This is a genomic window from Novosphingobium sp., assembly GCF_030696665.1.
Taxonomy (GTDB): domain Bacteria; phylum Pseudomonadota; class Alphaproteobacteria; order Sphingomonadales; family Sphingomonadaceae; genus Novosphingobium.
In genome coordinates this window covers 1-113,448 of record NZ_JAUYRV010000010.1, presented here as the reverse complement: position 1 = coordinate 113,448, position 113,448 = coordinate 1, and the positions used below count along the sequence as shown (strand labels likewise).

Here is a 113,448-nt window from a genome sequence, read left to right as displayed (position 1 = left end):
TTGCGCGCCGGCGGCCGCGAACGAAGCCAGCTTGTCCGGGCTGCGGCTCAGCAGGATCAGGTCGCTGGCAGGCACACCTTGCGCGAGCAGGTGATGAACGACACCCTGACCGAACGGACCGGATGCACCGGTGATGGCATAACGGGTCACCGTGCGCCCTCCGCTGGATCGGAAGCAGGCACACGCAGGGCATAGCCCTTGACCGGGTGCGTGAAGTGCCACGGCGCAAACTGGCGGCCCAGTCCCGGATCGTCGGGCAGGCTCGGCTGATCGGGCGGGAACGCTTCGCTTGGCGGCGCGGAATGGAACCAGATCTTTTCACGCGGGAGCAGGGTATAAAACGTCATAGCAACGCCTAGCCCCTTGATCTTCCACACGCCGTCTTCGCGGACATATTCGTTTTCGTAGATGGCTTCGGCCAGCAGGAAGAACTCGGTCGTGGGCGGCGAATTGCCCTGCACTTGCGCGCGTGCCCGCGATCGCGCGGTCATTGCGCCCGGTTCGACCGTGATCAGCGGCTGCATCTGGACGTGATTGATCACCTCGTCGCGCAGCAGGCCCCAGCGGCCATCGCCCAGCACGTCCAGCAGGAACGAATGGATGCGGGCCTTGCCGAAATAACGCCCGCGCTGGCCGATTTCCATCCACGGCTCATCATCGCAAAACAGATCGACCATTTCGTCGAACATGCGATTGTCCATGAAATAGCCATAGGCATACTGCAGCCGCTCGATCGCCTCGCGGTCTTCCTGATGGGCGACGGCAGCACTAAGCTCGGCGATGCGGTCATCCTGCGCGGCAAGGCGGCGTTCAAGCGCGTCGATGCGGTCGGTCATCGTGATGCCTCCTGCGCGGTCATCAACGGACTGTAGGCCATGCGTCCACCCAGCGGCAGTGCAGCAGGCACCGGATCGCCTTGTTCGTGCAACCGCTGCGCATATTCGTCGATCACGCTGCCGGCGTCGGTAACGCCGATGACGGTGCCTGCTTCATCAAGGTGGATCATCGCGCCATAGAGGATGAACAGAATCTCGGTCCAATCAGCGGCATCGTCGGCGATCTTCAGCGTGTGGACCGTGCCCGGCGGTTCGAACAGATAGGACCCGGCGACATTATCCGGGCTGTCCGGGTATTCGAGGTACGTCCACTTGCCGCTGAAGGTATAGGCATGGACTTCGCCGGTGTGCTTGTGCGGCACGATCTGCAGGCCCGGACGGAACCGCATGCGCACAGCATAGCGCCCGCCTTCGATATCGGACATCAGCAGCTTCAGTTCGATGGCCGGATTGCCGGACCAGTTCTGCGCCCAAGGCAGACCGATGCTGTCGCTATGGAAGGATTCACCGCCGGTGCTGGTCATATCAGATCTATCCTCGTCCTATCGGTCCGGACAGCATCCCTGACGTGGGTGCCATCTTCGTCATCCCGACAGTTGGAAGATAGGACAGCAACGCCCATCCGAAGAATGTGGAAACGACCGATCAGGTGAAAGGATTTAACCTTTCACTTTTGCGGAGCATAGTGGCCTTGGCCACGGCTTTTTCCCCGCTAGCGATATAGATAAATCTATATATATCATTGGGTTACGCCAACGACGAATCCCCCAGATACTCCGCCAGCTGTCAATCTGCCTTAATCACCCTGCGGCTGCACCATGCGGTACGGCCGATGACGGCGATTGACAGGACCCGGCCGGGATTTGACAAGATGCGACAATTCCAAAACAAAATGGCTGGAGAGCATGGCTGACATTCTACTACCGCCAGGTACGTCCCCGGCTGATTTCAGAAGCTTCCTGAAGTCGTGCGAAGCCGCCGTGGGGGCTGAATGGGTCAAATCCTCGCCTCAGGATGTGCTCCCCTATGGCCACGTGGCGATGCCGTTCGACGACGATGATCACATGCCGTCTGCCGCAATTTGCCCGTCATCGATCGAGGAAGTGAAGGCGGTTGTGGCCATCGCCAACCGCTTGCGCGTGCCGCTGTGGCCAACCTCTACCGGGCGCAACATCGGCTACGGATCATCGTCCGTGGCCGATCGCGGAACCGTTGTCCTCGACCTGCGGCGGATGAACCGGATCACCGATTTCGACCCGGAGCTTGGCACCGTAGTGGTGGAGCCGGGCGTGACCTACCACCAGTTGCAGGAGTTCATTAAAACCACCGGGTACGATTTTTGGCTCGATTTTCCAGGGCCCGGACCGATCGTTTCGCCCATCGGCAATACGCTCGAACGTGGACACGGGGTGACCCCCTATGGCGATCACTTCGCCCATAGCTGCGGTTTCGAGGTACTCTTGTCGGACGGAACCCTGTTTCGCACCGGGCTTGGCGGTGTGGCCGACACCACCAGTTGGCAGGCGTTTCGCTATGGCTATGGGCCGACCCTGGACGGCATTTTCACCCAGTCCAACTTTGGCATCGTGACCAAGATGGGCCTGTGGCTGATGCCTGCCCCTGCGGCACACAAAACGGTGATCGCGCACTGGCCCGATCCCTCGGACATCGTCCGGCTGACCGATACGGTGCGCGGATTGCGGCTCGACGGCACGATCCAGACCGAAGGCGTGCTTGGCAATGCCGGCATCTTTCTGGCCGCGACCCGGCGCAAGGCAGAGGTCTATGATGGGCCGGGCGCGATCCCGCAGGAAATGGCCGTCGCGGAATTGAAGAAGATGGGCCTTGGCGCTTGGAACTATGTGTTCACGCTTTATGGCCGGCCAGACCGGGTCGAGGCCGATTGGCAGGAGGCCAGGGCGCGGCTCGAAGCGGCGGGGGCAACGCTGATCCCCGATGCTAAGGACGAGCAGCAAATCAACGAATTGACGCTGAAATCCTTTGCCCTGTTCAACTGGATCGGTGGCGGCGGACTGACCTGGTGCGCACCTGTTTCGCCGATGCGAGGGACTGACATGCAACGTCAGCTGGAACTGGCACGGTCCATCACCGACCGCCACGGCGTGGATTTCATGGTGGGCACCGCCTTTGGCGAACGAGCGGCACTCAATGTCATGCCGCTGACCTATGATCGGGCGGACAAGGCGCAGATGGCGCGCGTCAGGGCGTGCTATACCGAAATGGTGGATGCGATGGCCGGGGCGGGCTTTGGCATGTACCGCACGTCGGTCGGCTTCATGGATCAGGTGGCGAGCCTGCATGGCCAAGCCAATCTCGATATCAATCGCCGGATCAAGCGGGCGCTGGACCCGAGCGGAATCATCGCCCCCGGCAAATCGGGTATCCGGGTATGAAAACGTCGTCGCTGGTCGCGGCTGTGGCCTTGGTCGTAACGCCGGTTTTGGCCTTGCCGGTATTTGCCCAGAAGCCGCCACTCAAGGCATCGGCGCACAAACCGGACGCCATCTGGCGCGCAACATGCGGCTATTGTCACGGCAGCGTGCCCGGTGCGCCGGAATTGCGGGGGATCGGCCTGTCCGAAGAAGCCGTGGTGACCGTCGCACGGCAAGGCGCGCCAGGTATGCCGGTTTTCCACGCGAGCGAGATCAGCGATGCAGACTTGCGTGTACTGGCGCGATGGATCGCCAAGCAGCCCACGCCCGTGAAGGCCGCGCCATGATCCACCGGCGCGAATTCCTGCGCGCGGGCGCGGCAGCCACCGCCGCAGCATCCTTGCCCCGTGCCGCGCTGGCACGGCCAATGCCAGCGACCTTCGACATTGTTGAAGTGGACATGGTCCGCGGTGCCCCGGGTCTCCCGGCAAAGCTGCGGATCGAAACCGGCGCGTTCCTGACCCCCTTGGATGCCCGGCGCCCGGGCGGTGCCCGACTGACCGCGCTGCTTTCTCCGGCTAATGCCGTACTGCTTGCGGAATATGTGCGTTTCGAGCCTGGAGTCAGGCTTGACGATCAACCCTTCCCGGCGTCCGACCTGCCACCGCACCTGAGTATTCGGCCCGATGCGCGGCTGCTGACGGTACAATGGACAGTCTGACCCGAACACCCACTGCCATTGCGCCAAGTGGTGGTTGGGTTTAGGCTTCGTGAGCGATCTGCCCGCATGTGAAGCGGACCGGCGCCTGAGGGGACGATCCGGGTGCAGTGCCACATAACCTTGCGCCAGCTCGAAATACTTCTGCTCGTCATCGAACACAGCAGCTTCCGCAAGGCTGCTGCCGCACTGGGCCTTTCGCCAGTCGCGGTGGGCGAACATATACGTGCTCTGGAAGATCGCCTGCGCGTATCTCTGTTCCACCGTCGCCGTGGCGGGTCGCCTCTGCTTACGCCTGCCGGTGAACTGGCAGCAGAACGCGCGCGAGCCGTAATCGCCGCCGTCAATCACCTCGAGGCCGACCTGCTACCGCTTTCGACAAAGTCCCACTGGCGCATTGGCCTTGCACCCTATGTCAGTCGCAACCTGCTGGGCCGTGTCGCCGAATTGCGCAAACGCTATTCCGATCGCACCATCACGACGGATATATGTGACAGGGAATCCGGCGCGATCACTGCAATGGTCGCAAGCGGTGAGTTCGACATCGCCATCACCATTACCGATAGTGCCGATGTGGAGAGCCATGAAGGTGTGGTGCGCAAGGACATCATCATCGACGAACCTCTGGCAGTGTTCGTATCGCAATCGCACCCGCTGGCCGGCAGGCGCGGCGTTACGGCCGCCGACCTTGCCCATTTTTCGAATGCGACGCTGACCATCGCTCATCCGTTGCGTCATGTGACGGATGCATCGCTGAAGGCCTGCGAGCTAGGCGACGTACGCCATGCCGTCGAAACCGATGATTACAGCGAGATTCTGGCGTCAGTCAGCCGTTCCCACAGCTTTGCGTGCATGTTCGCTGAAAGCGGACGCGCCGATACGATCGCCCACCGACTGATCATGCTCGATCTGGCATTTGCCCTCCCGGCTCCGCAAGTTGTAATGTTGATCAACGAAACCTCGGTCTTCGACCGACAACTGCGGCTTGCAGCAGAATATCTGGCCAATCACTATCGGTCGGAGGCCGGAACACAACGACGGTCAAAAAGCCTGGCCGCCCGCGACGGCCTCCCACGCCGACCGGAATCCGGAGCATCGCTCTTTGCCGGGCGATCGGAGCAGGCGCCGCCGCCCGCTTCCGGAGGCCTGTGTTGAGATTTCAGCGCAGACAGGCCAAGCCGTCCAAAATCAACAGGCTTGAACTGGCACCAAGTTGCGCCCGGACTGCGGCTTCGTGCGCGTCAATCACGGTAAGGGCCTTGCTCAGGACCACTCCTCCGGCAGCAGTAAGGTAAATACCCCGACGGCGTTTGTCGTCCACGGCAAATACCGGTTCGAGCCAGCGCAGGGCGATCAGGCGCTTGGCACACTGGCTTAACGTTGCTGGAGTGATGCCAAGCGAGGCAGCCAGTTCCGCTTGCGTTGCGCCGGGATGGCTATCGACCAGCCAAAGCACAATCGCCTCACGCGGGGTAAGCCGGTGTGCGGCAAGCTGCTTTTGCAATCGCGCTGTCAAGGTTGCACCGGCAATGCCCAGCTGCAGCACCAGGTGATTTTTCAATCCGGCCGGTCGTACGCTCGTCCATTCGTCTATCGACGCCATATCGAGTGCATTTCGAGAAAAGTCGGGCGGGAGCGCATTGGCGCCCCCGCCCTTCACATCAGAACTTCTTCTTGACCGAGACCGCCCACTCACGCGGCCTTCCAGGCAGACCTGAAATAACGCCGGCTCCTGCACCGGACAGGTCGAACTTGGATAGGAAGTAGTATTCGTTGAACAGGTTGGTGACTTCGAGCGAGATGTCGATGTCCCTGTCGGCATTGCGCCAGGTCAAGCGCGCATTGGTGAGCGTATAGGCCTCGGCAGTCGAGAACAGCGCCGATGGCGAACCTGCCGCTGGTATCGTTGCCGTTCCGGCGATCGCTCCCTGGCGCGACACGTCGATGCGCGGCGTGAGTGAACCTGCAGAGCCGAGTTGCGCCTCATACTGCGCACCGATGCTCCACTGCGATTTCGATACACCACGCGGCGGCGCGACAAGCTGGCTGACGAGCGCCGGATCGGACGAACAGCCCGTGGTTGCGCCTGCCGGGTTCACGACTGCCGGTACGACGCACTTCCACTTCCAGTCCAGGAACGAGGCCGATGCATCGATCTGCAACCCTTCGACAGGACGGATGGCGAGTTCGAACTCGATGCCCTTGACGTCGGCATCGCCAGCATTCTGCGGCACAGCGCAGGGGCCGGGACCACCAAACTGCGGGCAGGAGAGCAAGGTCAGCTGCGCATCCTTGAACTTGTTGAAGTAAGCCGAAACGTTGAAGCGGACCTTGCGATCGAGGAGATCGGTCTTGAGGCCAAGTTCAAACGCGGTAAGCTTTTCCGGGCCGAACGGCACTGCCTGAGCGGCGTTGAAGGGGCGCGGCGCGATGCCGCCACCCTTGAAGCCGGTCGATACCGTGCCATAGGCCAGAATTTGCGGCGAGAAGCGGTAGTCGACGCTGGCGCGATAATCGAACCTGTTGCCCGAATAGCTGCCCGTGCGACCAGACAAGGCCGTTCCGTTAGGACCGGAATAACCGATACCATTGGCCGCCCCGACCGGATCGAGGAACCCGTTGATCGTCTTGCCATCCAGATTGAAGCGGAAGAACGTATAATCCTTGGATTCATGCGTATAGCGACCGCCCAGCGTGAGCGTGAGCGCCTCGGTCGGGTGAATGATCGCGGTTGCGAACGCAGCCTTTGACTTCGAGCGGACCGGGTCGTTGCCGATAAACTGCAGCGGGAACAGCGGCAGCGGGCCGGTCGGCAAGGCGATCGCGACATAGCGAATGTCCTGCAACGTATAATACGTCGTCTTTTCATCCGAGATGTAGCCACCCAATGTCAGGTCTGCGATCGTGCCGATCTTGGCATTGAGGCGCAGTTCCTGGCTGGCGAACCAGCTGTCGAGTTCACTGATTCCGAAACCGACGTTGGCAGGCGACAGATCGGTATCCGAACTGAAGCTCGTGTCGAATTCACGATAGGCGGTGATCGACTGGACTTGCAGATCGTCGTTCAGCTTGAAGTCGGCGTTAAGAGCAAAGCCCCAGCCTTTGTATTCCGTCCGGCCGTCGCTGCTGACTGCCGGCAGGGGCAGGCCCTGCAGCGGCGGAATGGCACCGGCAACGAACGTCCCGGCCGTCGAACCGGTCGTGGCATAGTTGCAGAAGTTGCCGCAGATGAAGCGTGAGTCGTACGGCACCCCGTTGCTGGTCTGCACGTTGGGATTGCTGTTATCACCATACAGCAGCACTTCGGCCGAATTGTTGCGGCTATCGCGGTTATAGTCACCGCTGACCATGATATCGACCGCATCGGACGGATTGTAGCGCAAGAGGCCGCGCAACGCCTTGTAGCCGACATCGCCCTGCTTGCTGACGACGCAATTGGTTCCGCCGGCACGCGTCGGGACGCCGCTGGTCGGGTTGGCGCAACCGTAATCGATGTTCTTTACGTAGCCTTCCTGGTCGGCGAATGTGCCGGACAAGCGACCGAACAGACCCTCGGCGAGCTTGAAATCCGCGCTTGCACGCAGGTTAATGCGGTTGCGGCTGCCGTATGTCGCCGAGACATAGCCGCCGCCTTCACCGGTGGGACGACGCGAGATGAACCTGATCGCTCCGCCTTCGGAATTGCGGCCGGTCAGCGTACCCTGCGGCCCGCGCAACACTTCGATGCGCTCGACGTCAAGCAGGTCGAAGTTCGCACCGGTCAGGCGCGGATAATAGACGTCATCGATATAAAGGCCGACGCCCGGCTCGAGCGCGGGGTTGAAATCGATCTGCCCCATGCCGCGGATCGTCGCCGAGATCGATGGACCAAAAGCAGCGGTCGTCGGACGCAGCACAACGCTCGGTGCCTGGTTGGCAACTTCGGTCAGGCTCGACTGGCTGCGCGCTTCAAGCATCTCGGCATCGACTGCGGTAATCGCGATCGGTGTGTCCTGGAGCTTTTGCTCGCGAAACTGCGCCGTAACCACGATTTCGGCTACGCCCTGTGTATCTTCTGCAGACATTTGCTGCGCAGCATCTTGCGCAAACGCCGATGTCGAGAGCGCAACGATTGAAAGACCCGCGCTCAAAGCGGCACGCGTGAGATTCCTCGACCTGTAGCTTGGCATATCCACATCCCTCCCTGTTTTACCGAGCATTTTTTCGGCGCCACGCACCGGCATGCTCTGGTTATGATGTATAACATACGACCCAGGTCATTTCCAACCTAAATACGCACAGATTTACGCGGAAAAGGTAACAATTGTGAGAAAATGACCCGCAGCATTTCTGAATGTGACCGGCTGGCAGCAGCCTTCAGGAAATTGGCAAACTGGTAGTGTCCTTGATTGCTTCGAGTACGAAACTGGATCGCATATCCTGCACCCCCGGAAGGCGCAGCAATACGTTCTGGGCGAGCGCAGAATAAGCCGTCATGTCCTGCGCCACCACGGTCAACAGGAAATCGAACTGTCCCGCTGTAAGATAGCATCCGATGATCGACGGTTCGCGCCGCACCGCATCCTTGAACAGATCGACAATCGACGCTTCGTTGATCTGGGGGACCTTGACCTCGACAAAAGCCATGATGCCAAGACCCAGTTTCTCGCGATCCAGGATTGCTGCATATCGGGCAATGACGCCACTGTCCTCCAGTTGCTTGAGGCGACGCAAGCACGGACTGGGCGACATGCCGATCTGCTCGGCAAGGGCCACATTCGGCATTCGACCGTCGGCCTGAAGGATGCTGAGGATTTTCTTGTCTGAATTCGAAAAGGTCATGAAGTCGCAATCCTTCACTACAGGCAGTCACGTGATGACGACTTATACGATATATTCGACCGAAACGGCAGGAAATCGTTGGCGTAAGCGGGTGATCTGGTGCGAACGATAATAGGGAAGTGTGGGCGGCGCGCATGATCGTAGAGGCAGGGATCTGACGATGGTGGACACCGGGACCATCGATTTGTGCCGTGGCAGGCAAGACGCGATTGCCGAAGCATCATTTCAGCGCGATCCGGCTGATCTGGACGCGATGTGACCTTATTCGACGATTTTGGCGTCATATAAGGTCAGAAATGCCCATGAATTCCTGATAAATCAAGCATCGACTGGTTCTGGAGTTCTGCATGCTTCGACGGCTTTTGCCCGATCCGTTTATCGTTGCGCTCGTCGCCGCCGTCATCTTGGCAACGGTACTGCCGGCGACCGGCCTTGCCGCGCAAGGGGTGGCCGCGCTTTCGATCGCAATGGTCGTGATGCTCTTCTTTTTCGTCGGAGCAAAATTGTCGCGTGCCTCGATCGCCGAGGGCATCGCGCACTGGCGCCTGCATCTGGTGATCCTGGCGAGCACGTTCGTGCTGTTCCCGCTGCTTGCGCTGGCATTGTCAAAGGCACTGGCAGGCGCGTTCTCACCAGCTTTGTGGACCGGTATTTTCTTCCTCGCTGCACTTCCATCGACCGTGCAGTCGTCGATCGCGCTGACCTCGATCGCGCGTGGCAACGTGGCGGCTGCGGTTGCTGCAGCATCGGTATCGCAGCTTCTGGGCATTTTCCTTGCGCCGGCGATCTTCAGCTTGCTGGCGGGCGTTAACGGCGGGCAGGTATCCCCATCCGCAGTGGGCAAGATCGCGCTTGAAATCTTCGTTCCGTTCATCGCCGGACATCTTGCGCGTCCGTGGATTGCGGACTGGGTGGCGCGCCACAAGGCACTCATCGCGCTGACCGATCGCGGCACGATCCTGGTCGCAGTCTACGCCGCGTTTTCGGCGGCCGTGCTGGAAGGCATCTGGCACCGACTGCCACTGGGCGACCTGCTCAAGCTGGGCGCGCTTTGTGCCGTTATCCTGACCGTAGCCTTGTCGTTTACCTATGGTCTGGCCCGGGCGCTTGGATTCAACCGCGAGGACCGCATTGCCATTGTGTTTTGCGGTACCAAGAAGTCGCTGGTGCAAGGCGTGCCGATGGCGCGGGTACTGTTCAGCGGACCCGACCTCGGCCTGATACTTCTGCCGATCATGATCTTTCACCAGATGCAGTTGATGGTGTGTTCCGCCATCGCCCGCCGCTTTGCCGCAGGAGTATCCCCGGATGCATGAAGAAAAACCGCTTCCGCAGGCGGGCCGTGAACGGATGATCCTGAACGCGCCGGTGGGCCGGATCGGGCTTGGCGAAAGCGATCCCGAGCCGGAAATGCTGCGGCGCCTGAACCCCAAGACGGTGTTCATGATGGGCGACAACCCGGCACTTCCCCGAATGCCGGACAAGCCGCGCCTGCTCGATTTCTTCCGCTTTCGCTTTAACGACATCACGATCCGGCACTTGCTGACCAGCGCGGAACGCGCACTGGCGGCCGGCATGGACGAAAAGATCGTGTTGGCGGTCCTGCTCCACGATATGTCCAATGGCTGCCTGATCCGATCGGATCACGGCTATTGGGGTGCACAGATGATTGCCCCTTATGTCGACGAGGAAGTCGCATTTGCGGTAAAATACCACCAATGCCTGCGCTATTTCGCGGATGCAGAGGCAGATTATGCCTATCCTGCAAGCTATGACAGCTTCTTCGGACCCGATTACCAGCCGCCCGAATATATTCGTCGGGACGCGCAATTTGCCCGCAATCACCGCTGGTACATGTCAGCGCGTCTGGTCACCAAGTACGACATCTATTTCTTCGACGATCTGCCGCCGGTCGATCCGGAAATCTTCACAGACATCATCGGACGGAATTTCCGCGAGCCGGACGAGGGACTGGGGTTCGACGGATCGCCGGTCGCGCACATGTGGCGGACCATGATCTGGCCCAACAATTTCCTGTAATGGCTAAGCGGTCCGGATATTCGACAGACCCCGCGCCACTGCATTGAGCGCAGAATCGAACGCCAGTTCGGGATCTGCGCTGCCGACCATGATCGTGTCGAGCCGACGGTTGCCCTCGAACAACGACCAGCCCAGCGTAAAGGAATTGATCGTCGATTGGGCCAGGCGGGCCTCGGCCGCCGTCATGCCGCCTGCCACCAGATGCGCGTCGATCAGTTCGGCCAGTTCGTTTGCCATTGCCTCGGTCGGCGCGACATAGGCGATCAGACGTGCAGAATCGCGCCTTTGCAGGTGGCTTCGGCGCAACGCCCTGCCAAGATCAACCAGCCATTCGCGGCCCTGCAGGGTGAAGTCGACCTCGGCCAGAACTTCGCGCAGCAAGGCTTCCGCCATGAGGCCATAGAGCTCCGCGCGGTTTTTCACGTACCAGTAGAGCGCTGGAGTCTGCACGCCGAACACATCGGCAATCTTGCGCAGGCTCAGGGTTTCGAAGCCCTCCGCCTGAAGGATGGCAAGGCCTGCCTCGCGAATGGCGGCAGTATCGAGGGTCGGCTTTTTCTCCATCGGCGCCCTATCCACCGGCTCGCGATCTAACGCAATGTCGTTCACTACAAGGCCGCGCGCCCAAGGATCATGTCCGAAACCTTGTCGCCCACTGCCATGATCGCTGCATGGGGATTGCCCGAAATCTGTGTCGGGAAGATCGAAGCATCGACCACGCGCAGATTTGCAATGCCGCGCACCTTGCATTCGCCATCGACGACAGCCGCGGCATCGATGCCCATCTTGCACGAGCCCATCGGGTGAGACGTGGTTCCAGCGACTGATTTCAGATAAGTCTCCAGCGCCGCATCGTCGGCCGGGGCAGTGGCGGGACGCGTGATTTCCCCCGCTACATCGGCAAAGGCGGGCTGCTTGATCATGCCGGTGAGCAGGCGGTAATAGGCCTTCATCCGCGCCATGTCGTTCGGGGCGGTGAGCAAGTTGTAGCAGATGCGCGGCGGCGCGGCGGGATCGGCCGACGCCAGCGTGACGCTGCCACGGCTTTCCGGGTGCGCCAGCCCGAAACTCATCATCAGCTTGTGCGGACCGGGTTTGGTGATGCCGGGATACCAGACTTTCGAAAGCATGGTTGCAGCCGCGAGATTCAAGCGCAGGTCCGGCGACCGATCCGTAGTGTTGGTCCTGACCGAACCCATAGCCACAATCGGTGGCCCTGCAGCAATACCGCCCAACCCCAGTGCCCATTGCACTAGCGAAAGTCCGAACCGATCGGCGCGAAGATTGCGGACAAAGCTGAGCGGCTGTTTCACGGTGAATTCAAAACTACCGCCGGGTTGATCGTTGAGATTACGGCCGACGCTAGCCAGGTCCAGCACCGGTTCGATGCCGATTGCGCGCAGCTCGTCTGCCGGACCGATCCCCGAAAGCAGCAGGATCTGGGGTGATGCGATCGCGCCTGCCGCAAGGATAACCTCGCGCCCGGCGTGAACCCGCTTGCGCTGGCCGTTGCGGAGATATTCCACGCCCGTAGCGCGGCCGTTTTCGACGATGATCCGTTGGACCTGCGCGCTGGTTTCAATCGTCAGGGTCGGCCGGCTGGAAATGGGCCGCAGGAAAGCATCGGCGGCGCTCACCCGGCGGCCGCGACGATCCACGTTCAGGTCCGACAGGCCAACGCCTTCGCCATCATTCGCAAGAAAGTCTTCGGTAACCGGCCAGCCCATCTGCCGGGCGGTTTCCAGAAAGACCGGGGTGAAGGGGCTGCGGCTGGCGACCGGGGAGACGGCTACTTCGCCACTGCCGCCATGGACGGCATCGACGCCGCGCCAATGGTTTTCGATCTTCTTGAAATAGGGCAGCAAGGCAGCGTAGTCCCAGCCTTCAAGGCCAAGGTCGCGCCATTGATCGTAATCGTGCGGGCTACCGCGATTGTAGATCGTGCCGTTGATCGCAGAGCTGCCACCCAGCCCCTTGCCGCGCGGGACGGGGATCTTGCGTCCGTCCAGACCGGGCTCGGGTTCGCTCCACAAGCCCCAACTGGTCTTCGGGTTGAACCACAATTTCGTTGCAGCCAGCGGCATCCGGTACAAAATGCTGCGGGTCGTCCCGCCCGCTTCCAGAAGCAGGACCTTGCCGCCGCCTGCCCCGCTCAACCGGTTGGCAAGGACGCAGCCTGCCGACCCTGCGCCGATTACGATGTAGTCTGGGTTCACAGGACAATCCTTGCGCGATCATCAGGCAAAATGGCGGTCCACTTCGGTCCATTCGGCGGTTTTCAGGTACTGGCCGATGACCCTGGGATCGAAATCGGCAGGCGCTGCGCCATTATCGTGGCGAATGGCGTCCAGCCCCTGTTGCATGGCTATGACGACGCGCCACAGGATTGCGGCGGGGTAGATGGCAACCTCGATCCCGATCTGCGCAAGCTCGTCCAGCGATGGCGCAAACCACGGCGTGCCGGACACGACGACCGCCATGATGGGAACGCGCACCGCATCGCGCAGGCGCTTGAAGGCGTCGGCATTGGCGAGACCGGGGACGATGACCGCATCTACGCCGATGTCTTGATAGGACACCGCCCGCGCAATCGCCTCGTCCAGATCGACCGCATAAGCCGCATCGCTGCGCCCGACGATCAGGAAATCGTCGCTGCTGCGTGCTGCGAGTGCGGCCCTCAATTTACCCTGAATCTCTTCCCGGGTCGAAACGGCGGGCGGGCGGTCCAGCCGGGGCGGCAGCACGAGATCTTCAAAGGCAATCGCTGCAACGCCAAGCTTTTCAAAGCTGCGCACCGTGCGCGTGACCGCCTTGGCATCGCCGAAGCCGTTTTCGCCATCGACCATGACCGGCAATTGCGAGCCTTCCATGATGCGACCCACCGCATCGCGATATTCACCAAAGCTTTGCAGGCCCGCATCCGGCAACGCCAGCTGGACCGCCGCCAAGGCGGAGCCGCCCACGCCATATGCGGAGAACCCTGCAGCCTCGATCATGCGCGCGCTCAGCGCGTCGTGCGCGCCGGGCAGCACCAGCGGACGCCCGGTGTTGGCCAAGGTCTTCAGGTCGAGTGCGGGACGCAAACCTGCGCGCTTTGGCTCAGCAATCGTCATAGCTACGGCCTTTGCAGAACTCGAAAACTTCGCGCAGCGTGTAGGGGTCTTTGCCCGTGATGAACTTGACGTGGTGCGACAGAATGGCGTGAAAACCCATGCTCCACGCGATGTCGGCGGTCACCATTTCATCGCTGGCCCACAGATGGGTATCTGGGTGCGCGTCCATGCTTTCGGAATAGGTGCGGGGCACCCCCATCGCATCGAACTGCGCATACCGCTCTTCCGTCGTCACCGGCACATATTCGATCGGCACATTATAGATTTCGGCTGTCAGCGCCGCGATGTCGCGAAAGCCGAACAGTTCGGTTCCGCTGATCTCATACGTCGCGCCGTTGTGCAGGTCCGGGTGCATCAGGCACGTGGCGGCGCACAAGGCGATGTCGCGCTTGGAAACAGGCGCCATCAGACCTTCCCCCGCCGCCTGAATCCATTTGCCGGTCCGCAGCGCTGGCTGCGAGGCAATCGTAGGGAAAACCTCGGCATATGTGGCGTTGCGCAGGACGGTGTAGCCCAACCCTGAATCGCGCAAGTCCCCTTCGGTGACGATATGATCGGTCGCCGACAGCGTGGGATTGCGCGGATGGATGCCCGCAACCGAGGTGTAGACGATATGCTTGATGCCGGCCCTTTTGGCGGCATTGATCGCATTGCGATGTTCAGGCACCCGCTTTGTCACCGCCAACCCGCTGATCAGCATCAACGTGTCGGACCCGGCATAAGCCGCTTCCAGTGCCGCCGGATCGTTGTAATCGCCAGCGTGGACAGCAACGCCGAGTTGCGCCCTGTCGGCCAGTTTTTCAGGCGTCCGGGTGACCAATGCCAGATTGGCAGGCGCGATCTGGTCGAGCAGGATGGCGGTAATCCGTCGCCCCAAATCGCCCGAGGCACCGCTGATGACGATGTTATGCATGTGTCGTTGTCCTCATTGAACCACCACGCCGCCATCCACGCTGAGCAAGGCGCCAACCATGTAGCTGGCCGCGTCAGAGCAGAGGAACAGTGCGGTTTGCGCAACCTCTTGTGGCGAAGCGATGCGGCCGATGGGCGCTTGCGCGTTCATCGCCTCACGCGCGCCGGGCTGGGCCAACGCGCCTGCCAGCATCGGCGTATCGACAAATCCCGGGCAGATCGCATTCACCCGGATGCCGTGCCCGATCAGATCGAGCGCCGCCGCCTTGGTCAGCCCGGCAACACCGTGCTTGCTGGCGACATAGGCAGCCATCCCCGGCGCGGCGATCAGCGCGGCGATGGAAGCGGTGTTGACGATGGCGGTACCGCCAGAAGCCTTGAGCGCGGGCACTTGCGCCTTCATCGCGTAGAATACGCCGCTTAAGTTCGTGGCGAGCAAGGTGTCCCAGTTCTCGACCGAGAAATCCTCAAACGCCCCGCCGATGGCCGATGGCATTCCGGCGTTGTTGAACGCGATATGCACCGCGCCATATGTCGCCAGCGCGTGATCGACCATCGCCTGACACGATGCCGGGTCGGACACATCTACAAACACCGCGCTGGCGATGCCGCCGCTTTCCGAAATGGCCTTTGCGCCCTGTTCGGCCAAGGCAATATTGCGGTCAGCCAGCACGACTTGCGCGCCTTCTGCTGCAAAGGCTTGCGCAGCAGCAAGGCCGATGCCGCCCGCCGCGCCCGTTACCAGCACCACTTTGCCGGCAAAACGAGCCATCAGGCGACGACTTCCAGCCATTCGACGGTGGGCGGTCCCGAAAGGCACGCGCTCATCGCGGGCATCATTTCCAACACATAATCATAGGTCTGATGTGCAAGCTGGGTTTCCCAGCTTTCGAACAGTTGCATCGACACATAGCGCGTGTCGCAATCGCGATCGCGGGTCAGATTATACAGCGAATAGCTGGGATCGCGTTCGCGGATATTGTGGACGTGCTGCGTCGTCGCAGCCTCGAAGTCCGCTTGTTTGCCCGGTGTGATATCAAAGTGAATCAGCATAGCTTTCATGATCAATACCCCACGGTAAAGCGTTCGCGGTGATGCGCAGGTGTCACAACCTCGTCGATGAGCACCATTGAATAGTCTTCGAGCGAGATGCGGCTGGTGCCGTCGGCGGCAAACAGCATGTCGTTGGCGCTCGTGCGGAAAACGCCAGTGCGCTCGCCGGGGCGGAGCCATGCTGACGGGGCCAGAAACACCCAGTCGAGATCGGTCACATCCTTGAGCATGTAATAGAGCGCGCGCGTCCCCAAAATCGAATTGCGGTAGGGGTCGAACTCTTTGTCCCAATGCGAGGAATCAATATATTCCTTGCCCTCGGGCGTCATCAAACTGGCTGCCCCGCCAACGCAGACAAGGCGCGGTACGCCCGCCGCACGGGTGGCGGCAATGATCGCCTCATGACCCGCGACGCTTTGGTCATAGACTTCATCCGGGCTGGAAGTGCGGCCGGGGTGGAAGGCATGAATGACCGTATCATGGCCGCGCAACGCTTCGGTCAGCGCAGGAACGTCAAACACGTCGCCAGCCGTGGTGGTCAGATGGTCATGCGCTGCCAGCGCAGCCGGATTGCGCACGACCGCCGTGATATCAAGTTCGGGCCGAGACAGGGCTTCAGTCAGAATGTGGCCGCCGACAAAGCCGGTGGCACCAAGAAGAGCTACTTTTCGTTGCATGATGCGTCCTTGGGTTTTGAGGTTGATAGTTGCGGCGTAGAGCGCGCTGAAAGATTCACGCCGAACATATCGCCCCCGCGCGGCGTAACTTTGATCGACAGTTGCGCCTCACGGCCCAACTGGCGCAGCATCAGCGCCATATCCCAGCGCACGAGTGCGACTGCTCCGCTAACCGCCACACTTTCGCGCAGGCCGTTTTGCCATTGCCGGACTAGGTCACCCAGCAGGATGCCGCCATCTGGCGAAGACTTCGCGAGCCGGGCGTCGAGCAAGGCTAGAGGCGCGGCGAAGGACTTTGCCTGCGCCATCGCCGTCACCCCGCTCCCGGCGGCCAGTGCCGTCGCCGAGGTGGCTGCCATGACAAACGATCGGCGTGTCAGCGCGGCCTTCATGGCACTTTCCCCTTGGCCAGATAGGCGGCGATCCGGTCAAGCTGAACGTCGCTTACCTCGCCCCGATTGATGCGCGGCATATTGCCGATGCCCTGCCGAGCCGCGAGTTTGACATAGTCCGTCGTCAAGTCGTCGCGCTGTTCCAGACGCGCAATGGCCGGGTCCATGCGCCGCGCCAGCAAGACCGTGCCCATCCCCATCTGGCGGTGGCACATGCCGCATTTTTCGACGAACAGCGCCTCATCGGGCGAATGCGACGAACGGTCCTGCATCACGCCGCGAAACGGATTGACCACTTGCGCGCCATTGTCCTTAGCAGGCGGCGGCTGCGCACCAACGGCTGCAGCGCAAAGAGCAAGCCCGGCGATGATCAAGCTGGCCCGCTTCATGGCCGCTTCCCCTTGGGCCAGATACCGCTTTTGCCCGGCGCGATAATGCCGTTGGGATCGAGCGCGTCCTTCACCCGCGTATTCAACCGGCGCAGCGCATGGTCGTTGAAGTCATAGCAATCGGCAACAAGGTCCATGTAGTCGATATGCGTGCGATATTCGCCGTAGCGATGCGCGCTGGCATCGGCGACCAGTGCGCGGAACATGCTATCCACCCGGCCCATCATCGCGGGATCATCCTTGTTGTAGAGGATCTGGTTGACGTTCGTCAGGCTGCGTTCGCCCATCGCGAAGCTGGCGTGATAATCCATGCCGTATTGCTGATAGAGCGCATAAGTGCGCTTGAACTGGTCCATTGCCAGATCGCCGCTCGGCGGCAGGACCGGCGAATAGCCGACATGGCCGCCGCGCCCGCCGTGCCAGTTGGCATTGGCCAGCGGAAAGCTGACCGGAACGCCCGTGACCGGAGACCCCTCGGGCGGATCGCCGCGCTTCCACAACGCAGGCTTTTTCGACTGGATCGGCTTCTTGTCGAACGCCCGGTCGAGCACCCGCATCGACGCCTCGACCACATCGAGATGGCCGTAGAACCGCACCTGAACGCTCCACCAGCCGATCTTGAACCGATCCCGGATGGCAGCCACGACCTTGTCGTCCAGCGGGCCGTCGTCTTTGGTCCACTGTTCGCGCGTGGTCATCACCGCCGCCGATCGCAGCCAGTTGCCGATGCTCGGCGATTGCTGGATCAGCCCATCGCGGCGCAGCGGCATCAGCGTGTCGATCGCCCAGCCGAGATCTTCGGGCTTGTCGAATTCATAGTCATAGCCCGCCACCGCCTCCGGCTCGGGCATCAACCACAGACCAAGTTTGGTCACGATGCCGAGGTTGGATTGGCAAAACATCGTGTCCCAACCGGGACCAAAGCCGTTGCGATAGAGCGTCCAGTTGGGCGAGCCGTCCATTGCGCCCATCCCCGTGCGCACCAGATCACCATCGGGCAGCACCACTTCAAGCCCGCAGATGCGCGAGGCGTGATCGCCGTAGGACGTATAACCCACGCCACGGTCGAGCGCGTTGCCGGCAACCGAGCCCCAGCTATTGCCCGGCACCGAAAGCCACAACGGAATGCCCTTGGACTGCAAATGGTCATAAAGGTCGAAAAACCCGACGCCCGGCTCGACCAGCACGGTTCCGGTTGCGGCATCGACCTCGATCTTTTTCATGCGCGACAAATCGAGCACCACCGCGCCGCGCGTGACCGGCGCAGATCCGCCATAGCCGAAGTTTTTGCCCCGACTGATCGGCCACAGCGGCACGCGGTACTGGTTGGCAATCCGCACGATTTCACGCACTTCTTCGGCACTGGCCGGGGCAAGGGCGCCAGCAGGTTCGTGCTTGGATTCGTCGGCCGCGAAATGGTCGGCATAGGCATTGCGATCTTCTTCGGTGATCATCACCTGATCTTTGCCGATGGCTGCGGCAAATGCGCGCCATGCTGCGGGGTTGATCGAGTTCATGCCAATGCCTCCCTCTGGCGCGTTCGCACCACCGACAGCGCAACCGGCAACATCAGCATGATCATGGCCGCGCAGACATAATAGGGCGCGTCGGCATTCTGGCCGAACGTCCATCCAAAAAAGGGCGGCGCAACAATGCGGGCAAGCGCGTTGGACGCCATCAATAGCCCCATGACGCTGCCCTGCCGTTCGGGCGGTGTGCCGCGCGAAACGAGTGCCCCCGCATTGGGAAACGCAAGGCTATGCCCCATCATCAACAGCGACATCAGCACAACAGACGCGGCTGGCAGCTTGATGATCGGCTGCAACAAAATGGCGATGATCAGCACGGTCAGGCCACCAACGATGATCCACGCTTCGCCGAAGCGTTTGACCAGCGGACCGATCAGAAACGCCTGCACGAACAGGCCCGCCGCGCCCACCGCGATGAACGTCAGCCCCACCTCATGCGCGCTCCACGCAAAATTGCGCTCGGTCCACAGGCCGAAGATCGCCTCCATCGAGGAGAAGGCAGCGATGCCGAAAAAGGCGATCAGGAACAGCCGCAGCAAAAGCGAATGGCTGCCGACAAAGATCCACGCCTCACGATAGCGCGGCGCAGGTCGCGCCTGCCCGTCCGTGGGCCGTGTTTCGGGCAAAGCGAGCAGAGCCCATGCGGAAGCACCTGCGGCCAGCAAGGCTGCAGCATAAATCGGCGGGTGGAACCCGGCCGCGCCCAATTCCGGCACCGCCAGCAACCCGCCAATCGCCGGACCTGTGGCAAACCCCAGGTTAAATGCTGCGCCGAAATAGCCCATGCTGCGCGCCCGCTCCTGCGGCGGCGTGATGTCGGCGATCACCCCCTGTACCACGCCGAGCGTGCCGCTGAAAAAGCCGCTGACGATGCGGATGGCGATGGCGACGCCAAGGCTCGGTGCATAGGCAAACGCCACATAGGTCAGCGCGGCGGCGGCGGTGGTAATGATCAACACCGGCTTGCGCCCGATGCGGTCCGACTGGCGCCCCCAGAAGATCTCGCCGAACACGTTGCCCAGCGAATAGGCCGCAAACAGGCACGCCACCCCGAACGAGGATGCTCCGAACAGCGACCCATAAAACGGCAGCAGCGGCAGGATCAGGCTGAAACCGGCGATGTTGAGAAACACCAGTACCAGCAGCAGTGGCATCGGTCCCTTCATGCGCCGAACCTCGGCTCGGGCAAGCCGGTCACACCAAGTCCATCGATGACGAACATCGCACCGTCCTGCGGATCAGCCTCTCGCCCCAGGAATGCTGGGCTGAGCGTGGGCACGAATAACCGGTCAAGTGCCGGGCCGCCGAACATCACGCTACCGGGCAGATTTTGCGGAAACTCGATTATGCGTTCTACGCTGCCATCGGGGCGGAACCGGACGATCTTGCCGCCTTCGCAGATCGCGCTCCAGATATGGCCTTCGGTATCGACCGTGGCGCCATCGGGAATGCCGCCGAGATCCTCGGTACTGGCAAAAGCGCGGCGATGGGCGACTGTCCCCGTGTCGATATCGTAGTCATAGGCAAAGATCGTCTTGCGGATGGAATCGGCGTGGTAGAACGTCGCGTCGTCGGGCGACCAGCAAGGGCCGTTTGCCAGGAAGATGTCGTCGTCGATCACGCGCAATTCGCGGGCTCCGGGGTCGAGCGCGAACAGCTTGCCGCGCGCTTCCTTCATCCCGCGATCGCTTGAACCGACGATAAAGCGGCCACGGCGATCGACTTTGCCATCGGCCAGTTGGACCTCATCGCTTAGATGCGGGCTGGTCGCCAGCAAGGTGCAATCACCGCTGTCAAAGTCCAGCGTGTAAACCCCGTCACCCAGCGCCACGATCGCTCCGCCGCCTGCGCGCAAGGCCATCGATCCGACAATGTCGGGCAAGGCCCAGTGCCGCGTTTCATGCGCCTCCGGGTCATGGCGAAACACTTGCCGCCCCAGAATGTCGATCCAGTACAGCGCCTGTTCGACCACATCCCAGACAGGTCCTTCGCCGATGATTGCCATTGGCACATCAAGCCGGGTGATCATTTTCCCGATCCTCTCCAAGTGGGCTTTCAGCCTCTATTTAATACCCTTAAATGATGCGCCGCGAATCGCCACCGTGTCAAGCCGAGCTGGAGACTTTTCGATTTTGAGCAAAGCTGGGTCACAAATACTCACCATAGCCCCATCATGGGGACTTCTGTGACTGTGCTCCCTGTATTGCCGTCCTAAAAAAGCAGAAAATGACACTTGAACAACGATAACATGATGTTGGAGAAGGAGGGACTTGTCCCGATGAATTTGACCGTAAGGGGCAACAGCCCAACGCTCACCCGAATTACAACAGCGTCGCGCGGCGATGCGGTTCCGCGCCTGTCTCCCAGTAATGCGGCACCTAACGCACATTTCCTGACCGTCGAAAGGAATCCCGCCCAATGAAGCTGCGCCGCACCACCATATTCATCCCCGGCAGCATGGACGAGGCAGCGCAGCGCGAACTCATCCAGACCTGCGGTGCAGATCTCATCTGCCTTGATGTCGAAGATACGGTTGCAGCCCCGCGCAAGGCCGAAGCGCGCGACCGCATTGTGCGGTTGCTGCATGAGGATATCTGGGGCAGGTCGGCGCGCGCGGTGCGGATCAACGCAGTCTCGTCAGCTTATGCCGCCGATGACCTGGCGGTGATCGTCGGGCAGGCGGGCGGGCGGGTCGATACGCTGTTCCTGTCCAAACCGGACAAGGTCGAGGAAATCCGCTGGATCGACGGGCGGATCGAAGCCTTGCGCGCGGAGACAGGCTTTGCGAACGCCATCGGTTATGTCGTCGGGATCGAATCCGCTTATGCCCTGACCAATATCGACATGCTGGCCTTGTGCTCGCCCAATGTCGAGGCGCTGGGCTTTGCCATCGGCGACCTTTCGGGTTCGCTGGGGATGCACATCTCCGCCTATTTGATGGACCGCTCGCTTTATCCGGGCGACATGTACCATTTCCACCGTGCGCGGATCATCCTGGCGGCGCGCACTTATGGCCTGTGGGCGCTGGATGCGCCGTGGCCGCTGATCAACGACCACGCAACGCTGGCCGAAGATGCCCGCTGGGGCGCTATGATGGGGTTTGATGGGAAGCTGGTGCTGGCTGCCGAACAAGTGCGGATCGTCCATCAGGCCTATCGCCCCACCGAACCGGAACTGGCCCGGGCACGTGCCATGATGGCCCGTATGGCAGAGCTGACCGCCGCGAACGAGGGCGCTGGCATGTCCGATGGCGAGTTCCTCGACCCGGTGGTGATCGCCCCTGCACTCGCCACCATCGCCCGCGCCGAGGCACCTTTATGAGTCCGCGCCAGGTCTTGCTTTTATGTGCCTTTGGAGCCTTTCTCGACGGCTATGACATTCAGGCGCTCGGGCTGGCGATCCCCGGTCTGGCGCAGCATATGGCCGTTCAACCCACGGAGTTTGCCCCCGCGCTGTCCGGCTCATTGGCGGGCATGGCGGCAGGTGCATTGCTGCTTGCCCCGTATGCCGATCGCTTTGGGCGGCGAAACATGATGGTGCTCGCGCTGCTGCTGATCGGGCTGACTACAATGGGCGCGATCATCGCCGCCACGCCGGGGCAACTGGCGCTGTGGCGAACGGCGACCGGATTGGGCATGGGCGCGCTCTTGCCGCTCGCAGTGACAATGTCTGCTGAAGCAGCGCCTGCTGCGAGGCGGGTATTCATCGTCACGCTGATTGCCTCCTGCTCCGGTCTCGGATCGTTTGCGGCAGGCCTTCTGGCCCCGGTGCTGGACAAGCAGTGGGGATGGCAGGGAATCTTAGCGGTTGGCGCGGCCATGCCACTGTCGGCTGCCCTGGCGTTTGGCGCCATGCGCGATGCGGTCCCTGCCTCACAAAGCGAACGGTCGGCGATCAGGCCAACCAGTTTGCCCGCTGCGGTGGCGGGGTTGTTTTCTGCCCCTTACCGTTGGCGCACGATCCTGCTGTGGAGCATATTCTTCATCAGCCTGTTCGCCACCTATTCGCTGATAAGCTGGTTGCCGACTTTGCTGACCACCGCCGGGTGGGCGCGGCCCGATGCCATGCGCGCGACGGGTTTTCTGGCGCTGGGCAGTATCGCAGGCGGGCTGTTGCTGGCTCGTGCGGCTGACAAGGGCCATGCAGTGCCTGCACTTGCCGGTGCCTACGTGCTGGCGGCCACGGCCTTTGCCTGCATAGCCACGGCCCCATCCTCCAAAGCAGCGTGGATCGCGCTGATCGTCGCCGTAGGAGCGGGGTCCATCGGTTCGCAACTTGCGCTCGGGTCGTTGGCCTCGACCTTCTACCCCGCCACCATCCGCGCCACCGGCGTGGGCTGGTCGAGCGGCATCGGCCGGTTCGGGTCGATCTTCGGGCCGCTCGCGCTGGCAGGCCTGATGTCTTTGCATATCCCGCCAGCCCATATCATCGGCTTTCTGGCCGTGCCGATGGCAATCTGTGCGCTGCTGGTGTGCTTGCTCAAACGGGCGCTTGTCCATGAAGCTGCGTAATGCATTCATCATCGCCGCGCTGGCACTGACCGGCGCTTCTGCTCCTGACGAGCACTGGACCAGCTATGGCCGCGACGCGAGCGAACAGCGGTTCAGTCCGCTGGATCAGATCAACGTGGACACCGTCGCGCAGCTCGGATTGGCATGGCGTTTCGACATGCGCGACGGTCGCGGGGTGGAAGCAACCCCGCTGGAAGTTGACGGCGTGCTCTATGTCACGTCGGCATGGAGCGTGGTCTATGCACTCGATGCGACCAATGGCAAACCTCTGTGGGAGTTTGATCCCGCCGTTGATCGCGCGGTAGGAGCAAGGGCGTGCTGCGATGCGGTCAATCGCGGGCTGGCCTACCGCGATGGCAGGATTTTCGTGGCGGCACTGGACGGCAGGCTGATCGCCGTCGATGCTAAAACCGGCACACAAATATGGGCGACGCAAACGCTCGACGGCGGGAATTGGCCCTATGTCATCACCGGCGCTCCGCGCGTGGCGGGCAAGCTCGTGCTGATCGGCAACAGCGGGGCAGACCTTGGCGCGCGAGGCTATGTCACCGCCTATGATACGGACACGGGCAAGCTCGCATGGCGGTTTTTCACCGTACCGGGCAATCCCGCCAATGGCCCCGACCACGCCGCGTCCGATCTTATCATGGCGAAAGTGGCCGAGACATGGGCCGGTGAATGGTGGAAACAGGGCGGCGGGGGCACGGTCTGGGATTCGATCACTTATGATGCGGCGCTTGGCCAAGTGTACATCGGCGTCGGCAACGGATCACCGTGGAACCGGCAAGTGCGGTCGGCGGACAAGGGCGACAACTGGTTCCTCGCCTCGATTGTCGCACTGGATGCCCGCACAGGCGAATATCGTTGGCACTATCAGGCAACCCCCGGCGATACATGGGACGCCACGGCTACGCAGTCGATCATCCTTGCCGATGCGACGGTTGCCGGAAAGCCGCGCAAGGTGCTGATGCAGGCACCCAAGAACGGGTTTTTCTATGTGATCGACCGGCGCACGGGCAAGCTGCTGTCGGCCGGCAATATCGTGCCCATGGCCAGAACCGCCGATACGCCGAAGGGCGCGCCGATCAGCTGGGCTTACGGCATCGACATCAAGACCGGCAGGCCGCTGGAAAACCCCGAGGCGCGCTATCCCGGCAACACCCGCGTGATGGTGCACCCCACCGGCATGGGCGCGCACAGTTGGCAGCCGATGGCGTATAGCCCGAAGACCAATTTCGCCTTCATTCCCGCCCAGGATTACGCCGCCACCTTTCAAGCCGATCCGCAGTATCAGCCCATCCCCAACGCACGCGCCAGCGGGTTGATGCCGGGCGGCGGCATTCCGCAAGACAATGCCTTGCGCTCCGCCATTGCCAAAAGCGTACATGCCAAGCTGATCGCCTGGGATGTCGCCGCGCAAAAAGCGGCGTGGACGCTGGACTATGCCTTTGCCGGCAATGGCGGCGTTCTGGCCACAAACGGCAATCTGGTGTTTCAATCGGGCGCAGACGGCATTTTTCGCGCGATAAATGCGGTGACCGGCAAGTTGATGTGGACCTTCGATGCACAGGCAACCGCCATGGGCGGGCCGATTACCTATCGCATTGGCGGCACCCAATATATCGCGATTGCCATCGGCAACGGCGGCGCACACTGGCTGGCAGGCGGCTTGAGTTCGCCCCAGCGCAAGGCCTTGCCGACCGGCCGCGTGCTGGTGTTCAAACTGGGCGGGAGCTTGGTCTATGATCGCACAGACACCGCGCCCGACCCGGTCAATCCGCCCGAGCCGGTAACCAGCGACAAGGCGGTGCTGGGTCGTGGTGCCGAGAAATATGGCGTCTTCTGCGCTGCGTGCCACGGATTTGGTGGGATCAGCGGTCAGGTACTGCCCGACCTGCGCCGGTCGCCGGTCGCCGGTGACGCATGACGCTGCGGCGTTTCGCATGGTCGTGAAAGACGGGGCATTGCTGGCCAATGGCATGCCCCAATTCGGCGCGGAACTGCCCGACGATGATGTCGAGGCCATCCGCGCCTTCGTGGCCGATGAGGCCCGCTTCATCGCCGCCACGAAATGAGGCTCTGGCAAACGGGGTGCGGCAGGTCTGCTCAAGCCGCTGCCAGACGCTCCACCAACCGGTTGAAAATCGTCACGCCCTTGTCGTGCACGGTGGGCATGATCCTTGGGTCAGGCGTCGCATCGATTATTCTTTGCTGGCCCTCGATCATCGCCTTGTCTTCGGCAAAGGCCATCGCCGCAACTTCCATCAGTGCGTCGCGCATGGCTTCGTCGCCGTGGTTGCGGTGGGGTCCCCACGAAAAGAAATAGCGGGCGGTGCCATCGCCGGTAGGCGTGACGGCCTGACTGGTAAATGTCGTGCCGCCTTCGACCAGGGCAAAATCGGGAGGCCCGAAATTGCTCGCCTGCGCGGTGCCGACAGGAAAGTTGCCGCCGGTCATCAGCAGCACACCGGGGATCAGAAAGTCGTAGGTAGACCACACATCGGCCGGCCCGCTGCCACCACGCTGCGGCAGTCCCGGCGCATCGGTAACCCAGCGTTCGACGCGGATGCCGCGCTCCAGCGGCGTGATCTTGGGCAGGCTGTCGGCAAACACGCCGGTAGCCTGGAAACTGGCCGCGTGGACATACGTCAGGTGGCTGAAATCGAGCAGATTGTCGTTGATCAGCCGCGCCTCGGCCGCATAGTCGAGGAAGCCGCGCCCGAGGATGTAGTCCGGATCGTCAAAGCCCACAGCGGGCGGGATCAGCGCCGGATCGGCGAGAGCCGGGTCGCCCATCCACACCCATGCCCAGCTGTGGCGGTCGACCACCGGATAGGACCGGATACGGGCACCATCGGGGATCTTGTCCTGCCCGGGGATTTCAATGCACAGGCCCTCGGCATCATAGAGCAGGCCGTGATACATGCAGCGCAACGAGGCACCCTCGCAGCGCCCCGACGAGAGCGGCGCGAGGCGGTGCAGACAGCGATCCTCATGGGCGCGCAACACGCCATCTGCCCACCACAGCACAACCGGTTCGCCAAGGATGGAGATGGCGCTGGGTGCATCGCGCGGCAGATCGGGCGTCCAGCCGGCAACATACCAGGCATCGCGAACATACGTCATGGTACTCTCCCCTTATCTCATTGAACAGTGTTCAATGAACAACGTTCACTTGTCAAGCGTCGCCGCGCTGCCCACAGTGCCGGGATGAAGCTCGATGCCCCGCAAATCACTCAAGCTGCCCTCGAATTGTTGCAAGCCGATGGCCTTGACGGGCTGTCGATGCGGACATTGGCCGCCAAACTCGGGGTCAGGGCCTCGGCGCTGTACTGGCATGTCGCCGACAAGGATCGGCTCTATGCATTGATGGCTGCGCAGTTTTACGCCTCTGCCTATACGTGTGCAAACGAGGCGGGATCAGCGCGCGCATGGCTCGAAGCATTGGGCCGCCAATTTCGCGCCGTCCTGCTCGATTATCGCGATTCGGCCCGCCTTTGCGCGATCGCCCCGCCCGACGAGCCGCGCTCGCAAGAGATCACGGGCAGGATTACCGCACGGCTCGTTGCGCTGGGCATGGCCGAATCCGAAGCGCTGGGCGCCATCGCCTCGGTCCTCGCGCTGACCTTGGGCTGGGTTGTGTATGAACAATCGCGCAGCATGCACGAACATCTTGCCGGCATGATGGATCTTGACGCCACGTTTTCCGACGGGCTTGTTGCGCTGCTCGACGGTTTGACGTCGCTCCGTTGACGGCATTGATCGCGCGTCAAAACCGATCAGCGTACCCGGCACAGTGCGTTCGATATGGCCATACCCGCGCATGCCGTCGCTCCGCCTGAGCAGAATGGCCTGTTCGATGTAGCGGCGGTTTGCCTCGGCGTCGATTTGCCGGACACCCATATAGCTGTCCCACGGTGCGGTGTACCGAAAATACATCGTCTCGGGAGAGTCGCACACCGTGCCGTCGAACGAGCCGCCAGCATAGGCAATCCTGAAATCGAAAGGATCGTGGATGTGGGTTATCGCGTCCTCCTGGGGAAGGCGCCGACACTCATATCTGGGCGGCATCAGCCCACTCGCCTTCGAAGCCAAGGTGGCCTATTGACATGGGTGACCGGCGCAAAACCGTTACAAATCCAGTCTGGTGCGCCAGCATCGTCCGCGCTGATCGTCGCTTGGTCGGATCACCGAGGTATCGGTGATAGACCTGAGAGAGCGGCATCCCAGTCGTCATCGCAGGCGCTCTTTCAGATCGTGGCTTGATCGTCTCAGTTACAGTTTGAGGCACGGTGGCAGGGGGGAGCAATCGACCCTCGACAGCCAAACCGATCTCAAGACGCTTTGCCTCGACCATCGCATCAATATCAGCAGCGACCTTGCGGCTCATCCTGATCGCTATGGACAGGCTGTGTGTCATCAATGATCGCTTCACATGAGTGCAGCCAACGCCAGCCCTCAAATCAGCAGGAACTCTCACCCGAAACTGATAAACCGACCCTCTCAAAGACAGTCCGCGTGTGGACCGTTTGTGACCCAACCGTGTGACCCACTGTTGAGGACGATTTCCTGAACGATTTGAAAGCGTTGATATGGAATTGGGCGCGCCATTGTGACCCACTTCCGTGACCCAAACGCGTGCCTCGTCCCTTTCAGGGGCATTTTTCTGAGGTGTTTCAGTGATTTGTGAGGAGGTGGAGCGGGTAGCGGGAATCGAACCCGCCTAGCTAGCTTGGAAGGCTAGTGCATTACCACTATGCTATACCCGCCCGGGCAGCGCGGCTCTGTGCAGAGCCGAGTGGTGGGGCGCGCTTGCCACGGCAGGGGCGGTTTCGTCAACCTTGCATTGGCGTGGAGTGGCCGGGGACTTGACGTGGCAAATATAAGATATATCTTAGAGCTTACATGAAAGCTGTGAAAGATCCCCCGATGTCCGCAAGCCAAGCAATTGTCCCAACCGCCAGCGCCAGCCGCTATCTCCAGCAGCTATGCAAGCATTGGGGCCACAAGTTTGAGGTCTCCTTCGATCCGCAGCAGGGACGTGTTGTCCTCCCGCTTGGGCCGGTGGAGATGAAGGCAAGCGACACCGCGTTGGAAGTGACCTGCCGGATCGAGGGCGACGGCGACCTTGATCGCATGCAGCAGGTTGTTGCCGATCACCTCAATCGCTTCGCTCACCGCGAAGGCGAGCTGGTGTTCGATTGGCAGCCTGCCGCCTGACGCTGCACTCCGTCCCATTCACCGCGTCTATGGCAAGCAATCAAAACCATTGCTTTGCGGCAATTTGGACGAGGGGCTAGTTCATCCTCCCAACAAACCGGGAGAATGGCATGCGTCTGGCAACCTTGAACGATGGCACGCGCGATGGGCGTCTGGTGCTGGTATCTCCCGATGGCACGCGTTGCGCCCCGGCACCGGCGGCCACGCTTCAGCAGGCGATGGAAGATTGGGGCACTTTTGCAGCATCTTCTGCGGCAATTGAAGACTACCCAGAAACGCTCGACCCCGGGCAGGTGCTGGCTCCGCTGCCGCGTGCGTGGCAGTGGCTTGATGGGTCGGCGTTTCCGAGCCACGGCGACCTGATGGACGCAGTGTTGGGCATCACCAAGCCCAAGACCGATCTGCCGCTGATGTATCAGGGCATGTCTGACACATTCCTTGCGCCGCTGGCCGATGCGCGCTTCCCTTCGGAAGACCTTGGCATCGATTTTGAAGGTGAGTTCGGCGTGATCGTCGATGCCGTACCGATGGGCACCAGTGCCGCCGATGCACTGGCCCACATCAGGCTGGTGGTGCAGATCAACGATTGGTCGCTGCGCACGCTGGCCGGGCCGGAAATGAAGACCGGCTTCGGCTGGGTAGGGGCCAAGCCTGCCTGCGGCATGGCACCCTTTGCCGTGACGCCTGATGAACTGGGCGATGCCTGGGTGGATGGCCGCGTTGGTCTTGATCTGCTGGTGGACTGGAACGGTGAGCGTTTCGGTGCGGCCAATGGTGCAGCGATGGGCTTCGGTTTCCATGAACTGGTTGCCCATGCGGCCCGCACGCGGGATCTGGTGGCGGGTACCGTGATCGGATCGGGCACGGTATCCAACGCCAATTTCCGCGAGATCGGCTCCTCGTGCATCGCGGAGCGGCGCGGGATCGAAGTGCTCGATATGGGCGAGCCGAAAACGGCGTTCATGGCGTTCGGCGATTCGGTGCGGATGGAAGCTGTCGATTCCGGTGGCCGCGCGCCCTTTGGCGTACTGCACCAAAAGGTGGTTCGCGCCTGATCCGACGCCACTTGCCCTTCCTCCGATAATTGTTATAGCGCATAGCGAAAATCGGAGGATGCCGCATGTCTGAAGCAGGTAAGTCCAATCCCACTTTGGCTCACGCCGCGCTTGATCGTTTCCTGCGCCCGAAGTCGGTTGCCGTTGTCGGTGCGTCCGACAAGCCCGGCGCGCTGGGGGCAACGATCCTCACCAACCTTGATCGCAATGGCTATGCCGGTGCGGTCTATCCGGTGAATCCGAAGCGCGAAGAGATCATGGGCAAGCGCTGCTACAACTCGGTCGATGCGCTGCCCGAGGGTGTGGACGTGGCCGTGCTGGCCATCCCGCGCGTGGGCGTGCTGGATGCGGTGAAGGGTCTGGCGGCGCGCAAATGCGGCGGCGTGGTGATCTTCTCGGCGGGCTTTGCCGAAGGCGGCGAGGAAGGCCTTGCCGAACAGCGCGAGATTGCCCGGATCGCGCATGATGCGGGCATGGTGGTCGAAGGGCCGAACTGCCTCGGCCTCGTCAACTATGTTGACCGCATTCCGCTGACGTTTGTTGAAACCACTGCCGTGCCGCCCGGCGGAAAGCGCGCCATTGGCATCGTTTCGCAATCGGGTGCGATGGCAGCGGTGCTGGGCACCATGCTGCTCGCGCGTGATGCAGGCGTGTCCTACTCGGTCTCCACCGGCAACGAAGCGGCGAGCGGCGTCGAAGACTATGTCGATTGGCTGGTCGATCAGGACGATACCCATGTCATCGCGATGATCGTCGAACAGTTCCGCAAGCCGCAGGCGTTTCTTGCCGCTGCCCGGCGGGCGAAGGCGGCAGGCAAGCCGGTGGTGTTGCTCCACCCCGGCAAATCAAGCGCAGCGCGTGAATCCGCAGCTACCCACACCGGCGCAATGGCAGGCGATTACAAGCTGATGCGCGCAATGGTTGCGCGCGCGGGGGTGATTTTTGCCGAGACGCTGGAAGAGCTGGGCGACATTGCCGAGATCGCTGTGCGCTGCGCGGCGCTGCCTTCGGGCAGCACGGCGGTGCTGGGCGAATCAGGGGCGTTCAAGGCGCTGACGCTGGATCTGGCTGAAGAACTCGATCTGCCGCTGGCCGATCTGCACGACGAGGATTCGCCGCTGTTGCGCGCTGCGTTGCCAGCGTTCGTACCGGTGTCCAATCCGCTCGACATTACCGCACAGGGCCTGTCCGAACCGGCGATCTACACGCGCTGCATCGAGGCGCTGCTTGCGGATGATCGCGTTGGCACCGTTCTGGCCGGGATCATTCAGGCCGAGCCGATCACGTGCGCGATCAAGTTTCCGGCGGTGCTTGCCGCTGTCGAGGGCAAGACCCTGAACAAGCCGGTGATCTTTGCCGGGCTGGACGAAGGCGCTGACGTTCCGGCAGAGCGTATCGCCGCGCTGCGCGCTGCGGGCCTGCCGTGGTTCCCGACCACGGAACGCGCACTGCGGGCGATCACGCGGCTGACGCATTGGTCGGCGCTGGATCTGTCGGTCACTGATCTTCCAGCGACTCCGCTGGCCGGGCTGGACGTGGTTTCGGGCGTGATCCCGGAATACAAGTCCAAGGACTTGCTCGGCCCGATCGGCATTTCGTTCCCCAAGGGTGGATTTGCCGCCAGCGCCGATGCGGCTGTCGCTGCGGCTGATGCCGTGGGCTATCCGGTGGCGATGAAGGCGCAGGCGGCTGCGCTGGGCCACAAGAGCGATGCAGGCGGGGTGATCCTGAACCTTGCCGATGGCGCTGCCGTGCGCGAGGCGTGGGAGCGCATCCACACCAATGTCGCCGCCTATTCGTCGGCCATCAAACTCGACGGCGTGCTGATCGAGGCGATGGGCAAGCGCGGCATGGAAATGATCGTCGGCGCCAAGAACGATCCCGAATGGGGTCCGGTGGTGCTGGCGGGTTTCGGCGGCGTGACCGCAGAAATCCTGCAAGACGTGCGGTTGCTGACGGCTGACCTCACGCAGGATGCTGTCGAGGCCGAACTGATGAAGCTCAAGAGCGCCGCGCTGCTGAGCGGCTATCGCGGCTCGCCCGCACTGGACGTGCCCGCGCTGGCCGCGCTGATCGTAAAGGTCGGGCAGGTGTTGCGGGCGGAACCGTCCATCCGTGAAATCGACCTCAACCCGGTGATCCTGCACCCACTGGGTGAAGGTGTGGTCGCGCTTGATGCACTGATGCTGGTGGATTGAATTTCGCAACCATTGAAGATGAGAGGGCGGCCCGATGGGCCGCCCTTTTGCGTTTCAATGCCCCGGAAAGTCCATAAGCGCGTCCACGGTTAGCCCTGCATCGCGCAATCGGGCTGCTCCGTGAAGGTCAGGCAGGTCGATCACGAAGAGGGCGTGCGTCACGGCGGCTCCCGCTGAGCGCAGAAGTTCTGCTGCGGCAAGGGCGGTGCCGCCGGTGGCGATGAGGTCGTCGACGATGACAACGCGCTGGCCTTCGACGATGGCGGTGGGATCAATCTCCAGCCGGTCGCGCCCGTATTCCAGCGCGTAGTCCACGCCTATGGTGGGCACGGGCAGCTTGCCCGGCTTGCGCACGGGGATGAACCCAAGGCCCATGCGTGCCGCCACGGCAGCACCGAAGATGAAGCCGCGCGCTTCCATGCCTGCGATGGCTTCTGCGCCCGCTGCTTCCGCCATTTGCGCCAGATGATCGATACAGGCGGAAAAGCCTGCGCCGTGTGAAATCAGCGTGGTGATGTCGCGGAACAGGATGCCCGGGGCAGGAAAATCCGGCACAGTGCGCACGAGGTGCTTGAGTTCGTCGGGTGTCATTCCAGGCTTTCTAGCGGGGTATGACGCCGGTGTCTCGGCGTTGCATCTTTCGATAGTATGACTGAAATGCCGGGCAAAGAAAAAGGCCACCGTTTCCGGTGACCTTTGTTCTTGTTGCCAGTGGCAGAACGATCAGTGCTTATCAGCCCAGACGTTCTTCTTGGCAAGATAGGCAAGGACCGTTGCGGCCAGCAGGAAGCCGAGCACGGCCCAGCCGGTCTGCTTGCGCTTGTCGGCCTTGGGTTCTGCCGTCCACATCAGGAACGCCGAAACGTCCTGCGACATCTGGTCAACAGTTGCCTTGGTGCCGTCCGAGTAGGCGACCTGATCGTCGCTGGCGATCGGGGCCGGCATGGCAAGGTTCAGGTTGGCGAAGTACGGGTTGTAGTACAGGCCATCCGGGGTCTTGGAGTCCGGGAACTTCTTGAGAAGTTCAGCGGGCTGTTCCTGATAACCGGTCAGCAGCGAATACACATAGGCACCACCGTTGTGACGCGCCTTGGCGATCAGCGAGAGATCGGGCGGCACGCCTTGCCCTGCATAATAGACGGTCGGGATGTAGTCAGAGGCGATGTTGTCACGCTCGGCACGTTCGCCGCTCTTCGGGTCGAAGGTCGGCTGCTTGGTGCCCCACTGCTTGGCAATCGCCTTCACTTCGCCTTCCGAATAGCCGAGATCGGCCAGATCGCGGAATGCGACGTGCTTGAGCGAGTGACAGGTTGCGCAGACTTCCTTGTAGACCTGGAAGCCGCGCTGCAGCTGCTGCTTGTCGTACTTGCCGAAGACGCCATCGCTGGCGAACTTCACGTCCTTGGGGTGGAGATGGAACTCGTGCTCTGCCGTGGGGGCAGCGGGTTCCGTGATCGCGGAGTAGGCGCCGTTACCGAACGACCAGAGCAGCGCGACCGCGAAGAACAGGCCTACCAGGGGGCCAAAAAGACGGACCATGGGGTTCTCTTTCTCTTACGCTTCGTGGCTGTCAGGCAGCGGTAGGGTTGGCGTTGAGCACAGCGCTCTCATCCTTGCCCAGCACGGCTTCGGTGATCGAGAACGGAAGCGGTTCCGGCTTTTCGATCGAGGAGACGAGTGGGAGAATGATGAGGAAGTGCGCGAAGTAGTAAAGCGATGCCAGCTGGCTGAGCATCACGAAGGGTTCTTCAGCCGGAGCGCCGCCGCAGTAGAACAGGATCGCCATGGTCGGGATGAGACCGAACCAGAAGAACTTGCGGAACAGCGGACGGTAGTGGCCCGAGCGCACTGGCGAGGTATCCAGCCAGGGCAGGAAGAACCACACCAGGATCGAGCCGAACATGGCGAGCACGCCCATCAGCTTGGCCGGGATGAAGAAGAAGTCATACGTGAAGGCGCGCAGGATCGCGTAGAATGGCCAGAAGTACCATTCAGGCACGATGTGTGCGGGCGTCGAAAGCGGGTTTGCCGGGATGTAGTTGTCCGGGTGGCCCAGCGCGTTCGGTGCAAAGAACAGGATCGCGCAGTAGATCAGCAGGAACACGCCCAGTCCGAAGCCGTCCTTCGCCGTGTAGTACGGGTGGAACGGAACGGTGTCGCTTTCAGCCTTCACTTCAACGCCGGTCGGGTTGGACGAGCCGGGGATGTGCAGCGCCCAGATGTGCAGGATGATGACACCTGCAATCACGAACGGCAGCAGGAAGTGGAGCGAGAAGAAGCGGTTCAGCGCGGCGTTATCAGGCGCAAAGCCACCCAGCAGCCAGATCTGAAGCGGTTCGCCGACGACCGGGATCGCGCCAAACAGGCCGGTGATGACCTTGGCACCCCAGAACGACATCTGGCCCCAAGGTAGCACGTAGCCCATGAACGCCGTTGCCATCATCAGCAGGAAGATGACCACGCCGAGCAGCCAGATCATCTCGCGCGGGGCCTTGTACGATGAGTAGAAGAAGCCACGGAAGATGTGCAGATAAACGACGACGAAGAACGCCGAGGCACCGTTGGCGTGCGCATAACGCATCATCCAGCCCCAGTTGACGTCGCGCATGATATGCTCGGTCGAATCGAAGGCCACCAGCGCGTTTGGCGCATAGTGCATGGCCAGGATGACGCCGGTGATGATCTGAAGCATCAGGCAGAAACCGGCAAGCACGCCGAAGTTCCACATGTAGTTCAGGTTGCGCGGCACCGGATAACCGGCACCGACGGCGTTGTAGACGAAACGCGGCAGCGGCAGCTTTTCGTCAAGCCACTGTGTCAGGCCGATGGCCGGCTTGTATTCTTTTGCCCAGGGAAAGCTCATGTTTCCTGTCCTCAACCGATCTTCACGACAGCGTCGGAGATGAATGAATACTCGGGCACCTCAAGATTCTTGGGTGCCGGACCCTTGCGGATGCGCGCTGCGGTATCATAGTGCGAACCGTGGCACGGGCAGAAATAGCCGCCAAATTCACCCTTCACTTCGCCTTCGCCCGCGCCCAGCGGCACGCAGCCGAGGTGGGTGCAGACGCCCATCGTGATGAGCCAGTTGGTCTTGCCTTCCTTGGTCCGCTCTTCCAGCGTCTGCGGATCGCGCAGCGAGGAGGCGTCAACCTTGTCGGCCGAGGCGATCTCTGCCGGGGTCAGATTGCGGATGAAGACCGGCTGCTTGCGGAAGATCGCCTTGATCGCTTGTCCCGGCGTGATCGCCGAAATGTCGATCTCGGTCGAGCTTTGCGCCAGCACGTCTGCCGATGGTGCCATCTGACTCACCAGCGGGAACAGCACGGCTGCGCCGCCCACCCCCGCAAAACTCACCGCCGCGATATTGATGAAATCGCGCCGGCGCACGCCTTCTCCGGCTTCTGCCGAAGTGTCGATGCTCGCCTGTTCAGCCATTGAATTTCCCTGCCTGCTGCCGCCGTGCGCGCGAATCGCACACGGTCCAACTTGCCCTTACGGAACGGTTCGGGACGACCGCACCGGTGCATCCTTAACCGCACGGGAGCCGGACACGCGCAAAAACGCCATACCAGCCCCCACTTGGCGGGCCTGATAGACGCAAAGCCACGCCTTTGCCAACAGGCATTTTGGTATGGGGAATCACCCTTGTTTCCGGCGGATTTCGCAACGGCAAACCGCCATTGCGCGCTCAGTCCGTGCGTTCGAACCCCGCGCCGTCCGGCCAATCGGGCGCGGTGATTCCCATAACCTTGAACAGTGCGCCCATCTGGCCCTCGCCGGTCAGGCGGTCTCGTGCTGTGCGCACCGCTTCCGCATGCAGAGGCGCTGCGGCAGCCAAGGCATCTGCGCGGGCATCAATGCCGAGCGAGCGCAGCCAGTGGCCCTGCTCCTCGGTCCCCAGCCAGCGCACACCGCGCGACAGCGCAATGGGAGCAAGCGCTGAAAAATCGACATGGGCTGTAAGATCAGCCTCGCCGGGCGCGGAGAACACGTCGACCTTGCGATGCGCCCGAACGGCCTGCAACGAAGAGCCGAAACGCGGCTCGGCATGGCCATAGTCGATGAACAGGGCGGCCCCGCCCTGCGTGGCGAGCCTTCCGGCAACTTCATAGACAACCGCCGCCGATGCAGGCGATATTTCGAGAATCGTGCCTTCGGGCGCATCGCGACGACTTGTGGGGACCGCTACCTCCATCGGCGCCGTTCCGGCCACAGGCACAAGCCGCCCTTCGTCCAGCCCGACCATGCGTTCGCGCCATCCGGCCGCAGTGCGCACCAGTTGGCGCACCGGCAGTGCATCGAGAAATTCGTTGGCGACGATCAGGAGCGGGCCGTCGCTTGGCAGCGTTGAAAGATCGGCGTGCCAGAACGCCTGCGGGTGCATTTCCAGCTGCAGCGCTTTCAGCGACGTGCTGGTCTCCACAAAGTGTACGCGCGGATCAAGGCCGTAACGCCGGGCCGCGCCCAGCGCGTCACGCGCCAATGTCCCGCGGCCGGGGCCGAGTTCCACATAGTGCACCGGCTCGGTCCGTCCGGCGCGAATCCAGATGTCGGCCAGCCACAGGCCTATCAATTCGCCAAACATCTGGCTGATTTCCGGCGCGGTGATGAAATCACCGGCCGCGCCGAATGGATCGCGCCCACCGTAATAGTGCGCGTTGGATTCGGCCATGTAGTGCGAAACGCTGATCGGGCCGGTGTTGGTGATCAAACGCGTGAAGGTTTCCAGCAGCGGTGCTTTCACGCCGGGGCGGCTCCGCCCACTTCCAGCGGCTTGCGGATCAGCGCGCGCAAGAAGAAGAACAGGCCCACCGCCATCATCGGGATTGTCAGCCATTGGCCCATCGAAAACCCGGTGCGCATCGCAAAGTCCATCAACTGGGCATCAGGCTCACGATAGAATTCGACAGTGAAGCGGGCAAGGGCATAGCCGAACGTGAACAGCCCGACGAGCAGCCCGGTGCGCCACCGCGCCTTGGTCTTCCAGAACAGGAAGAGCAGCAGAATTGCCAGCACCAGCCCTTCGAGCGCCGCTTCGTAAAGCTGGCTGGGATGGCGCGCGATCGGTCCGCCGCCGGGAAAGATCATGGCCCAGGGCACGTTCGGGCCTGCTTCGCGGCCCCAAAGCTCGCCATTCATGAAGTTGGCAAGGCGGCCAAACAGCAGGCCGAACGGCACGCAGACGGAGATATAATCACACACCCGCACGAAGTTCAGACCGGCGCGCCAAGAAACCCACGCAATCGCAATCACCACGCCGATCAACCCGCCGTGGAAGCTCATCCCGCCTTCCCACAGCTTGATCAGGTTCTGCGGCGCGCTCAGCAATTCGGGCGCATAGAAAATCGCATAGCCCAGCCGTCCGCCAAGGATGATGCCAAGCGTGGCATAGAAAAACAGGTCATCGGCGTGGCGCTGCGCCATCGGCGATCCGGGCTGGCGGATCATCTTTGACAGCAGCCAGTAGCCCAGCACGATCCCGCCGAGATACGCCAGCGAATACCACTTGAGCGCGAAGAAGCCGAGGTCGAGCGCAATCGGCGAGACGCCCAGATCCTCCCAGCGAATCGGTGCAGAAACGCCTGCCGAGGCGGCGGACGTTACGGCAAGCGCGGTTACCGTTGACACTAGTGACAGCAAGCTGTGAACTCCCTACAAACTTTGGATCGGACCCGTTTCCATGCTGCCGGATGCGCCCTTTGGGCTAGCGTATTGGCACAGGGGAAAGGCCGCACGCAAACCCGAAAAGGCCCCCATCAAGATGGGCCTGCGGGTGAGGAGCAATGAAAGGGTATCATGAAGACCGAACTGGATCTTGCTATGGACCGCGCTTTTGGCGCGATGACTGCAGAAGGCGGCATGTTCCATACGGTTCCCATACGGCGGTTCGATCAGGACTTGCCGATGATTGCTGCCGCACCGCCGCACCTGCCTGCCTACTTCGCCTATTTCTGCGCCACGCAGGGCGAAAAGACGTTCATCGTCGATGGCGATGTCCGGCTGAGCTTCGCCGACGTCTACAAGGCGGCGCGCCATGTTGCTGGCGGTCTGGTCGAAGGCTTGGGCCTGCAGAAGGGGGAGCGGGTCGGGGTTGCCGCGCGCAATTCCGCGAACTGGGTGATCGCCTATATGGCGGTGCTGATGGCTGGCGGCTGCGCCACCTTGCTCAATGGGTGGTGGCAGGGTGAGGAGTTGGCGCAGGGCATCGACCTTGTCGATTGCCGCTTCCTGATCGCCGATGCTTCACGCGCGGCGCGCCTTGCAGGCCATCCACACGGCGCAACCGTGCTGCCGATGGCGCACGATTGTCATTACACCCAAGGGCTGTCTGCGCTGCTGGCCAATGGCGGCGGCATGGAAACAACGCTGCCGACGTTGACCGGTGATGATCTGGCCACCGTACTGTTCACCTCTGGCTCTACCGGCGTGGCCAAGGGGGCCTATTCCGATCATCGCGGGGTAGTGCAGGGCACGATGAACTACGTCGCGCAGACCGCCGCGATGCTTGCAATCCTGACTGCCCGGGGCGAAGCGCCCGCACCCGATTCCCAACCGACCACGCTGGTCAACGTGCCGCTGTTCCATGTGACGGGCGAAGTGCCGGTGTTCCTTCAGTCTTTCGCCATAGGGCGCAAGCTGGTGCTTATGCCCAAATGGGACGCGGTCGAAGCCATGCGTCTGATCGAACGCGAAAAGGTGTCCTATTTCGTCGGCGTGCCGTTGATGAGCTTCGAAATCGCCACGCACCCTGATCGCGACAAGTATGACCTGTCCACTTGCGTTTCCTTTGCCGCAGGCGGCGCGCCGCGTCCGGTTGAGCATGTTGACCGCATCCGCAAGGCACTGCCCCATGCTTTCCCGCTGCTGGGATATGGCCTGACGGAAACCAACGGGGTGGGCTGCGGCAATCTCAACGAGAATTACCTTGCCAAGCCCGGCAGCACCGGCACCGCCTCGCGCCCGCTGGTGGATCTTGCGATCCTCGATGATGCCGGGAATGCACTGTCACAGGGCGAAGTGGGTGAAGTCTCGATCCGTTCCATCGCCAACTTCCTTGGCTACTGGAACAACGAGAAGGCCACGCGCGAGGCGATCACATCTGACGGTTACTTCCGCACTGGTGATCTTGGCTACCTCGACCCTGAGGGTTACCTGTTCATCGTCGACCGCAAGAAGGACATCATCATTCGTGGCGGCGAGAATATCAGTTGCATCGAGGTGGAGAGCGCGATCTATGCTCATCCCTGCATCGCAGAGGCGAGCGTCTTTGGCCTGCCGGACGAGAAGCTGGGTGAGGTTCCCGCCGCCGTCTACCTCGCCAAAGAGGATTGTTCGGCCACCGACGAGGAACTGCGCGAATTTCTGAAGGCGCATATCGCCCCGTTCAAGATTCCGGTGCGTTTCTGGGAAGTTCACGAGGCGCTCCCCCGGCTCGGCACCGAAAAGGTGGACAAACGGTCCTTGCGCGAAAGCTATACCAAGGAATGGCTCGCACCCTAGTTTACTGCCCCATAGCCATTGTTATTGGACGGTAACGCCTCAAGCGATAAAGGGGAGGCATGATGCTTCCCCGGATCGCCAATCAGCGCGCTATCATTGATCGTCGCGCGCTTGCCGACGCGGTCGCCGATGCCTTTGCCGAACAGGGCGAAAAGGCACGGCCGGCCGTCGTCGAACTGCTGCGCAATGCGCTGGAATCCGGGCGTGCCGAGATTGCGCGACGGCTTGAGGCGAAGCCCTCGGCCGGCACCGAATGCGCGCAGGCGCAGGCGTTCCTTGTCGATCAGCTGGTGCGGATCATCTACGATCACGTTGTCGCCCGCGTCTATCGCGCCAGCAACCGCTCTATGGGTGAACGCATCGCCGTCGTCGCAGTCGGCGGCTATGGGCGCGGCGAGATGGCGCCGCATTCAGACGTCGACATCGCCTTCATCACCCCGATCAAGCCCACCTCGTGGTGCGAGCAGGTGATCGAGGCGATGCTCTATTTCCTCTGGGATCTTGGCCTCAAGGTCGGGCAGTCCAGCCGCTCGCTTGATGAAGTGGTGCGCATGGCCAAGAGCGACCTGACCATCCGCACGGCGATGCTCGAAGGCCGCTATGTCTGGGGCGACCGCGAACTTTACGATTCAGCCTCGGCGCGGTTCTGGGCCGAAGTGGTCAACGGGTCGGAAAAGCAGTTCGTCACCGAAAAGCTGGAGGAGCGCAACCAGCGTCACAAACGTCTGGGTGATAGCCGCTATGTCGTTGAACCCAATGTGAAAGAGGGCAAGGGTGGCTTACGCGATCTGCACACGCTCTACTGGATCGGCAAGTACATCCACAAAGTCCGCGATGCCTCGGAACTGGTCGATGTCGGCCTGCTGACTGCTGAGGAATACCGGGCCTTCCGCCGCGCCGAGAACTTTTTCTGGGCAGTGCGCTGCCACCTCCACACCCTCACCAACCGCGCCGAAGACCGGCTGACCTTCGATATGCAGCGCGAAGTTGCCATGCGCATGAACTTTGCCGACCGCCCCGGCAAAAGTGCGGTCGAACGGTTCATGCAGTACTTCTTCCTGCAGGCAAAGCAGGTCGGCTCGCTCACGGGCGTGTTCCTTGCCCAGCTTGATGGCCAGTTCGCCAAGGAAAAACGCGGTTTCTTTGCCTCTTTGCGCGGACGGCGGCGCAAGAAGGTTGGCCCGTTCGTCATTGAGGCGGGCAAGCTGTCGGTGCTTTCGGACGATACCTTCCGCGAAGATCCCGCGCGGCTGATCGAACTGTTCGTCTGTGCAGCGGCAGAGCAGGTGGAAATCCACCCCGAAGCCATGCGCATCGCGCGCCGCGACGCGGGGCTGATCGACGCAGCGCTGCGCAAGGATCCGCGCGCCAACGCCATGTTCATGGAGGTTCTTACCAGCCGCAACGATCCCGAAACGGTCCTGCGCTGGATGAACGAGGCAGGCGTATTCGGCCGCTTCATCCCCGATTTCGGTCGCGTTATCGCGCAGATGCAGTTCGACATGTACCACCACTACACGGTGGACGAACACACCATCCGCGCCATCGGCCTTCTCGCCAAGATCGAAAAGGGCGAGGCCAAAGCGGATCATCCGCTGGCCAGCGAAGTGGTCAGCAAAGTCGCCTCGCGCCGGGTGCTCTATCTTGCCACGTTGCTCCACGACATCGCCAAGGGCCGCCAAGGCGACCATTCGGTGCTTGGCGCCGAAGTGGCGATGAAGCTGTGCCCGCGCCTTGGCCTTTCGGCGGCGGAGACCGAACTCGTCGCCTGGCTGGTGCGCTGGCACCTGCTGATGAGCGCTACGGCGTTCAAACGCGATCTGGCTGACTACAAGACCATCGCTGATTTCGTGCAGACGGTGCAGAGTCAGGAACGTTTGCGCCTGCTGCTGATCCTTACCGTGGTCGATATCCGCGCGGTCGGCCCCGGCGTGTGGAATTCATGGAAGCGCCAGTTGCTGGGTGACCTGTTCGTCTCGGCTGAGGAAATGCTCCGTCTGGGCCACAAGCAGCACGGCCGCGCCGAACGCATTGCCGCCAAGAAGAAGGCCGTCGGCGCGATCCTCAAGGAGCGCGACGCCCTCATCGGCACCGTGGGCAAACAGCTTGGCGATGCGTACTGGATCGCTGAGCCGGAAGACATCATCGCGCTCAATCTCCAGCAGATGGACACCGCGCTGGGAGAGCCACTCTCGGTCGAAACGCACTGGTATCCGGCGCGCGGGGCCACGCTGGTCACCGTGCTGGCAGCCGATCACCCCGGCCTGTTCTATCGCATCGCAGGCGGCATCCACCTTGCAGGCGGCAACATCATCGATGCGCGCATCCACACCGCGCGCAACGGCACTGCGGTCGACAATTTCCTTGTTCAAGACCCGCTGGGCCGTCCGCTCAATGAGGCGACGCAGATCGCGAGGCTGAAGAATGCCATTGCCGATGCGTTGGCCAATCGGGTCAAGCTGTTGCCGCAACTGGCGGCTCGCCCGCTGGCTCGCCCGCGCGCCGATGCATTTGACGTGCGTCCGATCGTGATATTCGACAACAAGGCCTCGAACCGCTTCACCGTGATCGAGATTGGCGCACGTGATCGACCCGCGCTGCTCAACCGGCTTGCCCGTGCGCTGTTTGAAGCCCGACTTGTCGTCCACTCGGCGCACATCGCCACCTATGGTGAACGCGCGGTCGATACGTTCTACGTGACAGACGTTCTTGGTGAAAAGATCGAGGATGAAGCGCGCATGAAAACGGTCGAGAAGCGGCTTCTCGAAGCAGCAGAGGATCGCAAGATCAAGGTCGCGGCGTGAGCCGGCTGCACTGGCAAATGGCCGTGTCCGACCCTATCTCTGCGCAATGAGTGAAGCGGAATATCTTGCCGGCCGCCTGTTGCTGGCCATGCCGGGCATGGGCGATTCCCGGTTCGACCATGCGGTAATCGCCATGTGCGTGCATGATGAACACGGCGCACTGGGTATCGGCATCGGCGAAGTGCGCGAAGGGCTGACTCTGCATGGATTGTTGGAAGACATCGGCATTGATCCCGGCGTCGCACCCGATGTTCCGGTCCTCAATGGCGGCCCGGTTGAAACGGCGCGCGGCTTTGTGCTTCACAGCGCCGATTGGGGTGGAGAGGGCAGCGTCACGGTAAACCCGCTGTGCAGCCTTTCGGCCTCGCTCGACATTCTGCGCGCGATTGCCGAAGGTCGCGGGCCGAGCAAATTCCTCGTCGCGTTGGGCTATGCCGGGTGGGGGGCAGGGCAGCTTGAGGGCGAAATGCGCCATCATGGCTGGTACGCCGCCAAAGGCCATCCCGAAATCCTGTTCAGCACACCCACAGGCCGCCGCTGGACCCAGACCTGGAAGCGCGAAGGGATCGACCCTTCGCACCTCGTCGGTCAAACCGGCAGCGCCTGAAGAAAATCAGGCCTCGGCAGCCTCGCTGTTGAGCTGGATGTAGTTGGCGATACCCATGCGTTCGATCATGTCGAACTGCTTTTCGATCACGTCGACATGCTCTTCCTCGCTTTCGAGGATCTTGGCGAACAGGTCGCGGCTGACGAAATCGCGCACTTCCTCGCAGTGGGCGATGGCATCGCGCAGCAGCGGCAGCGCGTCCATTTCCAGCGCTAGGTCGGCCTTGAGGATTTCCTCCACCGATTCGCCCACGCGCAACCGGCCCAGCGCCTGAAAATTGGGCAGGCCATCAAGGAACAGGATGCGGTCGGCCAAAAGGTCGGCGTGCTTCATCTCATCGATTGATTCGTGGCGTTCGTATTCGGCCAGCTTCTTCACGCCCCAATTGGCCAGCAGGCGATAGTGCAGCCAGTACTGGTTGATCGCGGTCAACTCGTTAAGCAGCGCCTTGTTGAGAAACTCGATGACCTTTGCATCGCCCTTCATTGCAGGATCCTTCGAACTTGAATGACTTTGAGAATGCGGCGATTCTAGGCGCACTCAAGCCATGAACCAAGCGCGAACGACTCGCATGGCAACCAAGGTTTGGTTGTGATTCAAACTGTAATGCGAATGTTTTGCACTGCGAACGCGCAGCACGCGCTCACGCAATAGCGCAGGCGCGTTCCTCGGCAATCACATCTTCGGCATCGTCGAGGCACTGGCGGCACTGCGGGCGGAAGCCCATGCGACCATAGATGTCTTCCGCACCACCGGCATGGCAGCGCGCCGTGTTGCGGATGTCTTTTTCGCGGATGGCATTGCAGATGCAGATGTACATACGGCGATCCTTAGACGGCTATAGCCTGCCAATGATTCGCATTAATAATGAGACTGGATCGCAATAGCAAGCATCTTTGTGCTTGTGCCAAGCTGTTGCAAACCGGTTGGCATCCCACTACATATCGCCCCACATCAAGAGTTGGGGTGACGCTCCAACGCCAACCTGCCGATCCGGGCAAGGTGGTGCCAGATCAGCGCAAGCTGGTAGGGGATGTGGCCGATCCGGCAACCAAACGGACACGGACACTTCACAGGCGTCTCCTTCATCAGATTGAAGAAAGACGCAAAGACAGTGCCGATCAGGATTGCCGATAATCTCCCCGCCCGCCGCACACTCGAAGCCGAAGGCGTCATCGTGATGAGTGAGACCGAGGCTGCGCGTCAGGACATCCGTCCAATGCGCATTGCCTTGCTCAATCTGATGCCGGACAAGATCACCACCGAAACGCAGATCACCCGGCTGCTGGGCGCCACGCCGCTGCAGGTGGAACTGGAACTGCTGCGCATCTCCGATCACGTCAGCAAGAATACCTCGGCTGGCCATATCTCGGCGTTCTACCGCCCGTGGGAAGACATGCGCGCAGAGAAGTTCGATGGGTTGATCGTAACCGGCGCGCCGGTCGAGACGATCCCGTTCGAAGAGGTGAGCTATTGGGACGAGCTGCGCCGCATCTTTGACTGGTCGCAGACCAACGTCCACCGCACGCTCTCGGTGTGCTGGGGCGCGATGGCCGCGTTGCACCACTATCACGGTGTAGAAAAGCATGGCCTGCCCACCAAGGCCTCGGGCGTGTTCCGCCACCGCAACCATGCCCCGGCCAGCCCGTGGATGCGCGGGCTGCCCGATGTGTTCGACGTGCCTGTCTCGCGCTGGAGCGAAGTGCGCCGCGAAGACCTGCCCGAAGGCCACGGCCTCACCGTGCTGGCCGACAGTGCTGAAACCGGCCTGTGCCTGATCGACGATCCGGCCACGCGCACGCTGCATATGTTCAACCATCTGGAATACGATACGTTGACGCTGGCGGGCGAGTTTGCGCGGGATGAAGGCAATTATCTCCCGCGCCACTATTTCCCGGGCGACGATCCGCAAGCGCAGCCCGCCAACACCTGGCGCGGCCACGGCCACCTGCTCTATGGCAACTGGGTCAACGAAGTTTACCAGACCACGTCGTTTGATTTGGCCGACATTGGAAGGTGAGGCTGATTGGGGGAAATTGAAGCGCAACTTGCATTTGTGAAGCGCTTCCCCTAACGGCCCGTCCTTCAACCGACACGGATTCGATGATCGGCCTGGCCACAAGGGCTGCCAAGGCAGATCGGACGCGTCGAAATCAGGAGACCAAAATGCCCAAGATGAAGACGAAGAGCGGCGTGAAAAAGCGCTTCAAGCTCACCGCCACCGGCAAGGTGAAGCACGGTGTGGCTGGCAAGCGCCACCGCCTGATGAGCCATAACGCCAAGTACATCCGCCAGAACCGCGGCACTGACGTGATCTCCGATGCAGATGCAAAGGTGATCAAGAAGTGGGCGCCCTACGGGCTGAGCTGAGGAGCACTGAGTTATGAGCCGTATCAAACGTGGTGTTACCACACGTGCTAAGCACAAGCGGGTTTTGGATCAGGCGAAGGGCTATCGCGGCCGTCGCAAGAACACCATCCGCGTCGCCCGTCAGGCCGTCGAAAAGGCCGGCCAGTATGCCTATCGCGACCGCAAGGTTAAGAAGCGCAGCTTCCGCGCCCTGTGGATTCAGCGCATCAACGCTGCTGTCCGCGCCGAAGGCCTGACTTATTCGCAGTTCATCCACGGCACCAAGCTGGCCGGGATCGAACTGGACCGGAAGACGATGGCAGACCTCGCCATGAACGAGGGCGCGATCTTCACGACCGTGATCGCACAAGCCAAGGCTGCGCTTCCGGCCTGAGCCATTGGCTCGAACCGGTTGCAAGTCTTGCACCTGAAAAAGGGGCGGGTTTCTACGGAAATCCGCCCCTTTTTCGTTGCGACTCATGCAAGTGCGATGCACAACGTTTTTGACAGGTATAAAAACCACAGATCGGGGCGCACACATTTTGACTGGGGACTGCACAGTCCGGGTACGATTCCATCGGCCACCCGCGCCGCTCGCTCCCTATTTCACCACATTTTACATCACGGAAGTCGTCGTTGCTGATGCAGACCGCGTCACCGACCACCTCCATCCGGAATGGGCCAACCTGCGCATCTTTTCCGGCGATTGTCCTGATTCTGAACTTCCGGGACAGGCTCCACTCACCGGCAGCGCGGCAAATTTCACCGGGCCAACCAGCACCGCGCTGAAATTCACTGTCGGAACCATGCGCACATGGGGCGTGGGCTTTCTCCCGCTCGGTTGGGCACGGTTTGTTGGCCAACCTGCCAACGCCCATGCCGACCGCATCTATGCCGTGGCTGAGCAGCCGTTCCTGCGCCAGTTTGCTCCGCTGGTGGCAGGTCTGTTTGGCGACACCCCCGACGAAACCGCCGAACTGGCACGGATTACGCGATACTTCCTGCAAACGCTGAGTGAATCTGGCGAGGCGGATGATCCGCGAATCCTCGCCTGTCACGGCGCACTGCTTGATCCCGAGATTTCGACCGTCGCCGAAATGGCAGAGGCCACGCGCCTGCCAGCGTACACACTCGAACGCCTGTGCCGCCGCCACTTCGGTTTTGCGCCCCGTCTGCTGCTGCGCCGCCAGCGCTTCATGCGCAGTCTGGTGCAGTACATGCTTGATCCCTCGCTGCACTGGATCGGGGCAATCGATAGCCACTATCACGATCAGGCCCAGTTCGTGCGAGACTTCCATCGCTTCATGGGCATGAGTCCCAGCGAGTACGCCGCCAGCCCCAAGCCGATCCTGCATGAAGTGATGCGCGCCCGGCAGGAGTTCATCGGCAGCGCGGTTCAGGCGCTTCACACCCCCACGTCTCGATAACTCCACACTTTGATTCTGGCGCATTTGCGGCTAGCGGCTTCGCGCATGGAAAAGCTCGATCAACAGCAGGCCGAAACGCTGGACGCCATTGCCGCCGCGACCACGCCCGATACCGTGGAGGCGATCCGCGTCTCCGCCCTCGGCAAGCAGGGATGGGTCAGCGCCCTGCTCAAATCGCTGGGCGCCATGACCCCCGACCAACGCCAGAGCGAAGGCCCGAAAATCCACGCCGCGCGCGAGGCTGTCACCGCCGCGCTGGCGACACGCAAGACCGCGCTGGAAAGCGCCGTCCTCGAAGCGCGCCTTGCGGCCGAGACGGTGGACCTGTCGCTTCCCGCGCCCGAAACTCCTCGCGGCTCGGTCCACCCCGTATCGCAGGTCATGGACGAACTGGCCGAAATCTTCGCCGACATGGGCTTTGCCGTCGCCAGCGGTCCTGAGATCGAGGACGACTGGCACAATTTCACTGCGCTCAATATGCCCGAAACGCATCCGGCGCGCGCGATGCACGATACCTTCTACTTCCCGGACAAGGATGCAGAAGGCCGCTCGATGCTGCTGCGCACGCACACCTCGCCGGTGCAGATCCGTTCGATGCTGAAGGAAGGCGCACCGTTGCGCATCATCGCGCCGGGCCGCGTCTATCGTTCGGATTCGGACGCCACGCACACGCCGATGTTCCACCAGATCGAAGGCCTCGTGATCGACAAGGGCATCCACCTTGGTCATCTGAAGTGGACGCTGGAAACCTTCCTCAAGGCCTTCTTCGAGCGCGACGACATCACCCTGCGTCTGCGCCCCAGCTATTTCCCGTTCACCGAACCTTCGGTCGAAGTCGATGTCGGCTACACCCTCGTGGGCGGCAAGCGCGTGGTCGGCGGCAGCGGCGATGCGGCTGACGGTGGCTGGATGGAAGTGCTCGGCTCCGGCATGATCAACCGCAAGGTCATCGAATTCGGCGGGCTTGATCCCGATGAATGGCAGGGCTTCGCTTTCGGCACCGGCGTCGATCGCCTCGCCATGCTGAAATACGGCATGGACGATCTGCGCGCCTTCTTCGATGGCGATGCACGGTGGCTCGGCCACTACGGCTTCGGCGCGCTGGACGTGCCGACCCTTTCTGGCGGCGTGGGAGTACGTTCGTGAAGTTCTCGCTCTCATGGTTGCAGTCGGTCCTCGATACCAAGGCCGACGCGCGCCTCATCGCTGAAAAGCTGACCTCGCTCGGCTTGGAAATCGAAGGCGTCGAGGACGCTTCGGCGGCCCTGACCAAGTTCCGCATCGCCCGTGTCTTGAGGGCAGAGAAGCACCCGCAGGCCGACAAGCTGCAGGTGCTGTCGGTCGATCTGGGTGACGGCACCCCGCTGCAGGTCGTCTGCGGTGCGCCCAACGCCCGCGCTGGCCTCATCGGCGTGCTCGGCCTGCCCGGTGCGCTGGTCCCTTCGAACGGCATGGAACTGCGCAAGTCGGCCATTCGCGGTGTCGAATCCAACGGCATGATGTGTTCCACGCGCGAGCTTTGTCTGGGCGAGGATCACGACGGCATCATCGAACTGCCTGAAGACGCGCCCGTTGGCACCAGCTTTGCCGACTATATTGGTTCCGACCCGGTGTTCGACGTGGCCATTACGCCCAACCGGCCCGACTGCATGGGCGTCTACGGCATCGCCCGCGATCTTGCGGCGGCGGGCCTTGGCGTGCTCAAGCCTATCCCCACGGCTGCGGTCACCGGCAGCTTCCCTTGCCCGGTCGAAGTCCGCACCGACGATCCCGAAGGCTGCCCCGCTTTCTATGGTCGCGTCATTCGCGGCGTGAAGAATGGCCCCAGCCCGAAGTGGCTGCAAGACTACCTGAAGAGCGCAGGCCAGCGCCCGATCTCGGCACTGGTGGACATCACCAACTACGTGATGCTCGGCTATGGCCGTCCGGCCCACGCCTATGACCTTGCCAAGCTCACCGGCCCCGTAGTCGCCCGCAAGGCGCGCGAAGGCGAGAGTTGCCTTGCGCTCAATGGCAAGGAATACGCGCTCCAGCCCTTCATGACCGTGATTGCCGATGATGGCGGCGTCCACGACATTGCCGGCATCATGGGCGGCGAGCATTCGGGCTGCACCGACGCGACCACCGACGTCCTGCTCGAAGTTGCCTACTTCACGCCTGCCGCCATCGCCCGCACCGGGCAATCGCTAGCGCTCGCATCCGATGCGCGCGGACGGTTCGAACGTGGCGTCGATCCGGCGTTCCTCGATACCGGCATGGACCTGCTCACCAGCCTGATCCTCGAGATCTGCGGCGGCGAGGCCAGCGAAGTGGTCCGCGCAGGCGAGCCTCCATTGGCGCGCAAGGCCGTGGCCTATGACCCGGAACTGGCGGGCAACCTCGGCGGCATCGATGTGGGCAATGGTGAGCAGAAGCGCATTCTGACTGCGCTTGGCTTCGACGTCAGCGATGAATGGACCGTCACCGTCCCGACCTGGCGGCCCGATGTCGACGGCGCACCAGACCTCGTCGAGGAAGTGATCCGCGTCCACGGCCTTGATGCCGTACCGTCCACCTCGCTGCCGCGCGCAGACGGCGTGGCCAACCCGACTGCGACGCCAGCACAGATGCTCGAACGCCGCGTCCGCCGCGCCGCCGCCGCGCGCGGGCTGCACGAAGCCGTCACGTGGTCCTTCCTGCCCGAAGCGCAGGCCGCACACTTCGCCGATGGCGAAACGCTTTGGAGCCTTGCCAACCCGATCAGCGAAGACCTCAAGGTCATGCGCCCCTCGTTGCTCCCCGGGCTGCTCTCGGCCGCCCAGCGCAACCTGCATCGCGGCGCCACCTCGGTCCGCGTATTCGAGATCGGTCGTCGCTATCTACGCGGCACAAATGGCGCGAGCGACGAGAAACTGAGCCTCGCCGTCGTGCTGGCCGGTGATAGCACACCGCGTGGCTGGGCCACGGGCAAGGCCAAACCCTTCGACGCATTCGACGCCAAGGCCGAAGCGCTGGCGCTGTTGGCCGAAGCCGGTGCCCCGGTCGAAAACCTGCAAGTCATGGGAGAGGCTGGCGCACAATTCCACCCCGGCCAGTCCGCCACGCTGCGCCTCGGCCCCAAGCAGGTGCTGGCCCGCTTCGGCATGCTCCACCCGACCACCGCCAAGGCCTTCGATCTCGATGGCCCCGTCGCTGTGGTAGAGCTGTTCCTCGACCGCATTCCCGCAAAGAAGGGCGCAGGCCAGTTCGCCCGCCCGCACTTCGCGCCGCCCGCTTTGCAGGCTGTCACGCGCGACTTTGCGTTCCTTGTCGATGCGGCGCTTCCGGCGGGCGACTTGCTGCGCGCGGTAAAGGGCGCGGACAAGCAGGCGATCACCGCCGCGCGGCTGTTCGACGATTTCCGGGGGCAGGGCGTGCCAGAGGGACAGAAGAGCCTCGCCATCGAAGTGACGCTTCAGCCCACCGAAAAGTCATTCGACGAAGCAGCGCTCAAGGCAATTGCGGACAAGGTTGTTGCGGCAGCGGCCAAGCAAGGTGCAGTGCTGCGGGGATGAGCGAAGAACTGGTCACGATCACGAATGGCGAACTGACCGCGCGGATCAATCCGCTCGGTGCCGAGCTGTGGTCGCTGACCGATTCGTCGGGCGCGGAATACATGACCGATGCCGACCCGGCGTTCTGGGGAGGCCACGCGCCGCTGCTGTTCCCCATCGTCGGTTCGCTCAGCGGCGATGTGCTGCGCCTTGACGGCCGCGAATACCCGCTGCCGCGCCACGGCTTTGCCCGCCGCAGCGCGTTTTCGCCGGTTCATGTCGAAGGCAACGAGGCCCGCTTCCGCCTCACCGATTCGCCCGATACGCGCGCCGTTTACCCCTTCGGCTTCGTGCTGGAAGTTTCCTTCCGCATCGAAGGGATGACGCTGCACATCGAAACCAGCGTGTTCAATCCCAGCGCCGATCCTCTCCCCTTCAGCTTCGGCTATCACCCCGCCTTCGCCTGGCCGCTCCCCGGCAGAGCCGACAAGGCTGCACACAAACTGGTGTTCGAAGCTGACGAGCCGCAGGACGTCCGCCGCGTGTCGCGAGAAACCGGCCTGCTACTCGCCCAAGGTGAACCGACGCCCATCAATGCGCGCGAACTGCCCTTGAACGAAGACCTGTTCCGCGCCGATGCGCTGATCTGGGACCACCTGAACAGCCGCAGCCTGCGCTATGGTGCAACTGACAGCACCAAGCTCGACATCGCCTTCCCAGACACGCCCGCGCTCGGCGTCTGGCAAGTCCCCGGCGCACGCTACATCTGTATCGAGCCGTGGCAGGGCCATGCCGATCCCGAAGACTTCACCGGTGACTTCCCCGAAAAGCCCGGCATCGTCCTGCTGGCCCCGCGCGAAACCCGCAGCTTCCGCATGGACGTGAGCGTTCAGCCGCGCTAACCGCGCGCAATGTCCAATCGCCGCACCTTCGCCATCATCTCGCATCCTGACGCCGGTAAAACGACGCTCACCGAAAAGCTGCTGCTGCAGGGTGGCGCCATCCACCTTGCGGGCGAGGTAAAGGCGCGTGGGGCCGCGCGGCGTGCGCGGTCTGACTGGATGAAGATTGAGCAGCAGCGCGGCATCTCGGTCACGTCCTCGGTGATGACCTTCCAGAAGGACGGCATCGTCTTCAACCTGCTCGATACGCCGGGTCACGAGGACTTTTCCGAAGACACCTACCGCACGCTCACCGCCGTCGATTCGGCGATCATGGTGATCGACGCGGCCAAGGGTATCGAGCCGCAGACGCGCAAGCTGTTCGAGGTCTGCCGCTTGCGCTCGGTGCCGATCATCACTTTCGTGAACAAGGTGGACCGCGAAGGCCGCTCGGTGTTCGAAACACTGGACGAAGTGGCCGATGCGCTGGCGCTTGATGTGGTGCCAATGTCCTGGCCCATCGGCATGGGCGGCATTTTTCAGGGCGTGATGAGCTTTGCCGATGAAACCATCGCCCGCCCCGAAGGCGATAGCCGCGAGTTTCTGGGCAAGGTGGAGTCTGCCCCCTATGCCTCCGGCGAGATTCCGGCCGACATTGCCGAAGAGATCGAACTGGCCCGCGCCGGCTATCCCGAATTCGACATCGAAGCCTATCGTAATGGCGACCTGACGCCGGTCTATTTCGGCTCGGCGCTCAAGAACTTCGGCGTGGTCGACCTGATCGACGCGATTGCAAAGTTCGCTCCGCCGCCGCGCCCGCAATCGTCGAGCGTCGGCACGGTAGACCCCGAGCGCGCCGACGTGACCGGCTTCATCTTCAAGGTGCAGGCCAATATGGACCCGCAGCACCGCGACCGAATCGCCTTCATGCGCATGGTTTCGGGCACGTTCCGGCGGGGCATGAAGCTGACGCCTTCGGGTAGCGGGAAGCCCATCGCGGTCCATTCGCCGATCCTGTTCTTCGCGCAGGACCGTGAAATTGCCGATACCGCCGAGGCGGGCGACATCATCGGCATTCCCAACCACGGCACCTTGCGCGTCGGCGATACGCTGTCGGAAAAGAACGACCTGCGCTTTACCGGCCTGCCCAACTTCGCCCCGGAAATCCTGCGCCGCGTGGTGCTGAAAGACCCGACCAAGACCAAGCAGTTGCGCAAGGCGCTGGATGATCTGTCCGAAGAGGGCGTGATTCAGGTGTTCTACCCGGAGATCGGTTCACAATGGATCGTTGGCGTGGTGGGGCAACTCCAGTTGGACGTGCTCGTCTCGCGGCTTGAGGCGGAATACAAGGTCGAAGCTGGGCTGGAACCCTCGCCATTCGATACCGCGCGCTGGGTGAAGGGTAGTGATACTGCGTTGAAATCTTTCACTGATTTCAACGTGTCTAACCTCGCCAAGGACCGTGACGGCGACCCGGTATTCATGGCTCGGTCGGCGTGGGATGTTGGGTATCAGCAAGAGCGCAATCCAGAGCTGGTGTTCTCCGCCACCAAGGAACGTTAGGACGCCTTAGTCCATTCGAGGGGTTGAATCCGGGCGGCATCGAGCGCAGTTAGCCTGCCATGCAGTTACTCGGCCCAACTTCGAACACGTTCATCTCGCAGCGCCTGCGCCTCCACTATGTGGATTGGGGTAATGCTGACAAGCCACCGCTTCTGCTTGTTCACGGTGGGCGCGATCATTGCCGTTCGTGGGACTGGACGGCAGAGGCGCTGCGCGAGGATTGGCACATCATCGCGATGGACCACCGGGGCCACGGTGACAGCCAGTGGACCGATGACGGCAACTATCGCACGATGGACCTTGTCTATGATGTGGCGCAGCTGATTCACCAGCTAGACCTCGCCCCGGTCACAATTGTTTCGCATTCGTGGGGGGCCAATACCAGCCTGCGTTATGCCGGGTTGTTTCCTGAAAACGTGCGCAAACTCGTCGCCATCGAAGGCCTGTTTCCCACGCCAGAGCGCGAGGCCCTGCTGAAGGACGTGCCGTTTGCGCGGCGTGTGCGCGAATTCATCGGTGAAAAGCGCAAGGCAGCAGGCCGTCTGCCACGCCGCTATCCCACGCTGGAAGACGCCTATGCGCGCATGAAGGGTGAAAACCCCTACCTGACCGACGTTCAGGCCCGCCATCTGACGCTGCACGGCATCAACCGGAACGAGGACGGCACGTTCAGCTGGAAGTTCGATCCGCACCTCAATGTCGATGGCGCACCCTATGACATCAGCATCGACCAGCGCAACGAACTGTGGAAAGCCATTACCTGCCCCACCTTGCTGCTCAACGGTGCGGATTCATGGGCGGGCAACCCGGAACGCAACGGCATGGCGGAGCATTTCCGCAATGCCAAGGTGGTTGAGTTCGAGAACGCCGGGCACTGGCTCCACCATGACCAGTTCGACAAATTCATCAAGACGCTCAAGGACTTCCTCTGATGTCCGAATTTGCTGACCGAATCCTGCCTGAACATCAGGAAATGATCAGTCGGCAAGCGGTGTTCTTCGTGGCCACCGCCGCAGCCGCGGGGCGCATCAACCTCTCGCCCAAGGGCTATGACAGCTTTCGTGTGCTGGGGCCAAATCGGGTCGCCTATCTCGATCTGGGCGGGTCCGGGAACGAAACCCACGCCCATCTCCTTGCCGATGGTCGCATCACCGTGATGATGACCAATTTTCAGCAGCCGGCCTTGATCCTGCGGCTCTATGGTCATGGCAAGCCAGTCCTGCCTGCTGATCCTGAATGGGAAGAACTGGCCGCGCATTTCGTGCTGCTCCCCGGTACGCGCCAGATCTTCGACATCGCAGTCGATAGTGTGCAGACAAGTTGCGGCTGGGGTGTTCCAATCATGAACATGGAGCAGGAGCGCAAGACACTCGTCAAATATCACGCGCAAGCCGATCCGGCAGCCTGGAAAACCAAAGTTGCCGGGCGCGTCCGCAGTATCGACGGGTTGCCGGTGCGACCGACCGACCGTTACATTACAGGTGCCTGAAGCACGCACCAAGCTGAAGGTCGCCAGCTACAACATCCACAAGGGTGTCGGGCTGGACCGAAAGCGCGATCCCGAGCGGATTCTTACGGTGCTGCGCGAGATCGACGCGGATGTGATCGCGTTGCAGGAAGCTGACCGCCGCTTTGGCCTGCGTGAAGCCGTGATTCCGCGCGCCACACTGGATGATCACAGCCCTTGGATGGTGGTAGAGCCGGGGCATTACGATAGCGCACGCACCGCATCCAGCATGGGCTGGCATGGCAATGCCTTGCTCGTGCGGCGTGGGATCGAAGTGGTTGAGGCCTGCGCTGTGCCGCTGCCGACCATAGAACCGCGCGGTGCGGTGTGCGCCACGCTGCGGGTGGGCGGAGCATTGCTGCGTGTGGTCGGCATGCACCTTGATCTGTCCGGCCTGCGTCGCCGTCAGCAGGTTTCGGCGGTCTGCAATCACATCGCCGCGCATGAGAACTCCGGTCATGCCGTGATGATGGGTGACCTCAATGAATGGTCGATCACTGGCGGCGCGCTGTCTGCTTTCGCACCGCCCTTGCGCGTGCTTGCCCCGGGCCGCAGTTTCCCCGCGCGCCGTCCGCTGGCGCAGCTTGACCGTATCGTGGTGAGCGAAGACCTCGCAGTAGAGGCCAGCGGTGTTCACCACAGTCCGCTGGCAGCGGTGGGATCGGATCATCTGCCGGTGTGGGCCACACTGATCCTGCCCTGATTTGTGGCACGTAGGCCTGCCTAAAAAACAGGCAAATCGCATAACATGCACAAGAATCGGGCGGCTTTAACCGTTGGCTGGGGAGTTCTGTTCCCGTAAACGGCCCAATCCGTAACTTTTCTGATTTGGCACGCCCTTTGCTTAACACTCTACGCCGGCAGGTCGCCCGGCGTGTGGGCAAAAGAAGGGGGCATGAATGAAATTCATCATCGCCATCATCAAGCCGTTCAAGCTCGACGAAGTGCGTGAAGCGCTCTCGGCCTTGGGCGTCGCTGGGATGACGGTGTCGGAGGTGAAGGGCTTTGGTCGGCAGAAGGGCCAGACCGAAATCTACCGTGGCGCCGAATACTCGACGAACATGCTGCCGAAGGTGAAAATCGAGATCGCCGCAAGCGATGATCTCGCGCCGCAGATCGTGGAAACGATCCAGCAGGCCGCCAGCACCGAAGCAATTGGCGACGGCAAGGTTTTCGTGCTCGATCTCGCATCGGCCACGCGTATCCGCACCGGCGAAACCGGGGATACCGCGCTGTGAGCGCGCCTTCCATTTCCGACCTTAGGGGAACCAACATGATCCGTAAGATGATCGGTGGCTTGGTGGGAACGGGCGCTTCGCTCTTCGCCGCTACGGCTGCTTTTGCACAGGATGGGCCGATCAAGGCACCATCGGTTGAACAGATGGCCGGCATGGTCAACAAGGGCGACACGACCTGGATGCTGATTTCGTCGGCACTCGTCCTGATGATGAGCGTTCCGGCACTCGCACTTTTTTACGGCGGCCTCGTTCGCACCAAGAACATGCTCTCGGTGCTTATGCAGGTGTTCATGGTCGTTTCGGTCGCAGCGCTCGTATGGGTCAGCTGGGGCTATTCGATGGCCTTCACCAGCGGCGGTCCGTTCGTCGGCGGCTTCTCGAAGATGTTCCTGATGGGCGTTGATGCAACGACCTATGCGGCAACCTTCTCGAACAACGTCTACATTCCTGAATACGCGTTCGTCATCTTCCAGATGACCTTTGCCTGCATCACCCCGGCGCTGATCGTCGGTGCCTTTGCAGAGCGCGTGAAGTTCTCGGCGCTGATGGTCTTTACCGTCCTGTGGCTGACCGCGATCTACTTCCCGATGGCGCACATGGTCTGGTACTGGGCTGGCCCAGACTTCCTGCCTGATGCTCCGACCGATGCTGGTTTCCTGTGGGCAATGGGCGCGCTCGACTTCGCTGGTGGCACCGTGGTGCACATCAACGCCGGTATCGCAGGCCTCGTTGGCTGCATCATGATCGGCAAGCGCGTTGGCTTCGGCAAGGAAGCTACTCCGCCGCACTCGCTGACCATGACCATGATCGGTGCTTCGCTTCTGTGGGTGGGCTGGTTCGGCTTCAACGCTGGCTCCAACCTCGAAGCCAATGGCGTCACCGCAGTTGCCTTCATCAACACTTTCGTCGCCACCGCTGCCGCAGCCGTCTCCTGGGCGATTGTCGAGCAGATCCACCACGGCAAGCCTTCGATGCTGGGCGCTGCAACGGGTGCCGTCGCTGGCCTCGTGGCGATCACCCCGGCTTCGGGTCTCGGCGCTCCGATGACCTCGATTGTCCTCGGCCTCGTCGTCTCGCCCATCTGCTACCTCTTCGTCAGCACGGTGAAGAACAAGCTCAAGTATGACGATACGCTCGACGTATTCGGCGTGCACGGCGTGGGCGGCATCGTTGGCGCCATCGCCACCGGCATCGTCGCGGCTCCTTCGCTTGGTGGCCAGGGCGTGTTTGACTACACCGTGTTCCCGGCAGGCTTCGACGCTGACAGCTACAGCATCGGCACCCAGGTGATGACGCAGATCAAGGCAGTGCTCTTCACCGTCCTGTTCTCGGGCATTGGCTCAGCGATCCTCTTCTTCATCGTCGACAAGACCATCGGTCTGCGTCCGTCGGAAGAATCAGAGCGCGAAGGCCTCGACATCTCCGAACACGGCGAGCGCGCCTACAACTATTAAGTTTACCCGAATTGGCGGAGTGGGGGAAACAGATCCTCTCCCTCTCATTCCCTGCCCCGCCAAACCATGTTCCTCCTGCGAACAGACTAAGGCCGGAAGCGCTAGCCCGCTTCCGGCCCTTTTTTCGTCCTTGCCCCGGGGTTCGCTTGCCGGAAACTCCGGCAATCTCTAAGGCGCGGCCTCATGGAAAACGCGCCTAAGCCCAAAGAATGGATCCTCGGCATTCACGCCTATGTCCCCGGCAAGTCGACCGGCAAGGACGGGCAAGTGCTGACCAAGCTCTCCGCCAACGAGAACCCGCTCGGCACCAGCGCCGCCGCGCTTGAGGCACAGACCCACGCAGGCGATCCGGCGCGCTACCCTGATCCTGACAGCACGGCGCTGCGCACCGCCATCGCGCAAGTCCACGGCCTCGATCCCGCGCGCGTGGTCATGGGCACCGGCTCGGACGAACTGCTCAACCTTGCCGCGCAGGCCTATGCCGGGCCGGGCGACGAGGTTGTCTATGTCCGCTACGGCTTCTCGGTCTACGACATCGCCGCCCGCCGCTGCGGCGCCACCCCGGTGGTCGCGCCCGATCACGACTATGGCACCGATGTCGACGCGCTGCTCGCCTGCGTGACTGAACGCACCCGCGTCGTTTTCCTCGCCAACCCCAACAACCCCACCGGCAGCTGGCTCCCCCGCGCCGAAATCGCGCGCCTCCACGCTGCGCTGCGCCCCGACATTCTGCTGGTGCTGGATGGCGCCTATGCCGAATACGTCGCGCCGGAAAACGACGACGGCGCGCTCGAACTCGCCACCACCGCGCAAAACGTGCTGGCCACGCGCACCTTCTCAAAGATCTACGGTCTTGCCGGAGAGCGCCTTGGCTGGGGCACCGGCCACCCTGCGATCATCGACATGCTCAACCGCATCCGTGGCCCGTTCAACGTCTCGCTGACCGGCCAAGCCGCTGGCCTCGCCGCCGTGCAGGATCAGGCCTTCGTCGAAAGCTCGCGCCGCCACAACGCGCAGGAACGCGCCCGCTTCGTTGAAAAGCTCGAAGCGCTGGGCAACCACGGCGTCCGCCCGCTGCCCAGTCAGGCCAACTTCGTGCTGATCCTGTTCGAAGGCGCGCTCACCGCCGAACAGGTCTACAATGGCCTGATGGACCACGGCTACATCACCCGCTGGCTGCCGGGGCAGGGCCTGCCGCAAGCGCTGCGCATCACCATCGGCACGGCAGAGCAGATGGACGAGATCGCCACCGCCATCCGCCAGATGTGCGAGGCGTCGAAGTGAGCGACGCGCCCTTCAAACAGGTCACCATCGTCGGCCTCGGCCTGCTCGGCGGGTCGATTGGCCACGCGGTGCAGGCCTTCCTGCCCGATACCACCGTCGTCGGCTATGACGCAGACCCCGAAGTCCGCACTGCCGCGCGCGCGCTGAACCTCGCCCACCGCATCGCCGACACCGCGCAGGACGCCGCCACCGGCTCAGACCTCGTGATCTTTTGCGTCCCCGTTGGTGCAATGGCCGCCGCCGCCCGCGCCATCGCGCCGGGTCTGTCGAAAGACGCGCTGGTCAGCGACGTCGGCTCCTCCAAGGCCACCGTCGCCGCTGCCTTGGCCGAAGCGCTGCCCGGCCACCACATTATCCCCGCGCATCCCGTGGCGGGCACAGAGCGCAGCGGCCCGGACGCCGGGTTCGCCACGCTGTTCCGCAACCGCTGGTGCATCGTCACCCCGCCCGCCGATGCCGACCCGGCACTGGTCCAGCGCCTCGTGGCCTTCTGGGAAGCGCTGGGCGCGCGGATCGATACGATGGACGCCGACCACCATGACAAGGTGCTCGCCGTCACCAGCCACCTGCCGCACCTGATCGCCTATACCATCGTCGGCACCGCGTCGGACCTTGAACAGGTCACGCAAAGCGAGGTCATCAAGTATTCCGCCGGTGGCTTCCGCGATTTCACCCGCATCGCCGCATCAGACCCCACGATGTGGCGCGACGTGTTCCTGACCAACCGCGACGCCGTCCTCGAAATGCTCCAGCGCTTCACCGAGGATCTGACCGAACTGCAAAAAGCCATCCGCAAGGGCGACGGCGAAACCCTCTTCGACCACTTCACCCACACCCGCGCGATCCGGCGAGGGATCATCGAGATGGGACAGGACGACGCGCGGCCGGACTTTGGGCGGAGCGATCATCAGGGGCAGGGGTGAGGGGGCGGCATTGGTGGAAGTACCATTTCCTGTGCATCATTTGGGTGCCCGGAGCGTCACATGAAGCAAAAACCGAACTACAAACTGTTGCGAAGGGCGCGGTTGAAAAAATTAGGCCGTGAGCAATCTTCAGCTACGAATTTGGCGCGTGGTTTCAATATATTTCTCACGACGGTTATCTCAGTGGCCACACTTGCGGTTGCGGTAGCATCTTATCTAATTGCTGAGAAGCAAACAGAAGTATCTATTGCTTTGGCTAAGTTGGAAATTGCGAAAAATCAATCCAAGTTTAGCGTTGTTTCTTCAGGTAGAAGCTCTGCCTTTCGGCAAAGTGGGCGACTAATTGAGCCGCAAATCTCAAATGCCATTGCAGTTATTCCCGAGGTGGGTGTTCGGGAGATTATTGCTGTAAATGGTCAAGCGAGCATATTCTTCTCTACAGCGGGTGCCCAACGCCCATGTGTTGTCGCAATCCGTGGCTTGTTTATGCAAAGTACGCGGGACAAAATCCACATCGTTGAAGCTTCGGCACAAGACCTACAGAAACTTATTGATGCTGCCGCGAACGCAGGTCTCAGGGCAGAGGGCTTCTATACCGACGTGCTCGTATCGTTCACGAATCTTTATGGCGACGCTGAGTTTGCAAATTTGGGTGAGGACGGCTCCGCTTTGGAAATGTCCAGCTTTGGAAACAGCGACATTACGATTTACGCTGGAGCTTGGTCAGGCGGGAAAGGCTTTTACTTGGATTATCCTATATCTGATTCGGCCTGCCCGATCATCGGGACAAAGGTGCGCCAACTGGTTGAGCGGACAAAAGGACATGCAGGTGACGGTGGAGTTGAGAAGCTCCCGCCGACGCTCAGGCGCGAACTATTGTCTCACTGAGCCGATGCAAAATGTTGGGTGATGACGGGGTCTTGACCAATAGCGTCTAGGAGCGAAGCTCAGCTTGTGTGTGTGTTCGCATGGCGTACCGATCCGGCGGCTGATTAATGAAGTCTTCGCATTTCTCGCACGACACACTGCAATAGTTCGATCATGAAATGCAGGCAGCCAAGCACCATTGTTGCTTCGTACTCGTTGAATTCCCCGTTGCCCCGGCCGTGCTCTTCCACACGGAAGAACGAGACTGTTCCGGTATGTACGAACGAGCTGAGGTATCGGTAGAACCTGCGAAACATACCCCGGTCCAGGTTGAGGCGGTCCAACACATCATCCTGCACGAAAGGGGATTTTGCGCCCTTACGGAGGTCTTTCTGGCGCTGTGGCGACAGCCCATGAAAAAGCCCGATTGTATCTAGGTGCTTAGCAAGATTTTCCTGCGCATTTGTAAATTCGGACGGCTCTGGCTCCCCTTCAACCTCCTGCGTTAGACGATAGCGCGCTCGGTTATCCGCAATGGTTAAGGCCGTGATGCGGAAATCCCAAAGTTCTGTAGTCTCTGTCTCAACGCACAGCCAGTGGAACAGCAGATAGCTTTCGGCAAAAACGCGGACCAAGGCGGCGATGGAGCTGATGTCCCATAAATCTTCCGACCCAGCAGAGGCGACACGCGGCACAATCTTATCTAAGGTCATGGCATTCAGGGTCATTTTCGCGGCTAGAACGGATGACCAATACTGCCGCCCATTCTTGCTGGGGCTACCGCCTATCGTGGCGGACATTCTGACTAGCTCGCTTACGGCATTGTGAAAGTCTGCGCGTGCGGTGCCATAGTCATCTGAGTGAGAGTTCATCACGCGGCTTTCCGATTTTGAGGTACCTTCGGTTCTAACGCGCCAACCCTCACCCATTCAGCGCATTGATCGCCGCCTTCACCCGCGCTTCGATCTCCTCACGCGGCAACCCCGCCGGGATTTCCTCGGCGAAGCGGTAGCGGATGGTGCCCGGTTGTTTCCATGTGCGGTGGTAGAGCGGCCCGCTGTCCACCGCCACCGGGATCACCGGCAGGCGCAGCAGCTTGTAGATTCCGGCAAAGCCTGCCTGCAACTGGCCCGGCGTGCCGTGCGGGGTGCGGGTGCCTTCGGGGAAGATGATCAGCGGGCGGTCTTCGGCAATCAGGCGGCGCGCTTCGGACAGCATCGTGCGCAGCGCCTTGGCCCCGGCCTCGCGCTCCACGCCGATCAGGCCGAAATTGCGCGCTGCTGGTCCCCAGCCGGGGATGCGCAGCAGTTCGGCCTTGGCGAAGACCACCGGCAAGCGGAACAGCCAGGGCATATCAATCGCCTCAAAGAACGATTCATGGCGGATGGCATAGAGCACGCCGGGTTTGAACACCGGGTTTTCCAGCTTCACCCGGATGCCCAGCAGCACGCGGCAGCACAGCCGGTGCCATCCGCACCACCCGCGCACCACGGCGCGCAACAGTGGTTTGCTGAACGGCATGCACAGCAGCGAGGCCAGCACGATCGGCACGGAGCCGCCGTAGAAAACGACATAGAAAATCACGCTGCGGATGACGGACAGCACCTTGCGCACGCTCACCAGCCGATCATCCACGCCACGGTGCGCGCCACCAACTTGCTGTATTCGATGAACAGGATGCGAAGGCTTGGCGTTGATGGCACGGCGTCCTTTATGATGATCAGGCTGTCGGGCGCTTCGGCCTCAAGATCCAGCGCGGCGCGGCGCATGTGCCAGTCGGTCGTCACCAACCGGATCGATCGCAGCTTGTTTTCCCGGATCCAGCGCATCGTTTCAATCGCGTTGCTGCGCGTATCGACCGCGTCATAGCCCAGCGTCACGCAGCAGGCCATCAGCCGCTCAGGCACCTTGTACTCCACCGCAAATTCGCGCGGGCGCACTTCGCGGTCCACGCCCGAGACCAGCAGGCGGCGCGCGCGGCCTTTTTCGACCACGCTGAGCGCGTGGGGGATGCGCCCTCCGCCGCCGGTCAGCGCCACCACGCCATCAGTGCGCACAGGCTCCACCACCGGCTGTGGCAGGAACGTGGCGAACCACACAAAGCCCAGCGCCCACACGATCAGCAGCAGCGACAGCAGCCGCCGGAAGATGCCGCGCTTCGTCACAACATGCCCTTCAGCGCGTTGAGCACCGAGAGCCGCGCGGTCAGGACCGCCAGCAGCACGCCCGCCACCGGGATGCAGCAGATCAGCAGCCAGTCGGTATAACCAAGGCTACCCGCCGTCATCATGCCCGATCCCAGCGCGGCAAACTGGCGGCCCAGCAGGCCGATGGTCACCACGCCGAGCAGCAGCCCGCCGATGCCGCCCGCCGCTGCGTCGACCGCCATCGAACGCTGGAATATCCGCGCGATCTGCGCATCGGTGCCGCCCAGCATGTGGACGATCTCGATGGTATTGCGGTGGTTGCTCAATGCGTTGCGCGATGCCAGCAGCACCGTGGCGACCGTGGCAAAGGCTAGCAGCGCAATCAAACCGCCCGCCAGCAGTTGCAGCGCGCCAATCGCTTCGAACACCGGGGCGAGCCAGCTGGCCTGCGCATCCACCCGCGCATCGGGCGCGCGGGCGGCGATCTGTTTGCGCAATGCGGCCACGGCGGTCTTGTCGGCATTGCCCGCCAGCCGCACGTCGATCAGCGCGGGCACGGGCAGTGCGTTCACATCATCGCCCACGGTCGTGCCCAGCCACGGCTCAACCAGCGCATCAAGTTCCTTCTGCGGCACAATGCGCACCGAAGCGACACCTGGCGCGCCCTGAAGTGCCGCAAGCGCGGCCTGCGCCTGCCGGTCGCGCTCTCGCGGGGCGCCGTTGACGATCTGCACCGTCACCCCGCCCGCCACGTCGGCACTCGCCGCATTGGCGGTCTTGCGCAGGGCGAGGCCGCTGGCAGTGGCCACCACGGTCAGCCCGATCATGATGGCAATGACCCACGGCATCGGCCCGGAAAGCTTGCCCTGCGGCAGCAGGCGCGTTTCCGCACCCCGCCGCTCGCGCCACTCCTCGCGCAGGGAGCCGGTGAACATCTCGATCAGGTTCATGCGCCCGCCCGCTCGGGCCGGGGGGCCGGGGTTTGGCGGCGCGGCGGATAGCGGAGCGCGCCGGTGGGATCGGACAGCCGACCCTTGTCGAGCCGCATGATCAGCGATTCCGGCACCTTGCGGATCAGGTGAACATCATGCGTGGCCACCACCACGGTCGTCCCCAGCCGGTTCAGCGCCTCGAACAGGCGCAGCAGCTTTTCGGCCATATCGGGGTCGACGTTGCCGGTCGGCTCGTCGGCCACCAGCATGTCGGGCCGCCCGATCACCGCGCGCGCAATGGCCACGCGCTGCTGCTCCCCGCCCGATAGCGATGCCGGACGCGCATGGCTGCGGTCGCCCAGTTCCACCCATTCGAGCATGTCGGTCACGGGCTTGATGATGTCGCTTTCGGGCACGCCCGCCACGCGCAAGGGCAGGGCGACATTGTCAAAAGCGGAGAGGTGCGGGACCAGCCGGAAGTCCTGAAACACCACGCCAAGGCGGCGGCGGAAGCCGGGCAACCGGTCACGCGGAAGGGTGATCGCGTCGGTGCCGAACATGCGGATCAACCCGCGTGAGGGGCGCTGCGCCAGATAGAGCAACTTCAACATCGACGTCTTGCCCGCGCCCGAAGCGCCGGTCAGAAAGTAAAAACGCCCGGAATACAAAGTGAAGCTGACGTCGGTCAGAACTTCCTTTTCAGTGCCATAGCGCAGGCCCACGTTGTCAAAATGGACAATCTCCGCGTCTTCGTGCTGGCTCATGAGAAAGGGACATTACCTGTTTGCTGGACGCGGATCGTTACGTTGAAACGGCTATACGCGGCAATCCATGTGGAAAAAAGGCCATGAAAGCGTTTCTTGCCCCGTGAAGCTATTGTTTCGACAGGCGTGACCATGCTTAACCCACAGCCATGATTATCGCGTGCCCCGCCTGCTCGACGCGCTACGTCGTTCCCGACAGCGCCATCGGTGTGGACGGACGGACCGTGCGCTGTGCCAAGTGCCGCCATTCGTGGTTCCAGAACGGCCCTGAACTGCCGGAGCGGGAGAGCGTGGAGCCGGTTGCTGACGCGCCCGTTGCTGCGCCGGAGGCTGAGGCGCCCGCTCCGTCTCCTGCGCCAGAGCCGGTTCAGGCTGAACCCACCGTGCCGCCGCCTTTGCCAGAGGCTGCGCGCCGGGTGCCGCCGCCGGTCTATTCCGACGATGATCTCTCACCCTTCGATCACCAGCCGCCGTTCCGCCCGCGCCGCAACCCGGCAAAAATGTGGACGATCGCGGCGGTTGCCTTCGCGCTGACCGTGGCGGCGCTCGCAGGGGCAGTGTGGCAGTTCGGCATGCCCAAGTGGCTTCCGGGTGCAGCGCAAACGTTCGGCGCGGACCGGCCCGATCTGGTCCTGTCCTTCCCGCCCGAAAAGCAGGACCGCCGCCAGTTGCCCAACGGCACCGAATATTTCGGCGCAAGCGGTACAGTAACCAACAATGGCAAGGACGTGCGCGCCATTCCGGAAATCCTGATCGTGCTGCGCGATGCAGGCGACAGGGTGGTGAAAACCTGGGAAGTTCCACCCCCGCAGGAAGAGCTTGCGCCAGGTGAAAGCGTGACGATCAACGCCGCCGTCACCGATGTGCCCAAGTCTGCCAAGGTCGCCGAAATCGGCTGGAAACCGGATTGATTTGAAAAAAGTCCTGAACGTTGTTGCGCGCGCCAAATTGCTTTGCTAGGGGCGCGCTCCTACCCCACCACGGGGCGCTGGCCACAGGCCTTGCACCCCGTCTGATTTTGCGGTCATGGCGGAATTGGTAGACGCGCAACGTTGAGGTCGTTGTGGGCGAAAGCCCGTGGAAGTTCGAGTCTTCTTGACCGCACCATCACCCCTTGAAAATGTGATCTTCGCCTTCGGGCACCCCGTTTTCCGGGGCTTTTGGCGCTTGTTGATACCGTCCGAGCGCGAAAAAACGCGAATCATGCGAATTCAGGGGCTTGGGCAGAGTTGGTTGATGAAGTTCAGGCGGCGTCGACTCTTCGAGCGGCGCTGAACGGAGTTCGGGATCGACGATGTCAAAAAGCCGCCAAGGATGACAGCGTCGATCCTTGTAGGAAACCGTTTTCCATCATGACCAATTTGAGTGTCCGGCCATGTCTTGGGTCTCTTGTTGTGATGTTATCATCCACTAGCTCTACGGTTTGTACGCCTGTGCTGCTGGGGCCATCACCGTATCAGGCTTATCTGGGCTGAGAGCCTCGCGGGATCGGCAGCGTCGTGGCCGCTTGTGTCACCGTATTTGCTGAAGCCCTGCAGGAAATTCGCAAATAGGTCGAAATTGGCTCGGAAAGCGCTGCGATTGGCGAATGTAAATCCGAAGCGGGTCAAAGCAGCATGGCGATAGCGTGTAATCTCGCTAAGCAAAGACGCTATGGATTGTGGTTAACTGACAGTTCTTGGCTGGTATATCCAGAATGGATATTTCAGGAAATTTGAAACTATTCCATTCTGGAACTATTCCCGAATTCTCTGATTGTTCTGGATGAAACAGAAAAGGGTTCGCCGTGTCGCAAGAAGAGCAGCTTGATAATCCCTTGGGCAGTTTGAGCGGGAAACAGCGCGAAGTGCTGGATCTTGTGCTGGATCGTCGCACCAACAAGGAGATTGCAGCATTCCTTCGGATTTCCCCGTCTGCGGTCGAGCAAAGGCTCCAGTCCGTTCGGCGCAGGTTGGGAGTGCAGTCTCGGGCAGACCTTGCGCGGACATATCAGACCATCATTGATGCCTGTGCAATTCGGACAGGTGAAAAATTGCAGGTGGCAGAAAGCCGCTCGGTTCAGCAATTTGACGAAGAAGAAATTGAGGCTTTTGAAAGGGATAATGTGACGCAGATCACATTTCACGGACTAGAGCCTCAGTCCGTTTTTGAGCAGAGTGATCGTGGCGAGCTGTTTTTGACCAAGCTGGATCGTGTTGCCGGAGTGTCAGGTCGAGTAGCGGCCATATCCGTGGTGGCGACTTCGATGGCGCTCCTTCTGGCGATAGTGACAAGGTTTTCAAACGCCTTTTGACCAGTTTCTGCAAACACGCTGGCTTGGGTGAGGCGGTGATTTGTGAGGGGTGAATGATTTTTGAGGTCAGCAGCCCTGGCTCCGATGCGCTGTTGAATCTGGTCGTCGTGTTGATTTGCCTGTGCGTAGCGATTTGTGCGTTGGTTTTTGGCAGGGCTGTTGAACGCGTAGGTGGATGGTTTCTGACACTATCAATAGGATTTCATATTCTGTTTGGGGTGATTTTTCCGAATAGAATATCGCATGAAAATTTGATCAACTTGGCGTTGTCATTTGTTGATTTGGTAATGTTCTCGACGTTGGCATTAAAAACTTACCGAATATGGCCAATAATCGCGAGCGGATCTCTTTTCTTGATTTGCAATGTCCAAGTGCTTGAGTGGTATGGCGCAGATATAGGCCTATTTGGTGATGGCAGGATATTGACGGCCCTTTGGACCTCAGTCCCGTTGTTGCTTTTGGCCAGTTTGATCCGTTCCATGCTGCGCCAGCGATTTGAGCGTGTGCAGCAGATCAGGCGGAAAAAGCGCTGATTGACCGTCCGTTATGTACAGCATGCTGTGAAAGGCCATGTGAATGCTGAATGCCGATCAATCGTCGGAAATGGCGCGCCTGAAAGAGTTGCTGTCGCAAGCTGCACAGTTGGCTGCAGCGCTCGATGGCGGGTTCTCGCATGGCGCGAAACCTGCAGCGACCAGCAATGACCTCGTCTCAATCGCTGACGACGAGAGTGTCCTTGCCTTTGCAAAGAACCTCTACGCTTTCCGGCGCAGACGGAACGAGTTCTTCAGCGGGTTGCTGTTTGCCGATCCGGCTTGGGACATTCTCCTCGAACTTTACATCATGCGTGTGGCCAACAAGCCCGTGCGCGTGAAGAATGCCTGTCTGGCATCAGGCGTGCCAGCGACAACTGCGCTGCGCTGGATCGGGCTGCTGGAGGAACAAGGGCTGCTTACGAGATCAGCGGATACATCGGATCAGCGGGTCCGGTGGGTATCGCTGACCGACCATGCGTTTCGCACGATGCATCAGTTGCTGTCAGGACAAGTGCGTCAGGCAACCACAGAGCCGGATGCGGAATTTGATACTCGCGCTAGCCGGACCAAAGTGGGGGTGAGCTGATGAGCTTGGACCAGCATGAATTTAGTTCGGAGCTTGATGAAAGTCAGTGCCGTCCGGCCTCAGTCGGCGCTCCCAACCCAACTATTGCAGCGTCGGATGTGATTGAAATTGAACTTGTGGAGGAATGGCTTCCGCGCGATCCAGCGCATGCGGCAGAGGCCATTGTGATTATGTTGTTCGTGATGTTTGGTTGTGGCTTGGCCGTGTGGGTGATGGCATCCCTGCAATAACTTCCGTCCTTGCAGATTGCGCAAGGGGGCGGAGAAGTTGCATTTGGCTCATTCGAGCGGATTCGACAGCGTGACCTTACCTTTCAGGGGCCCGGAATTTCCGGGCGCTTACGAAGCACGCGTCACGTCACAGCCATCAGGCTCGCATTCCCCCCTGCCGCAGTGCGATTGATCGAGAGCGAGACTTCGGCCGGTTTTGTCGGAGGTCGCCCTCAGGCTGGCGTACTGTGCTGCGCTCAGTAAGCCGGTCACGCCCTCGCTCATGATCTAGCAGCGCTGCGAAATTCTTTTGGAATCAGTTATTTGATCGTGTCATACGTTTAATTACTTATAAAGATGTTGTAAGTTGTGCGCGAGAGGGCAATGCTGCGTCCGATAGACAGATCGGAGCGTTGTGATGGGCCTGTATACCGGTACTTTGTCCGACGACGAAATCACAGGGGACTTTGTAGAGGTCACTGTCATTGGTCTTAATCCGGATTTTTCGCCTATATTAGATATAAATGAAGATTATCTGGACTTTATGTATGGCTTTGAGGGTAACGATACTCTCAATGGTGGCTATGGATCGGATCAGATCTTTGGTGGAACCGGCAATGACGTTATATACGGTTTTGGATCGTCAACTTGGCCAGATGGGACGAATACTTTCATTGTTGACGATGTGCTTGTTTTTTCAAATCAGGGTAGCCATCTCGCCGACGATGATCTGCTTTATGGCGGAGAGGGCAACGACACCATCTATGGCGGCAATGGGAACGATACGATCGAGGGGGACATCGGCACCAATGTGCTGCTGGGCGGAGACGGCAACGACACTCTGACTTCGTTCGGGTCTACATCCGATATAATGGACGGCGAAGCAGGCGACGATCGTTTTATCGTTGTGTTCGCCGATGCGCCCTCGCTTCAGGGCGGCAGCGGCATCGATACCCTGAATATCACTGGTGGCACGATCAGCAACTTTTCGGCTGCAAACGGTTTCGAACGTGTCGGCGCAAGTCTGGGAGATAATTACTTTTTTGGCACTGCCCAGGCAGACGTGCTCGATTTCAGTTCGCTGACGCTGACCGAGCGTGGGGATACATTGGGCTTCCAGATATACGCACAAGAAGGCGACGATGCGATCACCGGGACGTCATTCGATGATGTGTTGGCTGGCGCAGGTGGCAACGACACGCTGATCGGCGGGGATGGCAACGACATCATTTCCGGCGGTGACGGTGATGACCACATCGAGGGTGGTAGTGGCGACGATATCCTTGCCGGCGATGCTGGCACCAATGTTATTCTGGGGGGGGACGGGAACGACAGCCTGACAGCGTTTTTGTCCATATTCGATGTGCTGGATGGCGGTGCAGGCGACGATCATGTTTCGGTGTTTACGGTTGTTGGTGTCACGCTTCAAGGCGGAAGCGGCATTGACACATTGACTGCCACATCTGTTTTCTTGAGCGGCTTCTCGGCTGTAAATGGGTTCGAGCGCATCGGAAATGACAACACTAGCACTATCATCGGTACCGAAGGATCAAACGTCCTTGATTTCAGCTCGCTGACCCTGACCGAGCGAGTGGATACTTTCGGCTTCGAGATATACGGGGAGCTGGGCGACGACACGATCACCGGCACCGCATTCGATGACACGATATTTGGCGGAGATGGCGACGACACACTGTCCGGCAGCGCTGGCAATGATCGGATCGACGGCGGCTTGGGGTTCGATGTCGTCAATTTCACGGGCAATGTGGCGGACTACAGCGTGATCAGTCTGGGGCCGGACGTCTGGCAAGTGACCGATAACCGGGTGGGCGCGCCTGATGGGGAGAATGTGATCAGCAGTGTCGAGAACCTGCTGTTCAACGGCGTTCCTTTTTCTCCCTTGGCCGATGTGGTGGGGACAACGGGCCCCGATGTGCTGATCGGTGATGACGCGAGGAACAGGATCAGCGGTGAAGGCGGCGATGACTACATCGATGGCGCAGGTGACAATGACATCATCACCGGCGGGTCCGGCAATGACACGCTGATCGGCGGCGAGGGAAGCGATACTTTCCGCGTTGGGCTGAATGCCGGGACCGACAGCGTTTCGGGCGGCGACGGCTATGATCGGATCGAGGCGACTGCGGCAAATGCCGTGATCGGGCTATCGGAGATCAGTGGCATCGACCTGATCGACGCTGCGGGTTTTGCAGGCGTGCGCGTGGTGGGCAGTTCTGCTGCACAGACGCTGGATTTCAGCTTGGTCCAACTGATTGACGTGGTCTCTATCAATGGCGATGGCGGCAACGATGTGATCATCGGGTCGTTAGGGGCAGACACGATCATCGGCAGCTTTGGCAGTGACACGATGGACGGCGGCGGTGGGGACGATACGTTCCAGATCGGCGTCAGTGCCGGGTTGGACACGATCGAGGGCGGCGATGGGCATGACCGGATTGTGGCCACGGCTGCCAATGCGGCGATTGGTCTGGTGCAGGTTTCCGGGATCGAGGAAATCAGTGCGGGCGGGTTTGCCGGGGTGCGCATCGTCGGTTCTTCGGCATCGCAAGTGCTTGATTTCAGTGAAGTGACGCTCACCGGAATCACATCCATCGATGCCGCAAATGGCAACGATACGGTGATCGGATCGGCGGGCGATGACAACCTGCTGGGCGGTTTTGGCAACGATACGCTGGATGGCGGGGCGGGCAAGAACACGCTGACCGGAGGCGGCGGCAACGACGTGTTTGTTGTGCGCACGGCCAACGACAAGGTTGTCGAAGTGGTCGATGGCGGGATCGACCGGATCGACGTGCAGATGAACACGTTCAGCATCGCGCCGCTTGCGCAGATCGAGAACGTCACGTTTACCGGCATCGGCAATGCCACGCTTACCGGCAACGCACTGGCCAATATCATAACCGGGGGCGCAGGTAACGACACGCTCAACGCAGGCAATGGCAACGATACGGTCAACGGTCTGGGCGGCGATGACACGATCACGGGCAGCTTTGGCAACGATGCGCTGGATGGTGGCGATGGGGATGACAGCTTCCTGTTCGGCACCAGCGCCGGCATCGATATCGTAATCGGTGGCGCAGGCTATGACCGGATCGCGGCAACCGCAAACAATGCCGTGTTCAACCTCTCCCAGTTCTCGGGCATCGAAGCGTTCGATGCGGCGGGCTTTACCGGTGTCAGACTGGTGACGACGGCAAGCGCGCAAGTGCTCGATTTCAGTGGCGTTACCTTTACCGGCAGCGTCTCGATCGACGGGGACAGCGGCAACGACACGATCATCGGTTCGGCCGGGAACGACACGATCATCGGCAACTTCGGCAACGATGTGCTCGATGGCGGGGACGGTGATGACACCTTCCTGATCGGTGTGAGCGCAGGCTTCGATACGATCAACGGCGGCACCGGGTTTGACCGGATCATGGCTACGGCAAACAATGCCGTGATCAGCCTGACTGCGATTTCAGGCATCGAGAGGATCGACGGCGCAGGCTTCAGCGGAGTGCGGGTGCTGGGCACGGCTTCGGCCCAGACGATGGATTTCAGCGCCATGACCCTGGCCGGCAGCGTCACGATCGATGGCAACCGCGGCAACGATACGATCATCGGCTCGGCGGGGAATGACACCATCATCGGCGGCAGTGGCAAGGATACGCTGACCGGCGGGGGCGGGGCCGACCGCTTCGTCTTTGCCACGACGACAGACAGTTCGCGGACAAGCAGTGACACGATCACCGATTTCCTTGCGGGCACGGACGGCATAAACCTTTCCGCGATCGACGCCGATGGCGCGGCAGGCGCGCAAGATGCCTTTGCCTGGCTTGGAACCGGGGCATTTACCGGCTCGGCCGGACAGTTGCGCTATGAACAAGTTGGAGGCAACACGCTGGTCTATGGCGACACCAACGGTGACAGCGTGGCTGATCTTCAGATAACGCTCACAGGTTTGATCGGCCTGGGGGCGGCGAATTTTTTGCTTTGATCTGCTGCGCCCGGTTGCATGGCGGTGCTGGCGTCACGCCATCGCCATCAGGCTGGCGTTCCCCCCTGCCGCCGTGGTGTTGATCGAGAGCGAGACTTCGGACAGCAGCATGGCATCGTCGTCTGCCGGGGTGAGTAGTGGGACGGTTGCGCCGTCCAGTGCCGCAAGGGCCTGCTGGAAGGCGAGGGTGAAGGGTTCGTCGCCGTCGACGAGGGCGCGGGCGTAGGGGCCTTTGGTTTGCCAGCCGGGATCGGCCACGATGGGGGTGCCGCCAAGGCGGGTTACGCGGGCTTCGAGGGCGGCGAGGCGGGTGGTGTTTTGGGCGGCGACGAGGACTTTGCCGATGGGGCGCAGGGCGTGGATGTTGCGTTCGCCTACGGGGCCGGTGAGTTCGCGCTCTCCCGGCGCAAGGGTTGGCGCTGCGGGGGCGGAGGCGACGAGGCGGCGCAAGTAGAGCGGGCCGCCTGCCTTGGGGCCGGTGCCCGAGAGGCCGTGGCCGCCGAAGGGTTGCACGCCGACGACTGCGCCAATGACGTTGCGGTTGACGTAGATGTTGCCCGCATGGGCGCGGGCGGTGACGCGGGCGACGGTTTCATCGAGCCGGGTATGGAGGCCGAAAGTGAGGCCATAGCCCCAGGCGTTGATGCTATCGACCAGCGCGTCCATGTCCTTGCGCGCAAAGCGGATCACGTGGAGCACAGGGCCGAAGACTTCGCGGGTGAGCTGCGCGGGGTTGGCCAGTTCGATGATGGTGGGGGCGACGAAGGTGCCCTGAGTGGTTTCGGGGCCGAGCGGGAGGCGGTGGACGGGGCAGCCGAGCGCTTGCATCCGGGCGATGTGCGCTTCGATGCCGTCGCGGGCTTCGGCGGTGATGACCGGGCCGATGTCGGATGCGAGCTTGTCGGTCGGGCCGACCGAGAGTTCGGCCAGTGCGCCGCGCAGCATGGCGAGGACGTGATCGGCGATGTCTTCCTGCAGGCACAGCACGCGCAGGGCCGAGCAGCGCTGCCCGGCGCTGTCGAAGGCCGAGGCGATGACATCGGTGACGACCTGTTCGGCCAGCGCCGAGCTATCGACGATCATCGCGTTCTGGCCGCCGGTTTCGGCGATCAGCGGGATGGGGCGGCCTGTTGGCGAGAGGCGGCTGGCCAACTGGCGCTGAATCAAGCGACCGACTTCGGTGGAGCCGGTGAACAGCACGGCGGCGGTCTGGGGCGCGGCGACGAGTGCGGCGCCGACCGCGCCATCGCCTGGCAGGAGGATCAGCGCGTCATCGGGAACGCCCGCTTCGTGCAGCACGCGCACGGCTTCGGCGGCGATCAGCGGGGTTTCCTCGGCCGGTTTGGCCAGCACGGTGTTGCCTGCCATCAACGCGGCGGCGATTTGGCCCGTGAAGATTGCCAGAGGGAAGTTCCACGGGCTGATGCAGACGGCAACGCCCAATGGGGTGGCTCCGGCCAGCATGGGGCCTTGCGCTGCGTAATAGCGCAGGAAGTCCACGGCTTCGCGCACTTCGGCGATGGCGTTGGCGGCGGACTTGCCCGCCTCGCGCACCAGCAGCGCGATCAGTTCGGGCATCGCGGCCTGGAGCCGGTCAGCGGCGCGTTCCAGCACTACTGCGCGGGCGGCGGGCGGGGTGGCGGGCCAGCGTGAGGTGGCGGCGAGGCTGGCGGCCTCGGGCACGGCGGAGGGCAGGATTTCGCGCACGGTGCCGACGCGGTCGGCATGGTTGGCTGGGTTCACGACCGGGCGCGGGTCGGCGCTGGGGAGATCGGCTCCCGGAGTGGCGTGGCGCGGCAGTGTAGCGATGGCGCTGAATCGTTCAGCGATGGCTGCCAGCGTGGCTTCGTCGGCAAGGTCCAGCCCGGCGCTGTTGCGGCGGTCCGGGTAGAGCGCGCGGGGCAGGGCGATCAGCGGGTGTGGTGCGCCGGGATCGGCGGCACCGGCCACTTCAGCCACGGGATCGGCAATGATCGCCTCCACCGGCACATCCGGGTTGGCGATGCGGTTGACGAACGAGGAGTTCGCGCCGTTTTCCAGCAGGCGGCGCACCAGATAGGCGAGCAGCGTTTCGTGTGTGCCTACGGGAGCGTAGATGCGGCAGGGGCGGTTCAGCTTTTCGGGGCCGACGACTTCGTCATAGAGCGGCTCGCCCATGCCGTGGAGGCACTGGAATTCATAATCGCCGCTGTGGAAATCGGGGCCGAACATCGCATCGGCCATGCACTTGATCGTGGCGAGCGTCTGCGCGTTGTGCGTGGCGAACTGCGGGAAGACCACGGTGTTCGCGGCCAGCAGGCGGCGGGCGCAGGCGAGATAGGCGACGTCGGTGTGGACCTTGCGGGTATAGACCGGGAAATCGGCTTGCCCGTCCACTTGCGCGCGCTTGATTTCAGCGTCCCAATAGGCCCCTTTGACAAGGCGGACCATGATGCGGCGACCGGTGCGGCGGGCCAGATCGACGATCCAGTCGATCACGAAGGGGCAGCGCTTGCCATAGGCCTGCACGACGAAGCCGAGGCCGTTCCAGCCTGCGAGTTCGGGATCACTGGCGAGGGCTTCGAGCAGATCGAGCGAGAGTTCGAGCCGGTCAGCCTCTTCGGCATCGATGTTGAACCCGATGTCATAGCGCAGGGCGAGCGTGGCCAGCGCTTTCACGCGCGGCAGCAGTTCGGCCATGACGCGGGCCTGCTGGGCGCGGGCGTAGCGCGGGTGGAGCGCGGAAAGCTTGATCGAGATGCCTGGGCCATCGTGGATGCCACGCCCCGCGGACGCTGTGCCGATGGCGTGGATGGCGGCTTCATAGTCGGCGTAGTAGCGGGCGGCGTCCTTTGCGGTCATCGCGGCTTCGCCCAGCATGTCGTAGCTGTAGCGGAAGCCGCGTTCCTCCAGCGGGCGGGCGCGTTTGAGCGCTTCGGCAATGGTCTCGCCGGTGACGAACTGTTCGCCCATCATGCGCATGGCGAGGTCCACGCCGCGCCGGATGACGGGTTCGCCTGCGCGGGCGAGGAGGCGGGTGAGTGCGGAGCCGAGGCCCTTGTCGTCCACGCTCGACGTCAGCTTGCCGGTGACGACGAGGCCCCAGGTGGCGGCATTGACGAAGAGCGAGCGGTCGGACCCGAGGTGGGCGAGCCAGTCTCCGCCCGAAATCTTGTCACGGATCAGGTCATCGCGCGTGTCGTTGTCGGGGATGCGCAGCAGGGCTTCGGCAAGGCACATCAGCGCGACGCCTTCCTGCGTGGACAGGGCATATTCCTGCACCAGCTGGTCCACGCCATTGCCGCGCGGTTTGGCGCGCAGGGTTTCGACCAGCGCGCGGGCGAGGGCCTGGGCCGAGGCGCGGACGGCTTCGGGCAGGGTGGCTTCGGGCAGGAGCGCGGCCATGCAATCGCGTTCGGGGCGGCGCGTGGCGGCAGTGATCGCGGCGCGCAGGGCTTCGGGCGAGGCGGCAAGTGCGGGGGCGAACTGCGAGAAGGGGGCGTGGATCGTCATGCGCGCAGAATATCACGCGCAGGTGTGGCGTTCTGCCTTATGCAGTGGCGGTTTGTGGGCGGATTGCCTATAATTGAGGTTCGATCTTCAATGGAGGCCGTGCATGAGCGCCACTGACAGGCAACTTGACCAGTTTGACCGCAAGATCATCGACCTGCTGGTGCGGGACGGGCGCATGGCGGTGACTGAGCTTGCCGAGAAGGTCGGCCTTTCCAAAACCCCGTGTCAGGTGCGGCTGAAGCGGCTGATCGACGATGGCGTGATCAAGGGCTTTCGCGCGGTGGTGGACATGGCGCGGCTGGGGCTGGAGCATGTGGCCTTTACCGAAGTGAAGCTGTCCGACACGCGCGAACAGGCGCTGGCCGAATTCAACCGGGGCGTGCTGGCTATCCCGGAGATCGAGGAGGCGCACATGATCGCGGGCAACTTCGACTATCTGCTGAAAGTGCGGACCGCCGACATCCGCCGCTTCCGCATGGTGCTGGGCGAGAAGATTTCCACCCTGCCACATGTGTCGAACACCAGCACGTTTGTGGTGATGGAGCCGGTGAAGGAGCAGGCGGTCAGGTCTTGATCCGCATTCCGTTCAGGAACAAAGCCACGCAATTGCGGGCGTGCTGCGCCAGCGCGGGCGGATCGAAACCCTCGTCAACGCGGTAGAGTTTGCGGCTGACCATGCCTGCCAAGGTGAGGTCGAAAAACGCAAGCGCATCGCGCGGCGGGTCGGTGCAGGCGAGCTGGCCGGATGTGGTCCAGCGTTCAAGCTGCCCTGCGAGCAGGGTGTTGAGCGGATCGACCGCGCGTTCGCGGTAGGTCTGGCCGACTTCGGGGAAGAGGTGCCCTTCGGCAATCGCCATGCGGCCGACGAAAATGCTCTCGTCGGTGAGAATCCATGCGAGCGCACGCTGGGCGAATTGTTCAAGCCACGCTTGAGGCTGGGATGCATCGGCATCGGCCATGTCCACCGCATCGCGCCAGCGCTCGGCAATGCGTGCGACAACGCCTTCGAACAGCGCGCGTTTGGTGGGGAAGTGGCGAAACATGGTGGGTTTTGATCCGCCGAACCGTTCAAGAATGCGGTTCGTGCTGGCGGCGGCAAAGCCTTCGGCCATGAATTCGGCCTGGGCAGCATCAAGGATGCGCCCGCGCACGACGGCGGGATTGCGGCTGACGGGGCTTTTCAAAATGGCCATTCCGGATATAACGACACCAACTGGTTTGTTTGATTCGACATCAAGGGAGAATGCCGATGAGCGGCTTCGTTCGCAATGGCTGGTATATGGCGTGTTGGACTCATGAAGTGCCGGACGGCGGATTTCTGGCGCGGAGACTGCTCGACAAGCCTTGGGTGATCTGGCGCAAGGCTGATGGCACGCCGGTGATGATGGCAGACCGCTGCGCCCACCGCTTCGTGCCGCTCAGCCGCGGCGCGCGCGATGGTGACATGATGCGCTGCGCCTATCATGGGCTGGCCTTCGACGGCAGCGGGGCCTGCGCGCACAATCCGTTTACAGGGCAGCCGCTGGATCTGGCGCGGGTGGACGTGCTGCCCGTGGTGGAACGGCACACCGGGCTGTGGTTCTGGCCGGGTGACGCTGAAAAGGCGGATCCTGCGCTGATTCCCGATTTCAGCTTTCTGGATCATGACCGTCCCCTGCATCGCGGCTATATCCGCATGGAGGCAAGCTATGAACTGGTGACCGACAACCTGATGGACCTGAGCCATGCCGAATTTGTCCATCGCGACAGCTTCGGGGTAAATGGATCGCTTCTGACATGCGGCCAGCATGAGGTGGTTCAGGACGAGGGCGGGGCGATCTGGAACAACTGGACGATGCCCGATTCCGAGCCGCCGGTCTGGGCCAAGCCCATGCTGCCAGAAGGTGCGAAAACGGACCAGTGGTTGCATATGCGCTGGAATGCACCGTCAAGCCTTGCGCTGTTCATCGGGTTGGCAAAGTCGGGGTCGGACCGGAAGGACATGGTGGTGCCCCCAATGGCCGATCCGCATATTCTGGTGCCGGAAACGGCGGACTCAACGCATTACTTCTACACGCATGAGCCCACGCCCGAAGCGTTTGCCTTGCTTGAGAAGGCCTTCCTGGAGGAGGACCATCCTATGCTTCATGCGCAGCAGCAGGCGATGGGTGAGGCGGACTTCTGGGACTTGAAGCCGGCAATCCTGCCATCCGACGCAGGCGCAATCCGGGTGCGGCGGCGGATGATGCAGCTGCGCCGGGCTGAACAGGCCGACGCGGCCTAAAACATCGGATGGGCGTTGGCGGATTTTTCGGGGATAGGCTGGATGATGTCCCAGTGCTCGACGATCTTGCCGTCCTTGAGCCGGTAGAAATCGGCAACGGCGGCCCCGCGTGCGGCGGGGTCGGGCTTGGCAAAGATGTGGATGGCGGCGAGGTCGCCATCCACGAGGATCTTGCGCACTTCGAAGCTGCGGTTGCGGTCAGCGAACATCGGCTGGAGCGCGGCAATGGCGGCCTCGCGGCCATCGGGCAGGCCGGGGTTGTGCTGGATATAGTCAGACGCGACGTAAGTTTCGAAGGCCTGCTTCACGTCCCGCTCGGTGTAGAACAGGCGGGCGAAATGCTCGACGATCTGGCGGTTGTCGGGCGCGGCAGGTCCGTTGCCGAGCAGCGCCAGTACGAAAGCGGCAAGCGCTGCACGGCGCATCAGGCGGCCACCGGTGCGGGCTGGCGCGGGGTGACGATGAACCATGTGGCCAGCGCGATCACGATGCCAAGGCCTCCTGCGATCACGAAAGCGCCCTGCATCGTACCGCTTGACGTGCGCGCCACGCTCACCAGCAGCGGCGAAACGAACTGGCCGAGGAAGAAGGCCGAAGTCCACACGCCCATGCCGCGTCCGCGATGTTCGAACGGCAGGTAGCCTTGTGCCCAGGCGATCAGCGTGGGCACGGCCATGCCCGCGCCGGTCTGCTGCAAGGCCATGCCCGCAACCATCAGCTTCCAGTCCGACGCCATGCCGATCACCGCAAGGCCTGACCCCAGCAGGGCGAGGAACACGGTGAGTTGTATGCGCGGCCCGAACCGTCCGGTGAACCAGAAGATCACCGCGCCGACGATCACGAACAGGCTGGGGATCGTGGTGAGGCGGCCGATCTCGGCAGGGTCGGACACGCCCAGTTCCTGCCACACGACTCCGCCGTTGATGATGAACACATAGTAGAGTGCGCCGCCGAACAGGGTGACCAGGCCGAAGGTAAGGACACCGGCCCAAGGAAACGGCGTGCTGGCCTGCTGGCCGATGCCGAGCATCTTGCGTGCGGTTTCGTCATTCTCCGGCTCATAGATGAAGGCGAGCATGGCGAAGAAGGCGAGGAAGCCGACGCCGTAAATCAGGAATACCGAGTTCCAGCTCATCGCGGCGAGATAGCCCGAGGTGAAGATCACCGCGCTGCCGAAGAAGGGGCCAACGATGCCTTGGATAGACAGCCATTTCCGGCGGCCCGTCTCATCCCAGTAATCGCCGATCAGAGTGTTGGCCGTGGTGAGGATCGCCGCCTCTGCCACGCCAAGCACAAGGCGCGAGGCATAAATCTGGTTGAGATCATCAAGGAACAGCGGGGCCATTCCGACAAAGCCGTACAGACCCGTAGACAGCAGCAGCAGGCGGCGGCGGCCAAACCTGTCGACCATCAATCCCGCAAACAGCGCCAGAATGGCAACGGTGAGGCCGGGGGCCGAAACCATCGCAGGCACTTTGGTCTGTGCCGAGGGATCGGCGGAGAAGTGCGCGATCATCGCAGGCACCGCCGGGAACATCGAGACGATTGCGACAATCGGCAGGAAACCGGTAACGACGATGGTCAGCCCCTGCGGGATACCCGGCTGGCGATAGGCCTTTGCTGCGGTGGACATTTGCTCTCCCGATCAGCGCCTTCGGAGCGCTTTATTAGAACCTCTGTTCTTAAATGGTATCGTTTCGGGGTTGGTTCGAGTCAAGTGAAAGCGCTGAATGGCGGACGATCAATTCCATGCATGGCTGCGTATAAAAAATACTTGTTTTGTGAATTGTTCATGCGCCCCTAATCGTGGCGGAAAGGCGCTCACTTTGCCATTCGGCGGTGCGTCAGTGGGATCGGATGCATAGCTACGATTATGAAAAAGCTTGAAGTTCTTGTCATTGGCGCCGGGATCGGTGGTCTTTCAGCGGCAATCGCGCTGAGCCGCAAAGGGCATGGCGTCACCGCGATAGAACGTGATCCGTCGTGGTCCGTATACGGTGTGGGGATCATCCAGCAGTCCAACGTGATCCGCGCGATGGATCAGCTTGGCGTGCTCGACAGCTTCCTTGATGCGGCCTGCGGGTTCGATGCGGTAGAGATTTTCACGCCCGATGGCACCAAGGTTGCGCGCGTGCCCACGCCACGGCTGGTCGAAGGACGCCCCGCCAACGTGGGCATCGGGCGGCGCGCGTTGCAAAAGGTGCTGGGCGATAGCGCCAAGGCGCTGGGCACCGAACTGCGGCTGGGGGTAACCGCCGAGGCGATTGAGGACGACGGGACCAAGGTCCACGTGACGTTCTCGGACGGGGCAACCGGCAGCTATGACGTGGTGATCGGTGCGGACGGCGTCTATTCACAGACCCGTGCGCTGGTCCTGCCCGAGGCGGAGCGGCCTGAATTCACCGGGCAGGCGGTGTGGCGGTACAACTTTCCGCGTGCCGAAGGTCTGGATGCGTTGCAGGTCTATAACGGCCCGACCGGCGTGGGACTGGTGCCGATGAGCGCCGAGGTGATGTACATGTATGTCACCACGCCAGAACCGGACAATCCCCGCTATCCCAAAGACGGCATTGCCGCTGCCATGCGCGCCAAGGTTGCCAATTGCTCACCCCAGATCCGCGAACTGGGCGAACAGATCACCGATGATGATGGCGTGGTCTATCGCCCGCTGGAAGGCATGTTGATCCGGGGTGCATGGTCCAAGGGCCGCGTCGGTCTGCTGGGCGACGCCGTCCACGCCACCACGCCGCATCTGGGGCAAGGCGCGGGCATGGCGATCGAAGACGCCATCGTGCTGGCCGAAGAGCTTGAACGTGCCGACGACGTGGAGGCTGCGTTGCAGGCGTACCGCGACCGTCGGTTCGAACGCTGCCGCTACATCGTCGAGAGCAGCCTTGCCATCTGCCACGGCCAGTTGGGCAAAGGCCCGGCGGTCGACAATCACAAGGCCACTGCGGAAATGTTCGCGGTAGTGGCGCAACCGATCTGATTTCGTTTTTAAGGACGACACTTATGAGCCGCGTTACCGAAATCCGCTATGTCGGGTATGGCGTGAAGGAATTTGACGCCGAGAAGGCGTTCTACGCCGATGTCTGGGGGCTTGAACCGGTCGGAGAAACCGCCACCGAGGCTTGGTTCAAGGCACAGGGCCATGACGAGCACCACGTTGTGCAACTGCGTAAGGCTGACGAAAATCGCGTCGATGTGATCGCGCTGGCCGCTGACAGCCGCGCCGATGTGGACGCGCTGCGTGCCAGGGTTGAAGCGGCTGGGTGCCGGATCGCCAGCGAACCGGCTGACCTGACCTCGCCCGGCGGCGGTTATGGCTTCCGCTTCTTTTCGCCCGATGGCCTGCTGTTTGAAATTTCCAGCGACGTTGCCAAGGGTGCAAAGCGTGATCTGGCGCGCTGGGAAGGCGTGCCGGTAAAGATCAGCCACATCGTGCTGCACAGCCCGGATCATCAGGCGCTGGTCACGTTCTTCACCGAAGTGCTGGGCATGAAGATTTCCGATTGGCTGGGCGATTTCATGTGTTTCCTGCGCTGCAATTCGGCACACCACCGCATCGCCATCCTGCCCGGACCGCCGTGCCTGAACCACGTGGCCTATGACATGCTGGGTGTGGATGACATGATGCGCGGCATTCACCGGTTGAAGGTGAAGGGCATGGACATCGGCTGGGGGCCGGGGCGCCACACCGCTGGCAACAACACCTTCAGCTATTTCGTGACGCCGGGCGGCTTTACCGTGGAATACACCTCGGAACTGGAAGAGGTCGACTTCGACGCGCACCAGCACAAGGTTCACGTGCCTGCGCCGATGGTCATGGACCAGTGGGGCATTGGCACCGGCGGCCCGCAAACGCTGCCGCACCCCGCGCCGAATCCCGGCCTGTTCCAGACAGTTGAGGCCTGATCGATGGCGCTTTACGAACCATTCCCGAACTACATCTGGAACCTGTCGGTCTCGATCGCGATGGAAAGCGGCGGGCGGATCGGCGAAATCGTCGATATGTGTCAGCCGATCATCGAAGCGGCGGCCAGTGGCGGCGATGCGGGTACGCCGCAGTTCATGAAGCAGTGGGCCGCTTATGGCGACAAGCTGATCGAACTGGCGGCTGAGGACGAGGCCAAAGGCCGCATGTTCTCCGCCTCGGACAAGCTGGAGCGTGCGTCGCTGTATCTGCTGGTGGCTGAACGCATGCAGGGGCATGGCGCACCGGGGCGCAAGGAGACTTATGCCAAGGCGCTGGACGCTTTTGCGAAGTCGACCAAGCTGGGCAAGATCAACCGCGAGCGCGTGGAAATTCCGCTCAGCACAGGCACGATGCCCGCGCTCTATACCCGCGCGCAAGGGCCGGGTCCGCATCCGGTGGTGGTCTATTGCAACGGTCTCGATAGCTGCAAGGAGCTGCTCTACTGGAGCCGCCTGCCCGAAGCGCTGGCGCGGCGGGGCATTTCCACGCTGTGCGTTGACCAACCGGGTTCGGGCGAAACGCTGCGTTTGCAAGGCCTGCCAGTTGATCCGCATTCGGAAAGCTGGGCAAGCAAGGCGGTGGATTGGCTGGAAGCGCAGGCCGACGTTGATCCCAAGCGCATCGGCATGACCGGCATCTCGCTGGGCGGCCACTTCGCCCCGCGCGCCGTGGCCTATGAGCCGCGCTTTGCCAGTGGCGCTGTGTGGGGCGCAAACCACAACTGGCGCGAAGTGCAGGACAAGCGCCTCAACCGCGAGGGTGAGAACCCCGTGCCGCATTACTGGGCGCACGTGATGTGGGCGTTTGGCGCAAAGGACATGGACGAGTTCCTGGCCAAGAGCACCGACATGAACCTCAACGGGCACATGGACCGCATCAAGGTGCCGTTCCTTGTCACCCACGGCGCGCATGACCGGCAGATCAGCGTTGCCTATGCCGACGATCTCTATGACCAACTCGTCAACTCGCCCCGCCGCGAAAAGGTGATCTTCACCGCCCGCGAAGGTGGCGTGGAACACGTGGGCGCAGACAACATGGCCTATGGCTGTGACTGCATTGCCGACTGGTTTGCCGAGACGCTTGGCGGTAACGCTGCCTGAATGCACGCATCAGCCTATATCCGCCGCGAGACGGCCGTCAGCATTGCAATCAATGTTGCTTTGAGTGCGGCGTTTTTCATCGCGGTTTTCGGGGTGGAAGGGCTGGTGCCGGTCTGGGGTATCGGAGGCTATGTCTTCGACTTTGGTCCGCAAGGCTTCATGATTGGCCTGATGGCAACTTTGGTGCCGGGGCTGCTGGCGCGCAGAGCGCTGGCGAGCGGCAAGGTTGTGCGGATTGCCGGAAAGTCCGGCCTGCCCGCCGCCGTCTTGCCCCGCGCGATCCTGTGCGGTGCGCTGGGCGCGGCAGTTGGAGTGGCCGCATCGGCTCTGCTGCTTTGGGCAGGCGGAGCCACACAACTGGAATGGCTGCCTGCCTTGCTGGCGAAACTGGTGTTCGGGGCCGTGCTGGCCCTGATCGTCACACCCGCAGGCTTGCGCGCCGAACTGACAAAGCGCTGACGCAGCGCAAGGGAGAACATGCCATGACCCGCCGTTTCGTCGATCTTTCGATCTACCTTGAAAACGACGTCATCACCGATCCGCCGTTTCTGCGCCCCAAGATCGAATACCAGAAGCATGGTGAGACGATGCCGGAACTGGGCTTTTTCTTTCCGGGTGTGAAGGCAGAGGATACGCCCGATAACGCGGGCTTTGCCGCTGTCGAAAACGTGACGCTGACCACGCACAACGGCACGCATCTGGATGCGCCGTGGCATTTCCACCCGACCATGAACGGTGGTGAGCGGGCCATCACGATTGATGAAGTGCCGCTGGAATGGTGCTTTCAGCCCGGCGTGAAGCTCGACTTTACGAAGCTGCCCGACGGCTATGTCGTCACTGCGCAGGACGTGGAGGATGAACTGAAGCGCATCGGACACGAACTGAAACCGCTGGAAATCGTGCTGGTGAACACCGCAGCGGGCAAGGCTGTGGGTGATCCCAACTATGTCAGCATCGGCTGCGGCATGGGGTATGAGGCGACGATGTATCTCACCTCGCGCGGTGTGCGTGTGACGGGCACCGATGCATGGAGCTGGGATGCGCCGTTTGTGCATACGGCTGAAAAGGTCAAGGAAACCGGCGATACCTCGCTGATCTGGGAAGGACACAAGGCCGGGCGTGACATCGGCTATTGCCACCTGGAAAAGCTGCACAATCTGGAAGTCTTGCCGCCCAATGGCTTCACGGTGAGTTGCTTCCCGCACAAGATCAGGGGTGCATCGGCAGGGTGGACTCGCGCGGTGGCGATCTTCGAGGATTAAACTCCACAACTTCAGTTGACATTAATGCCAAGTCGATTAGTAGAGTTTTATCGGAACAGAATTTGTCCCGATTCGTAAATGCCCAATCGACACCCAAGGCGACCTCGCTCGGGTTCCTGTTCCACGAGCAAGGACTCTACCGATGACCATTATTACTGTGCCCAACCGCATCCGCTCCACGCGCCGCGTGCCTGGCGAGGCTCTCCTGATCGCCGCGCTCGTGCTGGGTGCCAGCATCAACGCGCTGCACATCGTGCTGGGCTAACGGAAAGCTTCCGGCCCGAAGCCCTGCGCAAAGGCAATGGCAAGGCTTTGCTGATCCAGCCTTTGCAGCATGGGCAACCGGCCAAGGCGCTTCACTTCACCCATCGCGCAGATCGTCGCTTCGCTGTCCTCATTGGCATCGCCGACAAAGGCCACGCCGTGGACCGGCACCCCGCGTGAGCGCAACGCCTCCAGCGTGAGCAGCGAATGGTTGATCGTGCCCAGAGCGGTGCGCGCGACCACGATTACCGGCAGGTTCCACCATGCGAAGATATCGGCATATGTGGTGCTGCGGGTGACGGGGACGAGCGCACCACCCGCGCCTTCGATCACCAGCGGGCGTTGCGGCGGTAGGGCAAGGTTGGCGGGATCGATCACCACGCCGTCCAGCTCTGCTGCGCGGTGTGGAGAGCAGGGCGTGTTGAGGCGATAGGCTTCGGGAAGCACGTGTTCGGCGGGCACGCCCGACAGCGCCGCTACGTGATCACGGTCAGCGCCGTCGTCCAGCCCGGCCTGCACCGGCTTCCAGTAATGTGCGTTCAAAGCGCCGGTCAGCGCGGCGGCGAACACAGTCTTGCCGATGCCGGTATCGGTGCCAGTGACGACGAAGGCGGTCATTGCAGCGCGTGTTCAAGCGCCGCGCCAAGGGCATCCACGTCGTCTTGCGTGGCGTTCAGCGTGAGGGAAATGCGCAAGCGGCTGGTGCCTTGCGGAACGGTTGGCGGGCGGATGCCGCGCACGTCAAAGCCTTTGCCTTGAAGCGCGGCTGCGACCGCCATCGTGCGCGCGTCTTCATGCAGGATCAATGGCAGGATCTGCGATCCGGTGGCCTGCGCGCCATGCGGTGCGAGAATGCGTTCGGCGTGGGTGATCAGATCCCGCAGCGCTTCGCGGCGTTCCGGTTCATCCGAAAGGATGCGCAACGCCTCGCGCACGGCGGCGCAGACCAGTGGTGACGGCGCGGTCGAAAAGATGAACGGGCGGCCGCGATTGACGAGGAAATCGCGCACCACGCGCGGACCAAGGACCAGCGCGCCTTCGCAGCCCAGCGCCTTGCCGCACGTGCGCAGCACGATGGTGTCCGGGCGTCCATCAAGATCGGCAGCAAGGCCGCGTCCATCAGGGCCGAACAAGCCGGTGGCATGGGCCTCGTCGATCAGCATAATCGCGTCGTGGCGTTCGGCGACGCGGGCCATCTCGGCAACCGGGGCCATGTCGCCGTCCATTGAATAGAGTGTTTCGAAGGCGAGCCACACACGGCCTGTATTGCCCTTGGCCCGCCATTCGCGCGCCGCATCGTCGAAGCTTTGCGCGTCGTTGTGTGCCGCGCTGACCGCAGTGGCGCGGGTGAGGCGCAGGCCTTCGTGCATCGAGGCGTGGACCAGTTCGTCATAGACAATCAGGTCACCGCGTTGGGGCAGGGTGGACAGCAGCGCCACGTTGGCGGCGTAGCCTGCCGAGAAGAACAGCGCGGATTCGCTTCCGAAAAAGCGCGCTGCTTCGTCCTCCAGCAGTTCGTGTTCGGGATCGTTGCCGCGCAGAAGACGCGATCCGCCCGAACCGAGCGGCACGCCGCGCGCTATGGCGTCCTGCACCGCTGCAGCAAGGCGCGGGCTGGACGACATGGCGAGATAGTCGTTCGAGGCGAAATCCACCCCGCGCCGGGGAGCAAGGCTGCGCAGGCGCGCCTTCTCGCCAAGCGAGGCAAGATCAGCCGTGTGGGCTGACCACAAGTTGCCAGTGCGGGTGATCGCCTCGGCCATTACGCCGCGCAGCCCCCGGAACAGCCTCCGACCGACTTCATGGCGCGCATGGGTTCCTCGCCTTCCATCGGCTTCAAGCCAAGGCGTGCGAACATGGCAGCGTCTGCATCGTCTCCGGCATTGGCAGCGGTCAGCAACTTGTCGCCGGTGAAGATCGAATTGGCCCCTGCCATGAAGCACATCGCCTGCGTCGCCTCGGACATCGATTCGCGGCCCGCCGAGAGGCGCACCATCGACAGCGGCATGGTGATTCGCGCGACGGCAATGGTGCGGACGAATTCGATGTCATCGATCTTGGCGAGCGGCGTGTCGGCCAGCATGTTGCCCAGCACGGTGCCCTTGACCGGGACCAGCGCATTCACCGGCACGCTTTCCGGGTGCTGTTCCAATGTAGCCAGCGCGTGGACGAAGCCGACGCGGTCCGCGCGCGTCTCACCCATGCCCACGATGCCGCCCGAACAGACGTTGATCCCGGCCTGCCGCACGTTATCGAGCGTCTGCAACCGGTCAGCGAAGGTGCGGGTAGTGATCACTTCTTCATAGCGCTCGGGCGAAGTGTCGATGTTGTGGTTGTAGTAGTCCAGACCCGCTTCGGCCAATTGCGCGGCTTGCCCGGGCGTGAGCATGCCCAGCGTCATGCAGGTTTCCATGCCCATTTCGCGCACGCCTTTGATCATGGCGATCACGGCCGGCATGTCGCGCTCTTTGGGGTTGCGCCAGGCTGCACCCATGCAGAAGCGCTTGGAGCCGTTGTCCTTGGCCTGCGCGGCGGATTGCAGGACGCTTTGCACTTCCATCAGCTTCGTTGCTTCGATCCCGCTGTCGGCCTTCACCGATTGCGAGCAGTAGCCGCAATCTTCGGGGCAGCCGCCGGTCTTGATCGATAGCAGCGTGCAAAGCTGCACTTCGCCCGCGCGATGGTGCGTGCGGTGGACTTCTGCGGCGCGGAACAGCAGTTCGGTGAACGGCAGGGCAAACAGCGCGGCGATTTCCTCGCGCGTCCAGTCGGTACGCACGCTTGCTGTTGCAGTCTCTTCGCTGTGGCGGAGCAGGGTGTCTTGCACGGCGTTCGTCCTTTGGAATCTGTCTGTCTGGCGGCCCTTAACCCAAATCCGGGATACATGCTCAAGTGAATTCGCAAAGCTGCGAAGCCAGACTTTGCATTTCACGTGGTGCAACCTGTGCGGCGTTGCCCGCAAGGGATGCTATGTTGCCGCCAGCGCACTGGTCATTGCCTGCCCTTTGGGTCAGGACAGGGGCGATAGGGTCGGCGGCATATTTGTATGTGTTGCTTACAAAAGAACATCGGAGTATTCTGCCCGTCATGGAGAGGTTGAACCAGATCATCGCCGCCCACGCCGGGCGTGAAGGGCCACTGCTGCCGATTTTGCATGATGTGCAGGCCGAATACGGTCACGTTTCGGAAGAGGCGGTGCGGGCGATTGCGCTGGCGCTGAACCTCAGCCGCGCCGAAGTGCATGGGGTAGTCAGCTTCTACCACGATTTCCACGCCGAACCGGAAGCAAAGCCAGTGCTCAAGCTATGCCGGGCCGAGGCGTGTCAGGCGCGCGGGGTTGAGGCGCTGGCGGCGGGATTGGCGGAGAATCACCGGGTGAAGATTGAAACGGTCTACTGCCTCGGCCTGTGTTCGGTCGGCCCCAATGCAATGGTCGGCAGCAAGGTTCACGCGCGGTTGGATGCAGCCAAGCTGGGCGCGCTGGTGGAGGCGCTGGCATGACTCCGAATAACGCGATTGGGGTGCGGATCAGTGACGACGCGTTGGCGCTGGCCTGTGGTGCCGATGAGGTGGCGGCGGCCTTTGTGGCGGCTGGCTGCACGGTGGAGCGGGTGTCTTCGTGGGGCATGCACTGGCTTGAGCCGCTTGTAGAGATCGATGGCGAAGGCTTCGGCCCGCTGGAGCCTTCTGACGTTGCGGCGGTGCTGGCCGGGGCCAGCGCCAAGGCCATCGGCCGCATCGAAGACCACCCCTTCATTGCCAAGCAGCAGCGCTTTACCTTCGCCCGCGCGGGCAAGACTCAGGCATTGAGCCTTGACGACTACGCCGCGCACGGTGGCTGGCACGGGCTGGCCAAGGCACGCGAACTCGGTCCCGAGGCGACCATCGCGCAAGTCACCGAATCCGGCCTGCGTGGGCGGGGCGGTGCAGGGTTCCCGGCGGGGATCAAGTGGACCACCGTGGCCAAGGCTGCGGGGACCCAAAAGTACATCGTCTGCAATGCCGACGAGGGCGACAGCGCCACTTTTGCCGACCGCATGGTGATGGAGGGCGATCCCTTCATGCTGATCGAGGGCATGGCGATTGCCGCGCTCGCGGTGGGTGCGCACCGGGGCTATGTTTATATCCGCAGCGAATATCCGCATGCGATTGCCAAGATGGAAGCGGCAGTGCGGGCCTGCGCGCAGCTGGTCGCCCCGTTCGAACTGGAAGTGCGCGTGGGTGCGGGGGCCTATGTCTGTGGCGAGGAAACCTCGCTGCTCAACAGCCTTGAGGGCAAGCGCGGTGAAGTGCGGGCCAAGCCGCCTCTGCCTGCGCTCGAAGGCCTCTTCGGCAAGCCGACCGTGGTCAACAATGTGCTGACGCTGGCAGCCGTGCCGTGGATCATGGCCAACGGCGCAGCGGCCTATGCGCAGGTCGGATATGGTCGGTCAAAGGGCACCATGCCGATCCAGCTTGCGGGCAACATCAAGCATGGCGGGCTGTTCGAAGTGGGCTTTGGCGTCACGCTGGGCGAACTGGTGATGACCGTGGGCGGCGGCACGGCATCGGGCCGTCCGGTGCGTGCGGTGCAGGTGGGCGGGCCACTGGGGGCCTATCACACGCCCGCCGAATTCCACCTGCCGTTCGATTACGAGACCTTCGCTGCCAACGATGGCCTGATCGGCCACGCCGGGCTGACCGTGTTCGACGATACCGTGGACATGAGCGCACAGGCGCGGTTCGCGATGGAATTCTGCGCGGTGGAATCGTGCGGAAAATGCACGCCTTGCCGGATCGGCTCGACGCGCGGGGTGGAACTGATCGATCGCATCCGGGCGAAGGGTGGGCGTCAGCCGGACCGGGTTGAAGCGCTTCCCCAGATGCACAATGCCCGCAAGGTGGAACGCTCGCTGGCTGATGAGATCACGCTGCTCGAAGACTTGTGCGAGACGATGAAGTTCGGCTCGCTCTGCGCGCTGGGCGGCTTCACGCCCTATCCCGTGCTGTCAGCGCTGCGGAACTTCCCTGAGGATTTCGGGGCAGATGCAGCCAAAGAGGCGGCGGAGTGATCCTCGGTGCCGTCCTTGCCGGTGGCCGGTCCACCCGTTTCGGCAGTGACAAGGCGCTGGCCGAGCTTGGCGGGCGCACGCTGTTGGCGCGGGCGGTGGGGGCACTGGAAGGCCACTGTGATGCCGTGGTGGTCATCGGACGCGAAACTGCACCAGCGCCCACCATGCCCGATTGGCCGCGCGCCGATATGGGGCCGCTGGGCGGAATCGCCGCTGCGCTGCACCACGCGCGCGATGCGGGTTACACGCATGTGCTGACCTGTTCGGTCGATAGCGTCGGGCTGGGCAGCGATCTTGTTGCGCAATTGCAGCCCGCACCTGCCTATTGCGAGAGCCAGCCGGTGATCGGTCTATGGCCCGCCAGCGCTTCGGCCATGCTGGACGCGATGCTGACCAGCGAGGGACGCCATTCGATGCGTGCCTTTGCGGAAAGCCTTGGCGCGCGGGCCGTGCGCTTCGACACGATTCCTGATAATATCAATACACCGGCGGACCTTGAGTCTGCGGAGAGGCGATCACATGGGCTATGAACGTCAGGCTGATTTCGGCACCCCGGAGGTCCGTTCGGACACGCAAGTAACCTGCTCCATCGACGGGCGCGAAGTCACCGTTCCAGCAGGCACCACAGTCATGCGCGCCGCCGCGCTGACCGGCGGTTCGATCCCCAAGCTGTGTGCGACCGACAACCTCAAGCAGTTCGGATCGTGCCGCCTGTGCCTTGTCGAGATTGACGGAATGCGCGGCACGCCCGCCAGTTGCACCACTCCGGTGGCTGAAGGGATGCAGGTCCACACCCAGACGCCCAAGCTGCAGAAGCTGCGCAAGGGTGTGATGGAACTCTACATCTCCGATCACCCGCTCGATTGCCTCACCTGCAGCGCCAACAACGATTGCGAGTTGCAGGATCAGGCCGCCGCCGTGGGCCTGCGCGATGTGCGATATGGCTATGAGGGCGAAAACCATCTGGGCGAGATGCCCGACATTTCGAACCCCTATTTCGACTTCGACCCCAGCAAGTGCATCGTCTGCTCACGCTGCGTGCGGGCCTGCGATGAAGTGCAGGGCACTCTGGCGCTGACCATTGATGGGCGCGGGTTTGATTCGAAGGTTTCGGCGGGGCTGACACCGGACAGCTTTCTTTCGTCCGAATGCGTTTCCTGCGGCGCTTGCGTGCAGGCCTGCCCGACTGCGACCTTGCAGGAAAAGGCGGTCAAGGAGATCGGCAAGCCCGAACGCGCGGTCATAACCACTTGCGCCTATTGCGGCGTCGGCTGCACTTTCCGTGCCGAGATGCGCGGCGAACAGGTGGTGCGCATGGTGCCGTGGAAGGACGGCAAGGCCAATCGCGGCCATTCCTGCGTCAAGGGCCGCTTCGCCTGGGGCTATGCCCAGCATCAGGAGCGGGTGCTTTCGCCGATGATCCGTGAGAGCATCGACCAGCCTTGGCGCGAGGTTTCGTGGGAGGAGGCGCTGTCGTACACCGCGCGCGAGATCAACCGCATTCGCGACAAGTATGGCCGCAACGCGCTGGGCGGGATCGTTTCGAGCCGCTGCACCAACGAGGAAGGCTTTCTTGTCCAGAAGCTGATCCGGGCAGGGTTCGGGACCAACAATGTCGATACTTGCGCGCGGGTATGCCATTCGCCCACCGGCTACGGCCTCAAGACCACCTTCGGCACCTCGGCGGGTACGCAGGACTTTGACAGCGTTGAAGACAGCGATGTGATGCTGGTGATCGGGGCGAACCCGACCGATGGGCACCCCGTGTTTGCGAGCCGCATGAAGCGCCGCCTCCGCAAGGGCGCAAAGCTGATCGTGATCGATCCGCGCCGCACCGACCTTGTGCGTTCGCCGCATATCGAGGCGGATTTTCATCTACCGCTGCGCCCCGGCACCAACGTGGCGATCCTGACGGCGCTGGCCCATGTGATCGTGACCGAAGGTCTGGCCGACGAGGCCTTCATCCGCGAACGCTGCGATTGGGACGAGTACCAGCACTGGGCCGAGTTCGTCTCGGCAGAGCGCAACAGCCCGGAATTCCTCAGCCCTGTGATCGGCGTTGACGCGGAGGCCATTTGCGGCGCGGCGCGGTTGTTCGCCACGGGTGGCAACGGAGCGATTTACTACGGGCTGGGCGTGACCGAACACAGCCAAGGCTCCTCAACCGTGATGGCGATTGCCAATCTCGCAATGGTCACCGGCAATATCGGGCGGCGTGGCGTGGGCGTGAATCCCTTGCGCGGGCAGAACAATGTGCAGGGTGCCTGCGATATGGGCAGCTTCCCGCATGAACTTTCCGGCTACCGCCACGTGTCTGATGCGGCCACGCGCGCGCTGTTCGAGGCGGAATGGGGTGTGCCCATCGATCCCGAACCGGGCCTGCGCATCCCCAACATGCTTGATGCCGCCACAGATGGGGAATTCAAGGCGATCTACATTCAGGGCGAAGACATTCTGCAGTCAGACCCGGATACCAAGCACGTCATGGCGGGCCTTGCCGCAATGGAATGCGTGATCGTCCACGACCTGTTCCTGAACGAGACCGCCAACTACGCGCACGTGTTCCTGCCCGGATCGACCTTCCTTGAAAAGAACGGCACGTTCACCAATGCCGAACGCCGCATCCAGCCGGTGCGCAAGGTGATGGAGCCGCTCAACGGGTATGAAGACTGGGAAGTCACGCAGGAACTGGCGCGCGCTGTGGGGCTGGACTGGAACTACACGCATCCCAGCGAGATCATGGACGAAATCGCGCGCTTGACGCCCACCTTTGCAGGTGTGAATTACAAGCGGCTTGATGCCGAGGGGTCGCTGCAGTGGCCGGTAACCGATGCTGCGCCCGATGGTAGCCCAATCATGCACATCGACGGTTTCGTGCGCGGCAAGGGCAAGTTCGTGGTGACGGACTATGTGCCCACCGACGAACGCACCGGGCCGCGTTTCCCGCTGCTGCTGACCACGGGCCGTATCCTCAGCCAGTACAATGTCGGCGCGCAGACTCGGCGCACGGCAAATGTGATCTGGCATGAGGAAGACCTGCTGGAAATCCACCCGACCGATGCCGAGAACCGCGGCCTGAAATCGGGTGATTGGGTGAAGCTGGCCAGCCGATCGGGCGAGACGACCTTGCGCGCAACGGTGACCGATCGCGTGGCGCCGGGCGTGGTCTACACCACGTTCCACCATCCGGCCACGCAGGCCAATGTCGTCACCACCGACTATTCCGATTGGGCCACAAACTGCCCCGAATACAAAGTAACCGCCGTGCAGATCACGCCCAGCAACGGGCCGACCGAATGGCAGGAAGACTACGAAGCGCAGGCCACGCGCTCGCGCCGTATCGCAGGTACCGCGATGGAGCCTGCCGAATGAGCGGGCAGACGGCGGAAAAGCTGGCCTATATGGCCAACCAGATCGCGCGGAACATGGTGCATGATGAAGCACCGGTGGCTTCTGTGGCCGATCACATCGTTGCGTTCTGGACGCCGCGCATGATCGACCAGTTGCTGGCGGATGGTGTTACGGCGCTTGAACCGGTGGCGGCAGAGGCAATGGCGCGCATTGCCGCAGGTCGCATCCCCCCGCCGCAGACGCGCGCAACCGATCCTGCAGTTCACGGCTCCGATGCCGGTTGAAGGCGCGCGTCCTTTCGGGTTTCAGGAGCATTTTGCCGATGGCCGCCCCGCGCAGGACATAACCCGTGCGCTGGCCGAAGAAGCGCCGGTTGCCATCGAGATCAACGGATTGGGCTATGCCGTGATGATGGCGACGCCGACCGATCTGCACGACTATGCGCTAGGATTCTGCCTTTCCGAACAGCTGATTGCCTCAGCCGGCGAGTTCCTGTCCGCCGACGCCGCACTGGTTGAGGCAGGCGGATGGATGCTGCGGGTGCAATTGGCCGCTTCGGGCGCGGGGCCGCTGCTGGAACGCGCGCGGCTGCGGCTGGCCGAGGGCAGTTGCGGGCTGTGCGGGATCGAGAGCCTTGAGCAGGTGATGCGGCCTTTGTCGCCCGTCACCGCGAAGTTGGAGGTTGAGAGCGCGGCGCTGTTCCGGGCGGTGGACGCGCTGGGCGATCAGCAGGTGCTGGGGCGGGAAACCCGCGCGGCCCATGCGGCGGCGCTCTGCGCGCCCGATGGCACGATCCTGCTGGTGCGTGAGGACGTGGGGCGGCACAATGCCTTCGACAAGCTGCTGGGCGCAGCCGCGCGGGCGGGGCTTGATCAGGCGGAACACTTCGTGCTGCTGACCGCGCGGTGCAGCTTTGAACTGGTGCAGAAGGCCGTGATTGCAGGCGTCCCCCTGCTGGCGACGGTTTCCGCCGCATCGACGCTGGCGGTGGAGCAGGCGGCGGCGCACGGCCTCCGACTGGTGAGCCTTGCGCGGCGGGACAGCCTGCTCGAATCCTGATCCGTCCGGGGTAGACCAATCCCCTAAAGCCGATGGCCGCCAATCTGCGCTATGTGCAGGCTGTGGACGAGGGACTATCCGATTCGCAGCGCTATACCGACCAGACCGGGTCAGGCCGCAACCGCTTTGCCGCGACCGCATTGGCGGTGGTCCTGCATCTGATGGTGCTGTGGGGCGTGGTGCATGGGTTTGGCGGGGTGCCGGTCATGCCATTCGGCGCGGAAGAGCGCTATACGGTGCAGACTTTCGACGTACCGCTGGAAAAGCCGACGCCCACGCCCAGCCCGACCACGCCAGAACCCGCGGGGGCCTCGGGCGAGGAAGGGAAGAAGGCCGTCGCCAAGCCAGTCGTGGCAAAGGCGCGCGTTCCGGCCAAGAAGATGCCCGCCCCACCAGTCGCCTCCACCGGCAACGCCCAGCAATCCGGTGCGGCTGCGCAAGGGCAGGGCACGGGTGGCGGTGGCCAAGGGATGGGCACTGGCAGCGGCGCAAGCGGCAACGGGTCGGGTGGCGGCCTGACTCGCAAGGCCGAAAAGATCGCAGGCGATATCCGCTCCACCCGCGATTACCCCGCCGCCAGCCGCGATGCTCGGATTGGCAAAAGGGTGGTGATTTTGCTTACGGTGGGCACCGATGGCCGCGTTTCGGCCTGCAAGGTCTGGCGGGCGAGCGGGGTGCCCGAGGCCGACGCCATCACCTGCAAGCTGGCGCGCGATCGCTTCCGCTTCCGGCCCGCCACCGATGCTGCTGGCAATCCGGTGGTTTCCGACTATGGGTGGGAACAGCGCTGGTTTGCGCCGTAAGAACTCAGGAAATTAAGGCCATGAAACAATGGCTTTTCCTGATTTTGCGGTAGATCCCGCGACAAAATCGACTGCCCGTTGCAAAAGGTTTGCAACCGGGCGGGGCCATCAGCGTTTGGTCAGTGACGGTCAAGGGTTTCGCCATCGCGGCGAGGCCTGCCTTTTGGAAGACCACTGTCCATGATTGCCAGCAACGATACGTCCGGATTTGTCAGCGCGCTTCCCGGCGACGTCCTCTCCTTTCGCAGCCACCCCAGGGCAAAAGGCGTTCGGCGCCTTGCGCTGATTGGCGGGTTCAGGCCGCGCAAGTGTGGCATCGCAACCTTCACAACCGACATCTATGTGCAGCTAGGTGCATCTGGCGCCGCTTTGGCGATCGACATGCATGTGATCGATGATGGCAGAGCAGGGCTGGTCTATGAGGACGTGCGCAGCACGATCTGCGCAGACCGAGTCGAAGACTACGTTGCCGCTGCGCGAACCATCAACGACGATGCGGTCGATGCCGTCTGGCTGCAACACGAATACGGGATTTTTGGTGGCAAGGCTGGATCCATGGTCCTCGAACTGGTCAACCGTGTCGCCGCGCCGCTGATCGTGACGTTGCACACCGTGCTGGCCGAGCCTTCGCCCGAGCAGCGCGCCGTGATCGAGCAACTTCTGCGCCGGGCCTCGCGGGTGATGGTGATGTCACAGCACGCCGCATGGCTGCTGCAGGACGTGCACGAGGTCGATCCCAAGCGGATTTCGGTGATACCGCACGGCGCTCCGGACCGGCCCTTTGGGCGCGGCGAGGACTTCAAAGCGCGCGCTGGCTTGGCCGGGCGCAAGGTCATGATGACGTTTGGATTGCTCGGCCCCGGCAAGGGACTGGAGACGGTGATCGAAGCGCTTCCGGCGATTGTCGAGCGCCACCCCGATGTGCTTTACCGCATTGTCGGTGCGACGCATCCGAACCTGCTGGCAAGCCAGGGCGAGCAGTACCGCGAAGGGCTGGCACACCTTGCCGACAGGCTTGGCGTTGCAGGCCATGTGGAGTGGGACAACCGCTTTCTGGACAATGACGAACTGCTGGACCAGCTGGAAGCCTGCGACGTCTATCTGACGCCGTACCACAACCTGCAGCAATCGACCTCAGGGACGTTGAGCTATGCCGTAGCGCTGGGCAAAGCGGTGGTTTCCACGCCCTATGTCCATGCCCGCGAACTGCTGGGCGATGGCATCGGCATACTGGTGGAGCCGCACTGTGCGGAACAGATCGCCCATGCGGTGAACGGCTTGTTCGATGATCCCAGAGGCCTTCACGCGATGCAGTGGCGTGCTTGGGAAAAGGGCCGTGAGACGATCTGGCCGCGCTTTGCTGCCGCCACGCAGGCGCTGGTGGACAGCGTTGTGGCAAGGCCGGTACGGCCGATGCCGCTGCTGGCGACGCCTGGATTTGCTGGCGTTGCCGCGATGTCCGATGCCACAGGCATGTTGCAGCACGCGATCGGCACGATCCCCGACCGGCGGCACGGCTATTGCCTTGATGACAATGTGCGCGCGCTGATGCTGATGGGCACTGCCGATGCCGTGCCCTTGGCCGAGCGGCAGCGCTGGGCGACGGTCTATGCATCGTTCATACAATATGCCTGGAACCCCGATGTGGGCGCATTCCGCAATTTCATGAATTATGAACGCACGTGGTGCGAAAGCATCGGGTCAGAAGACAGCAACGGCCGGGCAATCTGGGCCTTGGGCTGCGCGATGAACACGGCGCCCGACGATGGGTTGCAGGCCTGGGCGGCACAGTGGTTCGACATTGCCCTGCCATCGGTGGCAGCGCTGCGATCGCCGCGCACGATTGCTTTCGTGATGCTGGGCTGCACCGAGGCGTTGAAGGCCAATCCGGGGCACGAGGGCGCACGTATGGCGCTGGCGCTGGGTGGAGCCGAATTGTGCCGGTTGCATGAAGCATCGCGCCGTTCTGACTGGTGCTGGTTCGAAACCGGGCTGGGATACGACAATGCACGCATCCCGCAGGCCCTGATCGCGGCTTCCGGCGTGACGGGGGATGACACATGGCTGCGCTGCGGGCTTGAAAGCCTTGGATTCCTGGCCGAGCAACAGCGTTCGGCCCATGGACATTTCCGCCCGGTCGGATCGGACACATTCGGCAAGCCTGGTGAAACGATGCCGTTTGACCAGCAGCCGGTCGAAGCCTGGGCGGCGGTCGAGGCAAGCGCAGCGGCTTGGGCGGCAACGGGTGATGAAGCGTGGTTGCGCCATGCCGAGATGGCCTATCGGTGGTTCCTGGGCAGCAATGATCGCGGCGAAGTGCTCGCTGACTTTGCCAGCGGACGATGCCGCGACGGGGTGAACCCGCAAGGCGTCAACCTCAATTGCGGGGCGGAATCGATCCTCGCGTTTCAGCTGGCGCACTATTCGTTGTGCAGCCTGCGAAAGGAAACCGGTGCGCGTCACGTTCAAGGGCATGGGGCACCCGAAGGCGGTGTTGCCACAACGGGAGAAAACGGCATGTCGAAAACCTTGAACAGCAAGGGTGCGCATAACCTTGCGGGTGCTTGATCTGAGATTGCATGCCGACCCATCGCGGTTGGTGCTTCGTCCCTTTCATCTAGGCTGGCAGGGCATGGGCGGCGATCGTGCCCGCGCAGCCAAGCTGGTGGCAGATGTCATCGGCTTGTCCGAAGCGCAGGCCGCAACCGAGTACGCCGAAGTGCTGCGCGACTTTGCCGAGCGCCACTGGCAGACCGAGCAACTGTTCGAAGAGCGCTATGACGAAATCGAAGACATGCTGGAATTGCACGCAACACCGATTTCGCTGGCCCGCAAGCGGCTGATCGGGGCGTATTTCTGCCACGAATACACTTATGCCGCAGCGGCGCTGATGAACCCGAGCATCGTGCCTCATCCCGACCAGTCGGGCATGAACGACGGTGCAGTGCGCTTTGTCATGAGCCTGCGCGCGGTGGGTGAAGGGCACATCAGTTCCATCGTGTTTCGCGAAGGCATTGCCAAGCCGGACGGCAGCTTCGATTTATGGCCGCAAAGCCATTTCGCCACCTCGATGTTGCCGGATGACAGTGCGGCAGCCTGCCGCAACGGGGAATGTGCAGTCACTGTGCACCGCCATGCCAACAGCACGCTGACCAATAGCGTGATCTTCCCGATTACCGAAAAGCAGGCGGGCGGGCTGGAGGATTTGCGCCTCGTCCGCTTCGATCACGGCGATGGCGATTATGAGTGGATCGGCACCTACACCGCCTATTCAGGCTCATCGATCCGGTCCGAACTGCTGCGCACGCGCGATTTCCGGCGCATCGTTCTCGAACCTATTGCGGGCCGCGCAGCGCGCAACAAAGGCATGGCGCTGTTCCCGCAAAAGATCGACGGGCAATACTGCATGGTCGGGCGGCAGGACGGCAAGAACCTCTATCTGCTGCGCTCGAACAGCCTAGAACATTGGGACGACGAAGGCGTGTTGCTGATGGAGCCCGAATTCCCGTGGGAATTCGTGCAGATCGGCAATTGCGGCAGCCCGATCCTGACTGATGAGGGCTGGCTTCTTTTGACGCACGGGGTCGGCGCGATGCGGCGCTATGCCGTGGGATGTGCGCTGCTTGACCGGGATGATCCGTCAAAGGTAATCGCGCGGTCCGTCAAACCCATCCTGACCGCCACTGATGGGGACCGATTTGGCTATGTTCCGAACGTGGTCTACACCTGCGGTGCGCTGCTAATCGAAGAACAACTGCTTGTTCCCTATGGAATTTCGGATAGCGCAGTGGGCTTTGCAACTCAATCCATATCGGAGTTGCTGGCCTTGATGCAAGAAATCCCCTAGTGCGTATCGCAATTTCGCATATGCAGCATTCTTGTGCTGCGGTCTGTCACAGAAACTCTCATTCGGGCTGAAGATGATCGACATTGTTCCTGTTGTGCTCTGCGGGGGAAGTGGGACCAGGCTGTGGCCGCGATCACGCAAGCAAAAGCCCAAACCGTTTCTGCCGCTTGTTGGTGATACCACGCTGTTCACCGCCACTGTGCTTCGTTGCAGTCGTGATGACGGCTTTGCTGCGCCCACGGTAGTGACCGGTGCGGCGCATCTTGCCCATGTCGAAGAGCAGTTGCCCGATCGCGCAAACACCCGGATCATTGTGGAGCCCGAAGGCCGCAATACGGCCGCAGCCATTGCGCTTGCCGCGCTGTCCCTGCCCGAGGACGCGGTGATGCTGGTGTGCCCGAGCGATCACCATATCGGCGATTGCGATGCGTTTCGCGCCGCAGCAAAGCAGGCAGCGGCACTGGCGGCGCAAGGTTGGCTGGTCTCGTTCGGGATCGCTCCGACGGCACCCGAAACCGGCTTTGGCTATCTGAAACAGGGTTCGGCGATTGGCGAAGACGGCGCGTTCCGGGTCGAGCGCTTTGTCGAAAAGCCCGATCTGGCGCGCGCCATGGAATTCCTGTCGAGCGGTGAGTATGCGTGGAATGGCGGGATATTCGCATTTCGCGCAGGCACGTTCCTTGACGAGCTTGGGCGCCACCGGCCGCTTATTCTCGATGCGGTGCGCGCGTCTGTCGCCGCCGGGACCAGCGATGGCCAGCGCTTCCATCCCGACGCTGCAGCCTTTGCCAGCGTGCCGAGCGAATCGGTGGACTATGCCGTGATGGAAAACACCGACCGCGCAGCAATGGTCCCGGCGGTCATGGCATGGTCGGACATCGGCAACTGGCAGGCCCTGCATGAAGCGCTGGAGCGTGACGATGCAGGCAATGCCGTGAACGGCGCGGCCGAGCTCAAGGATTGCAGCAACGTGCTGGTGGTCAGCGATGGGCCGCGCGTATCGGTCGTCGGTGCATCGGACCTGATCGTGGTGGTGGATGGCAACGAAGTGCTGGTCTGCACCACAGCGGGCGCGCAGAATGTGGGGAAGCTTTCAGGAGCCGCCAACCAGTGACTCGCCTGCCCACGAAGATCGTCGAAAAGCCGTGGGGCAAGGATGTCCTTCCCCCCCAGTTCGACGTGCCGGAGGGCAAGCGCATCGGTGAAGTGTGGTTTGTTCCGCCGCCGGAAATGCCCGATATTCTGGTGAAATACATCTTCACCAGCGAGAAGCTTTCGGTGCAGGTTCATCCCGATGATGCGCAAGCCAAGGCACTGGGCGAAAGTGATCGTGGCAAGGAGGAATGCTGGCTGGTGATCGATGCCGAGCCGGGCGCTGCGCTGGGCATCGGTTTCAAGCAGGAGATCGACAGCGAGGCCATGCGCGCAGCGGCGCTCGATGGCAGCATCGAGCAGCTGATGGAATGGTTTCCGGTGCAGCGCGGGGATTTCTTCTACATTCCGGCCGGAACCGTTCATGCGATCGGCGCGGGCGTTAGCCTCATCGAGATCCAGCAGAACAGCGACATCACCTATCGGCTATATGACTATGGCCGCCCGCGCGAACTGCATCTGGAACAAGGGCTGCAAGTGGCGAAGGGGGGGCCGCATGACGCGGCGCTGCGGTTGCATGTAGCCGGCCAGGAAAGCTGTGCATTGGCCAACGGTAAGTACTTCTCGGTGCAACTGCTGACCGCCGCGTCGCCGGACCTTGCGACCACGGATCATCAGGGCCCATGCCTCGTGATCCCGCTTTTACACGGCGTGGATGTGGGTGGCGTACAGCTTCAGCCCGCTGAGTGCGGGTTGGCGCGATCCTTCAAGGACCTCGATCTGGGAACATCCGGCGATTGTCTGGTCGTCGTGCCCGGCTGACGCTGGCTGTGAACAGCCCGGCTATGGCGAGGCTCAATTCTGCAAGGTCTGGACTGCCGCGGTCACTGTCACCAGTGGCGTGAACAGCTGGCTGACAAGGTTGAGCAGCTTGCTCGGCTGGTTCGCAGTGGCATTGCCGATATACAGCACATCCTGATCCTGCATGGCAAAGCGCTGGGCGAGGAGGTAGGAGCCTGCCTTCATCATGTTAACGTGATAGACCACCGGCGTATCGGCGCCGGCTTCATTCTTGACGTAACGGAACAGGAAAATGGCAGCGGGATCGCCGGACCCGGCGCTGACTCCGCCTGCCGAAGCCATCGCTTCTGCCAGGGACACGCTCGAGCGCGAGAAGCCGAACTGTTCCACCTTTCCGGGCGCGCCGAGCACTGAATAGGATTGTGGCGCTTGGATGAGCATGAACCGATCACCGGGATAGGCCGGCACGTCAAACCCCGGATTGTCGATCAGTGCATTGAAGCGGATATCGACAGTGCGGCTCTGGCGAATGACCCGCAGGATGAGATCGCGCGCATTGCCGCGATAGCCCCCGGCAAGCGCGACAACGTCTGACAGCGTCTCGTGATTGGTCTGCAGCACCAACCTGCCAGGGCGGTTAACTTCGCCACTGACAATAACAGAATTGGTAATGGACTCGCTGAGCGTGACCAGCACTTTGGGGTTCTGCGACAGGCCACGCAGGGCACGCTGGATCTGCCCCTCGACTTCACCGACGGTGCGACCCAGAACGCGCAGCTTTCCGCCGTAAGGGATGGTGATGTCGCCATTGTCATCGACGCGGCTGGGCGGGAGCTTTTGCACCTGCACGCCGGGGTTAACGCCGACCATCGCGTTTTCGGCTCCGCCACCGCCCGACGAAAACAGGGTGACCCCGGCTTCGTAGATGCTGATGTCCAGCACGTCGCCCGGCCCGACCATATCGGTTGGCGGTGCCGCAAGATCGGGCAGGTTGCCGGTTGCAGCCACTGGCCGCGCCGTCGGCACTTCGTCGAGCGAGCCGACTTCGATGATCTGGATCGGCAGCTTGCCATCGGGAAGGCGCAGGCTCTGCTCGATCTGCTTGCCCGTCGGACCGCTGGTCGGAAGGGAAGCGCACCCGGCAAGCCCTGCAAGTAGGCATATGTTGGCAATGAACTTCATTTGCATTGCAGGGGGTACTCGGTTGGCGTTACCAGATCTGACCGGAGCCGGTAGCACCATCTTCGCCGGTGCTGCAATAGCGGTGCGGCGAGGTCATCTGCAGCTTGGCACTTTCGCAAGACGATGAAGCTGCTAACGACTATGGCACAGCATTCCACAGCAAGGGACGGCAAGGGTTGCCACAGGCGATGAACGGTTTCGGGTTGAAAATCATCGCTCACCTGAATGCCGCGCGCCGGGACCCTGCGGCGTGGCTGGCAGCAGCGTGGTGGTACATCCTGGGCAAGCGTCTGCGCGCCAGGACACGGTTTGCGGCTATGCTGGGCGCCACGCCACAGGCCTATCGATTGTGGCTGTTGGACGAACCCGCCCCGCCTGTGGATCGGTCCGCTTCGGTGCAGATAGTTGTTCTGCTCGAGGCAGGCGAGGGCGATTCAAATACCGTGCAGTGCGCGATGGAACAGGGGGCCTGCGCATATGCGATTCGGGATGGATCGCTGAACGATGTGGTGAATTGCATCGACTGGAGCGGGGATCCCTGGATCATGCCGTTGCGTGCAGGCGATCGGCTGCATGCAAATGCCATCTCTGTTTATCGCAGGGCAGCAAGCACGACCTGTGCGACTGTACTTTATGCCGACGACGATCTGATGGATCGGCATGGGCGGCGCCATTCGCCGCATTTCAAGCCCTCGTGGAATGCCGAACTACACTGCCATTTCGACTACCTGACAGGTGCCTGCATGGTCCGCGTCGATGCTGCCGAAACTTCGCGTGCCGCCGAGGCAGGTGCGGGTTGGGCGGAACGCTTGCTGGCCGCAGCTCTGGCCTCACCGGGCGCGCTGCCGGAGCGTATTCCTCATGTCCTGCATCACCGACAAGAGCGCAAGGATGCGGTCGACCACGGCAGGCTGGTGAGTGAATCAGCGGCATTGCCGAAAGTGCCTGTTCCGAAAGTGACCGTAATCGTGCCGACGCGCAACCGGCTGGACCTGCTGAGCACGTGCATCGGCGGGCTGGAACGGACCGACTACCCCGATTTCGAGGTTGTCATCGTCGACAACGGCAGTGACGATCCGGCAACGCTGGAATGGCTTGCGGGCCTCGATAGCCGGCGTTTTCGCGTCCTGCGTGACGATGGTGCCTTCAACTTCTCGCGCCTCAACAACCGCGCTGCGCAGATTGCGGAGGGAGAGGTGCTGTGCCTGCTCAACAACGACATTGAAATTGTCGATCCGGGCTGGCTCACGGCGATGGTGCAGCAGGCTCTGCGCCCCGAGGTAGGCGCAGTCGGCGCGCAGTTGCTTTATCCCGATGGCCGCATCCAGCACGCCGGCGTCGTGCTGGGCATTTGCGGCGGCGCTGCGCATGCGCATCGGTTTCTGCGGCCGGACGACCTTGGCTATTTCCGGCGGCACGCGTTGCCGCAGTTTGTTTCCGCCGTGACAGCAGCCTGCCTTGTCGTGCGGCGGTCCCGCTTCGAGGCTGTGGGCGGGTTGGATGAGGAACGCTTTGCCGTTGCCTTCAACGATGTCGATTTCTGCATGCGGCTGAATGCGCGCGGGTGGCAATCACTGTACGAGCCGCGCGCAAGACTGATCCACCATGAATCGGTATCACGCGGGTTTGATCGCGATCCGGAGGGCGCGGCCCGCTTTGCCGCCGAACTGGAAGCGCTCAAGGCGCTGTGGGGCACAGGCGATTTCACAAAGGACGTCGATCCTTTCCACCACCCGCAACTGAGCCGGTACAGCGAGTTGTTTTCTGTGCGCGCCGGGGATTGAAGATCATGCGGCTTGCTCTCCCCGATGTCACACTGTGCGCCGTCACTTCGATCAACGTCGCTGCCACGGTGCAGGCGCTGACAACGTCCATGGCGCAGGCGGACTTCGGCGCGGTGAAGCTGTTCACCGATGTCCGGTTGCAACTTGATGATGACAGGATCGAAATCGTGCTGATCGATCGGCTGACATCGTCGAAGGCCTACTCCGCGTTTCTGCTGGCAACCCTGCCGGACCATATCGGAACGTCCCACTGCCTCGTGACGCAATGGGATGGCCACGTCGTCAACGCAGAAAGCTGGCGGCCGGCGTTTCTGGACTACGACTATGTCGGCGCAAGTTGGCCGCAGTTCGGCGATGGGCACGATGTGGGCAATGGCGGGTTCTCGTTGCGCAGCCGCCGCTTGCTGGACATGTGCCGTGACGAGGCGTTTGACGCGCATCACCCGGAAGACGTGGCGATTGGCCGCACCAATCGCCCGTGGCTGGAAAGCATGGGAATGCGCTTTGCTTCCAAGGCCATCGCAGACCAGTTTGCGGCCGAGCGCACGGGCGATCCGCGCGCCTGTTTCGGTTATCACGGCGCGTGGAACATGCCCCGCGCGATCGGGATGGATGCGTTCTGGAGCGTGTATCGCAGCCTCGATGACCGCGGGACGATCTGGCACGATTTCGGCGCGATCCTGCGCGAAACGGTGCAGAACCCCGATGGCTTTCAGCGTGCGGCGCGGATGCTGTGGGACCGCATCCACGATCGTTGATTGACCTCGACGCGAAACGCCGGGCCGATCACGACGCTTGCTCCACCGCCACAATATCGTCGCATTTGCTAAACAGTTCATCGCTCGCCACTGGCTTTGCAAAACTCACACTGGGCAGACGGGGCGTAGGCAGCCTTTCCGGCCGGATACGGCAAAGGCGTTCAGCGCCGATGTAAAGGAGCAGTTCGGTTGACAAGCAAAGTTCGTCAGCATAGTTTCTTTTTGACTTATAGATTTGTACGATCTGCGTTGCAGATCATAGGTTTGTCACCAGCCGCTTAAGTATTGTGTCGGATTTGGAAGGGTCTGAGCTACGCTCAATCCGCACAAGTGTGGCAATGGCCAATCGCCATGGATCATAATTTGAAGAAGCGAATGGTCACTTTTGAGGCTCGCAAGATCGACGTCAGCGCTGGTTCCGAGGCTTTGCGTGCATGGCTGGTTGGGCCTGCTGCATCCTTGTGGCTTGATCGATCAGTAGATCGTCATGGCGGAGGCTTTTTCGACCAACTCTCTTTCCACGACGCAAGAAACGCGTGCGATTTTAAGCGACTGCGCGTCTGTGCGAGGCAGATCTTTGTATTTGCCGAGATGGCTGGTTGGCATGTCCCCGATGCTCGAGCAGTTGTGTTTCACGGTCTGGACTATTTGTTTACCCGTCTGCGCCATCCGCATGGTGGGTTTGTTCGCTCCACCACGCTAGCAGGGGTGCCGCTCGACGAGACTCGCGATCTTTACGATCACGCTTTCGTTGTGTTTGCCTTGGCCGCTGCATACCGGCTGACAGGGGATAGCACGCTGATAGATGAGGCGCGTGAAGTGCTTCAATTGATTGCCGGCGAAATGTCCCATTCGGCCGGCGGCTACCTTGAGTCTTTGCCGCCGGTCCTGCCCCGTCGGCAAAACCCCCATATGCATTTACTAGAAGCGTGCCTCGCGTGGGTCCCACTGGTGCGCGACCCAATCTTCTTTCTGGCAGCGCGCGATCTCATCAACCTTTTCGAGAAGCACTTCTACGACAGCAATAACGGCGCCCTGTTCGAGTTTTTCGGCGACGGGTGGCAACTCCTAGCCGCTCCTGATCGCCCAACCTTCGAACCGGGGCATCATTTTGAATGGATTTGGCTGCTGGGTGAAGCGCGGCGTCTTGGCATTACTGTCGAAAGTACGGACGGGATTCCTACCGCACTGGCGGAAACTGTGCGAGCTAGCGGTTTCGGTGCGGTAGGTCTGCCTTTCGGTGCCCTGCAAATTCCTGCGGCAGGCCCTCCAGTCGTCAGTGATGCAACATGCCGCATCTGGGTGGTGACGGAATGGCTCCGTGCCTGTCTGGTGCAACCGGACAGCGGGGTTGGCCCGGCCGGCCCGGCAATGGCCTGGCTGCAACGCTATCTGGACGTGCCGGTGCAGGGGCTGTGGCACGAGCGCTGCGATGCCTCGACCGGTCGCTTTGAAAACGGACCAGTGCCCGCCAGTTCGCTCTACCATATCGTATCGGGCCTGGGTCCCGTTTTTTCGGAGGACGGATTGCCCGCGTCCCGGCCCAACGAGGTGCCCAAAGCATGAGTGACGCAATAACTGACAGGTTTGCCAAAGCGCGAGTAGCCGTCATCGGTGACCTTATGCTCGACGTCTACCTCGATGGCGTGATCGAGCGCATTTCACCCGAAGCGCCCGTTCCAGTGGTGCGCGCGCGTGACCAACGCCACGTGCCTGGGGGTGCTGCAAATGTTGCGGCAAATGTTCTGGCATTCGGTGCACAAGTAGACATCGTCGGGGTCATTGGCAGCGATGGAAGGGATCTGATCGATGTGTTGGCTGCACGTGGCTATGACGATCAGGGAGGGTTGGTTGTAGATAGTTCCCGCCGCACCATCCGCAAGCAACGGATCATGGCTGGTCAGCAGGTCGTTCGCATTGATTTTGAGGATTTGCACCCGCTTTCGGCCGTGATCGAGCAGGATCTTGTTACGCGAGCCACGGCAGCAATAGCAAAAGCTGACGTTGTTGTGCTGTCCGATTACGGCAAAGGAGTGCTGACCGACACCTTGCTTGCAGCCGTCATTGCCCATGCAAAAGCGTTGGACAAGCCGGTTATCGTCGATCCGAAGCGTCGTAATCTTGCTGGCTACTGCGGTGCCACGATCATAACGCCCAATCGAGGTGAGCTTGTTGCAGCGACGGGCCTCTCCTGCGAGACAGATCACGAGGCGCAGGCAGCCATTTCCAGCGTTCAGGCTGTTTGCGGTTCGGCAGTACTGCTGACCCGCTCGGAGAAGGGTATGTCGTACTACCCCATGTCTGGAGAGGTGTTGCACTTTCCTGCGCGCGCGCTTGAGGTGTTCGACGTGTCGGGCGCAGGCGACACAGTCGTCGCCGCGCTTGCGGTGATGCTTGCCTGTGATGAGCCGATCGAGACGGCGATTCGCTTTGCAAACGATGCGGCAGGGGTAGTCGTCGGCAAAGCGGGTACGGCAACGGTGACCTTCGACGAAGTGATCGAGGCCAAGGCCAAGGCAGAAGGTCATCTCAGCATTGACGGTGCATTGGTGTCACGCGCAGAAGCGATCGAAACTTGCCGCCGGTGGACGGCGCAAGGATTAACCATCGGCTTTGCAAATGGCTGCTTTGATTTGATTCATCCTGGCCACATTTCGCTTATTCATCAAGCGAGTGGTGCTTGTGACAGGCTTGTCGTTGCCCTGAATACTGACGCGTCGGTACAGAGGTTGAAGGGCAGCAATCGCCCGGTTCAAAATGAGGTGGCTCGTGCCCAGGTGATAGGCTCGATCAAGGGAGTTGATCTTGTCACACTGTTTGACGAAGATACGCCTTTGGAACTAATCACTGCGTTGCAGCCGGATTTGTTGGTCAAGGGCGCGGATTATACCGTGGACACCGTTGTAGGTGCCGATCAAGTCCTTGCGCGCGACGGACGAGTGCTGCTCGCCGATCTGACGCCGGGGCAGTCATCATCGCGCCTGATTTCACGCATGACGGCGCCGACTGCCGATGGTTGACGCTACACTCGTCCGTCCATTAGCCCTGTTCGACAGAGATGGTGTTCTCAACCGGGACACGGGTTACCCCTACCGGCCCGATCAAATCGAGTGGATCGATGGAGCGCTTGCTGCACTGGCAATGGTACGGGAGCATGGCTATCGCAGTGTCGTGGTCACGAACCAGTCTGGAATTGCGCGCGGGCTCTATACCGAACAGGACGTCGAAACGCTGCATAGCTGGATGGCGAACGAGGTTGCGCGCGCTGGCGGACATATCGATGCCTTTTATTTTTGCCCATTTCATCCAGAAGCGGCGATTGAACGGTATCGTGCCGATCACGAGGATCGCAAACCGCGCCCCGGGATGCTGCTCAAGGCTCTCGCGCGTTTCCCTGCCGATTTGGCGACAAGCTTCATAATTGGCGATCGTCAAAGCGATATTGATGCAGGTGTAGCTGCCGGCATTGCAGGGCATCTGTTCACCGGTGGCGCTCTCGATCAATTTGTTGGCGACATACTGGCGGGGAAGAAAATTCGCCGACAGGCGTCGTTGGCTGCTGCTGCGCCTGAGCCCAGAAAAGGTAGATAAAGTGAAGGCAGGGAACGTGAAATTTTCGCCCGACGACTATGTCGCGGGACTCTATCGGTCGTTGCTCGGCCGAGAGCCTGATGCGAACGGTTCGCAGGGTTACATCGAAGCACTGCGTAAAGGGGCAACTCCGCTCTGGGTGCTGGGGGAAATTCAGAACTCGGCTGAGTACCGGTCACGCCAAGGCTCTTTCAAAAGCACCACTGGCGGTGATGATATCGCACCGCTGCCCGACGTTGGTCTGGCAAAGCAGGAGCAGGCCGATCTGGATTTTGTCATCGGGGCGAGTGCCAAGTACTTCAACGACATCGATTTTTTCAAGCGACTGAAGGCCGATGCTTTTGCGCAGCCTGTGCGTCGCAAGATTCGGACTATCGCAATCTATTATTGGAAAATGAACAATGGCGGCACTGAACGGGTGACCGCCAGACAGGTTCAGATGTGGACTAGGATGGGGTACCGCGTCATCTTGCTGACGGATCAGGAGCCTGATCCGGTCAACGATTACGACTACGGAAAAGACATCCAGCGTTTCGTTTTGCCCGAACGCATGATGTTCAACCAGCACTATCCTTTACGTGGTCGTGCACTGGCCGACATCCTCGTACGCGAGAATGTGGATATCTTCATTACCAACCAATGGTACGAGTTCTCGACGGTCTGGGATGTGCTTGTTGCCAAGAGCCTTGGCATAGCGACAGTAGTTGGCTGGCATAACTGCTTCGATGCGGGCATCAACAACGTTGACGACCTCGCAGTCTCCTACCTGCGCTTCCTTGCCTACAAGCATGCGGACGCCATGGTGGTGCTTAGCGAAGTTGACCGGGTGTGGTTCGAGCGGTGGAACGTTTCTGCGCGGATGATCCACAATCCGCTGACGTTTGATCGCCTGCCTGACAAGTTGGCCCCGCTTGACGACAAAACCATTGTCTGGATTGCGCGGGTTGAGCGCCATCAGAAGCGAGTAGATCAACTTCTCAAGATGTTTCCACTGCTGCTCCAGCAGGTGCCAGATGCGCGCCTCCTGATTGTGGGTGGCGGCCCTGATCTTGCTTGGGCGCAGGAATATGCCGAAGCACTCAATGTCCGCTCGCAAATCCACTTCATTGGCTACACCACCGAGGTGCAACGGTACATCGAACAGGCCTCGGTGCACATCATGACTTCGGATTTCGAAGGTTATCCCATGGTGCTGGGGGAAGTGTGGTCACACGGAGTGCCCACTGTGATGTTCGACCTGCCGCAGATCGAATATCTGCGCGCCGGCAAGGGTTGCATCGTTGTGCCACAAGGGCAAATCGCCGAACTGGCGAATGAGGTCGCTGGGCTCCTCCTGAATCCTGCTCGTCGGCGAAAGCTGGGCGAGGAGGCCCGCTCTGTTGTTGCCGACATCATTTCCGACAATCTCGATACGGCATGGGCAAAGCTGTTTTCCGACATTGAAACAGGCACACCGCTCAGTCCGGCAGAAAAAGTGGCGGATGTCGGCAGCATGAACATCCTGATCGACCTTCTTGGCCGCCGCCTGATGAGCCTGCACCGTCCGAACTTTCCAGAGCCGCGTCTGCCAGTGCTGCCCAGCGCGGTCCCTGTAAAGCCGCCTCGCCAGAAGTCGTTACGCATTGCTCACAAAGCCGTGCGCGCGCTGGCAGCGCCCTTCTATTTGGCGAAGAATGCCGGGTCCGTGCGCCTTTTGCCTGAACGTCGGCTACGAACCATCGATCTTTCCAATGTGGGCCTTGGCGACAACCTGATGATCTGGGCCGGCCTTTTTGCCTTGCTTGATATGGGTGTGGACGTCTGCGCGCCGGGCTGCGTTATCCATGTTCAGCCGATTTTGGCCAATCTGGCTGAACGCCTGTTTGGCGGATTCGGGCTGGAGGTGCGGCGCGGCGCGCCCCAGAATCCGGCCAGCCCCATTTATTCGCCACTGCCACCCGAGACCTGGCGCGAGTGGCGCAATACCTACATCGGCCGAGACTGGCGGATGAACTGGGTCGAAGCGCTCGACCGGCAAAAGACTTTTCCGCGCGACGGAGCGGACTTGTCGTTCGAAAAGCGGACAAGGCTCAGGGTTTCCGAATTCGTATTGTTCGGTAGACAGAATTGGACTCAGGCGACGCCTTCCTACGTGGGCTATCGCGTCTGGCAGCCCCTGGCACTGCATCACAAAGTCTACCCCATACAATTCATGACGCAGATGAAGCGGTCTTTCGTCAGAATCCGTCAGATTTTCGGCGCATATGTTGACAACGCTACGCCTGAGAACACGCGTGAAGCATATTGCCATAACGTGAGCTTTCCCGCTGGGAAGTCATTCCAGACCATCCCGCCGCAAGTTCTTGCCAGTGTTAACAAGCGGTTGGGAGATGATCGCCTTGAATGTTATGTCCAGAACGATAGCGCATGGCGCGCCGACTTTGAAAAAGGTGATCTAAAACCCCAACATATCGACGATCTTTTGGACACTTTCCGGCTGGTTCGATACTCTAAAAAATTGCTCACCACCGACAGTTTTACTTCCCATCTCGCCCAGTTTTTGCGGGATGACTTCGTACTGGTTCTCAGCCGTGACATGCGCGAAAACATCGTCCATCCGGGCGCAAATCCGGTTATCGTTGCAAATCATCCCGCTTGTGCGCCTTGCAATTATCAAGAGCGGTATCATTTCGATACCTGTGTAGCGGGATACAAGTATTGCCTCGCATTCAACAATGATGCTTTTGCCGAGGAAATTGCCGCTGCGGTGAAGAGGTGAACACCTCGCCGATCCAGACCGCGCAGGGACCCCGAACAGGACCGCTGCGCATTCTGGTTGCCACCAATGTCTACCCCCCGCGCTTCATTGGCGGGGCAGAGCTCGTTGCCCACAATTTGGCTCTCTCCCTCGCCCGGCAAGGTCATGAAGTGCGGGTGTTTGCCGGTGATCTTGGCGGGCCGATCCTGCGTGGGAAACGGCTGGATGATGTGATGGATGGCATCACGATACACCGGATCGGCATGGATCCGCGTGATTTCGATCCGGCATGGCAAAATCTTGTTCATGATGGCGTCGACAGCCATCTCACTGCCGTGCTGGCCGAATTCCAGCCCGACGTCGTGCATGCTCATAATCTGATGGGGCTCTCTGTCAGGTTACCCGCAATTGCCAGCACATTAGGCATACCGACCGTGGTGACGTTGCATGATTACTGGGGCATTTGCCTTCGCAACACACTCATGCGCCCCGATGGCCGCCAGTGTGATGACACGAAGCAGTGTCGTACCTGCCTGCCGGTCAGCAAGGAGCCGGGGATCATCAATCTGCCGATGCGGTTGCGCAAGGATGCCATCGAGTTGTCGCTGGCATCGGTGGCAGCGTTCGTTTCGCCCAGTCGCTTTCTGGCCGAACGCTATGTGGCTTGGGGCCTTCCGGCGGATCGCATGAACGTGATCCCGAATGGCATGGATGCCACCCCCTTTGCCGGGACTATTCGCGGCACAGCTACGCCGGTTCGCATACTGTACGTTGGCTATCTGGGCGCTCACAAGGGCGTGGCTGGCTTGATCGATGCAGTTGCCGCAATGGAAAGGCGATCGCAGGTACAGCTGACGCTGGTCGGGGTGGGGCCTGACAAAGATGCCCTGCACGAGCAGGCGATGCGCGCAGGGATGGACGAGGTCCAGTTTGCAGGCCGCGTCGCGCCAGACGACATGCCGCGGATCTATGCAGAAGCGGATATTCTGGTCTTGCCGTCGGTCTGGAGCGAGAACCAGCCGGTCTCCATCATGGAGGCACTGGCCAGCGGCCTTGCGGTCGTGGCCAGCCGGATTGGCGGTATTCCCGAGATCATTGAGGACGGCGTCACCGGTCTATTGTGTGATCCCGGCAATATGCCGATGTTGGCTGGATTGCTCGATGAACTGGTGGAGCATCCGTCCCGTCGCCAGATACTGGGCCGCAATGCTCAGGCCAAAGTGGCAACTCATGATTTCTCAGCCCAGGCCATCATGATCGAAGGGCTGTTCAGGCGAGTCATGAACCCACAAAGTCTGCCGTCCCCGGCCAAGCCGATCGTCGGAATCATCGGCTCGTGTCGAGGCGACACGGATGATCCTGATTGCGCTGACCTGCCAGCAGGGTTGCAGACCGGAAGCTTGCTTGTGCCCGCAGACTGGCTGACTGCAAGCCAACGGCAGAACTGTGTCCGCTTGCGGCATTACCGCACGAACAGTGTATGGCAGCGCGCATGGTCTGGCATGCAGGCGCTGGGCCTCGACCTGCTCATGCGGGCTCTCCCCGGTCGGGCGCGGTCGCGCGCTATTGCCAGAGCGCGCCGCTTTTGGCCAAATTTCCCAAAGCACAAATAAGAATGGCCCCAATGTCCCTTTCAGTTGCAGTTAACCCGGCTCTGGAGTGGGTAAGGTCTTTCTTGCCTCCGCTTGCGATATTGGCAATGAATTGCCCGGAACAGAATTTGGAATTGAGTCTAGAGCGTGTAATCCCGGCCGAAGACTTCATGCAACCGCATGCGATGAAGGATTTGTGACGTGAAGGAATTACTTGGTCGGATAATGCGGATTGGAAAGATGGGGTCAACACCACCTCGTCTGCAACCGCCTGACATCGCCATGCGATTAAGAGCGGAGCGCCCCGATTTACAGGCTGCTTTCAGTCTGAAACGTGAAGAAGAGTATCATAACCTCTCGCTCTGGCTTTTGTTTCATGGATTGAGTGAGACAGGCGGGACAATTGACCGTGCTACGCTCGAAGCATATCAGCCGTGGCTTGCTCCTGTTCCGCACGTGCCGCGCTGCGGTCCAATGCCGCTGAACTGGCTGATGCAGGAAGCGGCGTTGCGCGAGGAGTTCTCGACTGCCGATTTGAATGAGCCGGAGGGACAGTATCGCGTATTGCGCTGGTTCTTTCTCGAGGCGGTAAAAAAATATAACTGGTGTTCGCTGCTCACTGAAGAGCAGGCCGTTGCTCTGCTCTCGATCGAGGAAGAGTCTGGCCTACATCTGATCCTCCGATGGATCTGGGAAGAAAACCAAGAGTTGTCCGATCGATTTGCCGACCCTGCCGATTCCGGATTTCGGACATGGCTATGGGAGCATGGCGGAGCGCGCTGGCCGCTTCTGACACATCCTCGCATCGGCCTGGCAAGCGCGATGCGCCCCCCTCCCAACCCTGACCTGCCGTTCGGCGTAAATCTGGTAGGCCATCCGCGAGGGCGGTTTGGTATTGGCGAAGATGTGCGTATGGCAGCCCGCGCTCTGGTTGCTGCGGGCGTACCGTTCACCATTCGCGACGTCTCGCACGGTTCGCCGGTGGGTCATGATGACCACAGTCTCGATCAGCTTATCTCGGACGATTTGCCGTACCGCTATACAGTCTTCTGCGCGACGGGCATGGACACGGTCCGCATCGTTAATCTCCTCGGCAGACAGGCATTTGACGGGCAGGTGTTGATTGGCTTCTGGCCATGGGAACTGCCCGAATTTCCTGAGGCATGGCAGCACGCATACGCTCTGGTCGACGAAGTCTGGGCGTCCACCCATTACACCCGCGATGCCTATTTGCGATCATCGCCGGTGCCCGTACGGCACGTGCCGATGGTCGTTACCTATGGCGAGACAAACTCGCTGACCCGTACCGATTTTGGCCTGCCTGATGACCGTTTCCTGTTTGTCTTCGCCTATGATGCCCTTTCATTCAGTGCACGCAAGAATCCCGATGCCTGTCTTGAGGCGTTCGACAGGGCCTTCCCGCGTGGGGATGAACCCGTCGGTCTCGTGATCAAGGGGATACGGGCCAAGGATTCGCAAGCGTGGATGACGCTTGAGGCGAGGGCTGCACAAGACCCTCGCCTTTTCCTGATTGACAAGTCGCTTGAGCGCGGCGCGATCCTTGATCTTTATCGGGCCTGTGACTGCTTTCTGTCGCTGCATCGTGCAGAAGGGTTCGGGCGCAACATTGCCGAATGCATGGCGCTGGAGCTGCCAGTCATCGTCACGGCCCACTCCGGCAATCTCGACTTTACGCAGTGGGACAACGCCGCACTGGTGCCCGCCCGCCTGCGTCCGGTTCTGGCCGGAGAGTACCCTTACGGTGCAGGGCAGATCTGGGCCGAACCAGATACCGTAGCTGCAGGCGCTTTGATGCAGAGGATGGCGCAGGATCGGTCTTGGCGCGAAGGCCTCGCCAAAGCCGGCAGCCAGGCTATCAAGACGCTGTATTCGCCCGAAGCCGTTGGTCAGCGGTGGCGCGAAATGCTTGATCTGCTCGATAGTCGAAATGCCGGAATGGCTGCAGTATCTGGGCGGGGTTCGAACCTTGCTTGAACTTGCGCCCTCATCATCCAACTGGCCGTTCTGGCGGCATTGGCACAGCGCAACCTTAGGCAATTGGGCACCTCCATTTACCGGTCAGATTTGACAGCGCAGGCGTGATGACGGCGCACTGACCTCATCGCGAGTGCTGAACTGCCCAATTTTCTCGGCATTTGGGTGTGCCAGCCTGGGTATGAGGACCGGGTTCCGGCCTTCG

Annotated in this window: 107 protein-coding genes, 2 tRNA genes, 1 pseudogene and 1 riboswitch (1 of these 111 only partly in view); of the genes and pseudogenes, 68 read left to right on the top strand and 42 right to left on the bottom strand. The window is 61.7% G+C overall.

From position 1 onward, the window contains the following. The 3 genes in view from Q8R81_RS02285 to Q8R81_RS02275 are tightly spaced (each overlapping or abutting the next) and all read right to left on the bottom strand, a layout consistent with a single transcriptional unit that may run on beyond the window. Positions 1 to 150, bottom strand: partial view of an SDR family oxidoreductase gene (locus tag Q8R81_RS02285; protein WP_305615770.1) — the beginning only. It extends 789 nt beyond the left edge of the window; the window shows 150 of its 939 coding nt (coding positions 1-150); it begins with the start codon at positions 148 to 150; its stop codon lies off the left edge, out of view. After that, on the bottom strand, positions 147 to 836 hold the full coding sequence (locus Q8R81_RS02280) for a nuclear transport factor 2 family protein (RefSeq protein WP_305615768.1): 690 nt from the start codon (positions 834 to 836) through the stop codon (positions 147 to 149). Before Q8R81_RS02280 ends, Q8R81_RS02285 begins: the two co-directional genes overlap by 4 nt. Then, positions 833 to 1,360 carry a 2,4'-dihydroxyacetophenone dioxygenase family protein gene (locus tag Q8R81_RS02275; protein WP_305615766.1) on the bottom strand — a complete coding sequence of 176 codons (528 nt, stop codon included), beginning with the start codon at positions 1,358 to 1,360 and terminating at the stop codon, positions 833 to 835. The genes Q8R81_RS02280 and Q8R81_RS02275 overlap by 4 nt, the downstream gene beginning before the upstream one ends. Positions 1,361 to 1,741: 381 nt before the next feature. On the opposite strand from Q8R81_RS02275, the gene Q8R81_RS02270 reads away from it, so the two are divergent. From Q8R81_RS02270 to Q8R81_RS02255, 4 genes are all read left to right on the top strand, one after another. Further along, the gene (locus Q8R81_RS02270; RefSeq protein WP_305615764.1) at positions 1,742 to 3,250 is read left to right on the top strand and encodes an FAD-binding oxidoreductase; all 1,509 of its coding nucleotides are present in this window, start codon (positions 1,742 to 1,744) and stop codon (positions 3,248 to 3,250) included. Beyond that, positions 3,247 to 3,576, top strand: coding sequence for a cytochrome c (locus Q8R81_RS02265; RefSeq protein ID WP_305615762.1), 330 nt, complete (start codon positions 3,247 to 3,249; stop codon positions 3,574 to 3,576). Before Q8R81_RS02270 ends, Q8R81_RS02265 begins: the two co-directional genes overlap by 4 nt. After that, on the top strand, positions 3,573 to 3,950 hold the full coding sequence (locus Q8R81_RS02260) for a twin-arginine translocation signal domain-containing protein (protein ID WP_305615760.1): 378 nt from the start codon (positions 3,573 to 3,575) through the stop codon (positions 3,948 to 3,950). The genes Q8R81_RS02265 and Q8R81_RS02260 overlap by 4 nt, the downstream gene beginning before the upstream one ends. 120 nt (positions 3,951 to 4,070) lie before the next feature. Continuing rightward, the gene (locus Q8R81_RS02255) at positions 4,071 to 5,102 is read left to right on the top strand and encodes a LysR family transcriptional regulator (RefSeq protein WP_305615758.1); all 1,032 of its coding nucleotides are present in this window, start codon (positions 4,071 to 4,073) and stop codon (positions 5,100 to 5,102) included. A gap of 4 nt (positions 5,103 to 5,106) precedes the next feature. On the opposite strand, the gene Q8R81_RS02250 is transcribed toward Q8R81_RS02255, so the two are convergent. From Q8R81_RS02250 to Q8R81_RS02240, 3 genes are all read right to left on the bottom strand, one after another. Continuing rightward, positions 5,107 to 5,493, bottom strand: coding sequence for a MarR family winged helix-turn-helix transcriptional regulator (locus Q8R81_RS02250; RefSeq protein ID WP_305615756.1), 387 nt, complete (start codon positions 5,491 to 5,493; stop codon positions 5,107 to 5,109). A 115-nt stretch (positions 5,494 to 5,608) separates the two neighbouring features. Beyond that, positions 5,609 to 8,011, bottom strand: coding sequence for a TonB-dependent receptor (locus Q8R81_RS02245; RefSeq protein WP_305615754.1), 2,403 nt, complete (start codon positions 8,009 to 8,011; stop codon positions 5,609 to 5,611). Between the two features lie 292 nt (positions 8,012 to 8,303). Next, the gene (locus Q8R81_RS02240; RefSeq protein ID WP_305615752.1) at positions 8,304 to 8,768 is read right to left on the bottom strand and encodes an Lrp/AsnC family transcriptional regulator; all 465 of its coding nucleotides are present in this window, start codon (positions 8,766 to 8,768) and stop codon (positions 8,304 to 8,306) included. Positions 8,769 to 9,115: 347 nt separating this feature from the next. Here Q8R81_RS02240 and Q8R81_RS02235 point away from each other — a divergent pair, with 347 nt between their 5' ends. Then, entirely contained in the window at positions 9,116 to 10,084 is a 969-nt protein-coding gene (locus Q8R81_RS02235) for a bile acid:sodium symporter family protein (RefSeq protein ID WP_305615750.1), read from the top strand. Further along, a complete protein-coding gene (locus tag Q8R81_RS02230; protein ID WP_305615748.1) occupies positions 10,077 to 10,808 on the top strand; it encodes a hypothetical protein in 732 nt (243 codons plus the stop codon). The genes Q8R81_RS02235 and Q8R81_RS02230 overlap by 8 nt, the downstream gene beginning before the upstream one ends. Before the next feature lie 3 nt (positions 10,809 to 10,811). On the opposite strand, the gene Q8R81_RS02225 is transcribed toward Q8R81_RS02230, so the two are convergent. Genes Q8R81_RS02225 through Q8R81_RS02170 form a run of 12 tightly spaced genes read right to left on the bottom strand, consistent with a single transcriptional unit; the run spans position 10,812 to position 20,902 of the window. Next, complete coding sequence (locus tag Q8R81_RS02225) at positions 10,812 to 11,372, bottom strand: TetR family transcriptional regulator (RefSeq protein WP_305615747.1); 561 nt, start codon at positions 11,370 to 11,372, stop codon at positions 10,812 to 10,814. 44 nt (positions 11,373 to 11,416) lie between these two features. Beyond that, positions 11,417 to 13,024 carry a GMC family oxidoreductase gene (locus tag Q8R81_RS02220; RefSeq protein WP_305615745.1) on the bottom strand — a complete coding sequence of 536 codons (1,608 nt, stop codon included), beginning with the start codon at positions 13,022 to 13,024 and terminating at the stop codon, positions 11,417 to 11,419. A 21-nt stretch (positions 13,025 to 13,045) separates the two neighbouring features. Continuing rightward, positions 13,046 to 13,921: an oxaloacetate decarboxylase gene (locus Q8R81_RS02215; protein WP_305615743.1), complete on the bottom strand. Its 876-nt coding sequence runs from the start codon at positions 13,919 to 13,921 to the stop codon at positions 13,046 to 13,048. Next, positions 13,908 to 14,834, bottom strand: coding sequence for an SDR family oxidoreductase (locus Q8R81_RS02210; protein WP_305615741.1), 927 nt, complete (start codon positions 14,832 to 14,834; stop codon positions 13,908 to 13,910). Before Q8R81_RS02210 ends, Q8R81_RS02215 begins: the two co-directional genes overlap by 14 nt. Before the next feature lie 12 nt (positions 14,835 to 14,846). Further along, positions 14,847 to 15,605 (bottom strand): SDR family NAD(P)-dependent oxidoreductase, encoded by a 759-nt coding sequence (locus Q8R81_RS02205; RefSeq protein ID WP_305615740.1) that lies wholly within the window; start codon positions 15,603 to 15,605, stop codon positions 14,847 to 14,849. Then, positions 15,605 to 15,895 carry a putative quinol monooxygenase gene (locus tag Q8R81_RS02200; protein WP_305615738.1) on the bottom strand — a complete coding sequence of 97 codons (291 nt, stop codon included), beginning with the start codon at positions 15,893 to 15,895 and terminating at the stop codon, positions 15,605 to 15,607. Before Q8R81_RS02200 ends, Q8R81_RS02205 begins: the two co-directional genes overlap by 1 nt. 2 nt (positions 15,896 to 15,897) lie before the next feature. After that, positions 15,898 to 16,563 (bottom strand): NAD(P)-dependent oxidoreductase, encoded by a 666-nt coding sequence (locus tag Q8R81_RS02195; RefSeq protein WP_305615736.1) that lies wholly within the window; start codon positions 16,561 to 16,563, stop codon positions 15,898 to 15,900. Next, positions 16,548 to 16,922 (bottom strand): hypothetical protein, encoded by a 375-nt coding sequence (locus tag Q8R81_RS02190; RefSeq protein WP_305615734.1) that lies wholly within the window; start codon positions 16,920 to 16,922, stop codon positions 16,548 to 16,550. Before Q8R81_RS02190 ends, Q8R81_RS02195 begins: the two co-directional genes overlap by 16 nt. 29 nt (positions 16,923 to 16,951) lie before the next feature. Then, a complete protein-coding gene (locus Q8R81_RS02185; RefSeq protein ID WP_305615732.1) occupies positions 16,952 to 17,344 on the bottom strand; it encodes a cytochrome c in 393 nt (130 codons plus the stop codon). After that, positions 17,341 to 18,861 carry an FAD-binding oxidoreductase gene (locus Q8R81_RS02180; RefSeq protein ID WP_305615730.1) on the bottom strand — a complete coding sequence of 507 codons (1,521 nt, stop codon included), beginning with the start codon at positions 18,859 to 18,861 and terminating at the stop codon, positions 17,341 to 17,343. Before Q8R81_RS02180 ends, Q8R81_RS02185 begins: the two co-directional genes overlap by 4 nt. Beyond that, entirely contained in the window at positions 18,858 to 20,027 is a 1,170-nt protein-coding gene (locus tag Q8R81_RS02175; RefSeq protein WP_305615728.1) for an MFS transporter, read from the bottom strand. The genes Q8R81_RS02180 and Q8R81_RS02175 overlap by 4 nt, the downstream gene beginning before the upstream one ends. Positions 20,028 to 20,035: 8 nt before the next feature. After that, the gene (locus Q8R81_RS02170) at positions 20,036 to 20,902 is read right to left on the bottom strand and encodes an SMP-30/gluconolactonase/LRE family protein (protein WP_305615727.1); all 867 of its coding nucleotides are present in this window, start codon (positions 20,900 to 20,902) and stop codon (positions 20,036 to 20,038) included. A gap of 389 nt (positions 20,903 to 21,291) precedes the next feature. On the opposite strand from Q8R81_RS02170, the gene Q8R81_RS02165 reads away from it, so the two are divergent. The 4 genes from Q8R81_RS02165 to Q8R81_RS02150 are packed head-to-tail and all read left to right on the top strand — an operon-like array spanning position 21,292 to position 25,459. Further along, the gene (locus Q8R81_RS02165; RefSeq protein ID WP_305615726.1) at positions 21,292 to 22,194 is read left to right on the top strand and encodes a CoA ester lyase; all 903 of its coding nucleotides are present in this window, start codon (positions 21,292 to 21,294) and stop codon (positions 22,192 to 22,194) included. Further along, entirely contained in the window at positions 22,191 to 23,384 is a 1,194-nt protein-coding gene (locus tag Q8R81_RS02160; protein ID WP_305615724.1) for an MFS transporter, read from the top strand. The genes Q8R81_RS02165 and Q8R81_RS02160 overlap by 4 nt, the downstream gene beginning before the upstream one ends. Continuing rightward, positions 23,371 to 25,311 (top strand): PQQ-dependent dehydrogenase, methanol/ethanol family, encoded by a 1,941-nt coding sequence (locus Q8R81_RS02155; RefSeq protein ID WP_305615722.1) that lies wholly within the window; start codon positions 23,371 to 23,373, stop codon positions 25,309 to 25,311. Before Q8R81_RS02160 ends, Q8R81_RS02155 begins: the two co-directional genes overlap by 14 nt. Continuing rightward, positions 25,301 to 25,459, top strand: coding sequence for a cytochrome c (locus Q8R81_RS02150; RefSeq protein ID WP_305615720.1), 159 nt, complete (start codon positions 25,301 to 25,303; stop codon positions 25,457 to 25,459). The genes Q8R81_RS02155 and Q8R81_RS02150 overlap by 11 nt, the downstream gene beginning before the upstream one ends. A 31-nt stretch (positions 25,460 to 25,490) precedes the next feature. On the opposite strand, the gene Q8R81_RS02145 is transcribed toward Q8R81_RS02150, so the two are convergent. Further along, on the bottom strand, positions 25,491 to 26,510 hold the full coding sequence (locus Q8R81_RS02145; protein ID WP_305615718.1) for an aromatic ring-hydroxylating dioxygenase subunit alpha: 1,020 nt from the start codon (positions 26,508 to 26,510) through the stop codon (positions 25,491 to 25,493). An 84-nt stretch (positions 26,511 to 26,594) separates the two neighbouring features. Here Q8R81_RS02145 and Q8R81_RS02140 point away from each other — a divergent pair, with 84 nt between their 5' ends. Next, the gene (locus Q8R81_RS02140; protein WP_305615716.1) at positions 26,595 to 27,137 is read left to right on the top strand and encodes a TetR/AcrR family transcriptional regulator C-terminal domain-containing protein; all 543 of its coding nucleotides are present in this window, start codon (positions 26,595 to 26,597) and stop codon (positions 27,135 to 27,137) included. A gap of 301 nt (positions 27,138 to 27,438) precedes the next feature. On the opposite strand, the gene Q8R81_RS18330 is transcribed toward Q8R81_RS02140, so the two are convergent. Together Q8R81_RS18330 and Q8R81_RS02130 are read right to left on the bottom strand one after the other, a co-directional pair. Further along, a complete protein-coding gene (locus tag Q8R81_RS18330) occupies positions 27,439 to 28,005 on the bottom strand; it encodes a DUF6538 domain-containing protein (RefSeq protein ID WP_371135288.1) in 567 nt (188 codons plus the stop codon). Between the two features lie 74 nt (positions 28,006 to 28,079). Continuing rightward, a tRNA-Gly gene (locus Q8R81_RS02130) sits at positions 28,080 to 28,153 on the bottom strand. A 160-nt stretch (positions 28,154 to 28,313) separates the two neighbouring features. On the opposite strand from Q8R81_RS02130, the gene Q8R81_RS02125 reads away from it, so the two are divergent. From Q8R81_RS02125 to Q8R81_RS02115, 3 genes are all read left to right on the top strand, one after another. Continuing rightward, positions 28,314 to 28,604 carry a DUF2218 domain-containing protein gene (locus Q8R81_RS02125; RefSeq protein WP_305615712.1) on the top strand — a complete coding sequence of 97 codons (291 nt, stop codon included), beginning with the start codon at positions 28,314 to 28,316 and terminating at the stop codon, positions 28,602 to 28,604. 110 nt (positions 28,605 to 28,714) lie between these two features. Next, positions 28,715 to 29,659 (top strand): fumarylacetoacetate hydrolase family protein, encoded by a 945-nt coding sequence (locus tag Q8R81_RS02120; protein ID WP_305615710.1) that lies wholly within the window; start codon positions 28,715 to 28,717, stop codon positions 29,657 to 29,659. A 65-nt stretch (positions 29,660 to 29,724) separates the two neighbouring features. Then, the gene (locus Q8R81_RS02115) at positions 29,725 to 31,857 is read left to right on the top strand and encodes an acetate--CoA ligase family protein (protein WP_305615708.1); all 2,133 of its coding nucleotides are present in this window, start codon (positions 29,725 to 29,727) and stop codon (positions 31,855 to 31,857) included. Between the two features lie 54 nt (positions 31,858 to 31,911). Here Q8R81_RS02115 and Q8R81_RS02110 read toward each other — a convergent pair whose 3' ends face one another. The 6 genes from Q8R81_RS02110 to lgt form a co-directional block, all read right to left on the bottom strand. Continuing rightward, the gene (locus Q8R81_RS02110) at positions 31,912 to 32,448 is read right to left on the bottom strand and encodes an adenine phosphoribosyltransferase (protein WP_305615706.1); all 537 of its coding nucleotides are present in this window, start codon (positions 32,446 to 32,448) and stop codon (positions 31,912 to 31,914) included. 132 nt (positions 32,449 to 32,580) lie between these two features. Beyond that, on the bottom strand, positions 32,581 to 33,396 hold the full coding sequence (locus Q8R81_RS02105) for a cytochrome c1 (RefSeq protein ID WP_305615704.1): 816 nt from the start codon (positions 33,394 to 33,396) through the stop codon (positions 32,581 to 32,583). A 31-nt stretch (positions 33,397 to 33,427) separates the two neighbouring features. Further along, positions 33,428 to 34,720 (bottom strand): cytochrome b N-terminal domain-containing protein, encoded by a 1,293-nt coding sequence (locus Q8R81_RS02100; RefSeq protein WP_305615703.1) that lies wholly within the window; start codon positions 34,718 to 34,720, stop codon positions 33,428 to 33,430. Positions 34,721 to 34,731: 11 nt separating this feature from the next. Further along, positions 34,732 to 35,295 carry a ubiquinol-cytochrome c reductase iron-sulfur subunit gene (gene petA / locus Q8R81_RS02095; protein ID WP_305615702.1) on the bottom strand — a complete coding sequence of 188 codons (564 nt, stop codon included), beginning with the start codon at positions 35,293 to 35,295 and terminating at the stop codon, positions 34,732 to 34,734. A gap of 253 nt (positions 35,296 to 35,548) precedes the next feature. Beyond that, a complete protein-coding gene (locus tag Q8R81_RS02090; RefSeq protein WP_371135287.1) occupies positions 35,549 to 36,697 on the bottom strand; it encodes a class I SAM-dependent methyltransferase in 1,149 nt (382 codons plus the stop codon). Further along, positions 36,601 to 37,500, bottom strand: a complete 900-nt coding sequence (gene lgt / locus Q8R81_RS02085; protein WP_371135286.1) for a prolipoprotein diacylglyceryl transferase — start codon at positions 37,498 to 37,500, stop codon at positions 36,601 to 36,603. Before lgt ends, Q8R81_RS02090 begins: the two co-directional genes overlap by 97 nt. Before the next feature lie 156 nt (positions 37,501 to 37,656). Here lgt and Q8R81_RS02080 point away from each other — a divergent pair, with 156 nt between their 5' ends. The 3 genes from Q8R81_RS02080 to Q8R81_RS02070 are packed head-to-tail and all read left to right on the top strand — an operon-like array spanning position 37,657 to position 42,771. Further along, on the top strand, positions 37,657 to 39,360 hold the full coding sequence (locus Q8R81_RS02080) for a class I adenylate-forming enzyme family protein (protein ID WP_305615701.1): 1,704 nt from the start codon (positions 37,657 to 37,659) through the stop codon (positions 39,358 to 39,360). A gap of 59 nt (positions 39,361 to 39,419) precedes the next feature. Then, positions 39,420 to 42,164, top strand: a complete 2,745-nt coding sequence (locus Q8R81_RS02075; protein WP_305615700.1) for a [protein-PII] uridylyltransferase — start codon at positions 39,420 to 39,422, stop codon at positions 42,162 to 42,164. Positions 42,165 to 42,210: 46 nt separating this feature from the next. Continuing rightward, positions 42,211 to 42,771: a YqgE/AlgH family protein gene (locus Q8R81_RS02070; protein ID WP_305615698.1), complete on the top strand. Its 561-nt coding sequence runs from the start codon at positions 42,211 to 42,213 to the stop codon at positions 42,769 to 42,771. Between the two features lie 6 nt (positions 42,772 to 42,777). On the opposite strand, the gene bfr is transcribed toward Q8R81_RS02070, so the two are convergent. Continuing rightward, positions 42,778 to 43,257: a bacterioferritin gene (bfr, locus tag Q8R81_RS02065; protein WP_305615696.1), complete on the bottom strand. Its 480-nt coding sequence runs from the start codon at positions 43,255 to 43,257 to the stop codon at positions 42,778 to 42,780. 157 nt (positions 43,258 to 43,414) lie between these two features. Further along, on the bottom strand, positions 43,415 to 43,591 hold the full coding sequence (locus Q8R81_RS02060) for a bacterioferritin-associated ferredoxin (RefSeq protein ID WP_305615694.1): 177 nt from the start codon (positions 43,589 to 43,591) through the stop codon (positions 43,415 to 43,417). A gap of 126 nt (positions 43,592 to 43,717) precedes the next feature. Next, positions 43,718 to 43,836: riboswitch (SAM-I-IV-variant riboswitch) on the top strand. Between the two features lie 49 nt (positions 43,837 to 43,885). Here Q8R81_RS02060 and metA point away from each other — a divergent pair. The 16 genes from metA (at position 43,886) to Q8R81_RS01980 (ending at position 59,797) form a co-directional block, all read left to right on the top strand. Then, entirely contained in the window at positions 43,886 to 44,791 is a 906-nt protein-coding gene (gene metA / locus Q8R81_RS02055; protein WP_305615692.1) for a homoserine O-succinyltransferase, read from the top strand. A 146-nt stretch (positions 44,792 to 44,937) separates the two neighbouring features. Further along, on the top strand, positions 44,938 to 45,141 hold the full coding sequence (gene rpmI, locus Q8R81_RS02050) for a 50S ribosomal protein L35 (RefSeq protein ID WP_305615690.1): 204 nt from the start codon (positions 44,938 to 44,940) through the stop codon (positions 45,139 to 45,141). 13 nt (positions 45,142 to 45,154) lie between these two features. Then, a complete protein-coding gene (gene rplT, locus Q8R81_RS02045; RefSeq protein WP_305615687.1) occupies positions 45,155 to 45,514 on the top strand; it encodes a 50S ribosomal protein L20 in 360 nt (119 codons plus the stop codon). A gap of 148 nt (positions 45,515 to 45,662) precedes the next feature. After that, positions 45,663 to 46,547: an AraC family transcriptional regulator gene (locus Q8R81_RS02040; RefSeq protein ID WP_305615685.1), complete on the top strand. Its 885-nt coding sequence runs from the start codon at positions 45,663 to 45,665 to the stop codon at positions 46,545 to 46,547. A gap of 45 nt (positions 46,548 to 46,592) precedes the next feature. Continuing rightward, positions 46,593 to 47,693, top strand: coding sequence for a phenylalanine--tRNA ligase subunit alpha (pheS, locus tag Q8R81_RS02035; RefSeq protein ID WP_305615683.1), 1,101 nt, complete (start codon positions 46,593 to 46,595; stop codon positions 47,691 to 47,693). Next, positions 47,690 to 50,080: a phenylalanine--tRNA ligase subunit beta gene (gene pheT, locus Q8R81_RS02030; RefSeq protein WP_305615681.1), complete on the top strand. Its 2,391-nt coding sequence runs from the start codon at positions 47,690 to 47,692 to the stop codon at positions 50,078 to 50,080. The genes pheS and pheT overlap by 4 nt, the downstream gene beginning before the upstream one ends. Then, entirely contained in the window at positions 50,077 to 50,961 is an 885-nt protein-coding gene (locus tag Q8R81_RS02025; protein WP_305615679.1) for an aldose 1-epimerase family protein, read from the top strand. The genes pheT and Q8R81_RS02025 overlap by 4 nt, the downstream gene beginning before the upstream one ends. Before the next feature lie 9 nt (positions 50,962 to 50,970). After that, a complete protein-coding gene (locus Q8R81_RS02020; RefSeq protein ID WP_305615677.1) occupies positions 50,971 to 52,503 on the top strand; it encodes a peptide chain release factor 3 in 1,533 nt (510 codons plus the stop codon). Positions 52,504 to 52,562: 59 nt separating this feature from the next. Next, complete coding sequence (locus Q8R81_RS02015; protein ID WP_305615675.1) at positions 52,563 to 53,435, top strand: alpha/beta fold hydrolase; 873 nt, start codon at positions 52,563 to 52,565, stop codon at positions 53,433 to 53,435. Next, positions 53,435 to 53,992, top strand: a complete 558-nt coding sequence (locus Q8R81_RS02010) for a pyridoxamine 5'-phosphate oxidase family protein (RefSeq protein WP_305615673.1) — start codon at positions 53,435 to 53,437, stop codon at positions 53,990 to 53,992. The genes Q8R81_RS02015 and Q8R81_RS02010 overlap by 1 nt, the downstream gene beginning before the upstream one ends. Next, on the top strand, positions 53,985 to 54,713 hold the full coding sequence (locus Q8R81_RS02005) for an endonuclease/exonuclease/phosphatase family protein (protein ID WP_305615670.1): 729 nt from the start codon (positions 53,985 to 53,987) through the stop codon (positions 54,711 to 54,713). Before Q8R81_RS02010 ends, Q8R81_RS02005 begins: the two co-directional genes overlap by 8 nt. A gap of 196 nt (positions 54,714 to 54,909) precedes the next feature. After that, a complete protein-coding gene (locus Q8R81_RS02000) occupies positions 54,910 to 55,248 on the top strand; it encodes a P-II family nitrogen regulator (protein ID WP_054107869.1) in 339 nt (112 codons plus the stop codon). Positions 55,249 to 55,283: 35 nt separating this feature from the next. Next, entirely contained in the window at positions 55,284 to 56,702 is a 1,419-nt protein-coding gene (locus Q8R81_RS01995; RefSeq protein ID WP_305615665.1) for an ammonium transporter, read from the top strand. Positions 56,703 to 56,885: 183 nt separating this feature from the next. Next, positions 56,886 to 57,986, top strand: coding sequence for a histidinol-phosphate transaminase (hisC, locus tag Q8R81_RS01990; RefSeq protein ID WP_305615663.1), 1,101 nt, complete (start codon positions 56,886 to 56,888; stop codon positions 57,984 to 57,986). Beyond that, a complete protein-coding gene (locus Q8R81_RS01985) occupies positions 57,983 to 58,909 on the top strand; it encodes a prephenate/arogenate dehydrogenase family protein (RefSeq protein WP_305615661.1) in 927 nt (308 codons plus the stop codon). The genes hisC and Q8R81_RS01985 overlap by 4 nt, the downstream gene beginning before the upstream one ends. Before the next feature lie 60 nt (positions 58,910 to 58,969). Then, the gene (locus Q8R81_RS01980; RefSeq protein WP_305615659.1) at positions 58,970 to 59,797 is read left to right on the top strand and encodes a hypothetical protein; all 828 of its coding nucleotides are present in this window, start codon (positions 58,970 to 58,972) and stop codon (positions 59,795 to 59,797) included. Positions 59,798 to 59,901: 104 nt separating this feature from the next. Here Q8R81_RS01980 and Q8R81_RS01975 read toward each other — a convergent pair whose 3' ends face one another. The 5 genes from Q8R81_RS01975 to ftsE all read right to left on the bottom strand — a co-directional run bounded on the left by Q8R81_RS01975 (position 59,902) and on the right by ftsE (position 63,619). Further along, positions 59,902 to 60,504, bottom strand: a complete 603-nt coding sequence (locus Q8R81_RS01975; RefSeq protein ID WP_305615657.1) for a DUF5677 domain-containing protein — start codon at positions 60,502 to 60,504, stop codon at positions 59,902 to 59,904. Between the two features lie 193 nt (positions 60,505 to 60,697). Beyond that, positions 60,698 to 61,411 (bottom strand): 1-acyl-sn-glycerol-3-phosphate acyltransferase, encoded by a 714-nt coding sequence (locus Q8R81_RS01970; protein ID WP_305615655.1) that lies wholly within the window; start codon positions 61,409 to 61,411, stop codon positions 60,698 to 60,700. Then, a complete protein-coding gene (locus Q8R81_RS01965; protein ID WP_305615653.1) occupies positions 61,393 to 61,941 on the bottom strand; it encodes a YdcF family protein in 549 nt (182 codons plus the stop codon). The genes Q8R81_RS01970 and Q8R81_RS01965 overlap by 19 nt, the downstream gene beginning before the upstream one ends. Beyond that, entirely contained in the window at positions 61,938 to 62,873 is a 936-nt protein-coding gene (locus tag Q8R81_RS01960; RefSeq protein ID WP_305615651.1) for an ABC transporter permease, read from the bottom strand. The genes Q8R81_RS01965 and Q8R81_RS01960 overlap by 4 nt, the downstream gene beginning before the upstream one ends. Beyond that, positions 62,870 to 63,619 (bottom strand): cell division ATP-binding protein FtsE, encoded by a 750-nt coding sequence (ftsE, locus tag Q8R81_RS01955; RefSeq protein ID WP_305615649.1) that lies wholly within the window; start codon positions 63,617 to 63,619, stop codon positions 62,870 to 62,872. Before ftsE ends, Q8R81_RS01960 begins: the two co-directional genes overlap by 4 nt. Positions 63,620 to 63,768: 149 nt before the next feature. Between ftsE and Q8R81_RS01950 the strand changes: the two genes are divergently transcribed. The 8 genes and pseudogenes from Q8R81_RS01950 to Q8R81_RS01920 all read left to right on the top strand — a co-directional run bounded on the left by Q8R81_RS01950 (position 63,769) and on the right by Q8R81_RS01920 (position 71,243). Beyond that, on the top strand, positions 63,769 to 64,530 hold the full coding sequence (locus Q8R81_RS01950) for an MJ0042-type zinc finger domain-containing protein (RefSeq protein ID WP_305615647.1): 762 nt from the start codon (positions 63,769 to 63,771) through the stop codon (positions 64,528 to 64,530). Positions 64,531 to 64,639: 109 nt separating this feature from the next. Further along, positions 64,640 to 64,726 (top strand) — tRNA-Leu (locus Q8R81_RS01945). 679 nt (positions 64,727 to 65,405) lie between these two features. Beyond that, complete coding sequence (locus tag Q8R81_RS01940; protein ID WP_305615645.1) at positions 65,406 to 65,912, top strand: helix-turn-helix transcriptional regulator; 507 nt, start codon at positions 65,406 to 65,408, stop codon at positions 65,910 to 65,912. A gap of 53 nt (positions 65,913 to 65,965) precedes the next feature. Beyond that, entirely contained in the window at positions 65,966 to 66,445 is a 480-nt protein-coding gene (locus Q8R81_RS01935; RefSeq protein ID WP_305615643.1) for a hypothetical protein, read from the top strand. Between the two features lie 43 nt (positions 66,446 to 66,488). Next, positions 66,489 to 67,034, top strand: coding sequence for a hypothetical protein (locus Q8R81_RS01930; protein WP_305615641.1), 546 nt, complete (start codon positions 66,489 to 66,491; stop codon positions 67,032 to 67,034). Next, positions 67,034 to 67,264, top strand: a complete 231-nt coding sequence (locus Q8R81_RS01925; protein ID WP_305615639.1) for a hypothetical protein — start codon at positions 67,034 to 67,036, stop codon at positions 67,262 to 67,264. Before Q8R81_RS01930 ends, Q8R81_RS01925 begins: the two co-directional genes overlap by 1 nt. A 397-nt stretch (positions 67,265 to 67,661) precedes the next feature. Then, positions 67,662 to 67,865 (top strand): annotated as a pseudogene (locus Q8R81_RS18325) (hypothetical protein); the annotation flags it as partial. 63 nt (positions 67,866 to 67,928) lie between these two features. Then, positions 67,929 to 71,243 carry a calcium-binding protein gene (locus Q8R81_RS01920; RefSeq protein ID WP_305615637.1) on the top strand — a complete coding sequence of 1,105 codons (3,315 nt, stop codon included), beginning with the start codon at positions 67,929 to 67,931 and terminating at the stop codon, positions 71,241 to 71,243. A 33-nt stretch (positions 71,244 to 71,276) separates the two neighbouring features. On the opposite strand, the gene putA is transcribed toward Q8R81_RS01920, so the two are convergent. After that, the gene (putA, locus tag Q8R81_RS01915) at positions 71,277 to 74,735 is read right to left on the bottom strand and encodes a bifunctional proline dehydrogenase/L-glutamate gamma-semialdehyde dehydrogenase PutA (protein ID WP_305615634.1); all 3,459 of its coding nucleotides are present in this window, start codon (positions 74,733 to 74,735) and stop codon (positions 71,277 to 71,279) included. 103 nt (positions 74,736 to 74,838) lie between these two features. On the opposite strand from putA, the gene Q8R81_RS01910 reads away from it, so the two are divergent. Next, positions 74,839 to 75,309 carry an Lrp/AsnC family transcriptional regulator gene (locus Q8R81_RS01910; protein ID WP_305615632.1) on the top strand — a complete coding sequence of 157 codons (471 nt, stop codon included), beginning with the start codon at positions 74,839 to 74,841 and terminating at the stop codon, positions 75,307 to 75,309. Here the strand turns inward: Q8R81_RS01910 and Q8R81_RS01905 are convergent. Continuing rightward, a complete protein-coding gene (locus tag Q8R81_RS01905) occupies positions 75,299 to 75,928 on the bottom strand; it encodes a TetR/AcrR family transcriptional regulator (RefSeq protein ID WP_305615630.1) in 630 nt (209 codons plus the stop codon). The genes Q8R81_RS01910 and Q8R81_RS01905 overlap by 11 nt on opposite strands. Before the next feature lie 56 nt (positions 75,929 to 75,984). On the opposite strand from Q8R81_RS01905, the gene Q8R81_RS01900 reads away from it, so the two are divergent. Next, entirely contained in the window at positions 75,985 to 76,998 is a 1,014-nt protein-coding gene (locus Q8R81_RS01900) for an aromatic ring-hydroxylating dioxygenase subunit alpha (protein WP_305615628.1), read from the top strand. Here Q8R81_RS01900 and Q8R81_RS01895 read toward each other — a convergent pair. Together Q8R81_RS01895 and Q8R81_RS01890 are read right to left on the bottom strand one after the other, a co-directional pair. Then, positions 76,995 to 77,468 carry a nuclear transport factor 2 family protein gene (locus tag Q8R81_RS01895; protein ID WP_305615627.1) on the bottom strand — a complete coding sequence of 158 codons (474 nt, stop codon included), beginning with the start codon at positions 77,466 to 77,468 and terminating at the stop codon, positions 76,995 to 76,997. The genes Q8R81_RS01900 and Q8R81_RS01895 overlap by 4 nt on opposite strands. Continuing rightward, a complete protein-coding gene (locus Q8R81_RS01890) occupies positions 77,423 to 78,631 on the bottom strand; it encodes an MFS transporter (protein ID WP_305615626.1) in 1,209 nt (402 codons plus the stop codon). The genes Q8R81_RS01895 and Q8R81_RS01890 overlap by 46 nt, the downstream gene beginning before the upstream one ends. Positions 78,632 to 78,871: 240 nt before the next feature. On the opposite strand from Q8R81_RS01890, the gene Q8R81_RS01885 reads away from it, so the two are divergent. The 6 genes from Q8R81_RS01885 (at position 78,872) to Q8R81_RS01860 (ending at position 83,601) form a co-directional block, all read left to right on the top strand. After that, positions 78,872 to 79,987, top strand: a complete 1,116-nt coding sequence (locus Q8R81_RS01885) for an FAD-dependent oxidoreductase (RefSeq protein ID WP_305615625.1) — start codon at positions 78,872 to 78,874, stop codon at positions 79,985 to 79,987. Positions 79,988 to 80,010: 23 nt separating this feature from the next. Beyond that, a complete protein-coding gene (locus Q8R81_RS01880) occupies positions 80,011 to 80,913 on the top strand; it encodes a VOC family protein (protein WP_305615624.1) in 903 nt (300 codons plus the stop codon). A gap of 3 nt (positions 80,914 to 80,916) precedes the next feature. Further along, positions 80,917 to 82,074, top strand: coding sequence for a S9 family peptidase (locus Q8R81_RS01875; protein ID WP_305615622.1), 1,158 nt, complete (start codon positions 80,917 to 80,919; stop codon positions 82,072 to 82,074). Continuing rightward, positions 82,075 to 82,533 carry a hypothetical protein gene (locus Q8R81_RS01870; RefSeq protein ID WP_305615621.1) on the top strand — a complete coding sequence of 153 codons (459 nt, stop codon included), beginning with the start codon at positions 82,075 to 82,077 and terminating at the stop codon, positions 82,531 to 82,533. It begins immediately after the preceding gene. A gap of 23 nt (positions 82,534 to 82,556) precedes the next feature. Then, positions 82,557 to 83,336: a cyclase family protein gene (locus Q8R81_RS01865; protein WP_305615619.1), complete on the top strand. Its 780-nt coding sequence runs from the start codon at positions 82,557 to 82,559 to the stop codon at positions 83,334 to 83,336. 142 nt (positions 83,337 to 83,478) lie between these two features. Continuing rightward, the gene (locus Q8R81_RS01860) at positions 83,479 to 83,601 is read left to right on the top strand and encodes a hypothetical protein (protein WP_305615617.1); all 123 of its coding nucleotides are present in this window, start codon (positions 83,479 to 83,481) and stop codon (positions 83,599 to 83,601) included. Here the strand turns inward: Q8R81_RS01860 and bioD are convergent. Genes bioD through bioB form a run of 3 tightly spaced genes read right to left on the bottom strand, consistent with a single transcriptional unit; the run spans position 83,598 to position 86,427 of the window. Further along, positions 83,598 to 84,218: a dethiobiotin synthase gene (bioD, locus tag Q8R81_RS01855; protein WP_305615615.1), complete on the bottom strand. Its 621-nt coding sequence runs from the start codon at positions 84,216 to 84,218 to the stop codon at positions 83,598 to 83,600. The genes Q8R81_RS01860 and bioD overlap by 4 nt on opposite strands. Further along, a complete protein-coding gene (locus tag Q8R81_RS01850) occupies positions 84,215 to 85,363 on the bottom strand; it encodes an 8-amino-7-oxononanoate synthase (RefSeq protein ID WP_305615613.1) in 1,149 nt (382 codons plus the stop codon). The genes bioD and Q8R81_RS01850 overlap by 4 nt, the downstream gene beginning before the upstream one ends. Beyond that, positions 85,363 to 86,427 carry a biotin synthase BioB gene (bioB, locus tag Q8R81_RS01845; protein WP_305615611.1) on the bottom strand — a complete coding sequence of 355 codons (1,065 nt, stop codon included), beginning with the start codon at positions 86,425 to 86,427 and terminating at the stop codon, positions 85,363 to 85,365. The genes Q8R81_RS01850 and bioB overlap by 1 nt, the downstream gene beginning before the upstream one ends. 260 nt (positions 86,428 to 86,687) lie before the next feature. Between bioB and Q8R81_RS01840 the strand changes: the two genes are divergently transcribed. The 11 genes from Q8R81_RS01840 to Q8R81_RS01790 all read left to right on the top strand — a co-directional run bounded on the left by Q8R81_RS01840 (position 86,688) and on the right by Q8R81_RS01790 (position 99,625). Next, positions 86,688 to 87,101: an NAD(P)H-dependent oxidoreductase subunit E gene (locus Q8R81_RS01840; protein WP_305615609.1), complete on the top strand. Its 414-nt coding sequence runs from the start codon at positions 86,688 to 86,690 to the stop codon at positions 87,099 to 87,101. Beyond that, entirely contained in the window at positions 87,098 to 88,651 is a 1,554-nt protein-coding gene (locus Q8R81_RS01835) for an NADH-ubiquinone oxidoreductase-F iron-sulfur binding region domain-containing protein (protein ID WP_305615607.1), read from the top strand. Before Q8R81_RS01840 ends, Q8R81_RS01835 begins: the two co-directional genes overlap by 4 nt. Continuing rightward, positions 88,648 to 89,181: a molybdenum cofactor guanylyltransferase gene (locus Q8R81_RS01830; RefSeq protein ID WP_305615605.1), complete on the top strand. Its 534-nt coding sequence runs from the start codon at positions 88,648 to 88,650 to the stop codon at positions 89,179 to 89,181. Before Q8R81_RS01835 ends, Q8R81_RS01830 begins: the two co-directional genes overlap by 4 nt. Further along, positions 89,171 to 92,023 carry a formate dehydrogenase subunit alpha gene (gene fdhF / locus Q8R81_RS01825; protein WP_305615603.1) on the top strand — a complete coding sequence of 951 codons (2,853 nt, stop codon included), beginning with the start codon at positions 89,171 to 89,173 and terminating at the stop codon, positions 92,021 to 92,023. The genes Q8R81_RS01830 and fdhF overlap by 11 nt, the downstream gene beginning before the upstream one ends. After that, positions 92,020 to 92,286: a formate dehydrogenase subunit delta gene (locus tag Q8R81_RS01820; RefSeq protein WP_305615601.1), complete on the top strand. Its 267-nt coding sequence runs from the start codon at positions 92,020 to 92,022 to the stop codon at positions 92,284 to 92,286. The genes fdhF and Q8R81_RS01820 overlap by 4 nt, the downstream gene beginning before the upstream one ends. After that, positions 92,276 to 93,061 (top strand): formate dehydrogenase accessory sulfurtransferase FdhD, encoded by a 786-nt coding sequence (gene fdhD, locus Q8R81_RS01815; RefSeq protein ID WP_305615599.1) that lies wholly within the window; start codon positions 92,276 to 92,278, stop codon positions 93,059 to 93,061. The genes Q8R81_RS01820 and fdhD overlap by 11 nt, the downstream gene beginning before the upstream one ends. Positions 93,062 to 93,093: 32 nt before the next feature. Beyond that, positions 93,094 to 93,864 (top strand): energy transducer TonB, encoded by a 771-nt coding sequence (locus Q8R81_RS01810; RefSeq protein ID WP_305615597.1) that lies wholly within the window; start codon positions 93,094 to 93,096, stop codon positions 93,862 to 93,864. A gap of 180 nt (positions 93,865 to 94,044) precedes the next feature. Continuing rightward, complete coding sequence (locus tag Q8R81_RS01805; protein ID WP_305615596.1) at positions 94,045 to 96,432, top strand: glycosyltransferase family 4 protein; 2,388 nt, start codon at positions 94,045 to 94,047, stop codon at positions 96,430 to 96,432. 64 nt (positions 96,433 to 96,496) lie between these two features. After that, positions 96,497 to 97,711 (top strand): glycoside hydrolase family 130 protein, encoded by a 1,215-nt coding sequence (locus Q8R81_RS01800; RefSeq protein WP_305615594.1) that lies wholly within the window; start codon positions 96,497 to 96,499, stop codon positions 97,709 to 97,711. 73 nt (positions 97,712 to 97,784) lie between these two features. After that, positions 97,785 to 98,825, top strand: coding sequence for a mannose-1-phosphate guanylyltransferase (locus Q8R81_RS01795; RefSeq protein WP_305615592.1), 1,041 nt, complete (start codon positions 97,785 to 97,787; stop codon positions 98,823 to 98,825). Next, on the top strand, positions 98,822 to 99,625 hold the full coding sequence (locus Q8R81_RS01790) for a class I mannose-6-phosphate isomerase (RefSeq protein ID WP_305615590.1): 804 nt from the start codon (positions 98,822 to 98,824) through the stop codon (positions 99,623 to 99,625). The genes Q8R81_RS01795 and Q8R81_RS01790 overlap by 4 nt, the downstream gene beginning before the upstream one ends. A gap of 33 nt (positions 99,626 to 99,658) precedes the next feature. On the opposite strand, the gene Q8R81_RS01785 is transcribed toward Q8R81_RS01790, so the two are convergent. After that, positions 99,659 to 100,792: a polysaccharide biosynthesis/export family protein gene (locus Q8R81_RS01785; RefSeq protein ID WP_305615588.1), complete on the bottom strand. Its 1,134-nt coding sequence runs from the start codon at positions 100,790 to 100,792 to the stop codon at positions 99,659 to 99,661. Between the two features lie 98 nt (positions 100,793 to 100,890). Here Q8R81_RS01785 and Q8R81_RS01780 point away from each other — a divergent pair, with 98 nt between their 5' ends. The 8 genes from Q8R81_RS01780 to Q8R81_RS01745 all read left to right on the top strand — a co-directional run bounded on the left by Q8R81_RS01780 (position 100,891) and on the right by Q8R81_RS01745 (position 113,243). Next, complete coding sequence (locus Q8R81_RS01780; RefSeq protein WP_305615586.1) at positions 100,891 to 102,570, top strand: glycosyltransferase family 2 protein; 1,680 nt, start codon at positions 100,891 to 100,893, stop codon at positions 102,568 to 102,570. A 5-nt stretch (positions 102,571 to 102,575) separates the two neighbouring features. Then, positions 102,576 to 103,328, top strand: a complete 753-nt coding sequence (locus Q8R81_RS01775; RefSeq protein ID WP_305615584.1) for a DUF5672 family protein — start codon at positions 102,576 to 102,578, stop codon at positions 103,326 to 103,328. Positions 103,329 to 103,703: 375 nt separating this feature from the next. Then, on the top strand, positions 103,704 to 104,894 hold the full coding sequence (locus Q8R81_RS01770; protein WP_305615582.1) for an AGE family epimerase/isomerase: 1,191 nt from the start codon (positions 103,704 to 103,706) through the stop codon (positions 104,892 to 104,894). After that, positions 104,891 to 106,348 (top strand): D-glycero-beta-D-manno-heptose-7-phosphate kinase, encoded by a 1,458-nt coding sequence (gene rfaE1, locus Q8R81_RS01765; protein WP_305615580.1) that lies wholly within the window; start codon positions 104,891 to 104,893, stop codon positions 106,346 to 106,348. The genes Q8R81_RS01770 and rfaE1 overlap by 4 nt, the downstream gene beginning before the upstream one ends. Then, a complete protein-coding gene (locus tag Q8R81_RS18320) occupies positions 106,341 to 106,919 on the top strand; it encodes a D-glycero-alpha-D-manno-heptose-1,7-bisphosphate 7-phosphatase (protein WP_371135285.1) in 579 nt (192 codons plus the stop codon). Before rfaE1 ends, Q8R81_RS18320 begins: the two co-directional genes overlap by 8 nt. Beyond that, the gene (locus tag Q8R81_RS01755; protein WP_305615576.1) at positions 106,816 to 109,677 is read left to right on the top strand and encodes a glycosyltransferase; all 2,862 of its coding nucleotides are present in this window, start codon (positions 106,816 to 106,818) and stop codon (positions 109,675 to 109,677) included. The genes Q8R81_RS18320 and Q8R81_RS01755 overlap by 104 nt, the downstream gene beginning before the upstream one ends. Then, a complete protein-coding gene (locus Q8R81_RS01750) occupies positions 109,674 to 111,269 on the top strand; it encodes a glycosyltransferase family 4 protein (RefSeq protein WP_305615574.1) in 1,596 nt (531 codons plus the stop codon). Before Q8R81_RS01755 ends, Q8R81_RS01750 begins: the two co-directional genes overlap by 4 nt. A gap of 180 nt (positions 111,270 to 111,449) precedes the next feature. Next, positions 111,450 to 113,243, top strand: coding sequence for a glycosyltransferase (locus Q8R81_RS01745; RefSeq protein WP_305615572.1), 1,794 nt, complete (start codon positions 111,450 to 111,452; stop codon positions 113,241 to 113,243). The last annotated feature ends 205 nt before the right edge of the window (positions 113,244 to 113,448 follow it).

Bases quoted from the DNA above. Each gene is read 5' to 3' on its own strand.
- Q8R81_RS02280 (WP_305615768.1), bottom strand. From the start codon at position 836: ATGACCGACCGCATCGACGCGCTTGAACGCCGCCTTGCCGCGCAGGAT.
- Q8R81_RS02275 (WP_305615766.1), bottom strand. From the start codon at position 1,360: ATGACCAGCACCGGCGGTGAATCCTTCCATAGCGACAGCATCGGTCTG.
- Q8R81_RS02270 (WP_305615764.1), top strand. From the start codon at position 1,742: ATGGCTGACATTCTACTACCGCCAGGTACGTCCCCGGCTGATTTCAGA.
- Q8R81_RS02265 (WP_305615762.1), top strand. From the start codon at position 3,247: ATGAAAACGTCGTCGCTGGTCGCGGCTGTGGCCTTGGTCGTAACGCCG.
- Q8R81_RS02260 (WP_305615760.1), top strand. From the start codon at position 3,573: ATGATCCACCGGCGCGAATTCCTGCGCGCGGGCGCGGCAGCCACCGCC.
- Q8R81_RS02245 (WP_305615754.1), bottom strand. From the start codon at position 8,011: ATGTCTGCAGAAGATACACAGGGCGTAGCCGAAATCGTGGTTACGGCG.
- Q8R81_RS02240 (WP_305615752.1), bottom strand. From the start codon at position 8,768: ATGACCTTTTCGAATTCAGACAAGAAAATCCTCAGCATCCTTCAGGCC.
- Q8R81_RS02235 (WP_305615750.1), top strand. From the start codon at position 9,116: ATGCTTCGACGGCTTTTGCCCGATCCGTTTATCGTTGCGCTCGTCGCC.
- Q8R81_RS02230 (WP_305615748.1), top strand. From the start codon at position 10,077: ATGCATGAAGAAAAACCGCTTCCGCAGGCGGGCCGTGAACGGATGATC.
- Q8R81_RS02225 (WP_305615747.1), bottom strand. From the start codon at position 11,372: ATGGAGAAAAAGCCGACCCTCGATACTGCCGCCATTCGCGAGGCAGGC.
- Q8R81_RS02215 (WP_305615743.1), bottom strand. From the start codon at position 13,921: ATGACGATTGCTGAGCCAAAGCGCGCAGGTTTGCGTCCCGCACTCGAC.
- Q8R81_RS02210 (WP_305615741.1), bottom strand. From the start codon at position 14,834: ATGCATAACATCGTCATCAGCGGTGCCTCGGGCGATTTGGGGCGACGG.
- Q8R81_RS02205 (WP_305615740.1), bottom strand. From the start codon at position 15,605: ATGGCTCGTTTTGCCGGCAAAGTGGTGCTGGTAACGGGCGCGGCGGGC.
- Q8R81_RS02200 (WP_305615738.1), bottom strand. From the start codon at position 15,895: ATGAAAGCTATGCTGATTCACTTTGATATCACACCGGGCAAACAAGCG.
- Q8R81_RS02195 (WP_305615736.1), bottom strand. From the start codon at position 16,563: ATGCAACGAAAAGTAGCTCTTCTTGGTGCCACCGGCTTTGTCGGCGGC.
- Q8R81_RS02190 (WP_305615734.1), bottom strand. From the start codon at position 16,922: ATGGCAGCCACCTCGGCGACGGCACTGGCCGCCGGGAGCGGGGTGACG.
- Q8R81_RS02185 (WP_305615732.1), bottom strand. From the start codon at position 17,344: ATGAAGCGGGCCAGCTTGATCATCGCCGGGCTTGCTCTTTGCGCTGCA.
- Q8R81_RS02180 (WP_305615730.1), bottom strand. From the start codon at position 18,861: ATGAACTCGATCAACCCCGCAGCATGGCGCGCATTTGCCGCAGCCATC.
- Q8R81_RS02175 (WP_305615728.1), bottom strand. From the start codon at position 20,027: ATGCCACTGCTGCTGGTACTGGTGTTTCTCAACATCGCCGGTTTCAGC.
- Q8R81_RS02170 (WP_305615727.1), bottom strand. From the start codon at position 20,902: ATGATCACCCGGCTTGATGTGCCAATGGCAATCATCGGCGAAGGACCT.
- Q8R81_RS02165 (WP_305615726.1), top strand. From the start codon at position 21,292: ATGAAGCTGCGCCGCACCACCATATTCATCCCCGGCAGCATGGACGAG.
- Q8R81_RS02160 (WP_305615724.1), top strand. From the start codon at position 22,191: ATGAGTCCGCGCCAGGTCTTGCTTTTATGTGCCTTTGGAGCCTTTCTC.
- Q8R81_RS02155 (WP_305615722.1), top strand. From the start codon at position 23,371: ATGAAGCTGCGTAATGCATTCATCATCGCCGCGCTGGCACTGACCGGC.
- Q8R81_RS02145 (WP_305615718.1), bottom strand. From the start codon at position 26,510: ATGACGTATGTTCGCGATGCCTGGTATGTTGCCGGCTGGACGCCCGAT.
- Q8R81_RS02140 (WP_305615716.1), top strand. From the start codon at position 26,595: ATGAAGCTCGATGCCCCGCAAATCACTCAAGCTGCCCTCGAATTGTTG.
- Q8R81_RS02125 (WP_305615712.1), top strand. From the start codon at position 28,314: ATGTCCGCAAGCCAAGCAATTGTCCCAACCGCCAGCGCCAGCCGCTAT.
- Q8R81_RS02120 (WP_305615710.1), top strand. From the start codon at position 28,715: ATGCGTCTGGCAACCTTGAACGATGGCACGCGCGATGGGCGTCTGGTG.
- Q8R81_RS02115 (WP_305615708.1), top strand. From the start codon at position 29,725: ATGTCTGAAGCAGGTAAGTCCAATCCCACTTTGGCTCACGCCGCGCTT.
- Q8R81_RS02110 (WP_305615706.1), bottom strand. From the start codon at position 32,448: ATGACACCCGACGAACTCAAGCACCTCGTGCGCACTGTGCCGGATTTT.
- Q8R81_RS02105 (WP_305615704.1), bottom strand. From the start codon at position 33,396: ATGGTCCGTCTTTTTGGCCCCCTGGTAGGCCTGTTCTTCGCGGTCGCG.
- Q8R81_RS02100 (WP_305615703.1), bottom strand. From the start codon at position 34,720: ATGAGCTTTCCCTGGGCAAAAGAATACAAGCCGGCCATCGGCCTGACA.
- petA (WP_305615702.1), bottom strand. From the start codon at position 35,295: ATGGCTGAACAGGCGAGCATCGACACTTCGGCAGAAGCCGGAGAAGGC.
- Q8R81_RS02090 (WP_371135287.1), bottom strand. From the start codon at position 36,697: ATGGCTGACAATCCCGATGATGGCGGTGGGCCTGTTCTTCTTCTTGCG.
- Q8R81_RS02080 (WP_305615701.1), top strand. From the start codon at position 37,657: ATGAAGACCGAACTGGATCTTGCTATGGACCGCGCTTTTGGCGCGATG.
- Q8R81_RS02075 (WP_305615700.1), top strand. From the start codon at position 39,420: ATGATGCTTCCCCGGATCGCCAATCAGCGCGCTATCATTGATCGTCGC.
- Q8R81_RS02070 (WP_305615698.1), top strand. From the start codon at position 42,211: ATGAGTGAAGCGGAATATCTTGCCGGCCGCCTGTTGCTGGCCATGCCG.
- bfr (WP_305615696.1), bottom strand. From the start codon at position 43,257: ATGAAGGGCGATGCAAAGGTCATCGAGTTTCTCAACAAGGCGCTGCTT.
- Q8R81_RS02060 (WP_305615694.1), bottom strand. From the start codon at position 43,591: ATGTACATCTGCATCTGCAATGCCATCCGCGAAAAAGACATCCGCAAC.
- rpmI (WP_305615690.1), top strand. From the start codon at position 44,938: ATGCCCAAGATGAAGACGAAGAGCGGCGTGAAAAAGCGCTTCAAGCTC.
- rplT (WP_305615687.1), top strand. From the start codon at position 45,155: ATGAGCCGTATCAAACGTGGTGTTACCACACGTGCTAAGCACAAGCGG.
- pheS (WP_305615683.1), top strand. From the start codon at position 46,593: ATGGAAAAGCTCGATCAACAGCAGGCCGAAACGCTGGACGCCATTGCC.
- Q8R81_RS02025 (WP_305615679.1), top strand. From the start codon at position 50,077: ATGAGCGAAGAACTGGTCACGATCACGAATGGCGAACTGACCGCGCGG.
- Q8R81_RS02020 (WP_305615677.1), top strand. From the start codon at position 50,971: ATGTCCAATCGCCGCACCTTCGCCATCATCTCGCATCCTGACGCCGGT.
- Q8R81_RS02015 (WP_305615675.1), top strand. From the start codon at position 52,563: ATGCAGTTACTCGGCCCAACTTCGAACACGTTCATCTCGCAGCGCCTG.
- Q8R81_RS02010 (WP_305615673.1), top strand. From the start codon at position 53,435: ATGTCCGAATTTGCTGACCGAATCCTGCCTGAACATCAGGAAATGATC.
- Q8R81_RS02000 (WP_054107869.1), top strand. From the start codon at position 54,910: ATGAAATTCATCATCGCCATCATCAAGCCGTTCAAGCTCGACGAAGTG.
- Q8R81_RS01995 (WP_305615665.1), top strand. From the start codon at position 55,284: ATGATCCGTAAGATGATCGGTGGCTTGGTGGGAACGGGCGCTTCGCTC.
- hisC (WP_305615663.1), top strand. From the start codon at position 56,886: ATGGAAAACGCGCCTAAGCCCAAAGAATGGATCCTCGGCATTCACGCC.
- Q8R81_RS01980 (WP_305615659.1), top strand. From the start codon at position 58,970: ATGAAGCAAAAACCGAACTACAAACTGTTGCGAAGGGCGCGGTTGAAA.
- Q8R81_RS01975 (WP_305615657.1), bottom strand. From the start codon at position 60,504: ATGACCCTGAATGCCATGACCTTAGATAAGATTGTGCCGCGTGTCGCC.
- Q8R81_RS01960 (WP_305615651.1), bottom strand. From the start codon at position 62,873: ATGAACCTGATCGAGATGTTCACCGGCTCCCTGCGCGAGGAGTGGCGC.
- ftsE (WP_305615649.1), bottom strand. From the start codon at position 63,619: ATGAGCCAGCACGAAGACGCGGAGATTGTCCATTTTGACAACGTGGGC.
- Q8R81_RS01950 (WP_305615647.1), top strand. From the start codon at position 63,769: ATGATTATCGCGTGCCCCGCCTGCTCGACGCGCTACGTCGTTCCCGAC.
- Q8R81_RS01935 (WP_305615643.1), top strand. From the start codon at position 65,966: ATGATTTTTGAGGTCAGCAGCCCTGGCTCCGATGCGCTGTTGAATCTG.
- Q8R81_RS01930 (WP_305615641.1), top strand. From the start codon at position 66,489: ATGCTGAATGCCGATCAATCGTCGGAAATGGCGCGCCTGAAAGAGTTG.
- Q8R81_RS01925 (WP_305615639.1), top strand. From the start codon at position 67,034: ATGAGCTTGGACCAGCATGAATTTAGTTCGGAGCTTGATGAAAGTCAG.
- putA (WP_305615634.1), bottom strand. From the start codon at position 74,735: ATGACGATCCACGCCCCCTTCTCGCAGTTCGCCCCCGCACTTGCCGCC.
- Q8R81_RS01910 (WP_305615632.1), top strand. From the start codon at position 74,839: ATGAGCGCCACTGACAGGCAACTTGACCAGTTTGACCGCAAGATCATC.
- Q8R81_RS01905 (WP_305615630.1), bottom strand. From the start codon at position 75,928: ATGGCCATTTTGAAAAGCCCCGTCAGCCGCAATCCCGCCGTCGTGCGC.
- Q8R81_RS01900 (WP_305615628.1), top strand. From the start codon at position 75,985: ATGAGCGGCTTCGTTCGCAATGGCTGGTATATGGCGTGTTGGACTCAT.
- Q8R81_RS01895 (WP_305615627.1), bottom strand. From the start codon at position 77,468: ATGGTTCATCGTCACCCCGCGCCAGCCCGCACCGGTGGCCGCCTGATG.
- Q8R81_RS01890 (WP_305615626.1), bottom strand. From the start codon at position 78,631: ATGTCCACCGCAGCAAAGGCCTATCGCCAGCCGGGTATCCCGCAGGGG.
- Q8R81_RS01885 (WP_305615625.1), top strand. From the start codon at position 78,872: ATGAAAAAGCTTGAAGTTCTTGTCATTGGCGCCGGGATCGGTGGTCTT.
- Q8R81_RS01880 (WP_305615624.1), top strand. From the start codon at position 80,011: ATGAGCCGCGTTACCGAAATCCGCTATGTCGGGTATGGCGTGAAGGAA.
- Q8R81_RS01875 (WP_305615622.1), top strand. From the start codon at position 80,917: ATGGCGCTTTACGAACCATTCCCGAACTACATCTGGAACCTGTCGGTC.
- Q8R81_RS01870 (WP_305615621.1), top strand. From the start codon at position 82,075: ATGCACGCATCAGCCTATATCCGCCGCGAGACGGCCGTCAGCATTGCA.
- Q8R81_RS01865 (WP_305615619.1), top strand. From the start codon at position 82,557: ATGACCCGCCGTTTCGTCGATCTTTCGATCTACCTTGAAAACGACGTC.
- Q8R81_RS01860 (WP_305615617.1), top strand. From the start codon at position 83,479: ATGACCATTATTACTGTGCCCAACCGCATCCGCTCCACGCGCCGCGTG.
- bioD (WP_305615615.1), bottom strand. From the start codon at position 84,218: ATGACCGCCTTCGTCGTCACTGGCACCGATACCGGCATCGGCAAGACT.
- Q8R81_RS01850 (WP_305615613.1), bottom strand. From the start codon at position 85,363: ATGGCCGAGGCGATCACCCGCACTGGCAACTTGTGGTCAGCCCACACG.
- Q8R81_RS01840 (WP_305615609.1), top strand. From the start codon at position 86,688: ATGGAGAGGTTGAACCAGATCATCGCCGCCCACGCCGGGCGTGAAGGG.
- Q8R81_RS01835 (WP_305615607.1), top strand. From the start codon at position 87,098: ATGACTCCGAATAACGCGATTGGGGTGCGGATCAGTGACGACGCGTTG.
- fdhF (WP_305615603.1), top strand. From the start codon at position 89,171: ATGGGCTATGAACGTCAGGCTGATTTCGGCACCCCGGAGGTCCGTTCG.
- Q8R81_RS01820 (WP_305615601.1), top strand. From the start codon at position 92,020: ATGAGCGGGCAGACGGCGGAAAAGCTGGCCTATATGGCCAACCAGATC.
- fdhD (WP_305615599.1), top strand. From the start codon at position 92,276: ATGCCGGTTGAAGGCGCGCGTCCTTTCGGGTTTCAGGAGCATTTTGCC.
- Q8R81_RS01810 (WP_305615597.1), top strand. From the start codon at position 93,094: ATGGCCGCCAATCTGCGCTATGTGCAGGCTGTGGACGAGGGACTATCC.
- Q8R81_RS01805 (WP_305615596.1), top strand. From the start codon at position 94,045: ATGATTGCCAGCAACGATACGTCCGGATTTGTCAGCGCGCTTCCCGGC.
- Q8R81_RS01800 (WP_305615594.1), top strand. From the start codon at position 96,497: ATGGGCGGCGATCGTGCCCGCGCAGCCAAGCTGGTGGCAGATGTCATC.
- Q8R81_RS01795 (WP_305615592.1), top strand. From the start codon at position 97,785: ATGATCGACATTGTTCCTGTTGTGCTCTGCGGGGGAAGTGGGACCAGG.
- Q8R81_RS01785 (WP_305615588.1), bottom strand. From the start codon at position 100,792: ATGCAAATGAAGTTCATTGCCAACATATGCCTACTTGCAGGGCTTGCC.
- Q8R81_RS01775 (WP_305615584.1), top strand. From the start codon at position 102,576: ATGCGGCTTGCTCTCCCCGATGTCACACTGTGCGCCGTCACTTCGATC.
- Q8R81_RS01770 (WP_305615582.1), top strand. From the start codon at position 103,704: ATGGTCACTTTTGAGGCTCGCAAGATCGACGTCAGCGCTGGTTCCGAG.
- rfaE1 (WP_305615580.1), top strand. From the start codon at position 104,891: ATGAGTGACGCAATAACTGACAGGTTTGCCAAAGCGCGAGTAGCCGTC.
- Q8R81_RS18320 (WP_371135285.1), top strand. From the start codon at position 106,341: ATGGTTGACGCTACACTCGTCCGTCCATTAGCCCTGTTCGACAGAGAT.